The sequence below is a fragment of the Mesorhizobium sp. CA7 genome (genome assembly GCF_020165015.1).
Lineage (GTDB): Bacteria > Pseudomonadota > Alphaproteobacteria > Rhizobiales > Rhizobiaceae > Mesorhizobium.
Window position 1 is genome coordinate 1 of sequence record NZ_JAIUHH010000015.1, and the last position, 113099, is coordinate 113099.

General features: G+C 64.4%; 112 protein-coding genes and 1 riboswitch (1 of these 113 running past the window's edge). Of the genes, 56 read left to right on the forward strand and 56 right to left on the reverse strand.

The annotated features are described in order from the left end of the window. Positions 1–271: 271 nt before the first annotated feature. From LB552_RS22050 to LB552_RS22065, 4 genes are all read right to left on the reverse strand, one after another. Positions 272–496, reverse strand: a complete 225-nt coding sequence (locus tag LB552_RS22050; RefSeq protein WP_224610229.1) for a hypothetical protein — start codon at positions 494–496, stop codon at positions 272–274. 96 nt (positions 497–592) lie between these two features. Then, positions 593–1813 (reverse strand): GNAT family N-acetyltransferase, encoded by a 1221-nt coding sequence (locus LB552_RS22055; protein ID WP_224610230.1) that lies wholly within the window; start codon positions 1811–1813, stop codon positions 593–595. Positions 1814–1822: 9 nt separating this feature from the next. After that, positions 1823–3130, reverse strand: a complete 1308-nt coding sequence (locus LB552_RS22060; protein ID WP_224610232.1) for a hypothetical protein — start codon at positions 3128–3130, stop codon at positions 1823–1825. After that, positions 3127–4311 (reverse strand): glycosyltransferase family 4 protein, encoded by a 1185-nt coding sequence (locus tag LB552_RS22065; RefSeq protein ID WP_224610233.1) that lies wholly within the window; start codon positions 4309–4311, stop codon positions 3127–3129. The genes LB552_RS22060 and LB552_RS22065 overlap by 4 nt, the downstream gene beginning before the upstream one ends. Before the next feature lie 355 nt (positions 4312–4666). Between LB552_RS22065 and LB552_RS22070 the strand changes: the two genes are divergently transcribed. Both LB552_RS22070 and LB552_RS22075 read left to right on the forward strand, forming a co-directional pair. Further along, positions 4667–5854, forward strand: a complete 1188-nt coding sequence (locus LB552_RS22070) for a DUF1972 domain-containing protein (protein ID WP_224601360.1) — start codon at positions 4667–4669, stop codon at positions 5852–5854. Beyond that, a complete protein-coding gene (locus LB552_RS22075; RefSeq protein WP_224610236.1) occupies positions 5851–7140 on the forward strand; it encodes a glycoside hydrolase family 5 protein in 1290 nt (429 codons plus the stop codon). The genes LB552_RS22070 and LB552_RS22075 overlap by 4 nt, the downstream gene beginning before the upstream one ends. 22 nt (positions 7141–7162) lie before the next feature. Here the strand turns inward: LB552_RS22075 and LB552_RS22080 are convergent, their stop codons facing one another. Continuing rightward, positions 7163–8536: a VpsF family polysaccharide biosynthesis protein gene (locus tag LB552_RS22080; RefSeq protein WP_210239549.1), complete on the reverse strand. Its 1374-nt coding sequence runs from the start codon at positions 8534–8536 to the stop codon at positions 7163–7165. A 1-nt stretch (position 8537) separates the two neighbouring features. After that, positions 8538–10631 carry a GumC family protein gene (locus LB552_RS22085; RefSeq protein ID WP_224610238.1) on the reverse strand — a complete coding sequence of 698 codons (2094 nt, stop codon included), beginning with the start codon at positions 10629–10631 and terminating at the stop codon, positions 8538–8540. Between the two features lie 239 nt (positions 10632–10870). On the opposite strand from LB552_RS22085, the gene LB552_RS22090 reads away from it, so the two are divergent. The 5 genes from LB552_RS22090 to LB552_RS22105 all read left to right on the forward strand — a co-directional run bounded on the left by LB552_RS22090 (position 10871) and on the right by LB552_RS22105 (position 16042). Next, complete coding sequence (locus LB552_RS22090; RefSeq protein ID WP_224610240.1) at positions 10871–12400, forward strand: formyl transferase; 1530 nt, start codon at positions 10871–10873, stop codon at positions 12398–12400. Further along, a complete protein-coding gene (locus LB552_RS22095) occupies positions 12397–13659 on the forward strand; it encodes an FAD-dependent oxidoreductase (protein WP_224610242.1) in 1263 nt (420 codons plus the stop codon). Before LB552_RS22090 ends, LB552_RS22095 begins: the two co-directional genes overlap by 4 nt. Positions 13660–13848: 189 nt before the next feature. After that, positions 13849–13974 (forward strand): hypothetical protein, encoded by a 126-nt coding sequence (locus LB552_RS29685; protein WP_263481732.1) that lies wholly within the window; start codon positions 13849–13851, stop codon positions 13972–13974. A gap of 190 nt (positions 13975–14164) precedes the next feature. Continuing rightward, positions 14165–14662, forward strand: a complete 498-nt coding sequence (locus tag LB552_RS22100) for a GNAT family N-acetyltransferase (RefSeq protein WP_224610244.1) — start codon at positions 14165–14167, stop codon at positions 14660–14662. Positions 14663–15040: 378 nt separating this feature from the next. Further along, positions 15041–16042, forward strand: a complete 1002-nt coding sequence (locus tag LB552_RS22105; RefSeq protein WP_140840583.1) for an aldo/keto reductase — start codon at positions 15041–15043, stop codon at positions 16040–16042. Positions 16043–16081: 39 nt separating this feature from the next. On the opposite strand, the gene LB552_RS22110 is transcribed toward LB552_RS22105, so the two are convergent. The 4 genes from LB552_RS22110 to LB552_RS22125 form a co-directional block, all read right to left on the reverse strand. Next, positions 16082–16309 (reverse strand): hypothetical protein, encoded by a 228-nt coding sequence (locus LB552_RS22110; RefSeq protein ID WP_140631530.1) that lies wholly within the window; start codon positions 16307–16309, stop codon positions 16082–16084. Positions 16310–16424: 115 nt separating this feature from the next. Further along, positions 16425–17054 carry a glutathione S-transferase family protein gene (locus tag LB552_RS22115; protein ID WP_140840581.1) on the reverse strand — a complete coding sequence of 210 codons (630 nt, stop codon included), beginning with the start codon at positions 17052–17054 and terminating at the stop codon, positions 16425–16427. A gap of 124 nt (positions 17055–17178) precedes the next feature. After that, complete coding sequence (locus LB552_RS22120) at positions 17179–18276, reverse strand: flavin-containing monooxygenase (protein WP_224610246.1); 1098 nt, start codon at positions 18274–18276, stop codon at positions 17179–17181. A gap of 86 nt (positions 18277–18362) precedes the next feature. Next, entirely contained in the window at positions 18363–18596 is a 234-nt protein-coding gene (locus LB552_RS22125; protein ID WP_224610248.1) for a hypothetical protein, read from the reverse strand. A 112-nt stretch (positions 18597–18708) separates the two neighbouring features. Here LB552_RS22125 and LB552_RS22130 point away from each other — a divergent pair, with 112 nt between their 5' ends. The 6 genes from LB552_RS22130 to LB552_RS22155 all read left to right on the forward strand — a co-directional run bounded on the left by LB552_RS22130 (position 18709) and on the right by LB552_RS22155 (position 25152). After that, entirely contained in the window at positions 18709–19308 is a 600-nt protein-coding gene (locus tag LB552_RS22130) for a DUF922 domain-containing Zn-dependent protease (protein ID WP_224610250.1), read from the forward strand. 180 nt (positions 19309–19488) lie between these two features. Continuing rightward, positions 19489–20508, forward strand: a complete 1020-nt coding sequence (locus tag LB552_RS22135) for a hypothetical protein (protein WP_224610252.1) — start codon at positions 19489–19491, stop codon at positions 20506–20508. 273 nt (positions 20509–20781) lie between these two features. Continuing rightward, positions 20782–21858: an ABC transporter ATP-binding protein gene (locus LB552_RS22140; RefSeq protein ID WP_224610254.1), complete on the forward strand. Its 1077-nt coding sequence runs from the start codon at positions 20782–20784 to the stop codon at positions 21856–21858. Between the two features lie 36 nt (positions 21859–21894). Continuing rightward, positions 21895–23220: an ABC transporter substrate-binding protein gene (locus LB552_RS22145; protein ID WP_140699586.1), complete on the forward strand. Its 1326-nt coding sequence runs from the start codon at positions 21895–21897 to the stop codon at positions 23218–23220. A gap of 98 nt (positions 23221–23318) precedes the next feature. Continuing rightward, complete coding sequence (locus LB552_RS22150) at positions 23319–24257, forward strand: carbohydrate ABC transporter permease (RefSeq protein WP_224610256.1); 939 nt, start codon at positions 23319–23321, stop codon at positions 24255–24257. Position 24258: 1 nt separating this feature from the next. After that, entirely contained in the window at positions 24259–25152 is an 894-nt protein-coding gene (locus LB552_RS22155; protein ID WP_140544608.1) for a carbohydrate ABC transporter permease, read from the forward strand. Between the two features lie 45 nt (positions 25153–25197). Here the strand turns inward: LB552_RS22155 and LB552_RS22160 are convergent, their stop codons facing one another. Then, positions 25198–26640: a LuxR C-terminal-related transcriptional regulator gene (locus LB552_RS22160; RefSeq protein ID WP_224610258.1), complete on the reverse strand. Its 1443-nt coding sequence runs from the start codon at positions 26638–26640 to the stop codon at positions 25198–25200. 166 nt (positions 26641–26806) lie between these two features. Here LB552_RS22160 and LB552_RS22165 point away from each other — a divergent pair, with 166 nt between their 5' ends. Next, complete coding sequence (locus tag LB552_RS22165; protein WP_224610260.1) at positions 26807–27058, forward strand: DUF1127 domain-containing protein; 252 nt, start codon at positions 26807–26809, stop codon at positions 27056–27058. A gap of 3 nt (positions 27059–27061) precedes the next feature. Here LB552_RS22165 and LB552_RS22170 read toward each other — a convergent pair whose 3' ends face one another. Next, positions 27062–27481 carry a VOC family protein gene (locus LB552_RS22170; protein WP_224610262.1) on the reverse strand — a complete coding sequence of 140 codons (420 nt, stop codon included), beginning with the start codon at positions 27479–27481 and terminating at the stop codon, positions 27062–27064. 258 nt (positions 27482–27739) lie between these two features. Here LB552_RS22170 and LB552_RS22175 point away from each other — a divergent pair, with 258 nt between their 5' ends. Further along, positions 27740–28948 carry an MFS transporter gene (locus tag LB552_RS22175; protein WP_224610264.1) on the forward strand — a complete coding sequence of 403 codons (1209 nt, stop codon included), beginning with the start codon at positions 27740–27742 and terminating at the stop codon, positions 28946–28948. A 47-nt stretch (positions 28949–28995) separates the two neighbouring features. On the opposite strand, the gene LB552_RS22180 is transcribed toward LB552_RS22175, so the two are convergent. Continuing rightward, entirely contained in the window at positions 28996–31227 is a 2232-nt protein-coding gene (locus tag LB552_RS22180; protein ID WP_224610393.1) for a cation:proton antiporter, read from the reverse strand. 437 nt (positions 31228–31664) lie between these two features. On the opposite strand from LB552_RS22180, the gene LB552_RS22185 reads away from it, so the two are divergent. Both LB552_RS22185 and LB552_RS22190 read left to right on the forward strand, forming a co-directional pair. Next, positions 31665–31883 carry a hypothetical protein gene (locus LB552_RS22185; RefSeq protein ID WP_224610266.1) on the forward strand — a complete coding sequence of 73 codons (219 nt, stop codon included), beginning with the start codon at positions 31665–31667 and terminating at the stop codon, positions 31881–31883. A gap of 103 nt (positions 31884–31986) precedes the next feature. Beyond that, positions 31987–32769 (forward strand): DUF2270 domain-containing protein, encoded by a 783-nt coding sequence (locus tag LB552_RS22190; protein ID WP_224610268.1) that lies wholly within the window; start codon positions 31987–31989, stop codon positions 32767–32769. A gap of 110 nt (positions 32770–32879) precedes the next feature. Here LB552_RS22190 and LB552_RS22195 read toward each other — a convergent pair whose 3' ends face one another. Next, a complete protein-coding gene (locus LB552_RS22195) occupies positions 32880–33479 on the reverse strand; it encodes a sulfotransferase family protein (RefSeq protein WP_224610270.1) in 600 nt (199 codons plus the stop codon). A 22-nt stretch (positions 33480–33501) separates the two neighbouring features. Next, a complete protein-coding gene (locus tag LB552_RS22200; protein ID WP_224529514.1) occupies positions 33502–34401 on the reverse strand; it encodes a VOC family protein in 900 nt (299 codons plus the stop codon). Between the two features lie 145 nt (positions 34402–34546). Here LB552_RS22200 and LB552_RS22205 point away from each other — a divergent pair, with 145 nt between their 5' ends. Further along, positions 34547–34846: a hypothetical protein gene (locus LB552_RS22205; RefSeq protein WP_095768322.1), complete on the forward strand. Its 300-nt coding sequence runs from the start codon at positions 34547–34549 to the stop codon at positions 34844–34846. A 549-nt stretch (positions 34847–35395) separates the two neighbouring features. After that, positions 35396–36991 carry an alpha/beta fold hydrolase gene (locus LB552_RS22210; protein WP_224610272.1) on the forward strand — a complete coding sequence of 532 codons (1596 nt, stop codon included), beginning with the start codon at positions 35396–35398 and terminating at the stop codon, positions 36989–36991. 87 nt (positions 36992–37078) lie between these two features. Here the strand turns inward: LB552_RS22210 and LB552_RS22215 are convergent, their stop codons facing one another. Then, the gene (locus LB552_RS22215) at positions 37079–37909 is read right to left on the reverse strand and encodes an aldo/keto reductase (protein WP_224610274.1); all 831 of its coding nucleotides are present in this window, start codon (positions 37907–37909) and stop codon (positions 37079–37081) included. 148 nt (positions 37910–38057) lie between these two features. After that, positions 38058–38654 (reverse strand): TetR/AcrR family transcriptional regulator, encoded by a 597-nt coding sequence (locus tag LB552_RS22220; protein ID WP_224610395.1) that lies wholly within the window; start codon positions 38652–38654, stop codon positions 38058–38060. A 462-nt stretch (positions 38655–39116) separates the two neighbouring features. Between LB552_RS22220 and LB552_RS22225 the strand changes: the two genes are divergently transcribed. From LB552_RS22225 to LB552_RS22235, 3 genes are read left to right on the forward strand one after another with little or no spacing between them, the layout of a single operon-like run. Continuing rightward, entirely contained in the window at positions 39117–39617 is a 501-nt protein-coding gene (locus LB552_RS22225; protein ID WP_224610276.1) for a (2Fe-2S)-binding protein, read from the forward strand. Beyond that, positions 39614–40597 (forward strand): FAD binding domain-containing protein, encoded by a 984-nt coding sequence (locus LB552_RS22230; protein ID WP_224610278.1) that lies wholly within the window; start codon positions 39614–39616, stop codon positions 40595–40597. Before LB552_RS22225 ends, LB552_RS22230 begins: the two co-directional genes overlap by 4 nt. Continuing rightward, complete coding sequence (locus LB552_RS22235) at positions 40594–42888, forward strand: xanthine dehydrogenase family protein molybdopterin-binding subunit (RefSeq protein WP_224610280.1); 2295 nt, start codon at positions 40594–40596, stop codon at positions 42886–42888. Before LB552_RS22230 ends, LB552_RS22235 begins: the two co-directional genes overlap by 4 nt. 161 nt (positions 42889–43049) lie before the next feature. Here LB552_RS22235 and LB552_RS22240 read toward each other — a convergent pair whose 3' ends face one another. Both LB552_RS22240 and LB552_RS22245 read right to left on the reverse strand, forming a co-directional pair. Continuing rightward, complete coding sequence (locus tag LB552_RS22240) at positions 43050–43739, reverse strand: outer membrane protein (protein ID WP_095768316.1); 690 nt, start codon at positions 43737–43739, stop codon at positions 43050–43052. A 251-nt stretch (positions 43740–43990) separates the two neighbouring features. Then, positions 43991–45148: a helix-turn-helix transcriptional regulator gene (locus LB552_RS22245; RefSeq protein ID WP_224610282.1), complete on the reverse strand. Its 1158-nt coding sequence runs from the start codon at positions 45146–45148 to the stop codon at positions 43991–43993. Between the two features lie 369 nt (positions 45149–45517). Between LB552_RS22245 and LB552_RS22250 the strand changes: the two genes are divergently transcribed. Both LB552_RS22250 and LB552_RS22255 read left to right on the forward strand, forming a co-directional pair. Then, positions 45518–46480 (forward strand): AraC family transcriptional regulator, encoded by a 963-nt coding sequence (locus tag LB552_RS22250; RefSeq protein ID WP_224610284.1) that lies wholly within the window; start codon positions 45518–45520, stop codon positions 46478–46480. Between the two features lie 264 nt (positions 46481–46744). Further along, complete coding sequence (locus LB552_RS22255; RefSeq protein ID WP_224610286.1) at positions 46745–50992, forward strand: autotransporter domain-containing protein; 4248 nt, start codon at positions 46745–46747, stop codon at positions 50990–50992. Positions 50993–51173: 181 nt separating this feature from the next. Here the strand turns inward: LB552_RS22255 and LB552_RS22260 are convergent, their stop codons facing one another. After that, positions 51174–52184, reverse strand: a complete 1011-nt coding sequence (locus LB552_RS22260; protein ID WP_224610288.1) for a zinc-dependent alcohol dehydrogenase family protein — start codon at positions 52182–52184, stop codon at positions 51174–51176. 98 nt (positions 52185–52282) lie between these two features. Between LB552_RS22260 and LB552_RS22265 the strand changes: the two genes are divergently transcribed. Beyond that, positions 52283–53212, forward strand: a complete 930-nt coding sequence (locus LB552_RS22265; protein ID WP_224610290.1) for a LysR family transcriptional regulator — start codon at positions 52283–52285, stop codon at positions 53210–53212. Positions 53213–53313: 101 nt separating this feature from the next. On the opposite strand, the gene LB552_RS22270 is transcribed toward LB552_RS22265, so the two are convergent. Then, complete coding sequence (locus LB552_RS22270) at positions 53314–53697, reverse strand: SgcJ/EcaC family oxidoreductase (protein ID WP_140631592.1); 384 nt, start codon at positions 53695–53697, stop codon at positions 53314–53316. Between the two features lie 333 nt (positions 53698–54030). On the opposite strand from LB552_RS22270, the gene LB552_RS22275 reads away from it, so the two are divergent. Continuing rightward, positions 54031–54516 (forward strand): hypothetical protein, encoded by a 486-nt coding sequence (locus tag LB552_RS22275; protein ID WP_224610292.1) that lies wholly within the window; start codon positions 54031–54033, stop codon positions 54514–54516. 36 nt (positions 54517–54552) lie between these two features. On the opposite strand, the gene LB552_RS22280 is transcribed toward LB552_RS22275, so the two are convergent. From LB552_RS22280 to LB552_RS22295, 4 genes are all read right to left on the reverse strand, one after another. After that, positions 54553–55311 carry a slipin family protein gene (locus tag LB552_RS22280; protein WP_095768310.1) on the reverse strand — a complete coding sequence of 253 codons (759 nt, stop codon included), beginning with the start codon at positions 55309–55311 and terminating at the stop codon, positions 54553–54555. Next, positions 55308–56672: an NfeD family protein gene (locus LB552_RS22285; RefSeq protein ID WP_224610294.1), complete on the reverse strand. Its 1365-nt coding sequence runs from the start codon at positions 56670–56672 to the stop codon at positions 55308–55310. The genes LB552_RS22280 and LB552_RS22285 overlap by 4 nt, the downstream gene beginning before the upstream one ends. A 215-nt stretch (positions 56673–56887) precedes the next feature. Next, a complete protein-coding gene (locus tag LB552_RS22290) occupies positions 56888–57193 on the reverse strand; it encodes a hypothetical protein (protein ID WP_224607765.1) in 306 nt (101 codons plus the stop codon). 284 nt (positions 57194–57477) lie between these two features. Then, complete coding sequence (locus LB552_RS22295) at positions 57478–58908, reverse strand: MFS transporter (protein ID WP_224610297.1); 1431 nt, start codon at positions 58906–58908, stop codon at positions 57478–57480. Between the two features lie 132 nt (positions 58909–59040). Between LB552_RS22295 and LB552_RS22300 the strand changes: the two genes are divergently transcribed. Both LB552_RS22300 and LB552_RS22305 read left to right on the forward strand, forming a co-directional pair. Continuing rightward, positions 59041–59970 (forward strand): LysR family transcriptional regulator, encoded by a 930-nt coding sequence (locus tag LB552_RS22300; RefSeq protein ID WP_224610299.1) that lies wholly within the window; start codon positions 59041–59043, stop codon positions 59968–59970. A 469-nt stretch (positions 59971–60439) separates the two neighbouring features. Further along, a complete protein-coding gene (locus tag LB552_RS22305) occupies positions 60440–60667 on the forward strand; it encodes a hypothetical protein (protein ID WP_095768306.1) in 228 nt (75 codons plus the stop codon). Between the two features lie 81 nt (positions 60668–60748). Here LB552_RS22305 and LB552_RS22310 read toward each other — a convergent pair whose 3' ends face one another. Beyond that, positions 60749–61078: a hypothetical protein gene (locus LB552_RS22310; RefSeq protein ID WP_224610301.1), complete on the reverse strand. Its 330-nt coding sequence runs from the start codon at positions 61076–61078 to the stop codon at positions 60749–60751. 629 nt (positions 61079–61707) lie between these two features. On the opposite strand from LB552_RS22310, the gene LB552_RS22315 reads away from it, so the two are divergent. After that, complete coding sequence (locus tag LB552_RS22315) at positions 61708–63702, forward strand: acyltransferase family protein (RefSeq protein ID WP_224610302.1); 1995 nt, start codon at positions 61708–61710, stop codon at positions 63700–63702. Positions 63703–63767: 65 nt separating this feature from the next. On the opposite strand, the gene LB552_RS22320 is transcribed toward LB552_RS22315, so the two are convergent. Beyond that, positions 63768–64121 (reverse strand): cupin domain-containing protein, encoded by a 354-nt coding sequence (locus tag LB552_RS22320; RefSeq protein WP_224529553.1) that lies wholly within the window; start codon positions 64119–64121, stop codon positions 63768–63770. 247 nt (positions 64122–64368) lie between these two features. Between LB552_RS22320 and LB552_RS22325 the strand changes: the two genes are divergently transcribed. From LB552_RS22325 to LB552_RS22340, 4 genes are all read left to right on the forward strand, one after another. Then, the gene (locus LB552_RS22325; RefSeq protein WP_095768303.1) at positions 64369–64680 is read left to right on the forward strand and encodes a hypothetical protein; all 312 of its coding nucleotides are present in this window, start codon (positions 64369–64371) and stop codon (positions 64678–64680) included. 152 nt (positions 64681–64832) lie between these two features. After that, a complete protein-coding gene (locus LB552_RS22330) occupies positions 64833–65162 on the forward strand; it encodes a hypothetical protein (protein ID WP_224610304.1) in 330 nt (109 codons plus the stop codon). A gap of 144 nt (positions 65163–65306) precedes the next feature. Next, the gene (locus tag LB552_RS22335; RefSeq protein ID WP_224610306.1) at positions 65307–65639 is read left to right on the forward strand and encodes a hypothetical protein; all 333 of its coding nucleotides are present in this window, start codon (positions 65307–65309) and stop codon (positions 65637–65639) included. Between the two features lie 105 nt (positions 65640–65744). Then, entirely contained in the window at positions 65745–67025 is a 1281-nt protein-coding gene (locus LB552_RS22340) for a DUF763 domain-containing protein (RefSeq protein WP_224610308.1), read from the forward strand. Positions 67026–67125: 100 nt separating this feature from the next. Here the strand turns inward: LB552_RS22340 and LB552_RS22345 are convergent, their stop codons facing one another. Together LB552_RS22345 and LB552_RS22350 are read right to left on the reverse strand one after the other, a co-directional pair. Continuing rightward, positions 67126–67722 carry a DUF6456 domain-containing protein gene (locus tag LB552_RS22345; RefSeq protein ID WP_224610310.1) on the reverse strand — a complete coding sequence of 199 codons (597 nt, stop codon included), beginning with the start codon at positions 67720–67722 and terminating at the stop codon, positions 67126–67128. A gap of 189 nt (positions 67723–67911) precedes the next feature. After that, a complete protein-coding gene (locus LB552_RS22350; protein WP_224610312.1) occupies positions 67912–68751 on the reverse strand; it encodes a GcrA family cell cycle regulator in 840 nt (279 codons plus the stop codon). Positions 68752–69399: 648 nt separating this feature from the next. Here LB552_RS22350 and LB552_RS22355 point away from each other — a divergent pair. Next, the gene (locus LB552_RS22355) at positions 69400–70032 is read left to right on the forward strand and encodes a helix-turn-helix transcriptional regulator (RefSeq protein ID WP_095768299.1); all 633 of its coding nucleotides are present in this window, start codon (positions 69400–69402) and stop codon (positions 70030–70032) included. A gap of 149 nt (positions 70033–70181) precedes the next feature. After that, positions 70182–71051 carry a DUF2167 domain-containing protein gene (locus tag LB552_RS22360; RefSeq protein ID WP_224610314.1) on the forward strand — a complete coding sequence of 290 codons (870 nt, stop codon included), beginning with the start codon at positions 70182–70184 and terminating at the stop codon, positions 71049–71051. 59 nt (positions 71052–71110) lie between these two features. Here LB552_RS22360 and LB552_RS22365 read toward each other — a convergent pair whose 3' ends face one another. The 4 genes from LB552_RS22365 to LB552_RS22380 form a co-directional block, all read right to left on the reverse strand. Beyond that, entirely contained in the window at positions 71111–72121 is a 1011-nt protein-coding gene (locus tag LB552_RS22365; RefSeq protein WP_224610317.1) for an ABC transporter substrate-binding protein, read from the reverse strand. Continuing rightward, positions 72118–72891, reverse strand: coding sequence for an ABC transporter ATP-binding protein (locus LB552_RS22370; RefSeq protein ID WP_224610319.1), 774 nt, complete (start codon positions 72889–72891; stop codon positions 72118–72120). The genes LB552_RS22365 and LB552_RS22370 overlap by 4 nt, the downstream gene beginning before the upstream one ends. Beyond that, positions 72888–73682 (reverse strand): ABC transporter permease, encoded by a 795-nt coding sequence (locus LB552_RS22375; protein ID WP_224610397.1) that lies wholly within the window; start codon positions 73680–73682, stop codon positions 72888–72890. The genes LB552_RS22370 and LB552_RS22375 overlap by 4 nt, the downstream gene beginning before the upstream one ends. A gap of 327 nt (positions 73683–74009) precedes the next feature. Beyond that, the gene (locus LB552_RS22380) at positions 74010–74618 is read right to left on the reverse strand and encodes a Ykof family thiamine-binding protein (protein ID WP_224607795.1); all 609 of its coding nucleotides are present in this window, start codon (positions 74616–74618) and stop codon (positions 74010–74012) included. Next, positions 74609–74721: riboswitch (TPP riboswitch) on the reverse strand. (Overlaps the previous gene by 10 nt.) Before the next feature lie 219 nt (positions 74722–74940). On the opposite strand from LB552_RS22380, the gene LB552_RS22385 reads away from it, so the two are divergent. Beyond that, the gene (locus tag LB552_RS22385) at positions 74941–75285 is read left to right on the forward strand and encodes a hypothetical protein (protein WP_224610322.1); all 345 of its coding nucleotides are present in this window, start codon (positions 74941–74943) and stop codon (positions 75283–75285) included. Positions 75286–75830: 545 nt separating this feature from the next. Here the strand turns inward: LB552_RS22385 and LB552_RS22390 are convergent. The 5 genes from LB552_RS22390 to LB552_RS22410 form a co-directional block, all read right to left on the reverse strand. Beyond that, on the reverse strand, positions 75831–76022 hold the full coding sequence (locus LB552_RS22390; protein ID WP_224610324.1) for a dihydrofolate reductase family protein: 192 nt from the start codon (positions 76020–76022) through the stop codon (positions 75831–75833). A gap of 24 nt (positions 76023–76046) precedes the next feature. Then, entirely contained in the window at positions 76047–76220 is a 174-nt protein-coding gene (locus tag LB552_RS22395; RefSeq protein WP_224610326.1) for a hypothetical protein, read from the reverse strand. Positions 76221–76452: 232 nt separating this feature from the next. Beyond that, positions 76453–76707, reverse strand: a complete 255-nt coding sequence (locus LB552_RS22400; RefSeq protein ID WP_224529611.1) for a DUF2934 domain-containing protein — start codon at positions 76705–76707, stop codon at positions 76453–76455. Positions 76708–76815: 108 nt separating this feature from the next. Beyond that, on the reverse strand, positions 76816–77025 hold the full coding sequence (locus LB552_RS22405) for a hypothetical protein (protein ID WP_095768291.1): 210 nt from the start codon (positions 77023–77025) through the stop codon (positions 76816–76818). Between the two features lie 128 nt (positions 77026–77153). After that, complete coding sequence (locus tag LB552_RS22410; RefSeq protein WP_140541659.1) at positions 77154–77453, reverse strand: DUF1236 domain-containing protein; 300 nt, start codon at positions 77451–77453, stop codon at positions 77154–77156. 214 nt (positions 77454–77667) lie between these two features. Here LB552_RS22410 and LB552_RS22415 point away from each other — a divergent pair, with 214 nt between their 5' ends. Further along, positions 77668–78018, forward strand: a complete 351-nt coding sequence (locus LB552_RS22415) for a DUF982 domain-containing protein (RefSeq protein ID WP_095768289.1) — start codon at positions 77668–77670, stop codon at positions 78016–78018. 180 nt (positions 78019–78198) lie between these two features. Here LB552_RS22415 and LB552_RS22420 read toward each other — a convergent pair whose 3' ends face one another. Further along, the gene (locus LB552_RS22420; RefSeq protein ID WP_140541743.1) at positions 78199–78420 is read right to left on the reverse strand and encodes a hypothetical protein; all 222 of its coding nucleotides are present in this window, start codon (positions 78418–78420) and stop codon (positions 78199–78201) included. Positions 78421–78636: 216 nt separating this feature from the next. After that, positions 78637–78936 carry a DUF1236 domain-containing protein gene (locus tag LB552_RS22425; RefSeq protein WP_224529617.1) on the reverse strand — a complete coding sequence of 100 codons (300 nt, stop codon included), beginning with the start codon at positions 78934–78936 and terminating at the stop codon, positions 78637–78639. A gap of 274 nt (positions 78937–79210) precedes the next feature. Between LB552_RS22425 and LB552_RS22430 the strand changes: the two genes are divergently transcribed. Beyond that, positions 79211–80080, forward strand: a complete 870-nt coding sequence (locus tag LB552_RS22430) for a DUF1236 domain-containing protein (protein ID WP_318012056.1) — start codon at positions 79211–79213, stop codon at positions 80078–80080. Positions 80081–80365: 285 nt separating this feature from the next. After that, the gene (locus LB552_RS22435; protein ID WP_224529620.1) at positions 80366–80713 is read left to right on the forward strand and encodes an exopolysaccharide production repressor protein; all 348 of its coding nucleotides are present in this window, start codon (positions 80366–80368) and stop codon (positions 80711–80713) included. Between the two features lie 297 nt (positions 80714–81010). On the opposite strand, the gene LB552_RS22440 is transcribed toward LB552_RS22435, so the two are convergent. Both LB552_RS22440 and LB552_RS22445 read right to left on the reverse strand, forming a co-directional pair. Further along, positions 81011–81418: a hypothetical protein gene (locus tag LB552_RS22440; RefSeq protein ID WP_140845421.1), complete on the reverse strand. Its 408-nt coding sequence runs from the start codon at positions 81416–81418 to the stop codon at positions 81011–81013. A gap of 348 nt (positions 81419–81766) precedes the next feature. Next, positions 81767–82261: a cytochrome b gene (locus LB552_RS22445; protein ID WP_224610328.1), complete on the reverse strand. Its 495-nt coding sequence runs from the start codon at positions 82259–82261 to the stop codon at positions 81767–81769. Between the two features lie 243 nt (positions 82262–82504). On the opposite strand from LB552_RS22445, the gene LB552_RS22450 reads away from it, so the two are divergent. Then, positions 82505–83047, forward strand: coding sequence for a J domain-containing protein (locus tag LB552_RS22450; protein WP_224529647.1), 543 nt, complete (start codon positions 82505–82507; stop codon positions 83045–83047). A 639-nt stretch (positions 83048–83686) separates the two neighbouring features. Here LB552_RS22450 and LB552_RS22455 read toward each other — a convergent pair. From LB552_RS22455 to LB552_RS22480, 6 genes are all read right to left on the reverse strand, one after another. After that, on the reverse strand, positions 83687–84529 hold the full coding sequence (locus LB552_RS22455; protein ID WP_224548517.1) for a hypothetical protein: 843 nt from the start codon (positions 84527–84529) through the stop codon (positions 83687–83689). Positions 84530–84853: 324 nt separating this feature from the next. Next, positions 84854–85105, reverse strand: a complete 252-nt coding sequence (locus LB552_RS22460; protein ID WP_224548515.1) for a hypothetical protein — start codon at positions 85103–85105, stop codon at positions 84854–84856. A gap of 119 nt (positions 85106–85224) precedes the next feature. Then, a complete protein-coding gene (locus tag LB552_RS22465) occupies positions 85225–85524 on the reverse strand; it encodes a hypothetical protein (protein WP_224607809.1) in 300 nt (99 codons plus the stop codon). A 102-nt stretch (positions 85525–85626) separates the two neighbouring features. Beyond that, a complete protein-coding gene (locus tag LB552_RS22470) occupies positions 85627–86043 on the reverse strand; it encodes a TadE/TadG family type IV pilus assembly protein (protein ID WP_224529651.1) in 417 nt (138 codons plus the stop codon). Continuing rightward, positions 86033–86482 (reverse strand): TadE/TadG family type IV pilus assembly protein, encoded by a 450-nt coding sequence (locus LB552_RS22475; RefSeq protein ID WP_224548500.1) that lies wholly within the window; start codon positions 86480–86482, stop codon positions 86033–86035. Before LB552_RS22475 ends, LB552_RS22470 begins: the two co-directional genes overlap by 11 nt. Beyond that, positions 86479–87729, reverse strand: coding sequence for a pilus assembly protein TadG-related protein (locus LB552_RS22480; RefSeq protein WP_140845415.1), 1251 nt, complete (start codon positions 87727–87729; stop codon positions 86479–86481). Before LB552_RS22480 ends, LB552_RS22475 begins: the two co-directional genes overlap by 4 nt. A gap of 280 nt (positions 87730–88009) precedes the next feature. Here LB552_RS22480 and LB552_RS22485 point away from each other — a divergent pair, with 280 nt between their 5' ends. After that, complete coding sequence (locus LB552_RS22485) at positions 88010–89227, forward strand: TadE/TadG family type IV pilus assembly protein (protein WP_224607815.1); 1218 nt, start codon at positions 88010–88012, stop codon at positions 89225–89227. Between the two features lie 39 nt (positions 89228–89266). Here LB552_RS22485 and LB552_RS22490 read toward each other — a convergent pair whose 3' ends face one another. Both LB552_RS22490 and LB552_RS22495 read right to left on the reverse strand, forming a co-directional pair. Further along, entirely contained in the window at positions 89267–89497 is a 231-nt protein-coding gene (locus tag LB552_RS22490) for a hypothetical protein (protein ID WP_140845461.1), read from the reverse strand. 72 nt (positions 89498–89569) lie between these two features. Continuing rightward, a complete protein-coding gene (locus LB552_RS22495; RefSeq protein WP_140845413.1) occupies positions 89570–89803 on the reverse strand; it encodes a polymerase in 234 nt (77 codons plus the stop codon). Positions 89804–90183: 380 nt separating this feature from the next. On the opposite strand from LB552_RS22495, the gene LB552_RS22500 reads away from it, so the two are divergent. From LB552_RS22500 to LB552_RS22515, 4 genes are all read left to right on the forward strand, one after another. Beyond that, positions 90184–90564, forward strand: a complete 381-nt coding sequence (locus LB552_RS22500) for a cupin domain-containing protein (protein ID WP_224607817.1) — start codon at positions 90184–90186, stop codon at positions 90562–90564. Between the two features lie 269 nt (positions 90565–90833). Continuing rightward, entirely contained in the window at positions 90834–92096 is a 1263-nt protein-coding gene (gene dinB / locus LB552_RS22505) for a DNA polymerase IV (RefSeq protein WP_224610331.1), read from the forward strand. A 224-nt stretch (positions 92097–92320) separates the two neighbouring features. After that, positions 92321–93559, forward strand: coding sequence for a patatin-like phospholipase family protein (locus tag LB552_RS22510; protein ID WP_224610333.1), 1239 nt, complete (start codon positions 92321–92323; stop codon positions 93557–93559). A 155-nt stretch (positions 93560–93714) separates the two neighbouring features. Beyond that, positions 93715–94419: an SDR family oxidoreductase gene (locus tag LB552_RS22515; protein WP_224610335.1), complete on the forward strand. Its 705-nt coding sequence runs from the start codon at positions 93715–93717 to the stop codon at positions 94417–94419. Between the two features lie 38 nt (positions 94420–94457). Here the strand turns inward: LB552_RS22515 and LB552_RS22520 are convergent, their stop codons facing one another. Both LB552_RS22520 and LB552_RS22525 read right to left on the reverse strand, forming a co-directional pair. Next, positions 94458–94688, reverse strand: a complete 231-nt coding sequence (locus LB552_RS22520) for a hypothetical protein (RefSeq protein WP_224610337.1) — start codon at positions 94686–94688, stop codon at positions 94458–94460. A 154-nt stretch (positions 94689–94842) separates the two neighbouring features. Then, on the reverse strand, positions 94843–95286 hold the full coding sequence (locus LB552_RS22525; RefSeq protein ID WP_095768273.1) for an SRPBCC family protein: 444 nt from the start codon (positions 95284–95286) through the stop codon (positions 94843–94845). A gap of 574 nt (positions 95287–95860) precedes the next feature. Between LB552_RS22525 and LB552_RS22530 the strand changes: the two genes are divergently transcribed. From LB552_RS22530 to LB552_RS22540, 3 genes are read left to right on the forward strand one after another with little or no spacing between them, the layout of a single operon-like run. Continuing rightward, entirely contained in the window at positions 95861–97285 is a 1425-nt protein-coding gene (locus LB552_RS22530) for a family 16 glycosylhydrolase (protein ID WP_224610339.1), read from the forward strand. 12 nt (positions 97286–97297) lie between these two features. Further along, on the forward strand, positions 97298–99043 hold the full coding sequence (locus tag LB552_RS22535) for a type I secretion system permease/ATPase (RefSeq protein WP_224610341.1): 1746 nt from the start codon (positions 97298–97300) through the stop codon (positions 99041–99043). Next, positions 99040–100356: an HlyD family type I secretion periplasmic adaptor subunit gene (locus tag LB552_RS22540; RefSeq protein ID WP_224610344.1), complete on the forward strand. Its 1317-nt coding sequence runs from the start codon at positions 99040–99042 to the stop codon at positions 100354–100356. Before LB552_RS22535 ends, LB552_RS22540 begins: the two co-directional genes overlap by 4 nt. Before the next feature lie 116 nt (positions 100357–100472). Here LB552_RS22540 and LB552_RS22545 read toward each other — a convergent pair whose 3' ends face one another. The 4 genes from LB552_RS22545 to LB552_RS22560 are packed head-to-tail and all read right to left on the reverse strand — an operon-like array spanning position 100473 to position 105530. Next, complete coding sequence (locus LB552_RS22545; RefSeq protein ID WP_224529679.1) at positions 100473–102251, reverse strand: ABC transporter ATP-binding protein; 1779 nt, start codon at positions 102249–102251, stop codon at positions 100473–100475. Next, positions 102248–103267, reverse strand: coding sequence for a glycosyltransferase family 2 protein (locus LB552_RS22550; protein WP_140845403.1), 1020 nt, complete (start codon positions 103265–103267; stop codon positions 102248–102250). The genes LB552_RS22545 and LB552_RS22550 overlap by 4 nt, the downstream gene beginning before the upstream one ends. Beyond that, complete coding sequence (locus LB552_RS22555; protein ID WP_224610346.1) at positions 103264–104373, reverse strand: glycosyltransferase family 2 protein; 1110 nt, start codon at positions 104371–104373, stop codon at positions 103264–103266. Before LB552_RS22555 ends, LB552_RS22550 begins: the two co-directional genes overlap by 4 nt. A gap of 2 nt (positions 104374–104375) precedes the next feature. After that, positions 104376–105530: an acyltransferase family protein gene (locus LB552_RS22560; protein ID WP_224610400.1), complete on the reverse strand. Its 1155-nt coding sequence runs from the start codon at positions 105528–105530 to the stop codon at positions 104376–104378. 457 nt (positions 105531–105987) lie between these two features. Here LB552_RS22560 and LB552_RS22565 point away from each other — a divergent pair, with 457 nt between their 5' ends. From LB552_RS22565 to LB552_RS22600, 8 genes are all read left to right on the forward strand, one after another. Next, entirely contained in the window at positions 105988–106866 is an 879-nt protein-coding gene (locus tag LB552_RS22565) for an ABC transporter permease (RefSeq protein ID WP_224610401.1), read from the forward strand. Continuing rightward, positions 106863–107705, forward strand: a complete 843-nt coding sequence (locus LB552_RS22570) for an ABC transporter permease (RefSeq protein ID WP_224610348.1) — start codon at positions 106863–106865, stop codon at positions 107703–107705. The genes LB552_RS22565 and LB552_RS22570 overlap by 4 nt, the downstream gene beginning before the upstream one ends. After that, positions 107702–108844, forward strand: a complete 1143-nt coding sequence (locus LB552_RS22575) for an ABC transporter substrate-binding protein (protein ID WP_140700384.1) — start codon at positions 107702–107704, stop codon at positions 108842–108844. The genes LB552_RS22570 and LB552_RS22575 overlap by 4 nt, the downstream gene beginning before the upstream one ends. Beyond that, complete coding sequence (locus LB552_RS22580) at positions 108837–109997, forward strand: ABC transporter ATP-binding protein (RefSeq protein ID WP_224610350.1); 1161 nt, start codon at positions 108837–108839, stop codon at positions 109995–109997. Before LB552_RS22575 ends, LB552_RS22580 begins: the two co-directional genes overlap by 8 nt. A 201-nt stretch (positions 109998–110198) precedes the next feature. Then, positions 110199–110444 carry a DUF1127 domain-containing protein gene (locus LB552_RS22585; protein WP_224610351.1) on the forward strand — a complete coding sequence of 82 codons (246 nt, stop codon included), beginning with the start codon at positions 110199–110201 and terminating at the stop codon, positions 110442–110444. 238 nt (positions 110445–110682) lie between these two features. Continuing rightward, positions 110683–111261: an OsmC family protein gene (locus LB552_RS22590; RefSeq protein WP_224529713.1), complete on the forward strand. Its 579-nt coding sequence runs from the start codon at positions 110683–110685 to the stop codon at positions 111259–111261. A 59-nt stretch (positions 111262–111320) separates the two neighbouring features. Further along, entirely contained in the window at positions 111321–112547 is a 1227-nt protein-coding gene (locus tag LB552_RS22595; protein WP_224610353.1) for a flavin-containing monooxygenase, read from the forward strand. Between the two features lie 11 nt (positions 112548–112558). Further along, a protein-coding gene (locus tag LB552_RS22600; protein WP_224610355.1) for an NAD(P)/FAD-dependent oxidoreductase crosses the window boundary here: on the forward strand, positions 112559–113099 show its beginning. The gene runs 737 nt beyond the window's last position; only the first 541 of its 1278 coding nucleotides appear in the window; the start codon lies at positions 112559–112561; its stop codon lies off the right edge, out of view.

Consider the following 113099-nt stretch of genomic DNA (forward strand, 5'->3'; position numbering starts at 1 on the left):
CGGCATGAGTCAGACGCCGAGACGCAGAGCGGACAGTGGCAACCGCCTCGTTCCTTCGCGCCGCCCTCTGTCCTGCCGGACATCTCCCCCTCTAGGGGGGAGATTAGCAGACCGCGTGCCGGTACTCCCCCAATAACGTCGGCGATTGGCGAAAGCTGGCGTGACAGCCAATCTCCCCCCTAGAGGGGGAGATGTCCGGCAGGACAGAGGGGGGTGCTGTCCCGCCAGCATCTCGGATTTTTCTACATCGATGCGGAGCAAGGGAGCGGGATCAATCGTCGGCGGCCGGCGTCAGCTCCAGCTCCGCCGGCGTCAGCCCTTGCCTCAGTTGCGAAAGCCGGAACTCGTCGACCCAGTAGGCCTCGCCGTCGACCAGCACGCGGGCGCTGTAGGAGCCGCCGGAAAAGCGCTGCGCAGTCACATAGATCTTGTGGCGCTCAAGTGCGGTCTTCACCGCGGCGCGGCGGGACTTTTCTCTGGCAACGGGACTGGCCATGGCCTCACTCGAGCACGCTGCCGCTCCGATAGCGGCTGCCCATAAGGATGGCGGAGAGCGGGATGTGAGTCAATTTGCCGGGTGAAGGCGGCCCATTCACCGCCCCGCACGCAGCCGTCGCCAGCGCTGCATCGCCTCCTGCGCGACCTTGAACAGGCGCGGGTTGGCGCGCACGAAAGCCACGCCCCAGCCACGGTATTTGATGGCCTCGCTCGCCGCCATGCCCTTCGGCGTGATGCCGTAGCAAAGTTCGGACAGAACCGACTTCACTGCGCCCATATGTTCCTTGTAGCTCTGGTTGCCGACCGACAGGTCGAAATAGTCGAACCCCTGCCCGCGCCCCCATCTGATCAGCTCGCCCATGATGCAAAGTCCCGGCGAGACATTGGGAACCGCACCCTGGTCGATCGCGACCAGCAGCGCGTGCAGGGTGCCCAGATGGACCGCCAGATATTGGACCGCGACCATCACGTCGCCAGCGCGCAGGCCAAAGATCCGCACCGAACCGTCGGTCAGGCCGCGATGCGCGGCCTTGCGGTAGAAATCGACGACCGGCGGCTGCGCCAGCAGATCGAAGCGGCCGAGCTCGCGAAAACGGCTGAGCCGCATCTCGACCAGCTTGTCGAAGGTGGAATCCACCAGGGCTGGCGTGTCGGCCTCGACCAGGGCCAGGCCGCCATTGCGATCGAGCCGGCGCAGGTCCTTGTTGAGCGCCTTGACGAAGGACGGGCGACAGATGCGCTTGACGACGGTTTCGGCATCGCCATCCATGGCGATGCCGTAGTGGGAATGTATGGAATCGCGCGCCGGAGAAAGCAGCGCCAGGGGATTGGCGATGCCGCCGATCTGTTTCGGGATACCGACGATGTGGATGCGGTCGGCCGGCGGCAGCACGGCAAGCACCGCCGCCCATGCGGCCTCGGCTGATTGCCTGGTCCAGGGCGTCGCGTCGGCGAGCAACGGCGCGGAATAATCGCACACCCCGCAGCTCAGCCACTCGATCACCCAATGCTGGAATGCGCGGCGCCGCATCAACGGCACCAGCATCCTCGGCTCGCCCGTGGCGGCGTCCCTCACCTCGACGATGGCGAGATCGGCTTTTGGCGGCACAAGCCCTTCGACGATCCCTTCGGCCCAGGCAAAATGCTGGTGGCCGGTGCACACGCCCTCTGTCTCGAGACGCCGCCAGAGCGGTTTGACCGCTTCGAGGCTGGTGTGCAGCTGCGCCACATAAGCGCCGCCGGCGGCGTGCACCGCGGCCTCATCGCCGGCCAAGCCGGTCGTCATCGCGGCCATCGGCATTGCCTGGCTTGCCACATCATTCTCCTATCGTCTCTGGACTGCCAGCGTGGCCGCACGGCGCCAGGCGCCGAACACGCTGGGGCGCTGCTCGTTCGGGTGCTTGGAATTCCACATACGGTGAGCAGCGAAATACCATGAGGCCACTAGCACGAAGATCTCGGAGACCGCGGCTCCGGCCAGCGACCATGTCGACGGGGCGACGGCCAACAGAATCCCAATCGTCGCCAGCCCGATAATCGCGCCGGCCATGGTGATGAAGGCGACGATGCGGAAATCGCCAAGGATCTCGAGGACCACGCGCGGCATGATATAGGCCATGATCGGCACGAAGTTGGCGATGGCGAAAAGCCCGATCAACCCGACCGAGGCATGCTGCAGCGCCTGGGATTTGATCATCGGCAAGATGAACAGGATGCCGCAACCATAGGCCAGGCTGCCGAGCCCCATGACGAGCGCCCAGATCTTGGCCTGCGTCCACACGCGGTCGAACTCCTTGTTGCGCACCAGCTTTGCGAGTTCCGGCTGGGTCATGTTTGAGAAGGCAAGGCTGGAGATGCGCAGCGGCGCAAACAGCACCAGCACCGCCGCCAGCGGCGCATAGGCCGCGGGTCCGGCGATGCCCGCGACCAGCAGGGCCAGGCATTGCCCCTGGATGTTGGTGGTTGTGGCGCTGAACCCCGACCAGCGAAGCTGCGGCCAGAGCTTTGCATAGCGCCGCAGGGTCGGCGCACGAAAGGAGATGCGCAGCCTGCGGCGCGCCAGTCTCACCAGCACGGCGATGCCGACCACATTGGCCACGGCAAGCGCGTAGAAGGTGACCTGAAGCGCGTCCGCAAAGAACCAGATCGCCGCTCCTGCGAGCCCAATGCCCGCGATCGTGAACGCCGCGTCGCTGATGGAGACGACGAGCTGCATGCGGCGCGCGAAGAAGGCGGTGCGCATATGGCTGCGCAGCGACCAGGCCCCGACGAAGCAGGCGGCGCCGATGCCGCTCGGGTCGCCCAGGAGGCGCATCAGCAGCCCGGTGCCCAATCCCATCAGCAGCGCCACCACAAGCGCCGCCGATCCGAAGGTCACGTCGTAGGCGTCGACGCCGGCGCTGTTGGCGCTTTTGCTCATCCATACCGTGGCGGGAACGGCGGTGAGCGAGCGGATATAGGACAAGCCGACGCCGCCCATCACCATGGCCAGCGCGAAGAGCCCATAACCTTCGGCCGACAAAAGATGCAGCAGCGCGATGTTCAGGGCGAAATGGAAACCGCTCTGCATCGCCTCGCCGCCGATCATCAATATGAGGCGCCGCACCAGATGGGCCGGGAAGGTGAACTTCACGGGCTTGTCTCCGCCTCGCGGGCGACACGCGCCCGCCCCTGCCGCGGCGGCGTCGCCTTCAGCTTGTCGGCCACGATCGCCACGATCGCGGCGGCGGCGATCGGCTCGCTGAAGAGCGCCTCGTAGCGCGCGCGACCGGCAGCGGCGAAGCCGCGCCACAGATCCGGCCGCAGGATGATCTCGCCGAGCTTGCCGGCGAGGGCGGCCGCGTCGCCCGGCGGCACATGCCAGCCGGTCTCGCCGTCGGCCACCACTTCCACCAGTCCGCCGATCGCCGAGACCAGCGGCGGCCGTCCCCAGCCCATCGCCTCGATGGCCACGCGGCCGAGCGATTCCGGGCGGCGCGACGGCACCGCGACGATGTCGGCCCAGCGATAATGGTTAGTTGGGTCGGAGACGAAAGGCAGCACCTCGACATGCCCTGTCAGGCCCATGCGCCCAACCAACTCGGCCAACGCCTGCTCGCGCTCGACGCTTTCGAAGGCGCCACCGACGAGGCGGACCTCGACACGGTCGCGCAACTCGGCGGGGAGCGAGGCGACGGCTTCGAGCAGCACCTCCTGCCCCTTTATGCGGTTGACGCGGCCAAGCAGCAGGACCTTGAGCGGCCGGTTGCCGTCATAAGTCATCGGCAGTGCCGCGACGGGACCGGCAACGCCGTTATAGACGACATGCGTGCGCCGCCCCTTGGCATCGAGGGCCGGCGGATCGCCGAAGGTGGCGCGCGTTGCGCGCGAGTTGAAGATGAGATCCGCCTTGCTCCAGCGCATCAGCGCGACAAGCACCTTGCGCAGGATGCCCTCGGGAATCTCATGGATGTGCAGCAGCGCCTTGCGCGGCAGGAGACGCGCGGCCAGCGCATAGTCGGCGATGATCGAGGTGTTGATGTAGGTCAGGTCGCTGCCCCGCATGCGCCGCCAGGCGCGCCAGAGCGCCGTCGGCAACCGCGCCATCTCGACGGTGGCGAGCTTGAGCATCGCCTGGCGCCTGAGCACCCAGAGCGGCTCGAACACGATGCGGCTGGCATGCGGCTTGAGGATATCGACAATCGGTCCCTCGCGCGGCAGCACGACCTCGATCTCGGCGGCCGGAAACGCGGCGCGCAGCGCAGCCACGCTCTCCGCGAAGCTGCGGTCCGAACCATAGAGCTCGTAGCCCTGATGAACGCAGGCTATGCGCATTGCTATCTTTCCACCTTGCACCCCGAGTCCGCTCAGCACCGGACCTTTCAAAGCGCGGAAGGAACTTCATGCCAAATCCGCACGCCGCTCTACCCGGCGATGGCCACTGCAGGCCGGGAGCAAGGATCATGCCGGGTCTCGAATGTCCGGCCGCGACCCACGAACCCCAGCCGTGCCCCATATCGATACAGATACGTCGCGAAAGTTGACCGATGATGAAGCAAGCCATGTAGCTTGAAGAGAAATTTTACACCTTCATGTGAATATTCGCCCTGGGGGTACCCTGGCACGGAAGTTGCTGGGCGTGTCATTGCCGTAACAACAACTATGACCGGACCCTGGGGATTCCTTTATTTTGAAACCGGAACGACCTTCCACCCTGATCGAAAAGCCTTCGATCCTGATCCTGGGGACGCGCGGCATTCCGGCTTCTCACGGCGGCTTCGAGACTTTCGCTGAGCGCCTGGCGCTTTTCCTGGCCGGACGCGGCTGGAAGGTCGGCGTCTACTGCCAGAAGGAGGTCGAGCGCGTCGGGCAAAGGGTGACGAGCGAGACCTGGCGCGGCATCGAGCTCATCACTATCGAGGTCGCCTCCAAGGGTCCCCGCGCGACACTGGAATTCGATTGGCAATGCGTGCTCGACGCCGCCAGGCGGCCGGGCGTGTGCCTGGTGCTCGGCTACAATGGCGCGGTGTTCCTGACCTGGCTCAGGCTCATGCGGCGCAAGATCTTCACCAATATGGACGGCATCGAGTGGCGGCGGCCGAAATGGGGGCCGGCGGCGCGCAGTTGGTTCTGGCTCAACGAATGGATCGGCGCCTGGCTCTCGCATCGGCTCATCGCCGACCACCCGGCGATCGCCGACCATCTGGCAACAAGGCGGCCGCGCGGCGCCATCGCCACGATCGCCTATGGCGCGGACCCGGTGACCTCAGCGCCGGAAGAACCCGTTCGCGCGCTCGGGCTCGAACCCGGTAAATACCTGATCTCGATCGCGCGGATCGAACCCGACAACAACATCCTGCCGATCATCGAAGCCTTCCGCAGCCGCGATCGCGGCGACATGAAGCTGGTGGTGCTCGGCACGCTCAACGACGACATTCCCTACCACCGCGCCGTGCGCGCGGCGGCAGGCAGCACGGTGATCATGCCGGGCGCGATCTACGATCAGGCGACGGTGCAGGCGCTGCGCTATCATGCGCGCGCCTATATGCACGGCCACACGGTGGGCGGCACCAACCCCTCGCTGGTCGAGGCGCTTGCCGCCGGCAACATGGTGATCGCGCATGACAACCGCTACAATCGCTGGGTCGCCGGCGAGGCGGCGATTTACTTCAGTGATACCGACAGCCTGAGCCAGCGGATCGACGAGGCGCTGGCCGACGACGCGCTGGTGGCGCGCTGCAGCAAGGCGGCGCGAACGCGGGCCCGCGAGGCTTTCCGCTGGGAAGACGTGCTCATTGCCTACGAGAAGGAAGCGCTGCGGCAACTCGGCGTCACCACCGCCGCGCCGGCGAAAGCCGACCGCGCCAAGCACGCATGACCGGCTGGTCGCGCCGCCGGCTCCTCGGCGCGGCGCTGGTCGCGGCAATAGCGCCGCTGGCGAGCGCGCTTCCGCCACTGTCATCTCCAGCGCGTGCCGCCGGGGCATGGCCTTTCAGGCGCGGCGTCAATACCTGGCCCTGGTTTGCGCTGACGCGCGAATTTCCTGCACCCCGCACCGACTATGACTGGCCGCCTTTCCAGTCGCAGCGGCCGGTGCCGACGCCGGCCGACCTTGCCCGCCTGCGCGCCAGCGGGCTCGACTTCATCCGCCTGCCTGTCGATCCGGGGCCGTTCCTGGCCGCCGACGCGGGCCAGCGCGCCGACCTCATGGCAATGCTGAGCGCGGCGGTCGAGGCAGCGCTCAGCGCCGATCTCGGCGTCATCGTCAATATACAAGCCAACGGCGCCATACAAGCCAACGGCGCCACGCATTACTGGAATCCCGACCGCATGTATTCGAGCACCGCGGCGCCGGAATTCGCGCGCTACCAGGTCTTTGTCGGCGAAGTGGCCGGCATGCTGGCAGACATGGCGCCCGGCAGGATAGCGCTGGAGCCGGTCAACGAGCCGCCGCAGGACTGCTCCTCCGGGCTGTGGCCCAAGGTGCAGGCGGCTCTGCTGAGCGCGGCTCGGGTCTCGGCGCGCAAGCTGCCGCTGCTCGCCACCGGCGGCTGCGGCTCGATGGTGCGGGGCCTCGCCGCGCTCGATCCGGCACCGCTGGCGGCCTTCGAGCCGATCCTGTTCACGTTCCACTTCTACGAGCCCTACCTGTTCAGCCATCAAGGCGCGCCGTGGATGCGCGAGCCGGTCTACCGGGCGCTGAACAATGTGCCGTGGCCAGCCTCCGCCGGGACGCTGGAAAGAACGCTGGCCTCTGTCAGGACAAGGATGGCGCAGGATTCCGAGAGGTCCAACGAAGCCAAGAAGGCCGCCTATGCCGAGACAGAGAAGGTGCTAAAGGTCTATTTCGATGCGCAGCCCGACCGCCGCTTCATCGACCGCTACCTCAAGCAGGTGAGTGACTGGGCGCAGACCCATCGCATCGCGCGCGAGCGCATCATCATGGGCGAGTTCGGCGCGTTGCGAACCGATGCACGATACACAGCCGCGCCCAACCCGGACCGCGCCCGCTACATCGGCGATGTCCGGCAGAGCGCCGAGGCATTCGGCTTTCCCTGGGCATTCTGGGACCTGTTCGACGGCATGGGCATGATGGACGACACCACGCGCGCGCTCGATCCCGCGATGGTCGAGGCGCTCGGGCTGAGGATGCCGCGCGCTTGACTTGCTGAATCACCAAACCGCGCTAAGGGTTTGGTTTCCATCTGGCGGCGAATGCGTAGCGAGACTCGCCGCGTTCCTTCGCCTGCGTCCTTTGACGCGCAACAGGCCTCGCCGGCCGATAAAGCGCCAGCGCGATGACCACGAATTTGGTCATCAGCGTCGTCTTGGAGGCGATGCTTTCGGAGGTGTTGAGCAGGATGAGCCAACCCAGCATAGGCAGCCAGATGCCCGAATGGCAGCGGCGCGCGACCTCGTGCATGAACAGCGCGAAGCCGAAGAAGATCAAAAGCGTGAAGAACGCTCCCTGGTAGAGCGTCAGGCGCAGGATCGGGTTCTCGATGCCTTGCTCAAGGCCGGTGATGCGGCGCATGCTGTCGAGCAGGTCGACATCGGGCCCGACGATCAGGTCGCGCAATTCCAGATGCCTGAAGAGATCGAACATCTCGACGCGGGCGTTGGCGCTGCCGCTGTCGGAGACGAAACGTTCGAGCAGCGCGTCGAAGAAGCCGTAATAGCCGGCAAGCGCGATGGCCAGCGGCAGCAGCGCGGCGAGCATGATCGCCAGCGCGGCGCCCAAGAGGTTGACGCGTCCGGTGCTGAGCTGCGCCAGGCCCTGGATCAGCAAATAAACGCCGCTGAGCAGGATCGTCAGCACCATGCCCGAGCGGCCGCCGAAGGCGACCAGTGCGCAGAACTGCAGGCCGACAAGCGCCAGCCTGAGCGGCGTCGACAGGGAACGCGAGCCGGATAGCAGCGACAGCACATAGATCGAGGTGACCGTGGCATTGGAGAGCGGGTGCCCCTGCAGCGCGGTGGAGCGCAGATCGTTGACGAACACCGCGCCGTCGAACCTGTAGGGGAACACCAGATGTTTGGTGCCGAACTCGAACAGCGCCAGCAGCGCGTTCGCCGTCATGACGACATGGATGACCGCCTGCAGCCAGGCAAAGGTTTTCTCGTCATCCTCGCTCAGCAGCAGCACGATCAGCGCCGGGGCGACGAAAGTGTCGATCATGCCGGCCATGCCGGGGCGCTGCCTGAGGATGACGACGAAGAGAAGCACGGTCGAGATCACCGCCATCAGCATCGTGGCCGGCCGCCTGTTCGTGACATGGATCACATAGCCGACCGGATTGCCGAAGATGCAGGAGCGCCAGACGAAGACGAGCACGAAGAGATAGGTGGAAGGGTGGATCTTGCTCAGCGGACTGCCTTGCAAGCCGTCGTAATTATAGCCTGCGAGCCACAGCATGCCGCCGGAGACGGAAAACAGAAGCAGCACCGCGATAGTCAGGCCAAGACGGGTCAGCGTGTCGACTGGGACAGTGCGCGGGCCCGCCATGCCATAGCCCGAAGCCGAAACAGGCCGGGCGGTACCAGCCAGGATCGAGGCCATGTCAGGCCGCCTCGTCGACCAGCATGGCGCCGGTCGGCAGCCGCCCCATGACGGAGACCGCTTCCGAGGTCGCGGCGACGTCGCGCATCGGCGTCGCATTCAGCCTGGCGACGAGTAGGATCTCGTCGGCCATGGCGACCAGCGGCAGGACGTTGAGGTCGTCCGCCAGCGCGCCGCCGTCGATGACGACGAGCTCGAAGCTGTGATTGGCCTCGGCCAACATCCGATGGGCGAAATAGAGCGCCTGCGCTTCCTGGAACACCGCGGTCGGCCGCCCCCGGCTGACCAGCGCCACGGAACTACCCGGTGCATAGCGGCTGACCGCGTCGAGCGGATATTCGCCGCGCAGCACGTCGAGCACGCCGGGCTGCGGGTCCTTCTGGCCCTTGCCGGCATTGATGTCGATGAACAGCACGCGGCGCCCCCTGGCCGCCGCCGCGTTGGCGAGCTGCCATGCCACCCTCGACCGCTCAGCCTTATCCTCAGGTGGCGACGCCACCAGGATGGAGGGTACCAGCGGCCAGTCCGGCGGGCGCCTGGTGGCGGCGGCGATGCGCTGCAGCGCGAGCCCGGCCACGGCGTCGGTTTTCTGGGCGGCAGCGCCGGAGCGGCGGCGCCCCCTGCCCGGCAGAACGCCCAGCACCGGCGCCTCGATGGCCGACTGCATCTGGTTGGCGGACAGCACGGTTGGCGACAGATATTCGGCGATCAGCGCCATGCCGATGCCCAGCGCCAGCCCGCCGAAGATGGCGCCGAAGATAAGCAGCCCCTTCGGCGGCCAGCTCTTCTTCAGCGCCGGCATAGCCTGCGAGATGATGCGGGCATTGGTGCTGTTGACGTTGGTCTGCTCGCGCGTTTCCTGGGCGCGCTGCAGGTAGTTGGCATAGACGGTGCGCACGGCGTCGAGATCGCGCTGTAGCTCGCGCAGCCTCACCGAGGCCTGGTCGGTGTCGAGCGACTTGCCTTTCAGGGATGCCACCTTGGCCTCCAGGGCCTTCTGGTTGGCCGACGCGCGCTCGTAATCGGTCTCGGCGGCAGTGACGAGGCGGCCGAGCTCACGCGAAATCAGCTTGCGCAGATCGCTGAGCTGCTGCTGCGCGGAGATCATCGAAGGATGGCGCGGCCCGAGCTCGGTGCCGAACTGCGATATCTGGTCGACCAGCGTCGCCTCCTGCGCCCTGAGACTCGCAATGACCGGCGAGCGCATCGCCTCCGATGTCGCGTCAGGCGCGCCGCCCTGCCGGCGCAGCTGGTCGACCTGTGCCTTGAGCTGGGCCGTACGGGTCTGGGCGGCTGTCAATTGTGTATTGAGATCGGTCAGTTCCTGATCGCTGACCAGGTTGCCGGCCGCCATCACCATGTTGTGCTCGGCCTTGTAGGTCTCGACCGCGTTGGCAGCCTGCTCGACGCGCTTGCGCTGGTCTTCCAGCCGGGCGCTGATCGCGTCGGAGGCGTCGGCCGCGGCCTTCGAGCGCGCTTCGGCCTGGTCGTCGAGATAGGCCTGCGCGATGGCGTTCGCGAGTTCGGCCGCCAGGTCGGCGCTCTTGGCCGTGATGATGATGTTGAGCACCAGCACCTTGTCGTCGCGCTTCACCGCCAGGCGACGGCGCAGCGCGTCGAGCGTTTCAGCTGTCCTGTCGCCGTCGCCCGAGCCGAAGAACATGCCCAGCCAGCCGCCGAGCCCGCCCTGCCCGTTGAAGTCCGGGTTCTCGGTCAGGTTGGTCGCCTTGATGGCGCGCAGCAGGACGCCGTTCGATTGCGCCACACTCACCTGGCTTTCGACCTGAGTGATGCCGCCATCGGGCGAGATGCGGCTGGGATTGACATCGTTGGTGACGACCTGGAGGTCTTGCGGATCGATGATGATCTGCGCCGTCGAGGAATAGAGCGCCGGTGTCAGGAACGCGTAGATCAGCGTCGCGATAGTGAGCAACGCGACGGTGGCGAAGATCAGCTTGCGGCGGCGCAGCAGGATGCGGCCGAGATCGCCAAGCTCGACCGTGGCGGGCGCGGGCGCAGGCGCGTGATAGGCCGGCGCCGGCGCGATCGCCTCCGGAGCGTTCTGCTGAGGCACCATGAGCAGGGGTGATTGCAAAGGTCGCTCCGAGAACGCTCCATCGGCCGGCAAACGAGAAATGCGGCGTTGGTCTAGCTATTCCCGGCAACGATTAAAACACTGTTAATTATGTTCATAAATTGAGGCCGCTCTGGCACGAAGTTTGCACCAACGCAGTAGAATCTAAGTGCAGCCTAAATTGGAGACATCGTGCGCATGCGGCGGGAATTTGATCTGGCCAGCCGGGTCGGCGGCACCGGATGTGCCCGGGGCTGGCGATGCGCCTGACCCTGCGCCTCGACGGCGATTGCGTGCGCGCTTTTCATGTGGCGCTGGCCGAGCGGTTGTCGCTGCTGCCCGGCGTGGAGCTTGCGGTCGACGGCCGTCCGGCGGCGGGCGGCGTGCCGCGCGAAGCCGAAGCGCTGTTCCAGCTTGAGACGCTGATCCATCGCCTGCCCGCCAATGGGACGGCCAGGCGTGTGCCGCTTTCGGCACTGGCCGGCCATGCGAGAGCGTCCGCGCCGGCCGACCTCACAATCGATCTCATCGGCGACGTCGAGCCGCAGGGCAGACGGGTCTGGCGGCTCGCCTATGATGGCGTCTGCGGCGAGGAGGCCCTCCTGGCGCTGATCCTTGCCGGCCGCACGCCGCTGGCCCGCCTGGAACAGAACGGCGCGACAGTCGCCGAGGGACGGCTCGGCACCGAATATCACGGGATCGCGCTGGCTTCCTTCCAGGACATGCTGGCGCGCAGCGCCAGCCTGATCGTCGCGGCGGTTAACGGCGCCGCCCGCTCATCGCTTCCGGTGCTCCCCGAACCATCCGAGACGGCGCCGTCAGCCATGCCGTCGGCCACGAAGCTCGGTGTGCGTGCGGCCAAGGCGACGGCACGCCGCATCGTCCAGCAGATCTATCATTTGTGCTACAACGCCCCACATTGGCGGGTCGGCTGGCGCGAGACCGGCGGCAAGGATCTCTACGAACTGCGCGCCCATCCGCAATCCGGCTGGCGCGATTTGCCGGACGACGGCAGCCGCTTCTACGCCGACCCGTTCCCGGTGCTTTACCGCGGCCAGGTGACGCTGTTCGTCGAGGACTACATCCACCGCACCGGCAAGGCGATCCTGTCGGCAGTGGCGTTTGGCCCGTCCGGCCCAGTCGGCACTCCGAAGCCGGTTCTGGAGCTGCCCTACCACCTCTCCTACCCCTTCGTGTTCGAGCGCGACGGCCAGATGTGGATGGTGCCGGAAAGCTCCGCCAACCGGACCGTCGACCTCTACCGCGCCACCGCCTTCCCGGGCGGCTGGGTCAAGGAAGCGACGCTCCTGTCGGACATCATCGCCAGCGACGCCACGCTTGTCGAGCATGGCGGGCGCTGGTGGATGTTCGCTACCGTACGCGACGGCGGCGGCGCCTTCTCGGACCAGCTGCATCTGTGGTCGGCGCCGGATTTCCGCGGGCCGTGGACGCCGCACCCGAAGAACCCCGTTATGATCGACATCGCCTCGGCGCGGCCGGCGGGCCGCATGGTCAGCCGCGGCGGCCAACTCCTTCGCCCGGTGCAGGACTGCCGCAGGAGCTATGGCGCCGCGCTCGGCATAGCGCGCGTCACTCAGCTTGACGAGAGCGGCTTTGGACAGGTCGTCGAAACGATCCTCAACCCCGGTGCCGGCTGGGCCGGCCGCAAGCTGCACACGCTCAACGAGGCGGGCGGGCTGGAATTCATAGATGGTTCGGCAATGGCGCCGCGCTGGAAACAGATCCAACGGGGCGACGCCCTGCCTGCGGGCCATGGAGACTATAAATGAGCATCGCAGAGGACCGCAAAGCGCCCGCCGTGCCGGCCGACCGGACCGAAGTCGAAGTGGCGATCGTCGGCGCGGGGCTCGCCGGAACCGTGCTGGCGCTGTCGCTCGCCAAGGCGGGCCGCAAGATCGCGCTGGTCGATCCGCATCGTATCCACCATGACGAATTCCGGGCCGAGAAAACCCGGGCGGAGCAGATGGGACTGTTCGAGAAACTCGGCCTCGGCCCGGTTTTCAGGTCTCTCGTCACCCCGATGACAGACGTCCATGTCTTCCGCTTCGGCCAGCTGTTCGAGCGCAAGCGAAACTGGGAGTACGCCTTTTCCTACACGCCGCTCGTCAACGGCCTGCGCGCGGCGCTGCCTCCGCAAGTGCCGCTGACGATCGGCAAAGTCGCGGAGGTCTCGACGGGACCGGACCGGCAGCGGCTGGTGCTCACCGACGGCTCCGTGATCGATGCCCGGCTGCTGGTCGTGGCCACCGGCTATAGCGAGGCGGTGCGGCGCGCGATCGGCGTCGAGCGCGTCGAGGAATCGAAGGCGCATTCGCTGACGTTGGGGTTCGATCTCGCGGTGACGCCGCAGGAATTCGGCTTGCCGTCCCTCACCTTCTACGGAAGGCGGATCGCCGATCGCATTGCCTTTCTTACCATCTTCCGGATTGGCGAGCGGATGCGCGCGAACATGTTCGTCTACCGGACCGTCGCCGATCCGTGGGTGCGGTCGTTCCGCGAGGACCCGCAAAAGATGCTCCTGGAGTTGATGCCGGAGATCGCGGCTCGATGCGGCAACTTCGTCGTCGCCAGCGAGGTCGAGGTGAGGCAGGTCGGCCTGACAACGACGCAGGGCCATCGGCGCGACGGTGTCGTCTTCATCGGCGATGCGTTCGCCACGACCTGCCCGGCGCAAGGCGACGGCATCCACCGGGTACTGACCGATGTCTATTGCCTCAGCTCGACGCATATCCCCGCCTGGCTCGAGACGCCCGGCATGGCGGCCGACAAGATCTGCGCCTTCTACGACGATCCTGCCAAGATCGCCGCCGACGCCAGGGCCATGCGCGCCAGCATCTATGCAAAGCGGATAACCACCGAGACGGGGGTTGAATGGCGGCTGCGCCGCCTGCGCAACAACACCGCGCGGCGCTTGATGATCTTTGCCCGTCGATTCCGCGAGGCGGGAAAATCGGGTGACGCCGGACCTGGCCCAGAGGGAACTGCTTTCGACCAAACCGGCAAGGCACCGGCCGGCCTGGGAACATGATCGTGAGCGATCTTACCAATCCGTAAGTCGCGGTCCCTGGCAAAGCCGGTTTAGATCGTGGCGAGCAGTGTCTCCTGCTCGGCGGGACAGCACGCCCGTCGCTCCAATGGCCCGCTGCCACCTTTATCGGTTCGGCGGCGGGCTATCGGATGGCGACTCTCACAAAGCGGATTATCCTACGAGGACCCGGTGAAGGTCGCGACCGGCAAAGCCAGCATGCGTTCCAGCATCTACGCCAGGCGCATCGCCATGGAAACAGGGCTCGAATGGCGGCTGGGCCGCCTGCGCAACAACACCGCGCGCGCCAGCTTGTGATTCTGGGCCGCAAGATAAGCCGTCGCGAAGAATTGCCGGCGCCGGGCGCGGCGTAAAGCGGAGATCCCAAGCGCGGATAGGCTGGCGGGACAGCACCCCCTCTGCCCTGCCGGGCATCTCTCCCACAAGGGGGAGATTGGCTGTACCCATCGCTTCGCCCTATCTTCAGACTCCAACAAGGATGGCGACCATGACCCGCATCCGGGCGATGACGAGAAACGACCTGGCCGATGTGTCGCGGCTGCTCGGCCAATCGTGGCGGCGGACCTATGCGCCGATCATGGGCGACGAGACCGTGGCCAGGCTCTCCGATGAAAGGCACGCGCCGGAAAGGCTCGCGGCTGAGCTCGATGACGAGGACAAGATGTCCTTCGTCGCCGAGCGCGCCGATGGCTCGATTGCCGGCTATGCGATGGCGGCAATGGACGGAAAAGGCGATGTGATGCTGCAGCGGCTCCACATCGAGCCGCAGGCCTTCGGCAGGGGTCTTGCGGTCGACCTTCTGCACGCGGTGCTTGCCGCGCATGCCGGCATCCCCAGCATCGCGCTGGAGGTGATAGAAGGCAACGACCGCGCGATCGCCTTCTACCGCAAGCACGGCTTCGAAGTGGTCGAACGCCGGGAAGCGGCCCACGGCGTCGGCGGTCACGCCTCGCTGATCATGCGCCGCATGCTGCCGATGGCTTAGAGCTTATAAAGTTGATGAAAGCACCCCTTGCTGACCTGCCGGGCATTGCCTGCCTATGCGGTGGTGCTTGCGACGCAGCTGCCACGCTTGGGACAACAACTATCGGCTTTTTTGGCGGCCCTCGGCGGCAATGCCGATCGCGTCACAGCCAGGCGGCGCTCCGCCAGATTCGAGAAGGTCCAGGTGGTTCCGTCAGAGCTCCGAGGGAGTGCAGCCAGCCGGAACCACCCGCCCGCCTTGTGTCCTTCCCAAGACGCATGGACGATACGAGTCTGTGCCCGGCCCAGCTTTGATCCGGATCAAGCGAATGTGCCGGCTGGACGTCCCGCCTTAGGCCCCTATATTCGCGAGCGCTGATTTTCCTTCGGAGCAAGACGCATGAGCCTCGGCAAACAGAAACTCGGCAGCCAGGGACTCGAAGTCTCTGCCATCGGCCTCGGCTGCATGGGGATGAGCCAGGCCTATGGCCCGGCCGACGAGGCGGAGTCGATCGCGACGATCCACCGGGCGATCGAGCTCGGCTGCACCTTTCTCGACACGGCCGAGGTCTACGGCCCCTTCGCCAATGAGGAGCTGCTTGGACGCGCGCTGCAAGGCCGGCGCGATCAGGTGACGATCGCGACGAAGTTCGGCTTCCGCATCGCCGACGGCAAGCAGGCCGGGCTCGACAGCCGGCCCGAGCATATACGCGAGGTGGTCGACGCTTCGCTCTCGCGACTTGCCACCGACCGCATCGACCTCCTCTACCAGCACCGCGTCGACCCCGCCGTGCCGATGGAGGATGTCGCGGGCGCGGTCGGCGAACTGGTGGCGCAGGGCAAGGTGCGCTTCTTCGGCCTGTCGGAGGCGGGCATTGCCAACATCCGCCGCGCGCATGCCGCGCATCCGGTCTCGGCGCTGCAGAGCGAGTATTCGCTGTGGGAGCGCAACCTCGAGCCCGAGATCATCCCGGCGCTGAAGGAGCTCGGCATCGGCCTGGTGCCGTTCGCTCCGCTCGGCCGCGGCTTCCTCGCCGGCGACGTCAGGCGTGCGGAGGAGTATCCCGAAGGCGATTTCCGTCGCGGCGATCCGCGCTACCAAGGCGAGAATTTCGACCTGAATATCGCGGCGGCCGCCACGGTGCGCGACATCGCCGCGGCAAAGGGCGTCAAACCCGGCCAGATCGCGATCGCCTGGCTGCTCGCCAAAGGCCCGGATTTCGGCATCGACATCGTGCCGATCCCCGGCACCAAGCGCCGGGCCTATCTGGAAGAGAACGTCGCGGCGGCCGATATCGCGCTCGACGCCACCGAGATGCTGGGGCTCGACATGGCACTGACGCCCGACAAGGTGTCAGGGCCGCGCTACAACGAGCGGACGATGTCTCTGGTGGACCGGTAGAAGCTGGCTAATCTCCCTCGGGAGGATTGGGCAACGGCCCTATTTTTTCTTGCAGTCCGACATCGCCTCCATCGCCTTCCTCGCCTCACCCTCGCTGGCGTATTTCTTCTTGCCGAGATCGACGACAAGCGTGCCGTCGGGCTTCTTCGGCACGATCTCGCACTGCTTCGACACGGCGTCTCTGGCGACCCAGTATTGCTCGGCTGCCATGACCGGTAGGCTCATGATGCCGGTGGCGAGGATTGCGGCGAGGATGGTGCGAACCATTGCGGACCTCCATGGCTCTGGTTGGAACGCAACGCGAAACAGGCGGGCGCCGATTGGGCGACGCACGACACGCTGCCTTTGGAAAACGCCCTGTCCGCCGCTGTGTTCCGGCGGCTCAGGCGTGCGAATGCGGATCGATGCTGTAAGGATGCACAGGATAATCCGGGCCGATCGTCTCGCTGACGCGTCCCATCCAAGCATCGACAGCGGGATAGTCGGCGAGCGAGAAACCGCAGTCCTCGGCTCGGTGGCTGTAGGCGTAGACGGCGATGTCGGCGATGGTGAGCGCGTTGCCGACCAGGAATTGCGTGTCGGCCAGGCTGCGCTCCAGCGCGCCAAGCGCGCGCACGCCCGCCTCGCGCTTGCCGGCAACCATCGCCTGGTTACGCTCCAGCCGACCGGTCAGCGTCCAGTAGCGCAACGAGCCGATGACCGGCTCGATATGGTACTGCTCGAAGAACAGCCATTGCATCACCTTGGCGCGGGCAAAGCGGTCCGACGGAAGGTAGGGTGTGCCCTCGGCGAGATAGGCGAGGATCGCGTTCGACTCGGCGATCGCCTCGCCATTGTCCAGCCCGAGCACCGGAACTGCGCCTGCCGGGTTGAGCTTCAGGAACGTCTCGGTGCGGCACTCGCCCTCGAAGATCGAGATGATGCGGGTGTCGTAGGCGATGCCGAGCAGCCCGAGCAGGACGCGAACCTTCCAGGCATTTTGCGACGGGAGATAATCGTAGAGCGTGAGCATGGAGTGCATTCCTCGCTGGTGGATTGGCTTGCCATGCGGCGAATGACGGCGCCACCCGATTCAGGCGGGGCGCAGATCAACGCAGAAAGGTCTGCGCCGTGACGGAACTCGGCCGCGTGAACCCTCACCGTCTCGCAATATCCTTCGCCACCGCCTGCGCCTCGATGCCGATTTCGCGCAACAGGCCGGTGACCGGATTGTAGAAGCCGACGAGATAGACGCCGAGCTCCGTCGCGCGGGCGTTCACGCCGCTCTTGTCCGGCCTGAGCTCCGCCGGCAGGAAGCTGTCATAGGCCGGGCGGTAGCCGGTGGCGAAAATAGCCGCGTCGAATTTCTTCTCCAACCCGTCGGCGAATTTCACACCGTCCGGGGTGAAGCTTGCGATATCCGGTGCGATGCCGATCCGGCCGGCCTTGATCGCCGCCACCGTGCCGACGTCGATCACCGGAATGCGGCCGGCTTCGATCCCCTGGATGATGCCCTGCCGCGGCCGCACGATGCCGTATCTCTCCAGCCGGCCCAGCGCCAGATCGAGGATCTTTGGGAACACCCAGTCGTTCAGCGCCTGCGGCATTGCCCGGCTGGCGATCCCCACCATCTGGATCGGCACGCCGAACAGCTGGCGCGGCACGATGTGGACGCCCTTGCGCACCGAGATTGTGGGCCTGGCGCCGCTTTCAGCCAGGTCGAGCGCGATCTCCGCGCCCGTATTGCCCATGCCGACGACCAGCACGTCCTTGCCGACATAAGGCGCGGCCTCGGTATAGGCGGCGCTGTGCAGCACCTTGCCCTTGAAGGCTTCGATGCCCGGGAAGTTTGGTGTGATCGGCTCGGCATTGTTGCCGGTGGCCACCACCACTTTGCGGGCATTGAACAGCCCGGCATCGGTCTGGACCAGCAGACGCTCGCCTTCACGGCTGACCGATTTGACGGTGACGCCGAAGCGCGGCCTGAGCCCGAAACGCCCGGCATAGGCATCGAGATAAGCGACCACCTTCTCGCGCGGCACGTAGCGCGGGTGGCTTTTTGGGAACGGCACGAAGGGCAGCGACGAGAAGGATTTCACCGTGTGCAGGTGCAGCCGCCGGTAATGCCGCCGCCAGGCGGGCGCCACCTCATTGGCCCTTTCAAGGATGATGAAGTCCTGCCCCGCCTGTTTGAGGCAGGCAGCAACGGCGAGCCCGGCAGGACCGGCGCCGACGATGACGACATTGGTATCCAAATGGCTTTCCTCCCGCCAAAGCGGCAAAAACTATGACAGGAGGAGTTCGAGGGGCAAGTAGGGAGAAGCACCTACAGGCAGCCGCCCTACTCCATCGCGCCCGGTGCCTCGGGCTCATCCTCGGGCGGTTCGAGGATCTCGATCAGTTTCGCCACACGGGCGCCGGGCATGGCGCGGCCTTCATTGACCAGCGCCTCGTCGGCGCCGATCCAGGCGAAGGCCTCGCGCAATTCCTCGAGGCTGGCGCCGGTGAGCGCGATATCGGCGATGACGGCCTCGTCGACCGGTCCAAGCACGGAAATGATCTCGTTGCGGGTCATCTTGTCCTTCCCCATGGGTCGATTGCCCAGGAAAACGATCGACCGGTGAAGCCGGTTCCGAAAATCCGCGGGCCGGCTTCTACCAAACGAGGCCCAATGCTATGGCTCGCCCATGAAGCCCGCCCTCCTCCTCGCCGCCCTGCTTTCGTCCACGCCGGCGCTCGCCGATTGGAAACCTATCGAGAAAATCGAGACTTATGCCGTCTCGGGCGAAAGCGCGGAGCAGCTCTATCTCTCGATCGGCAAGAAAGGCCCAGTGATCGGCAAGGATTCGGCCGGCAACGAACGGCGCGTCATCGCGCATACTTTCTTCAAGCTGACCTGGCAGCGCGACTACCAGCCGCAAGGCGACGCCTGCGTGCTGAGGACGGCGCGGCCGAAGCTGATCATCACCTACACGCTGCCCAAGCCGGCGGGGAAACTTGGCTCAGCCTTGCAAACGCGCTGGGACGCCTTCGCCGCCGGGCTGATCGCGCATGAGAAGGTGCATGGCGCCGGCATCGTCGACATGGTGCACAAGATCGTCGCCTTCAGCACCGGCCTCACTGCCCAGAACGATCCCGGCTGCAAGAAGGTCCGGGCGGAGCTGACAGCCTATCTCGACCAGCTCTCCAAGGCGCAGCGCCAGGGCAGCCGCGATTTCGACAAGATCGAGTTCGGGCAGGAGGGCAACATGCTGAAGCTGATCGCGACGTTTCTGGGCGGAGGCTAGCCTAGCGGGAAGAGCTGCGGAGCCGGTACAGCGATTTCAACAAAGGAGCCGGAGCTAAGCCTTAGAAAACGCGAGCGCGAGATTTGCTTGGCAACTCTAAGTCTTCTTTCCGGCCCTCTGGTTGAACTTGGAACTCCGGTGTAGTCTGCCGACGGCGACAACTGTGGGGCTTCGGGGCAAGTGTCGAGATTTCTGCGCTATTTTTTGGGCATGCTGTTGGCCATTGTCGCCGGCGCTTCAGCCGTTCGGGCCGAGGAAATGCCGAAGCCAGACCCCTCCTGCGCCGACGTCGACAGGTTTTACGATCAGTTCAACCGGCCAATGTACTATTCCATCATGACATATCAACTGAAAGATGATGGATCGCTCAAGCTTTTCCAAGACCTCCGTGTCGTCAACGGCCATTACTACACGCGCTACTCTTTCTCAGAAAAATGGCTGGCGCATGGTTTGGCAGATTTTTCGTCCATGAGCCGCATGGGACCGGTCTTTACGTCCTGCAAGCTGACGGGCAAAGAGGACAACCTACTGCACTATTCAGCAACATGGCACGAGTTTCCCTATGCCGCCGATGCGGAACTGTGGGTCAGCGAAGACAGCCGTAGGCTTGCCAAGATAATACGTCGCTATCCAGATCGACTGTGGCAGTTTCCCTTTGCCACCGCGGTAGAGCTTTACGAATATGACGACGAAAGCGAGCGCGTGCCGGATCCATCGTGCGCCAATGTAAACAAGGCATATGATGGGGAAAACCGCCCCCGGCAATATTCAATTGCTGAATACGAACTGAAGGACGACGGATCGACCACGCCCCATGGCGAGTTTAGGATCGATGATGGTGAATATTACACCAAGCCTCCCGGGTCAGCCGGTTGGGTGAAAGGCGGTCCGATAATTTTTCGGACCGTTGACGGGCTCGGCCCGAGGTTTATCTCCTGCAAATTGGTCGCTGAAGAATCTTCCGCGTCTGGAAAGCTCCTTCACTACGCAGCGATCTGGCAAAAGGCTGGCTTCGGGGCGGCTAGTGATATCTGGGTAAGCCAGGACGGCTCCAGGCTGATCAAGCTGGTTCGACACTTTGCCGAAAACGGTCGACGGCCGCCCTATCCTGTCATCCTCGAGATCTATGACTACGCACCACTTCCTCATGGTGTGGATGTGAGGGATAAATCTGCCACCTCGGCGACCAAGCCGCACTAACGCCCAGACTGGGTGGCCGCCAGCGACTGGCTGGATCCACTTCGCTTCAGGGCGGCCTTCGCTCAACTGTCTTCAGCGACGAAAGTAAGCAAGGCGCGCCGCCGCTTTACAGGCGGATGTGGTAGCGCTACCGTTTCACAGTCGCGTGACCCGGGGGGAGCTGGGGCAAACGTCGCCGACGCCAGTGGTGGGTGCTTGCCGGCATCCGTTTCAGCCACACCTTGATTGGAACGGCTCCCCGCGAGATTCGCAGGGACCATCGGGAGGAGTTCGATGGCGTCTGTCGCGATTGGCGATGTATACAAATCGTTCGGGGCCACCCAGATCCTGCATGGCGTCAGCGTCGACATAGACGACGGCGAGTTCGTCACGCTGGTCGGACCCTCAGGCTGCGGAAAATCGACTCTCCTCAGGATGATAGCCGGCCTGGAAAAGATTTCGCGCGGCCATATCTCGATCGGCAGCCGTATCGTCAACGACGTTGCGCCGAAGGAGCGCGACGTCGCCATGGTCTTCCAGAACTACGCGCTCTATCCGCACATGACGGTTGCCGAGAACATGGCGTTCTCGCTCATGCTCAAGGGCGTCCCGAAGGCTGAAAGCGATGCCGGGGTGAAACGGGCGGCCGAAATCCTCGGGCTGGTGCCGCTTCTGTCGCGCTATCCCCGCCAGCTTTCGGGCGGCCAGCGCCAGCGCGTCGCCATGGGCCGGGCAATCGTGCGCAATCCGCAGGTGTTCCTGTTTGACGAGCCGCTCAGCAATCTCGACGCCAAGCTGAGGGTGCAGATGCGGGCCGAAATCAAGGAACTGCACCAGCGGCTGAAGACCACGACGGTCTATGTCACCCACGACCAGATCGAGGCTATGACCATGGCGGACAAGATCGTGGTCATGCATGACGGCCTCGTCGAGCAGATCGGACCGCCGCTCGAGCTCTACGACCGACCAAACAACCTGTTCGTGGCAAGCTTTATCGGCTCGCCCGCCATGAACCTGCTCAAGGGCGCATTCGCCAATGATGGCCCACCGTCGTTCAGGGGTGCAGGAGGCATTTCCGTGCCTTTGCGGAAGCCTCCCTCCATCGGCAACGGCGAAGCCATGGTGCTCGGAGTACGACCCGAGCATCTGCGGCTGGCCGACGATGGTATTCCAGTCAAGGTGGCGGTGATCGAGCCGACCGGGTCGGAAGTGCAGATCATCGGCCGCACGGTCGGCGGGGAGGACATCGTCGCCAATTTCCGCGAGCGCCATTCCTTCGCGCCGGGAGAAACCATTCGGCTGTCGGTCGACCCCGGTCCGATCCACCTGTTCCACGGCGAGACCGGCAAGCGAATCGAGACGGCGCGATAAAACCAGGCAACGGCAGAGCAACAGGAGGAAACGAGTATGAAGTTCACCAGACGCGATGTAATCCGCACGACCGCAGCCGCGGCGGCCGGAGCCCTGGGCAGCCGCTTCGTCGGCTCGAGCGCATTCGCCCAGGAAGGCGTGACCTACAAGCCCGAGGAAGGCGCCAAGCTCAGGCTGCTGCGCTGGTCGCCCTTCGTGCAGGGCGACGAGGACCAGTGGCTGAAGAATACCAAGCGGTTCACCGAGGCGACGGGCGTGGAGGTGCGCGTCGACAAGGAAAGCTGGGAAGACATCCGTCCCAAGGCGGCGGTCGCCGCCAATGTCGGCTCCGGCCCCGACCTGATGTTCGTCTGGTTCGACGACCCGCACCAGTATCCCGACAAGCTGCTCGATGTGACGGAACTGGGTGATTATCTCGGCAAGAAGTATGGCGGCTGGTACGACGGCCCGAAACAATATGCCACGCGCGAGGGCAAGTTCATCGGCTTGCCGCTGGCCACCATCGGCAACGCCATCGTCTACCGCGAAAGCTGGGTCAAGGAGGCAGGCTTCTCCGAATTCCCAAAGGACACGGCCAGTTTCCTGGAACTTTGCAAGGCGTTGAAGGCGAAAGGCCATCCCGCCGGCTTCACCCACGGCCACGGCGTCGGCGACGGCAACAATTACGCGCATTGGCTGCTGTGGAGCCACGGCGGCCAGATGGTCGACGAAGCCGGCAAGGTAACGATCAACAGTCCGGAGACGCTCAAGGCGATCCAGTATGCGCAGGAGCTCTACAAGACCTTCATCCCCGGCACCGAAAGCTGGCTCGACGTCAACAACAACCGCGCATTCCTGGCCGGGGAAGTGAGCGTGATCGCCAACGGCATCTCGGCCTACAACACAGCGAAGATCAACAAGGACAAGGACCCGAAGCTGGCCGAGATCGCCAAGGACATCCGCACGACCAACATGCCGATCGGGCCGGTCGGGAAATCGGTCGAGCTTTTCCAGGTGACCACGGCCGTCATCTTCAACTACACGCCCTACCCCAATGCCGCCAAAGCCTATCTGCAGTTCATGTTTGAGGACCCGCAAATGTCCGACTGGATCACTTCGTCGGCGGGCTATTGCTGCCAGACGCTGAAAGCCTTCGACAACAACCCGGTTTGGAAGGCCGACCCCAACAATGCAGCCTACGCGAAAGCCTCGGCGACGCTGCGCCCCAACGGCTACGCCGGGCCGCTCGGCTATGCATCCGCCGCGACAATGGCTGACTACGTGCTGGTGGACATGTTCGCCAAGGCGGTGACGGGCCAGGCGACGCCGCAGGAAGCGATGGAGGAGGCCGAAAAACGCGCCAATCGCTACTACCGCGTCTGATCCTGGCGCAGTTTGAAGCAGGATGACCGCGCTTTGCGGCTTACTCGAGCCAAGCGCGGTCAGCCACAGTTCCACCCGCATAAGAAGGAGCCCGCGCCATGGCCGTGCCGTCCGTTGCCGTTCAGACGCGCCCGTCGATCCGTTCGAGGCTCGCCGAGAGCAGGAACGTTCTCGGCTTCGGCTTCATGCTGCCGGCGGCGGCGCTGCTCCTGGTCTTTCTCACCTATCCGCTCGGGCTCGGTGTCTGGCTCGGCTTCACCGACACGCGCATCGGCCGGCCGGGCATCTTCATCGGCGTCGAGAACTACGAATATCTGTGGAGCGACAGCGTCTTCTGGCTCTCGGTGTTCAACACGCTGCTCTACACGGTCAGCGCTTCGATCCTAAAATTCGTGCTCGGCCTCTGGCTGGCTCTCATCCTCAACGAGAAGCTGCCCTTCAAGTCGTTCTTCCGCGCCGTCGTGCTGCTGCCCTGGGTCGTACCGACGGTGCTCTCGGCCATTGCCTTCTGGTGGATCTACGACTCGCAGTTTTCGATCCTGTCCTGGGCGTTGCAGCAGATGGGCCTGATCGACCACCGCATCAATTTTCTCGGTGACCCGACCAATGCGCGCGCCTCGGTCATCGCGGCCAATGTGTGGCGCGGCATTCCCTTTGTCGCCATCACGCTGCTTGCCGGGCTGCAGACCATTCCGCAATCGCTCTACGAGGCCGCTACGCTCGACGGCGCCAGCCGGTGGCAGCTGTTCCGCTACGTGACCCTGCCGTTGCTGACGCCGATCATAGCCATCACGATGACGTTTTCGGTTCTGTTCACCTTCACCGATTTCCAGCTGATCTACGTGCTGACCCGCGGCGGGCCGGTGAACGCCACGCATTTGATGGCGACATTGTCCTTCCAGCGCGGTATTGCGGGCGGCCAACTGGGCGAAGGCGCGGCAATCGCGGTTGCCATGATTCCCTTCCTGCTGGCCGCGATCCTGTTCAGCTATTTCGGACTGCAACGGCGCAGATGGCAGCAAGGCGGCGGAGACTGACATGGCCGCGATCAAGGAAGTCGAGCGCCTGGAGACCGACGAAGGCGGCATGGGATACCTGCAAAGCCTGCCGCGACGGGTGGTGACGGTCTACCTGCCGCTGCTGGTGTTTCTGATCGTTCTCCTGTTCCCCTTCTACTGGATGACGATCACGGCGGTTAAGCCCAATATCGAGATGACCGATTATGTGAACTACAATCCGTTCTGGGTCGTGCATCCGACGCTGGAACACATACGCTATTTGCTCTTCGAGACTTCCTATCCAGGTTGGTTGCTCAACACGATCATCATTTCGACCGCCGCAACTTTCCTGTCGCTGGCGGCTGCCGTGCTTGCCGCGTATGCGATCGAGCGGTTGAGGTTTTCGGGGGCACGGCAGGTTGGCCTTGCCGTCTTCCTCGCCTATCTCGTGCCGCCCTCTATCCTGTTCATTCCGCTGTCCGTGATGGTGTTCAATCTCGGTCTTTACGACACGCCGTTCGCGCTGATCCTCACCTATCCGACCTTCCTCATCCCGTTCTGCACCTGGCTTCTGATGGGCTACTTCCGCTCGATCCCCTTCGAGTTGGAGGAATGCGCGCTCATCGATGGCGCGAGCCGCTGGCAGATCCTCACCAAGATCGTGCTGCCGCTGTCGGTTCCCGGCCTGATCTCGGCCGGCATCTTCGCCTTCACCTTGTCCTGGAATGAGTTCATCTATGCGCTGACCTTCATCCAGTCTTCGGAGAAGAAGACGGTGCCGGTCGGCGTGCTCACCGAACTCGTTCGCTCCGACGTCTATGAATGGGGCGCGCTCATGGCCGGCGCGCTGATCGGGTCGCTGCCGGTGGTGGTGCTCTATTCCTTTTTCGTCGAGCACTATGTTTCATCGATGACTGGCGCGGTGAAGGAATAGAAGTGCATCAGCGCCTGGCACGTGGCGTCGGGCTTGTGACCGGGGCTAGCAGAGCGGCACCAACTTCGCCGCTTCGCGGATGGCTCGCGCGGCGCCCGGAATGCTGACCGGATAGCCAGAGATGAAGCCCTCGACCGAGAAGCTGGGGAATTCGGTGCGCAGACGGTCCGCGATGGCTGCGGCCTCGCGAGCTTCGCCTAGTGTTGCGTGGGCAAGCATCAGGAAGATCAGCACGTGCGGCGAATCCGGCGTGCTCCGTCGCAGCGCGGCTATGGCTTCCCGGTGCCTGCCGGCCGTGAACAGGACGCGCCCCTGCATGCCGAAATACCAGGGCGGGGCAAGCGGATTGAGTCGCATGGCGCGCTCGATGAGCGGGATGGCTTCCGCCGGATCGCCGGCGACCAGCGCCTTGCTGCCGGCAAGCAGCGCCAGCGTGTCGGCATGATTGGAACCGCATTCGAAGGCGCGCCGGTGCGCCCTTTCAGCTGCCTCCAAATCGCCCAGGCAACCCATGAGGTCGCCGAAGCAGTTGTGCGCAGTGCTATCGCTCGGATCGAGCCGCAGCGCATTCTCGGCCGCCCAGCGCCATTTGGCGATCGAGGCGCTCAGATTGTCTCCGAAGCCGTTGCATGCCTCGATCGAATAGGCGTAGGCAAGTTCGGTCCAGGCCTTGACCAGGGTCGGGTCAAGTTCGAGCGCGCGTGAAAACAGCCTGATGGCTTCCCTGTTGCCGCTGCGGCTGAAGGTGTTGTGCTGCTCGACGCCCAGCAGATAGCAGTCATAGGCGCGCAGGCTGGCCGGCGGCTTGCGAAGGATTGCATTGCGGCCGACCGTGGCGATCGCTCCGAAACAGCCGGCAAGCACGTTGATCACGCTTTCGGTCAAGCTGTCCTGCAGCGCGAAGATGTCCTCGACGGGCCGGTCGAAGCGTTCGCTCCACAGGCTGACGCCGGTTCGCGCATCGGCCAGCTCCATCGTGAGCCGCACTCGCTGGGTGTCGGCGCGCAACTGACCGGACAGAAGATAGGCCGCGCCCAGGGCCTTGCCGTCGGCAGTGAAATCGGCCGGCTTGCTGCCCAGCGCCTTCATGGTGTGGAAGGCAATGACCGGCAGATCCGCGTAGCGCGCAAGGTCGATGGTGATGTCGGATGACAGCCCGCGAGCAAAGCGGCGCCATTGCTCGTCGGCGCTCAGGCATTCGATGGGAAATATCGCAAGGACCGGCGAAGTGTCGGGCACGGTCGGCATGGCTGTGACGGCGTTGATATGCATGGCGAGCGCGACCTTGCTGCGGACGCCGAGCTTTTCGTAGATCGCGGCGAGGTGGGTGCGCACGGTGGATGGCGCGATGAACAGCGCCTCGCCGATCTCGCGATAGGTCAGGCCAGCCGCGAACCTTTCCGCCACCGCACGCTCGCGCTCGGACAAGGCCGGCACAGGCTGGCGCGCTGAAAGCGCGGCCGGTATGGACGCAGCGTCGTGATTCATCTCAATTCCCTGCCCGCGGACGGCGACATTATCAACGCCCCGCCCCCCGCAAAATACTACAAATGCAGGACCCAAAACACTGCATGCAGCCGATGGATCGACCGAGCGTGGCGGTTCAGGCTCCCGGCGTGCCCTCGATGAGGGCCGTTCTTCCGAGGAGCCAACGATGAAACCCATATTGAACACGATTTCCGATTTTTACGGCGCCGTGCAGCTCGACCTCCGCGACCCGCCGGCCGGAGAAAGCTTGACGCGTCATCCCGGGGTGTTGGGCCTTTTAGCCGTGTGGCACGAACGAGCCTGCTTCCGCGAGGAGCTGGCGCTCAAGGCGCGCTATACGCCATATCTGATCGGCGATATCGGTCTGACCATGGACGAGGTGCGGGAGGAGCTCGCTAAACCGTTCTGGCGCCGATAGGCCTCAGAAACTCACCACCACCGCATCCGCGTTCCGCTTCGCCTGGCCATGAAACACCGCCTCGATGTTGTTGCCGTCGGGATCGAGCAGGAAGCAGGCATAGTAGCCGGGGTGGTAGGGGCGTTCGCCCGGCGCGCCATTGTCCTTGCCGCCGGCGGCGAGCCCGGCCTGGTAGAAGGCTTCGACCATGGCGCGGTCCTTCGCCTGGAAGGCGAGATGGTGACGGCCGGTGAGCACGCCTTGGGCGGAACGGCTGTCGGGGGTCGAGACGAACAGCTCGTCGGCCCAGAAATGGTCCTCAGCGCCACCGCCGATCGGGATGCCCAGCACTTCGAACAGGCTGCTGTAGAAACGCCGGCTGGCCTCGATGTCGCGCACCACCAGGTGAAGGTGATCGATGAGCCGGCCGCGATAGAGTTCCATGGGATGCTCCTGGTTGAGAGGCTAAATCTAGATGGGGCTGGTGTGCGGTCAATGACGGGTACTGCCGGCTGCTGACACTTCAGCCACTCGGAGACAGCGCCTGGGACAACGAAATCGGCCCTCAAAAAAATCCGGATAAAAAATGCAACCAGATTGTAGGATCGGCTCCCGCTCCGGCGTCCTTCGGACGCAAGCGGCCCGGTGGACTGGAAAAACCGTGCCGCATCAAACAGGATGCCTTATGGCATGGAGAAAACCATGAACCATTCTTATCGTTGGGTCATCGTCGCGGCCGGCGCGCTGATGACCTGCGTGGCGCTCGGCGCCATGTTTTCGCTGGCGATCTTTCTGGAGCCGATGTCGCTCGACACGAACTGGTCGCGCACCGGCATTTCCAGCGCCATGACCTTGAATTTCCTGGTGATGGGTCTGGGCGGCTTCGCCTGGGGCGCGATCTATGACCGGGTCGGCGCCAGGCCCGTGGTGCTTGCGGGCGCGGTGCTGCTTGGATTGTCGCTGGTGGTGGCGAGCCGGGCGACCTCGCTGCTGGTCTTCCAGCTCAGCTACGGCGTCATCGTCGGGCTGGCGGCCAGCGCCTTCTTCGCGCCGATGATCGCGCTCACCACCGCCTGGTTCGAAACCAATCGCAGCCTCGCCGTCTCGCTGGTCTCGGCCGGCATGGGCGTGGCGCCGATGACGATCTCGCCCTTCGCCCGCTGGCTGATCACGGCCTATGACTGGCGCACCGCCATGTTCGACATCGGCGTCATGGCCTGGGTGCTCCTGTTGCCCGCCGTCTTGCTGGTGCGCCAGCCACCGGCGGCGGTCGCAGCCAGCGACGGCACGCCGGCGCCGGTCACCGACGATCCAGGCATGAGCGTCGGCCAGGCGCTGCGCTCGCCGCAATTCATCGTGCTGGGCCTCACCTTCTTCGCCTGCTGCGCGGCGCATTCGGGCCCGATCTTCCACATGGTGAGCTATGCCATGTCCTGCGGTGTGGCGCCGATGGCGGCCGTGTCGATCTACAGCGTCGAGGGGCTGGCCGGCCTTGGCGGGCGCGTGCTCTACGGCGTGCTCGGCGACCGGCTGGGCGTCAAGCCTGTGCTGGTCGCCGGGCTTGCTATCCAGGGCCTGGTGATCGCCGCTTATCTCACCGTCGGCCAGCTCGAGCAGTTCTACCTTCTGGCCGTCATCTTCGGCGCCACCTATGGCGGCGTGATGCCGCTTTATGCGGTGCTGGCGCGCGAATATTTCGGCCTGCGCATCATCGGCACCGTCCTCGGCGCGGCCACGATGCTCTCCAGCCTCGGCATGTCGCTCGGGCCGCTCGCCGGCGGCATGATCTACGACGCCACTGCCAGCTATCGCTGGCTGTTCATCGGCTCGGCGCTGATCGGGTTGGGCGCGGCCGGCATCGCAATCGCCTTCCCGCCGCAGCCGAGCCGGCAGAAACTGCAGATGGCTTGAGAACTGCTGATGGTCTCCCCCCTTGTGGGGGAGATTAGCCAGTCCTCTCACCCCGTGCCCGTGCCCGTGCGTACCGCCTCGCGGTCGCTCTCGTCGCGCTTGACCCGCTCGTCGGAGATCAGCACCACCGGGCATGGGCTGCGCTGCAGGACGGCCGTCGTCGTCTCGCCGAAGATCAGTTCCTCGCCCTGGCGCCGAGCCACGCCCATGACGATCAACGCCACGTTGCGGCCGGCCTGGCGGGCGATGGCGTCGGCGGCGGCGGCTCTGCTGCGGATCGCCGTCTCGATCTCGACGCCGTAGCGGTCGGCAAGCGCGACGATGTCCTTCAGCACGGCTTCCCTGCGGCGGTGCGAGACGGTGTCGCGAAGCTCGTCGCGGCCGGCCCGTGCGACATAGAGCGTCTTGACGGGCGCGCCGGTGACGGCGGCGACGGCCAAAGCCAACTCGGCGCCGCGCCGGGCAACGGCCGTGCCGTTGACCGGCACCAGTATCTTGCCCGATCGCGGGCCGAGCCGAGGCATCTGGCGGCCGGCGGTGGCCGGCTTCAACACCAGGCAGAGCGGCCCGTCGAAGGCGCCGGCGACCTCGTTCAGCCGATGCGAGAAGGCCCCTTTGGAAGTGACGGCGCGGCCGAGGCCGACGAGCAGCATGCCGTAGCCCTTGCGCGCCTCCTTGGTGACAGCTTCGGCCGAGAGCTCCTCATGCTGGCGGCGGGTGACCGGGGCCTCGCGCACCGGCGTCTCGTCGCCTTGCTTCGCCGCCTCACGGCTGTCTTCGGCGCCTTTCTCGATTTCCTCCAGATGCAACCCTTCGGTCGGTTCGGCATCGGTCTCGCCGCTCGAATGCAGCACCGTCATCGGCTTGCCGGCGCCGATGACGCCGGCGAGATAGGCGGCGAAGCGTCCGACGATACCCTCGTCGACCACAACCAGCAGCCGCTCCAGATTGGCGACGAATCCGCGCTGGTCGATCTCCTCGCGCTCCAGTCTTTTCTGCTCGCCCTCGCCCATCGGCAGGCGGCGCAGCGCCCAGCGCAATGTCGGCGGCATGGCCAAGGTGGTGATGACCGCCATGGTGACGATCATGGTGAAGAGGTTGTGCGACAGCACGCCCATCGACAGGCCGATCGAGGCGACGATGACCTCCGTGGAACCGCGCGCGTTCATGCCGCAGCCCACCGCGACGCCCTCGGCGCGGCTCATGCCGGCGACCTCGGCGCCGATGAAGGCGCCGCCGAACTTGCCGATGCTGGCGATGATGACCAGCGCTACCGTCAGTAGCGCAAGCTGAGGATCGAGAAGCACAGTGAGGTCTGCGGATAGTCCGGCGACGCCGAAAAACACCGGCATAAAAAGGGCGGTGATGATGCCACGCAGCTGCCCTTCGATGTGGCGCGACAGGATTGGCGACTCGCCGACCAAGATGCCTGCGACGAAGGCGCCGAGCACGGTGTGCACGCCGATCAGATCGGTGATCAAGGCCATGGCGCCCATGATGGCGAGGATGACGGTGACGACCGCATATTCGGAGCGGAAAGTGTCGTTGGTCCAGCGGATGGCGTCGAAGACGATGCGGCGCCCGAGCGTGAAGGAAAACGCCATGAAGAGGGCGACGCCGGCAACCGTGAAGGCCAGGTTGCCGATCTGGATCCGCCCCTGGGTGGCGATGCCGATGGTGATGGCGATGATCACCCAGCCGATCGTGTCCTCGATGATGGCCGACGAGACGATGATCTGGCCGAGGTCGCGGCGCATGAAGTTCATATCGCGCACCACCATGGCGACGATCTTGACCGAGGAGATGGAGAGCGCGGTGCCGAGGAACAGCCCGGCGACGATGCGTTCGCTGCCTGCGGCAAGCAGCGTGGCCGGCATGAACTGGGCGGCGACGAAGCCGAGCGCGAAGGGCACCGCCACGCCGGCGGCCGAAATGGAAAAACAGGCGCGGCCGACGCGGCGCACGAGCCGCAGATCCGTTTCCATGCCGGTGAGCAGGAGCAGCATCAACACGCCCAGCTGGGCGATGGCGTTGATCATCGACTTTTGCGAGGCGTCACCGGCAAAGACCAGCCGCTCGGCCGCCGGCCAGACCCAGCCAAGCAGCGAAGGCCCAAGCAGGATGCCGCCGATCAGCTGTCCCATCACCGCCGGCTGGCCCAGGATTTCCAGAACCTCGCCGATGCCGCGACCGACGACAAGGAGCAGGATGAGTTCGGCGACGAAAATGCCTTCCGAGGACATGCCGGTCTTCTCGGCGGCGAAGGCGACGACGGGCATCAGCAGAAGCGCAGCGGCGGCTAACACGACCGACCGGCGCCGATTGAGTATTTTGGACAAGCTGTCTCCCCTCGATTTCGCGTCATAACGGTTTGGCCGGTGGTTCGGTTGCACGGCGTCGGAGCTGCCAATCTTCCCCTCGTGGGGAGATGTCCGGCAGGACAGAGGGGGTGCGAAGGAACGCGGCTTCACAGCCAGAAGCGTTAACATCTGCAGGTCCGGCATGGGACATGCAGCAAGAGAGACAGGCAGAAGTTGGTACTCTACGGCGCCCCCTCTGCCCTGCCGGGCATCTCCCCCACAGGGACCCACGGGGGGAAGATCCGCAGTTCCGGCGCCGTTTCCTACAATTCTAATCAAATGCCACCGCGGATTTTTGCTTCCCGGTAAAGCGACTCGGCGATGTTCGCGCCGTGGCGGGCAATAAGGAGAAGCTAATGAAAAGCGACTTTGCCGCCGCCCACCTGCACCTCGACCGGGCTTGCCATTACCTGCGCGGCGACGATGAAACGAGCCGCGCGGCGCTTGCGGCGCTCGACCTTGTGATCGAGGCAGTGGCGGCAGCCCAGCATGCCAGGCCGATGGCCGATGTGCTGCTCTTTCCACGGCGCGCGAACGGTGGTGTCCCCCGCTTGCAACCTGACTTATCCGCCTGAAAAGGCGGGAACATTCCGGCCGGCCGCACGTTGAAGCGACAGGGGTGTGGCCGGTCGATGTCAAGGCGAGGACCGGCCATGGCGGCGGGAGGCGCCCGGCAGAATGGCCCAGACGAATGCCGCAAAATCCACAGATGCAGCTGTGGCAAGGCCGACAGAGACGGCTGCGCCGGCAAGATCCACCGAGAAGGCCGCGCCGCCGCGCGCTTCCGACACGCTGGCGCTGAAGCTCAGCTCTCCTGAATTCACCACGACGCTGTCGCATTTCCATCGCGCCGAGATCGCGCGCATGGCCGGCTGGCGCGACCGACTCGACCGCACCAGCAACTGGGCGATCACGGTGGTGGCGGCGATGCTGTCGGTATCGCTGTCGACGCCCAGCGCGCATCATGGCGTGCTTTTGTTCGCCATGCTCCTGATCACGCTGCTGTTGTGGATCGAGGCGAGGCGCTACCGCTTCTTCGACGTCTACCGCGCCCGTGTGCGGCAATTCGAGCGCTACTACTTCGCGCAGATCTTTTCGCCGCAGCCGGACTATGCTTCCAACTGGCTCGCGATCCTCGGCGAAGGCCTGCGCTCGCCGCGTTTCCTGATCACGCAGCGCGCGGCGCTGATCCGCCGGCTGCGCCGCAACTACATCTTCATGTACACGATCCTGCTGCTTGCCTGGATCCTGAAGATCACCACGCCGAGCCTGTCGCGCGAAGGCTCTCCCATCGGCTTCGGCGCCTCGCTCGTCGACACGTTCCGGGTGGCGACGCTCGGCCCGATTCCCGGCGTCGTCGTCGTGTGCGGCGTGGCCGGCTGCTACCTCGCGCTGCTCGCCGCGGCGTTCCTGGTCCGCGCCGATGACGGCGAGCTGTCCTTCGGCGACGTGCATGTGTGAGGGAAGGGAGTAGGGAGTAAGGAGTAAGTTTGCGATGGGAGTTCGCGGCGTCTACGTGGCCTGAGACTCTTGACCTACTCCCCTACTCCCCTACTCCCCTACTCCCTCACCTACAGCGACAGCGCCGTCCGAAACCCCTGGGTCGAATTGCGGGCGGGATAAGGCTCTTCCGGCACGGGAACGCCTAGATGGGCGCAAAGCGGGGGCCAGCCGTCGCCGAGCTTGTGGACCAGCAGACGTTCGGCCGGCACGGTATTCAGCACCGCCTCGACATTGTCCCGATAGATCGCGATCGCGTAGGCGCGATCCTGCGGGCGGCCGTCAAAAGCCTGTTTCGAAATGAGCGAGATGCCGAGCGACTCCTGGTCCGTGCTGCCGACGATCGCCGGCAGGATGGTTTTTTCGAAACTCTCCCACCAGCTTTCAGGCGAGCGCCAGGTCAGGATGACGCGCGCCTGCGGATAGATTTCGATCAGCTCGCGCCAGTAATGCGCCGAGGGCCAGTCGACGCAGGATTTATAACCAGCAAAGAGCTTGTCCCAGTCGGGCGAGGCGCCCTTGGCCAGCGCCCGCCAGAGCAGCTTCTGCTCCTCATGCGCCATCACCTCCGACATATGATGGCAAGGGCCGAAACCCAGCATGGTCAGCGCCTCGCGCATCGAATCCGTCCCGGTCCGGCCGAAGCCGGTTCCAATCACCTTGAGCGACATTTCCCCTCCTCCTTCGTTGCGATCAATCTCCCTGGACCACGAGCCGCAGGCGGTTGCCTTCCGGATCGGCGGTCGAGATAATGCGACCGTCCCTTTTCACCGGTATGTCGGCCGCTTCGAGCCTGCGCTCCACGGCGGCGAGCTCCTGCGCGGAGCCAAGCTCGATGGTGAAATGGTCGAGGCCGGCTGCACCCGGCGGCGGCTCGCGCAGCTCGTCGCGCGCCCAGATGTTGAAGGCCACCATATGGGCGCGGCGCGCCGTGCCGCAGTCGAACATGCCGAAAGTCCGGGACTGGATATGCGGCCGGAAGCCGAGCACCCCGAGATAGAATTTCATCAGCATCTCGGGCGCGCGGGCGCGCAAATGGATGTGGCCGATAAAGGCTTCCTGCGCCATCTTCGGCTCGATATGGCCGGAATTGCCGAGGTCGCGCAGCAAGCCCGATACGTCCAGCGGCTCGAGCCCCGAATGCCCGCTGCCGTCGGTGGCAATCAGCGTCACGCGGCCATTGGGCGACACGTTGCGGCGCAGCAAGCGCTGCGGCGTGTCGAAGCAGATCTCGATGCCGTTACCGGAGGGGTCGGAGACATAGAGCGATTCCGAAACCAGGTGATCCTGGGCGCTAAACCGTAGGCCAGATGCCTTGAGGCGGGCGGCCGTATGCGCGAGATCGCGGCGGCTGGTGATATGGATGGCGACGTGGAAGAGATCGCGCGCCTTCTGCGGCAGCGGTGCCTCCGCGCCGGCATGGAGCACGATCAGCGTCCGGCCGCCGGCGCCAAGCTTCGCCATGGTGGCGTCCTCGCCAAGCAGCGCCAACCCAAGCGCGTCGCGCCAAACATTCAAGGCCGCCGGCACGTCGGTCACCTTGAGATGGACCGGCCCGAGACGGGTCACCGGAGACAGCAATCCATCATCCATCGTCGTCTGTCCGATTGCGGCCAATGACATATTAGCTGTGAACGAATTGCCTGTCGCGCTCCAAGTTCGGGTTGACCCCTTCCCGGCGGGCGGCGACTATTGCGACGGCCGGTTTTCTGGAATTGGTTCAGCAGGAGGAGATCGCATGGACGAGACCGAACAGTGGCGCAATATGGCGAGCGCGCCGCGGGACGGCAGCCGCATCCTGGTGACGGTGCGTTCCTCCGAGCAGGGGCCGGCCGAGGTCGACATGGCCTACTGGTCGCGCGCCGACCAGTTCGGCGAGGAAGGCTGGCGGGCGTCGGACTCCTCGCCCGGCCGCATCGTCGAATATGCAGAACCGGAACTCAGATGCTGGATGCCGCTGCCGACCGCAGGACGCGGGACAATGCCCAGCCCGTGGGAGGGAGATGACGTGCCGCTGGTGGACGGGGAGGGAATTTAAGGTCAAGCCCGACGTGGCTCGGAAGGCCGGCTTTCAAAGCCGAAAGGAGGCGGGTCCTCGCCCGGCATGCCGGCGAGAGAGCGCTGCACGGGCCGACGCTGCCACGGCAAAAAGCCTGCTCACGAGCATTGGTAGACTTATCCTGGGAGCGCCGGGCAACCGTTGCGCTAACTGCTGCTCCAAGTACCGCGCCTGGGCGATGTCGTGACGAAAGATTGCGGGTAGGCCTTGGAGCCGGTAGAAACCGTCATCTTGCCGGAAGGGCCAGTCGGTCGGGCTGAATGGCAGCATTGAGGTTCTCCCACGTTTCAGGTTCGGCCAACTCTCTGGCGCGACCGTGATAAAGCTGGAGATGGCAGCGTGATCGAAACGTGAAAAAGACCGCTTGGGACAGATAGCGGTTGAATTACCAGGGGCGAAGCGAAAGAATTGCCATAATCGTGGCCGGGGCCGAACTCAATGAAAGGGCCTCATCTTTATCTTCTGGGCGGATTTGATCTCGCCGGTACTGGCGCGGCTGCTCCAACCTTGAGCCGCAAGGCACGGGCGATGATGGCCTATCTCGCGCTGCAAGCCGGACAGGCACAATCGCGCGAGAAGCTGGCCGCCCTGCTCTGGAGCCTGAATGGCGAAACCCAGGCCCGGATGAGCCTCAGGCAAGCCGTTTCGGCCATCCGAAAGGCCATGCATAAGTGCGGCAGCGGACGGTTTCTGACAGACGGCGCCAGTGTCGGCCTGTATCTCGACGAGATCGACTTCGATGTCGCCCGGTTCGAGACGCTTGCGACAGGATCCTCGCCCGAACACCTCGAGCAGGCACTCGTCGTCTACCGCGGCGACCTGCTCGACGGTCTTGGCGTGAAAGAGGAGCCGTTCGAAGATTGGCTTCGAATTGAACGCGAGCGCCTGAGAACGATCGCGGTTGCAGCGCTGGACAGGCTGGTGGCGCATTACAGCGCGTCGAACGACCTTTCATCCTGTGCGCGGACGGCTGCGCGACTGCTCGCAATGGAGCCTCTGCGCGAAGATATCCACCGGGCATTGATGAGGGCCTATGCCGCGCAGGGCCGCATCAACCTTGCTCTTAAACAGTATGAGCTCTGCCGTGAGGCGCTGGAGAGAGATCTTGGGCTGCAGCCAGAATTGGAAACGCGCCAACTGTACGAGGCTCTGCGGACACGCCGGATGAGTTCATCGCCTCACTCGACACGTCCGGTTGCGGCCGCCGAGCCGGCGGCCGGTTCGGGGGCAAATGCCGATGGGAGCCTTTCCGGCGGCGAGCCGATGCCGCCGACCACCCACTACGTCAAATCGGCAGGAATCAACATCGCCTATCAGGTGACCGGCGAAGGGCCGATTGACCTCATATACGTGCCCGGCTGGGTCTCCAATCTCGACCTTGCCTGGGGCTCGCCGCGCTTCGCGCATGTGCTCAAGCGGCTCGGCACCTTTTCACGCCTGATCCGATTCGACAAACGCGGCACCGGTCTATCCGACCGCAATGTCGGCCTGCCGACGCTGGAAGAGCGCATGGAGGATGTGCGTGCGGTGCTGGACGCAGTCGGCTCCACCCGAGCGGTGCTGTTCGGCAGCTCGGAGGGCGGTCCGATGTGCATGCTTTTCGCCGCCACCTATCCCGAGCGTACGTCCGCGCTGGTGCTTAACGGAACCTACGCCAAGGGCACTTGGTCAAAAGAGTATCCCTGGGCCAGAACTGTGGCGCAGGTGGACGACGACGTAGCGGCCGTCGAGAGACAATGGGGCAAGCCAGCCGACATGAGCAACGCAGCGCCGAGCCTGACCGAAAACATGGTCGAACGCGAATGGTTCGCCGCCTATCTCAGGAATTCGGCCTCGCCCGCCGATGCAATCGCGCTCTGGCGCTGGGGTACCGAAGTCGACGTTCGCGACATCCTGCCGGCGATCCGCGTGCCGACGCTGATCGTGCAGAGGACGGGCGACCGCTGGGTACGCCCAGAGGAAGGGCGTTACTTGGCAACCCACATCCAAGGCGCCAAATACGTCGAGCTGGCCGGGAGAGACCACGTGATCTGGGGTGAAGATTGCGACAGTCTGGTTGACGAGATACGAAGCTTCGTCACCGGATCGACATCCCGAAAGACCATCTCTGCGCTCACCGGATGAGCGGCGGCATGTCGTCGGCAGAACTGCTATTTCCCAATCCGTGGGAAGGTTGGCGGTTCCGACTCCGCGCCAAAAGGAGCGCAGCCCTCAGAACAAGAACGCCGCCGTGGCCGGATCGGGTCCCGTCCGGCCGTCGGCCGAATCCAGACCGTGAACGGTCTGCATGTCGTCCGCGTCCAGCTCGAAGCCGAAGATGTCGAAATTGCCGGCGATGCGCTCCCGGTGGATCGACTTCGGAATGACGACCAGCCCCTCCTGCAGGTGCCAGCGGATGATGACCTGCGCCACCGACTTGCCGTGCTTCTTCGCGATCTTCTCCAGCGTCGGATCGGCCAGCAGCCGGCCGCTGCCCAGCGGGCTCCAGCTCTCGATACGGATGTTGTGCCTGGCGTGAAAATCGCGCTTGTCACGCTGCTGGAAGCGCGGATGCAATTCGATCTGGTTGACGACCGGCGTCACGCCGGTCTCGCCGATGATGCGCTCCAGATGGTCCTGGTTGAAGTTCGAGACGCCGACAGACTTGATACGGCCGGCCTTCCGCAGTTCGACCAGCGTCTTCCAGGCCTCGACATATTTGTTCTGGCTGGGCACCGGCCAGTGGATGAGGAAAAGGTCGATCTGGTCAATGCCCAGCTTCTGCATCGTATCGTCGAAGGCGCGCAGCGCCGCGTCACGCTGATGCGCGCCGTTGCGCAGCTTGGAGGTAATGAACAGCTCGGCGCGCGGGACGCCGGCAGCAACGATCGCCTCGCCGACGCCTTCCTCGTTCCGATAACCCTCGGCGGTGTCGATCAGCCGGTAGCCGGCCTCGATGCCCCAGCGCACGACCTTGGCCGTGATCTCCGGATCGACCTGCCAGACGCCCAGCCCGATCTGCGGGATGGTGGCGCCGTCGTTCAATTTGAGCTTTTCGGGCATGGGAGGTTCCTTTTGGAAGGGAGGGTGGTGCCGACTATGTAGGCCACGGGTTGGGGAATGCCAGCCGGGAAGAGGTTGGCGAGACAGCAATCCCTCTGTCCTGCCGGACATCTCCCCCACGAGGGGGGAGATTAGCAGTTCCCGCGCCTCAGCCCCTCGCCCCGAACCGCAGCCCATCCATCAAGAGCTTCACCAGCCGCCCCGACCGCTCGCGCCAGTCTGGCGTGTTCGGCGCCGAGTAGATGCCGCCCAGCGCATGCATCACATCGGAGGCGTCGACGTCGGCGCGGATTTTTCCCGCGGCGGAGGCGGCCTCGATCAGACTTCGCATGGCGCCCGAGACGCGGCCGGACGTGTCGGAGAACAGCGTTGAGTTGGTGGTGAGCAACAGGCGCAGGCTGGTGGCGAGGCCGCGCTTGGTGGCGATATAGTCGACGAAGCGCCGCATCCAGAGCTCCAGCGCGACATCGGCAGTGTGCTCACGAGCAAGTTCCTCGGCCGCGTGGCAAAGTCCTTCCACCTCGCGGCGATAGACGACCTCGACCAGATGCTCACGGGTTGGGAAATGGCGGTAGAGCGTGCCGATGCCGACCCCTGCCCGCTTGGCGATCTCCTCCAGCGAGGCGTCGACGCCATCGGTGGCGAAAGCCTGCGCCGCCACCTCGACCAGCCTGTCGCGGTTGCGTTGCGCATCGGCGCGCAGCGGCTTTGGCGCCTGCGCGTCGCGCTTCGCTTCAGCGGTCATTTCCCGGTCAGGCACTTTTTTCTCCACCGAACGCAATATGGGGGTTGAACCATGACCGGCCAGTCCCCACGTAAATAAACGGAGGCGCCTCCGTTTTTGTGGAGTGCTTTTATCATATAACCAGGGGAAGCGGTATGTCACGTAGAGAAGGACGGGAAGCGCACCCTGGTCGGTGGAGCGCGGCGATGAGGCTGCTGATCTCCTCGCTTGCGGGGGAGATGTCCGGCAGGACAGAGGTGGGTGCTGTCCCGCCGTCATATCAATCGATAACAAGCGCTCCCTTCCGGCAGATTTCTCTTCGCGAACATAAATCGCAAAACGCCTCGTTCCTTCGCGCCCCCTCTGCCCTGCCGGGCATCTCCCCCACGAGGGGAGAGATTGGCAGCTTCCACGCCTTGCCCCTGTCCTCCCAAGCCCCATTTCCATCCGCTCAAGCGTCCAGCAATCGGAGCCCGACGCCCCATGAATGACCAAGTCACCATCAGTCCCACCACGCTTTCCCTCAACCTCACGATCAATGGCCGGACCCACGCGCTGGAAATGGAACCGCGCGTGACGCTCCTCGATGCGCTGCGCGAACGGCTCCACCTCACCGGCACCAAGAAAGGCTGCGACCAGGGCCAGTGCGGCGCCTGCACCGTGCACGTCGACGGCGAGCGCGTGCTGGCCTGCCTGACGCTTGCGGCCCAAGTCGAAGGGCGCTCGATCACCACTATCGAGGGCCTTGCCGGCGAGGACGGCACGCTGCATGCCGTGCAGGCCGCGTTCCTCGAGCAGGACGCCTTCCAGTGCGGCTATTGCACGCCGGGACAGATCATGTCGGCGGTGGCCTGCATCCGCGAGGGCCATGCCGGCTCCGACGAGGAGATCCGCGAATACATGGCCGGCAACCTGTGTCGCTGCGGCGCCTATCCGCACATCGTCGCCGCCATTTGCCAAGCCGAACAGGAGCTGCGCTCGTGAGAGATTTTTCCTATCTACGCGCCGACAGCGTCGAGGCCGCGCGCAATGCCGCCGCTCTTCCCGGCGCCATGCTGCTTGCAGGCGGCACCACGCTCATCGACCTCGCCAAATGCGGCGTCGCCGAACCCTCGACCGTCATCGACATCAGCCACATCGAAGGGCTCAACGCCATCGATGTCACCGCCGACCGCGCCGTGATCGGCGCGCTGGCCAGGATGAGCCATGTCGCTGACCACAACTCCGTGAAGAGCTGCTTCCCGGCCGTATCGGAAGCCCTGTGGCAGGCGGCCTCTGCTCAGCTGCGCAACATGGCGACCATCGGCGGCAACCTGATGCAGCGCACGCGCTGCCCCTATTTCCGCGATCCGCAAAACTTCCCGGCCTGCAACAAGCGCGCGCCCGGCAGCGGCTGCTCGGCGATCGGCGGCGCGACGCGCGGCCATGCCGTGCTCGGCGTCAGCGAGGCCTGCATCGCCACCTATCCGGGCGATCTCGCCGTGGCGCTCGTCGCCTTCGACGCCGAGGTCGATCTCGGCGGGCGCAAGCTCAAGGTCGAGGACTTCTTCCTTGCGCCGGGCGCCACCGCCGAGCAGGAGCACGATATCCGCCCCGGCGAAGTGATCACCGCAATAGAGATCCCAGGCTCGGCCGCGGCCAGACGCTCGACCTACATCAAGGTGCGCGACCGCCAGTCCTATGAGTTCGCGGCGGCAAGCGCGGCCGTCGGGCTGGAGCTTGAAGGCGACGGCCGCACCGTGCGCGACATCCGCGTCGCGCTCGGCGGCGTCGCCACGAAACCGTGGCGGGCGCGCGCCGTCGAAGAGGCGCTGAAAGGCAAGCCGCTCGACGAAGCCACGATCCGCAAGGCGAGCGAGCTCGCCATGGAGGGCGCCGTCGACCATGGCGCCAACCACTACAAGATTGCGCTGGCGCCGCGCGTGATCGCGCGCGCCATTCTCAAATTGGGAGAGACGGCATGACCGTTCATGACATGAAACACGCCGCGTCCGACAGCGCGCGCCTCGAAGCGGTCGGCGGGCGGCTGTCGCGCGTCGACGGCCCGGCCAAGATCACGGGCGCAGCGAAATATGCCTTCGAGCAGCAGCTCGAGGGGCTGGCGCATGCGGTGCTGGTCGGCGCAACAATTGCCGCCGGCAAGGTGACGGCGATCGACGCCCGCGCGGCCGAGACCGCGCCCGGCGTGCTCGCCGTGCTGACGCCCGACACCATCATGGAATTGAGGGGCGCATCGGACTGGCTCGGCAACCCGCCGTCGCAGCCGACCTACGCGCCGCTCGTGCGCGAGGTCACCTTTTCCGGCCAGCATGTCGCGGCGGTGGTGGCCGAGACGTTCGAGCAGGCGGTCGCCGCCGCGGCGCTGGTCAAGGTGTGGTATGACGAGACGCCGGCCATCGTCGACCTGAGCGACGGCAAGGCGGGCGACGGCATCCCGATCGACGCCATGACCAAGGAATGGGGCGACGCTGAAGCCGCCTTCGCCGAAGCGCCTGTGCGCATCTGCGCGGCCTACAACACGCCGCGCGAATTCCAAGCCGCGATGGAGCCGCATGGGCTGATCGCGCGCTGGGAAGGCGACGAGCTGACCATCTGGGAACCCAGCCAGTGGCTCGACGGCATGGCACGCACCTATGCCGAGTGGTTTTCGATCCCGTTCGAGAATGTGCGGCTGGTCTCGCCCTATATCGGCGGCGGTTTCGGCTCCAAAGCGCTGGCGCTGGCGCACAGCGCGGTGGCGGCGGCTGCCGCCAGGATGCTCGACCGGCCGGTGAAGCTGGTGCTCACCCGCCCGCAGAATTTTACGTCCTATGGCGGTCGCGCGGCGACGCGTCAGACCATTGCGATCGGCGCCGACAGGGATGGTAAAATCCAGTCGATCGTGCATCGCGGCGTCAACGAGACAGCGGTCGACGGCATGTGGGTTGAGCCGCTCGGGTCGGTCACCTCGATCATGTATGCCACGCCCAACTTCTCCTCGAAGCAGAATGTAGTGCGGGTCAATACGGTGGTGCCGGGCGCAAAACGCGCGCCGGGCGAGAACCCGAGCGCCTTCGGCATCGAAAGCGCCATCGACGAGCTTGCATATGAGCTCGGTATCGATCCGTTGGAGATGCGGCTGATCAATTATGCCGAGCAGGACCCGCATGCGAAGAAGGCGTGGTCGACACGCCAGTTGCGCGAGGCCTTTGCCGCCGGCGCGGAAGCGTTCGGCTGGGCGAAGCGCAGCAACGCGCCGCGCTCGATGCGCGACGGCCGCCAGCTCATCGGCTGGGGTGTCGCGGCCGGCACCTATCCGGTGCGGCGCGCGCATGGCGAGGCGGTGGTGAAGCTGCTTTCCGACGGTTCGGTCGAAGTCGAAAGCTCGTCCATCGACATGGGCCAAGGCACTTACACGATCCTGGCGCAGACCGCCGCCGAGACGCTTGGCGTGCCGGTGGAGCGGGTGTCGGTGAAGCTCGGCGATTCGCATTTTGCCCGCGCCGGCGTCACCGGCGGCTCGCGACTTGCCGGCGTCATGACCGGTGCCGTTCACAAGGCGGCCGGCCAGGCGCTGGACGAGCTGATCGGGCTCGCGCTTTCCGACCCGCGCTCGCCGTTCCAGAAGCTGCAGGCGAACACGCTGCAAGTGAGGGATGGCCGCATCGCCTCGCCGCGCGGCGAAGGGCCGGACCTGTCGATCGCTGACTTCATGATGGCGATCGGCCGCGACCAAATCGAAGCCAAGGGCGACACGCTGCCGGCCAGCACGACGCCGGAAGAGCGCTACAAGAACTACACCACTATAGCCATGTCGATCCCGAACACCGAGGGCGACTATTCGCGCCATTCCTGGTGCGCGCATTTCGTCGAGGTGCGCGTCGACGAGGATTTCGGCACGGTGCGCGTGTCGCGCGCGGTGTCGGCGCTGGATTCGGGCCGGCTCTACAACCCGAAACTGGCGGAGAGCCAGTGGAAGGGCGGCATCATCATGGGCATCGGCCAGGCGCTGCTCGAGGAAGGCATCGTCGATCGTCGCCACGGCCGCATCGTCAACGGCAATTTCGCCGACTACATGCTGCCGACCAATGCCGATATCCCAGACATCCAGACCATCTCGGTCGGCATCCCCGACCCACACTCCTCCGCCCTCGGGGGCAAGGGCGTGGGCGAACTGGCAATCGTCGGCATCGCGCCGGCGATTGCCAACGCAGTGTTCCACGCGACAGGGAAAAGGGTGAGGGATCTGCCGATCACGCTGGAGAAGCTGATCTGAGGTTGACGCCAGCGACGGCCTCCGCCCTGGCCGGCGGCAGGTGTCGCGCCGACGGGCCGAGCGCGCGTCGTCATCGTCTCGGCCCGCGCCGGCGGACGTGAATGCCTTTACGGCACAAGCAAAACCCCGGCGCGAGGCCGGGTTTTGCTCGGCCTGCCAGATCAGAACTTGTAGCTGAGGCCGACCCGCAGATCGTGCGTCTTGAGATCGATGTTCGCAACCGTGCCAGGACCGAACAGCGGCACCGAAACATCCTTTTTGCCGAAGTCGGAGTAGCGATATTCGACGCGCGCGATCCACCTGTCGGTGAAGGCGTGCTCGACGCCGGCTCCAACCGTCCAGCCAAGATGGGTTTCATCGTGGATCGGTATTGAACCGCTGGTGGCGATCACAGTCATTTCATACTTGGCCGCGGCCACGCCCGCGGTGATGTAAGGCAAGGTCCGATCGAAAGCGTAGCCGGCCCGCAGCCGCGCCGAACCCGACCACTTGAGTTCGGTCTTGAGCAACGCACCGGCACCGGTGAAGGTCCCCACCCCATCCACATTGCTGTAAGCAATGTCCGCCTCGGCGCCGAGCACGAAGCGGTTCGCCATTTCCTGATCGAAGCCGATATGGATGCCGCCAATGAACCCATCCGGGTCGAGGGGCGCGTTAACGTCGGCACCCCCAGGGCCAGCGTCGGCGATGAAGAGATTGGACTTTCCGGCGACGTAGCCGAAGTGAGCGCCAGCATAGAGGCCGGACCAGTCGTAGTCGGCGGCAACGGGCAAGGTTTCATTGATGTCCGCCGCCGACGCGATGCCGACAGGCGCCAGAATGAAGGCTGTGGCGAGAAGAACCGTTTTCACTATTTGCTACCCCAATGTTGCTTCCCCAGCCGCGAAATGCTCGGCGGCGATCCGGGTGTCGTCGAGGTTTTGCATTGTTCGCCAGCGGCGTCTTGGGCTGGACCGCACCTGAATTGTCCTGGAGAGCGCCGCAACGCTTTCCCGGTCGGTGTGGCCATACAGCCTCAGTCGATTGCCGGTCTGGACGCAGCGATTGGGTGTGAGTCTACCTGGCACCGCCCGGCGCCGACGAGGAATTCGGCGCGGCCAGCTCAGCGGCGAGCGGCAGCCTGATCAGTCACGAAAGGCATGCCTATGTCCGAAATCAGTTTGACGAGATCGGCTTGGCGCCTCGTGCCGGTCTTGGCGAATATCCGGTTGAGATGGGTCTTCAACGTGTTTTCACTGATGCCGAGCGACGAGGCGCTCCTGGACGCGGGCAATCCGCTGCCGATCCGCAGGAGAACCCGTGCCTCCGCGGGAGTAAGGTCGAACAGCGTCGTGAGAACGGCCTCCGGCAGCGGAGAAGAGGACGTCGTGGTCGATACGAAGACGGCAGCGCAGGCGGGCCGAAAAGCCGCGCGCGCAGTTCCTTCGGTCAGCGGCAACACATAGGCTACGGCGGGCGGTTGACCCGGCGCTGAAACGGGCAGCCCTATGCCGCGAGAGCCAAGCGAAGCATCTGCGCCGGCAGCGCTGGCTAACGCTTCCGCCAAAGCGCGGGCGACCACCGGGTTCTGCGGTTGGAGCAAGCCCTTCCTGGAAAGAATGGGACCCTGCCCGGAAAACATCCGGTCGGCAGCCCCATTCGCATGGAGGATTGCTCCGTCGGCGCCGGCAAAAACGATAGGCACGGCGAGATGGTCGAGCGCTTCGCGATAGAAATTGGCGGTAATGCGGGTCTGATCGAGCAGATCTCCAATCAGGGAAGCGCGACGCAGATGCGGCGAGAGCAATGCCAGGAACCGCTGCTCTTCAACGGTTATGATACCCCTGTTGGCACGCGTGGTGCAGCCCATGAGACCAATCCGGTCCGGCGTGTGAACGAATTTGGTGATGCAAGCCTCGCGCAATCCCTGCGGTCCGGCCCAATTCTGGAAGAACGGCGTTTGCTGGAGCTCGGCCTCGCTCATATGCGACAGCGTCGCAACAGGCGTGTCGATGTCGCCAACGACCGCGGCCTTCAATCCGGGAATTTCGTCAAAGTCATAATCCTCCTGGAGCGCGCGCATTTGCACCGGATCCCAAGCTGATTGAGCCGCGAAACGGCCCTGATTGTCAGCGGCGCTGGCCAGCGCGACAGTGGTATAGGCAGCGTCGACAGCTTCGGTGACCCGGGTCATCACTCCGGTCCAGCCTTCCGGATTCAAAACGCAATCATAAATTTCACCGATAATCGAATAAAGTACTTCGCTGCTAAGCCTTTCCACCGTTTCTCCTAATCCAGGCATGCCCCGCCCCTCACAGGATGGATGGCGGGCAAAAATGAAACCAGCACTTTGACAGCGGCCCGGTGCAAGGACACCGATCCCGCCTGGAGGATTTTGCTGGCGTCATACTTTCGGGTGACGCCAAGCGTGGTTGGGCTCGATTAAGGGGCTCAATCAGCTGAACGCCGACCGCTCAATGTTGCTGGTAATTCCTGGAATGGAAAGTGTCGCGTTCGATTTTTTTTGAGACTGCGGGTTTTAGCGGGCGCTTCCTTGTCACGAAAGACGGTGTTTTCATCGGCTCGCCGGTTGAGGTCTTGATGCTGTTACGATGCAGGCAGGGGAACGTGCTTGCAGTATGAGGGATGCTTGCACAGGATTATCTACAATTCCAGCGACCTGATCGGCGGCGAACAAATCCAGAAAGAGCAGTGGATCTCAACGCTGTCATCCGGTTACGCCCGTCTGCGTGCCGATCCGGCCGTCGGCAGATCGTTCGAAGGCGAACTCAGGATTGTTCGAACTTGCGACGTTTCGGTGGGCACGATCCACGGCACTGTCAAATCGATATCGAGAACCACTGAAGACATTGTGGCCCAGAGTACCAACAATGTCGTGTTGCTTCTCAATGCCGGACACTCCGCGCTCAGCGTCGACCAGTCGGGAAGGAGCGTCGATCTGAGTCCAGGCGCGTCCGTTCTTGTCGAGCAGAGCGCTCCGTCAATCATCCGAGTGAGCGACGGACAATGCGGCCTGATCGCCGTGCAGACCGATCGCGAACGCGTGCATCAGCGATGTGCAGGGTTTGAGGATCGCCTGATGACGGCCGTGTCTAGCTCCATGATGATCAACGCCCTTGTTCGTGCCTATGTCGGCGTTCTGGCCCATGAGAAAGAAGCCGAGTCTCAACTGACCATGCAGTTCGTGGCCGATCATATTGCCGATCTGATCGCCGCCACCGCTTCCCCTACCGCACCTGTGACGGCGGACGACAATGCGGACGCGCGAGGTCTACGTGCGGTACGGACGCAAGCGATTCTGACTAAAATTCGCAGCGGCTTCACCGATCCAGAAATCTCCGCGCAAGGCGTCGCAAAAGAGCTCGGCCTGTCGGCGCGCTATGTCCAGGATCTGCTGCAGGAGACAGGCATCAGCTTCTCCGAACGCGTTCTCGAACTGCGCTTGCAGTACGCGCACAGGATGCTCTCGCAAAGGCACAACGACGCCTTGCGCGTCAGCGAAATCGCGCTGATGAATGGCTTCAGCGACGTGTCCTACTTCAATCGCTGCTTCCGCCGCCGCTTCGGCTACACGCCAACAAGCGCCAGATAGAACCGGGCGTCTCCCGAAATCGATCAGGCGACGCGATTTCCGATTTTTCCATTCGCTCTATCTGCTTGTATTAGCCGCATTTTTGCGACGCCAAGCGACGCCGCTTGGCTGCAAAATGCTCGGTGGTGCCAAACCATCACAGCGCGCAGAAAAGAACCGGCATCTCTTTCCAGTCCAATTCCAGTGCGGCGCTGCCCAAGACAATGCCGGGCTCCAATGACATGTCACCTTCAGGGTGAAATGACTTGTCTGTCAGGGGATTAAATGCCGAAGAATGGATTTGAAGGCCGGAAGAAGGCGTTGAAATATCTGGCGTTGACGTCGACGGCGCTGATCGGCCTTGGCCAGCCAAGCGCCACGGCAGCCGAGATCTGGACCGGCACGGCCTCCACGGATTGGTTCACCGCCGGAAACTGGAATCCCGCCGCTGTCCCGACATCGAGCGACGACGTCACCCTCGACGCGGCGTTTCCGCACCCGGCCGTGGTCAATGCGCCGAACGCAGCCGCGCAAAATCTGTTTATTGGCACCATTGCGAGCTACACAGGCTCGCTGACGATTACGAACGGCGGCACGCTTTCCGACACCGCCGGCTATCTCGGCTACGCTTCGAACGCCAACGGCAACGCAAGCGTCGTTGGAGCGGGCTCGTTCTGGAGCAACAGTTCCGACCTTTTCCTTGCCTTGGGCACCGACAGCACCGGCACCCTCACGATCTCAAACGGTGGCGTCGTGAGCGACACCGTGGGCCATGTCGGTTTCGGTCAGGGCACTGGCACGGTCACGGTGGACGGGACCGGCTCGACCTGGACCAACAGCGGCGATCTGTACATCGCCGAACGTGGCGTCGGCACACTGGACATCATCAATGGCGGCGCGGTCAACAACGCCACGGGCAGCATCGGTACGCATGCAGGCTCCAACGGCATGGTGACGGTCGACGGCGCGGGGTCGACCTGGACAAACTCTTCCCACCTGTACGTCGGAGATCAGGGCACCGGCGCGCTGAACATCTCGAGCGGCGGCAAGGTCAGCAATCTGAGCGGCATTCTAGGCAACCTGGCGGGCTCCACTGGCACAGCAACTGTCGACGGTGCTGGTTCGACCTGGGCGAACGCGGCCCTTGCGGTTGGAAACGCGGGCTTCGGCGCGCTGGAGATCACCAATGGCGGCGCAGTCACCAGTTCGGTGGGCTATGCCGGCTATGCCGCAGGCTCCAAAGGCCTGGTGACGGTCGATGGTGCCGGCTCGGCCTGGACCAACACTTCGGACCTCTTCATCGGCTTCCAGGGCCAGGGTGCGCTGACGGTCTCGAATGGCGGCGCGGTCAGCAACACCATCGGTATGATCGGCGCGCAGACGGGCTCTGTCGGCACAGCGGTGGTCACCGGTGCCGGCTCGACCTGGACCAGCAGTTCGAACTTCTATGTCGGCGATAGCGGCACCGGTGTGCTGACGATCGGAAATGGTGGCGCGGTCAGCAATGGTGAGGGCAATATCGCCGCGCAGGCAGGCTCGACCGGCATCGCGTTCGTCGATGGCGCCGGCTCGACCTGGACAAACAGCTCCAACCTGATGGTGGGCGATTTCGGTAACGGCACCCTGGCGATCTCTCACGGTGCCGTTGTCAGCAACACTTGGGCCGCTGTCGGCGCGAAGGCGGGCTCCATCGGCATGGTGTTCGTCGACGGCGCCGGCTCGACCTGGACCAACAGCTCCAACCTGGGTATTGGCGATTTCGGCGCCGGCACTTTGGCGATAAGCAATGGCGGCGCGGTCAGCAGCGCCTCGGGCTATGTCGGCAACTCGGCGGGCTCGACTGGCGCGGTGTTCGTCGACGGCGCGGGATCAAAGTGGACGAACAGCGGGAACCTCTACGTCGGAGGCCTCAGCAAGGGCACGTTGACGATCTCGAACGGCGGCGCGGTCAGCAATGACCTGGGCTACCTTGGCTTCGACGCGGCCTCGACCGGCACGGCAACGGTCGACGGCGCAGGCTCGACCTGGACCAATAGCGGAAACCTCGTCGTCGGCTATCATGGTACCGCCACGCTGGCGATTTCAAACGGCGGCGCTGTCAGCGACACCAAGGGCTATGTCGCACTCGAAGCCGATTCGGCCGGCGGAGTCGTGGTCGATGGACCGGGTTCGACCTGGATGAATTCCGGCGACCTGTTCGTCGGTTTCAAGGGCGCGGGTACGCTCCAGGTCACCGATGGCGGCCACGTCCTCAACCAGGCCGCGATCCTCGGAGAATTCGGTACCGCAACCGCGACCGTGACTGTGGACGGAGCGGGATCTTCCTGGAGCACCGATGACAGTCTTACCCTGGGAGGCGCCGGTCACGCGACACTTTCCATCTCCAACGGCGGCTCAGCAGATGCCAATTTCGTCTTTGTCGGCCAGGCGGCAACAGCCACCGGTGCAATTACCGTCGACGGCGCGGGCTCGAAATGGACCAACAAGAACGGCATGTACCTTGGCGGTCTCGGAAGCGGCACTCTTGCCGTCACCAATGGCGGCGTCGCCTCCGGCGGCACCGCCTACATGGCGATCGCCACCGGTGCCACCGGACAGGCAACCGTCGACGGCCCGGCCGCGCTGTGGGAGATGCACGGCGACCTGGGGATCGGTTTCGGCGGCACGGCTTCGGTGACGCTCTCCAACGGCGGCGTCGCTCTGGTGGACGGCGTTACCGTGATCGCCAGCCAGGCCGGCTCGACCGGCACGCTGAACATCGGCGGCGCAGCGGGCACTGCGGCGACGGGCGCCGGCGTCCTCGATTCGGCGACGTTGCAGTTCGGCGCCGGCACCGGCACGCTCAATTTCAACCATACCAGCGCGAACAATGGCTTCGCTGCCGCGATCAACGGACTGGGGACGATCAACCAGATCGCCGGCAACACGAAGTTGACCGGTAATTCCGCCGGCTTCACCGGGACGACGAACGTTCTCGGCGGCGGCCTCTATGTCAACGGCTCGCTCGGCGGCGCGATCAATGTCACCGGCGGCCTGCTTGGCGGATCGGGCACGGCAGGCAATGTGACCATTGCTTCGGGCGGGACCTTCGCCCCAGGCAATTCGATCGGCACGATCAATGTGAGCAATACAACCTTCTCGGCCGGTTCGATTTATGCCGTTGAAGTCGAAAGCGGCGGCACATCCGATCTGATCAGCGCCACCGGCGCCGTAACGATCGGCGGCGGCACGGTCGTCGTCATCCCCTATCCGGATTATGCGACCGGAACGACCTACACGATCGTCACGGCGGCGGGCGGTGTCACCGGTGCCTTCGACAAGGCCACTCTCGAAGGCTCGATCTTCATTGCGCCGACGCTGACCTATGACGCGAACAATGTCTATCTCAACCTGGCCAAGGCAAGCTTTGCCAGCGTTGGTCTGACGCCGAACCAGATCGCCACCGGCGGCGGAGCGGATAGTCTGGGTGTCGGCAATCCGCTCTTCGATGCCATCTTTGCCTTGCCGAGCAAGGCAGCCGCCCAGGACGCCTTCGACCAGCTTTCCGGCGAAATTCACGCCTCGGCCAAGGGCATGCTCCTTGAGGACAGCCGCTTCATCCGCGACGCCGCCACCAGGCGGATCAGCGCTGCGTTCGGCGATCCCGACGCAGCCGCATTGCCGGTCATGGCCTATGGTGAGGGCGGCCCGGAAATGGTCGCGGCCGACACCGATCGCTTCGCCGTCTGGGGCCAAGCCTTCGGCTCGTGGGGACATACCGGCAGCGACGGCAATGCCGCCGCCTTCGATCGTTCGACCGGCGGCCTCCTGGTCGGCGCCGATAGCCTGGTCGGGGACTGGCGCGTCGGTGCCATAGGCGGCTACAGCCATTCGACTTTCGACGCTGACGCTCGCCGTTCCAGCGGCGCCGGCGACAATTACCATCTCGGGCTCTACGGGGGCACTAACTGGGGCGCCATCGCCTTCCGCACCGGCGCCGCCTACAGCTGGAACAGCATCTCGACAAAGCGCGCCGTTGCCTTCAATGGCTTCGCCGATCAACTGTCGGCCGACTACGATGCCGGCACGGCACAGGTGTTCGGCGAACTCGCTTACAAGGCCGATGCCGGGCGCTTCAAGTTCGAGCCCTTCGCCAATCTCGCCTATGTCAGCGTTCACACCGACGGCTTCACTGAGAAAGGTGGCGGTGCAGCCCTGACCAGCGCAAGTTCAACCATCAACGCGACCTTCACCACGCTCGGGCTGCGCGCCTCGACCGACCTGACCCTGGGCAGCATCGAGGCGACCGCGCGCGGCACGCTCGGCTGGCGCCATGCCTTCGGCGATGTCACGCCGACTTCGACTTTCGCCTTCGCCGGCGGCGATGCCTTTACAATCGCCGGCGTACCTGTCGCCAGGGACGGCGTGGTGATCGATGCCGGTTTCGACCTGCCGATCTCGGCCAATGCCACGCTCGGCCTGTCCTACACCGGTTGGTTCGGCTCCCATAACGCCGACAACGGCGTCAAGGCCAACCTCGACCTCAAGTTCTGACGGCGAAAGGTGAGAAGGATCGGGAGTAGCGTGAGAACGCTCGGTCGACGGAGCCCGGCCGAATACGGCAAGGGCTCGGGCGGCGAGGCGCATTGAAGCTCCCGCATCTTCCTGTCAGGGAAGTCGGCTTCAGGGAGACCGAGAGATTCATCGCTTTCGCCCACTCCAGCGCCGGCTCTTCCTACCAATCCAAGCCGAACACCAGCTTGCCGAAATGCAGGCCGCCGGCGGCCATGTGGGTGTAGGCTTCGGTCGCCTCGTTTTGTGAAAACACCTTCTCGACGACGGGCTCGATCCGGGCGGCGCCGATGGCACGGGCGGCGTCGCGCAGGTCTGAGACCGATCCGGTGTTGTTGCCCACCACCTTCAGCGCCTTGATGATGATCGGCAGCAGATTGACCGTGGCCTCGGCGCCGGTGACGAAGCCGATGGTGAACAGCGTGCCGCCGGGCGCGGTGGCGTTGACGGCGCGCGCGAAGGTGGCGGTGCCGCCGGTCTCGACGACGAGGTCGGCGCCGAGGCCATCGGTCAGTTCCAGCACCTTGCCGTCCCAATCCGGTGTCGCGCGGTAATTGATCAGGTGATCGGCGCCGAGCGCCTTGGCCCGCTCGAGCTTCTCGTCCGAGGACGACGTGATGATGACGGTGGCCCCGGCCGCCTTGGCAAGCTGCAGGGTGAAGATCGAGACGCCGCCCGTGCCGAGCAGCACGACGACGGAGCCCGGCCCGACATCGGCGGCGCGGATGGCGTTCCACGCGGTGGTGCCGGCGATCGGCAAGGTCGAGGCCGCCTCGAAGGAGAGATGCGCCGGGACCGGCACGACCGAGTTGGCTGGCAGCGCGACATATTCGGCCAGCGACCCGGGCACTGAGATGCCGCGCATCTGCGTCATCTCGTGGGGACGCGGCCGGCCGCCGATCCAGCGCGGCTTGGCGTGGGCAACAACGCGGTCGCCAGTTTTGAATGTCGTCACGCCCTCGCCCAGCGCGACGATCTCGCCGGCGCCGTCGGCCACGGGAACGAGCGGAAACACCGGGCCGGGATAATTGCCGCTCGCAACGGCGACATCGACGAAGTTAAGGCTCGCCGCACGCTGGCGGATCAGCACCTCGCCGCGTTGCGGTTCGGGCGTGGCGATGCTGGTGGCGCGGAAGGCGTCGAGCCTGGGTTGGCTGAGTTCGATGGCTTTCATGGGTTCACTCCGTGCGTGGTCGATGGACGATTGAGCGAACCTAGCTGCTGCGCTAATGCTCGATAATCGTTGGACTTTGCATTTGAGTATTGCAAATCATGCAGAAATCCGTTGAGCCCTCCGCCCTTGCCGAAATGGCGGCCTTCGCGGCCGTCGCCGAGGCGTGCTCCTTCACCAGGGCGGCAGCGAGAGTCGGGCGCGACGCGACCATCCTGTCGCGCCGTCTCCAATCGCTGGAAGAGCGGCTGGGGGTGCGGCTGCTCCACCGCACCACGCGCAGCGTGTCGCTTACCGAGGCGGGCGCGGAATTCCTGTTGCGCGTGCGCGCCATCCTGGCCTCGGTCGACGAGGCCGAGGCGGCCGCATCGGCGCATGCCGCCGGCGGGCCGCGCGGCCTGCTCAAGCTGGCGCTGCCGGGGACCTTCGGGCGCATGTGGATCGGGCCGCTCTTGCCGCAATTCCTGGCGGAGTTCCCCGAGGTCCACATCGAGGCAGAGTTCTCCAACCGCTTCGCCGATCTCGTCGCCGAGAATTTCGACGTCGCCGTACGGCTGGGCAGCCTGGAGGACTCGCGCCTGGTGGCGCGCAAGGTGGCGACGCGGCGCCGGCTGCTCTGCGCCGCGCCCTCCTACCTCGCCAGAAGGGGCAGGCCGGAAACGCCGCAGGCGCTGCTGGAGCATAGCTGCCTGGGCTTCTCCGGCTTCCAGACCTTTCCCGCCTGGGAGATGACCGACCGCGAGGGCCGGCGCGTGCGCGTCGAGGTTTCGGGGCCGTTGGTCAGCGACGACGCCGAGGTGCTGGTCGAGGCCGCAGTGCAGGGTGTCGGCCTGATGATGAGCACCGACTGGCTGGTCGGGCGCGAGCTCGCCGACGGCCGGCTGGTGCCGATCCTGGAGGACTGGACGCTGGCCGACGAGGGCGCGGTCTATGTCGTCATGCCCTCGGCCAAAGGCCAAGCCGCCAAGACCCGCGCCTTCGCCGACTGGATCGGCAAGCGCTTCGCGCCTGAGCCGCCGTGGCGAAAGTAAGGGCGAGATAGCGGGCATTCGCGCCGGCGATCGCGAACGCCGCGTTCGCAGGACAAGGTTCCTCGCCTCAGAAGGGGATAGGCAGTTCCGGCGACCGCGCCCTACCCTTTTGCCGCCAGCAAATTCGCATCCCGCGCCAGCCGCCAGCGGCCGTCATTCTCCTTGCGCAGCAGCGTCAGCGTATAGCCGGACCGCCGCACCGGCTCGCCGCCGGGCGGTGTCGCCGTCATATCGATGCGGTTGCGGATATAGGCCCAGTCGCCGAGCAGATTGAGCTCGACGATCTCGCTATCACCGTCGATCTTGGTCTCGCCCATGCTCCTGGAGGCCGCGGCGAAGGCTTCCTTGCCGAAGGGCTCCTTGCCGGGAACCATGAAGACGACATCGTCCGTCATCAGACCAAGCACGGTCTCCAGATCGCCCTTCCGGCTCGCCGCCATCCAGGTCTCGACCACCTGGCGGATCGCAGTTGCGTCATCGGTCATCGCTTTACCTCCTTGCAATCGTCGGCGGTCGGATTGTCGTCAATACCTGGTGCAATCGCCGTCGCCGGCAACGCCGCGGACGGACCCGAGCGCTATCGCCCGCGTCTTGCGACGAAGGAGGTTGCCTGGTTGTGCATGGCAGGCCTCAACTTCCGCGATGAAATCGTGACGGGGCCGGGCGGCTCGCAGATGTTGCTGGTCGACTCTTTGGCAATCTGCTGAAATTGTTCGAGCTGGCCAAGAGCACTTAAGCGAGATCCATTCAGGAGAGATTGGCCGCTCGCCGACTTTCGCCAATCTCTATATGATGCCCGCCACGGTGGGGGATCGACTATGAAAAGCGCACTGGCAATCGTCACACTTGCCCTTCTAGCCACCCCTTTCGCCCATGCCGCGCCTTGCGCCTGGTCCGCCCGGATGGAGGAGGACGAAGGCGGCAGCGTGATGACGGCTTCGGTGTGCGGCGGGCCGAAGGGCGATGCGCATCTGATGCTGGCCTGCTTCGATAAGCCGGTGCTGAGCTATGATCTCGGCGCCGCGGGCGGGCAGCTGGAGCCCGGCATCGGCGGATCCTTCACCTTCAAGGCCGGCGGCAAGAGCATGACCAAAAAGCTCGTGCTCGAGGCGATGTACAATTACTTCACCGCCGAACTCTCCGGCCCCGCCGACCCGTTGCTGGCGCTGCTGCGCGGCAATGGCGAGGTGACGGTCTCGGCCGACAAATACGGTGCGGCGAGCTTTGCGCTGAAAGGCTCAGGTGCTGCGATCGGCAAGGTGCTGGCAGAATGCGGCAAGGGTTCGGGCGGCGAGGCTGATTGACTCTGCCGACGAGGGAAGACCGGCAGCGTCAATGGCTCATTTGCCCTGCCCTTTCATGAACTGCCCGAGCAGTTCCACCGGCAGCGGGAACACCACCGTGGACGAGCGCTCGCCGGCGATGTCGTGCAGAGCCTCGAAATAGCGCAGCTGCATGGCTTGCGGCTCGGCCGCAAGCATGCGGCCGGCCTCGACCAGCTTCGCCGCCGCCTGCTGCTCGCCATCGGCGTTGATCACCTTGGCGCGGCGCAGCCGCTCGGCCTCGGCCTGCTTGGCGATGGCGCGGATCATGCTTTCATTCAGGTCGACATGCTTGATCTCGACATTGGAGACCTTGATGCCCCAGGCATCGGTGCGCTGGTCGAGGATCTCCTGGATGTCGCTGTTGAGCTTGTCGCGTTCCGCCAGCATCTCGTCGAGCTCGTGCTTGCCGAGTACCGAGCGCAGCGTGGTCTGCGCCAGCTGGTTGGTCGCGGCCATGAAATCCTCGACCTGGATGATTGCCCGCTCGGCGTCGACGATGCGGAAATAGAGCACGGCATTGACCTTGACCGAGACGTTGTCGCGCGAGATGACATCCTGCGGCGGCACGTCCTGCACCACCACGCGCAGATCGACCCGCACCATCTGCTGGACGAAAGGGATAAGTATGATGAGGCCAGGGCCCTTGACCCCGGTGAAGCGGCCGAGCGTGAAGACCACGCCGCGTTCATATTCCCTCAGGATGCGGATGGCGGCCGCCAGGAAGATGATCACCAGCAGCGCAATGATGAGATAGGCCACGTAACCGACCATCATTTCACTCCGTTGTTGCTCGCATCGCGACGCCGCACGGTCAGCACGAGGTCGCTGACGTCAGTCACCTCGACCCTGTCGCCGGGTTTGACGGGTTCGTCGGCCCTCGCCCGCCAACGTTCGCCTAAAGCCAGCACGTGGCCCTCGCCGCCCTGCCAGTCGATGATCTCGACGGGCAGGCCGCGCATCGCCTCGCCGCCGACGCGCGGCGGTTTCCTGCGCGCCGCCCAGACATAGGTTCCGGTGAGCAGCGCCAGCCCGAGCGTCAGCACGGCGGCGGGGCCGATGACCGCCCACGACATGGCAAAGCCCGGCCCTTCGATCCTGAGCAGCATGGCCGAGCCGAGCAGGAAAGCGGCGACGCCGCCCAACCCCAGAACCACGGTGGGGTTGAAGGCCTCGATGATCAGGAAGGCGATGCCGAGCAGCATCAGCGCCAGGCCGGTATAGTTGATCGGCAAGAGGTTGAGCGCATAGAGCCCGAGCACCAGGCAGATGGTGCCAATGACGCCGGGCGCCACGGCGCCCGGGCTGGTGAACTCGAAGACGAGGCCATAGACGCCGACCAGCATCAGGATGACGGCGGTGTTCGGGTCGGTGATGACGGAGAGCAGCCGTATGAACCAGCCAGGCTCAAGCGTCTCGACCGGCAGCCCTTTCGTCGCCAGCACTTTCTTGGCGCCGGCGACATCGACGGTGCGCCCGTCGGCAAGCTGCAGCAACTCGGTAGCGTCGCGGGCGACGAAGTCGATGACATGCTCCTGCAGGGCGGCGTTGGCCGACAAGCTCGCTGCCTCGCGCACCGCCTTCTCGCCCCAGTCGCCGTTGCGGCCGCGCATCTCGGCGAGCGAGCGGATGAGCGCGACCGCGTCATTGGTCACCTTGGCCATCATCTCGTCGCCGGGCGGCTCGGCGACGCCCTTCTGGTTCTTCTCCTTGTCGCCGCCCGGCAGCGACGGCAGCCCGCCTATCTCGACCGGCGTCGCCGCGCCCAGATTGGTGCCCGGCGCCATCGCCGCGACATGGGTTGCGTAAAGAATGTAGGTGCCGGCGCTCGCCGCATGGCCGCCGGCCGGCGCGACGTAGCCGATGACGGGCACGGGCGAGGCCAGGATGTCGGCGATCATCTCGCGCATCGAGGTGACCAGGCCGCCCGGCGTGTCGAGCTGAAGGACGAGCACTTCGGCGTTGCGTTGAGCAGCAGTATCGAGCGCCTCCTCGAGCTGCCTGGTGCTGGCCGGCCCGATAGCGCCGTCAATGGCAACGCTCAACGCGACCTTCCCGCTCCCGGTCGAGGAGAAGGAAGAAACGGCAGCCGCGGCCAGGAGGGCAACGGCGAAAAGGGCCACCCGCGCGAAGGTCACGCTCGAAGCTCCATGAGCTCAAATATGGGTTGTGCCGTGGCGAAGTCCAATGGGCGTCGAAGGGCGCCTGCGCCAACCGTCGGCGGCTGCGGTTGGGCGCCATGGTTCAGGCCAGCGAGCTGAAAGCGCTGCGCAGCGGAATCGGTCCTGAAGAGACAAATCGGAAAAAAGCGCTCCCGGCCCGTGTCTGATCGCACGAGCCGGGGCGCGGGGCGTCAATAGTCGGAGCCGCCCTCGACGACGACCCGACGATGATGGTGCCGGTGGATCGAACTCGTGACGACCACGTCCTGACGACGGTGATGGCGATAACGCCAGCTACGCTTGCCATTGTCATAGAAGGCGACCGTGCCGTGATGGCGGTGATGCAAGCGATGGCCCTCGTCATTGATGACGATGGCGGGGCGGTGATGGTAATGATGCCTGTGATGCGTCCTGATGACGACATCGGCCTCGGCCGCCGAAGCGACGGCGGGTGCGGCGACGCAGAGCGCCAGGGCAGCAAGAAGCACTGTTTTCATTGCTTTATTCCTGATTCCTGAATCATCCCTTCGGCTGGGTAAACCGCTGCCTGTCGCTTTGGTTCCGGGGAGGACGACATGCGCCATCCGCTCCGGCGTGCGGTCGAGATCGGGTGGGAGGATGGGCCGGCGCCGCAGTGGGCGGGGGTTCGTTGGGGGTAGCTGAGGCACCGGCCGAAGGCGGAATGGGCACCGCCGCGTGTCAGAATATGCTCCCCGTGCGGTGACGAAATTGCGCGATCGCGGAAGGAAGGGCGCGGCGCCGAGCTGCCGCTCTCCCCAGATTACGCGATCCGCCCTCTCCGCCCAGCCACCGCTATCGCGACCGCCAACGCCACCAGCCCCGTGGCCGCCGCGAAGGTGAACCCCATGCCGCCGGCGACCGCTGCCGGCGCTGCCGTCGCGACATCCTTGGTGCCCACGGCGAAGGCGAACACCGCGCCCATCACCGCCGTGCCGGTAACAAGGCCGAGATTGCGCGACAGGCTCAGCATGCCCGACACCACGCCGCGCTCGGAGCTGTCGACGTCGGCCATGACGGCGGTGTTGTTGGCCGCCTGGAAGAGTTGGTAGCCGGGCGTCAGCAGGATGATCGCCGCCACGTAGCCGACGACACCTAAGACGCCCGGCAGCACAGCGAGCGCGACGCAGCCGGCGACCATCAGCACCAGCCCGGCCATGACCATCGCGGCAGCGCCGAGCCGGTCGACGACACGCCCGGCAATGATGCCGCAGAACGCCGAGACCACGGGCCCGATCGACATCACGGCTCCGGTCGCAGCGTCGCCGAGGCTCAGCGCACGCGACAGGAAAAACGGGCCGACGACCAGCGTGGCCATCATCACCGTCGAGACCAGCGCGTTCATGGCGAGGCTCGGCGCCAGCACCGGGTCGCGCAACAGCGCGAGCTTGACCAGCGGCGACGCCACCTTGGCCTCGGCGACGACGAACAGCGCCGCGCCAACAATTGCCCCGCCGAGCAGCGCCATGTTCAGACCACCGAAATGACCGCGCCCCATGGTCATGGTCAGCGCGTAGGCGGCAAGCGTAGCGGCAAGCAGCAGCGTCCCCAGCATATCGAAACGCGGGGCTCCCTTCGCCTCTGCGCGGTCGATGCCCGCCATTTTGTTGCCCGGTAAAAAGCGCCAGACGGCCAGCAGCGCGACGGCGCCGAGCGCGGCGTTGGTGAGGAAGATCGAGCGCCATCCGAGAGCTGCGATCAGCACGCCGCCGAGCGAGGGACCAAGCGCGGTGCCGATCGCCGACATGGTGCCGAGCAGGCCCATGGCGCTGCCGGTGCGTTCCTTCGGGACCGTCTCGCCGACGAGGGCTATCGTCAGCGCCATCATCACCGCGGCGCCCAGGCCTTGCACGGCGCGGGCTGCGATCAGCATCGCCAGCGACGGCGCGAGCGCGGCGGCAAACGAAGCGGCGCTGAAAAGCGCCAGGCCGGCGATCAGCAGCAGCCGGCGGCCGACGACATCGCCGAGACGCCCGACGCTGACGATCAGCGCCGTGATGGCGAGCAGATAGGCAAGCACCACCCACTGCACCGCCGGAAAGGACGCGGCGAAAGCCGCGCTCAGCGTCGGCAGCGCGACATTGGCGATGCTGGTGCCGAGCGAGGAGACGAGCATGGCAAGCGACAGGCCGGCCAGCGCGCCCGCCGTCGAATGGCGCAGGGGCGCAGCCCGGGTTTCGGCAATGTCGGCCATGATTTCTTCTCCGCCGGTTGAACTTGCGGGGAAGATAGGCGTGCGCATGATATGGCGGAACACGCAGCATATGCACTTGAATAGTGCATCAGACGCCATGTCGCTTTGGCGGATCCGTGCTATGGTTTCGCCATGTCGCGACCCGATCTCAACCTGCTCGCCACTCTGGATGTGCTGCTTGCCGAAGGCAGCGTCGCCAAAGCCGCGCGGCGCCTGAAGCTCAGCCCTTCGGCAATGAGCCGGGCCCTGGCGAGGCTGCGCGAGGCGACAGGCGACCCGCTTCTGGTGCGTGCCGGGCGCGGCCTGGTGCCGACGCCGCGCGCTGTCGAGCTCGGCGGGCAGGTCGGGCGGCTGGTGAAGGAGGCGGAAGCGGTGCTGCGGCCTGCCGAGCGGCTCGACCTCGCGCGGCTTGGCCGCAGCTTCACGCTCCGAAACAGCGATGGTTTCGTCGAGAACTTCGGCCCGGCGCTGCTCGCCCGCGTGGCTGAGGAAGCGCCGGGCGTGCAACTGCGTTTCGTGCCCAAGCCCGACAAGGACAGCGGCCCGATGCGCGAGGGCGCGGTCGATCTGGAGACCGGCGTGGTGGGCGGTTCGACCGGGCCGGAGGTGCGCGCGCAGGCGCTGTTCCGCGACCGCTTTGTCGGCGTCGCGCGGGCCGGCCATCCTTTGAGCGAAGGCCGGATCACCGCCGCGCGCTTCGCCGCCGGCCGGCACATATTGATCTCGCGCCGCGGTCTCGACCGCGGCCCGGTCGATGACGCCTTGCAGCTCGCCGGGCTGACGCGGACCGTCGCGACCGTGGTCGGCGGCTTCGCCGAGGCGCTGGCGCTGGCGCGTGGCTCCGACCTCATCGCCACGGTGCCGGAACGCTATACCGGAACGCTGCGCGAGGGCCTGTTCACCTTCACGCTGCCGGTGAAGCTCGCCGCGCTGACGGTCTCGCTCTTGTGGCACCCGAGGCTCGACGCCGATCCGGCGCATCGCTGGCTGCGCGGGCTGGTGAAAGAGGTGTGCCGCCTTTCCTCTCCGTCGTTTCGCGAGGGCGAGGAACCCATGCCCTGATACGCCGCGGCATCGCGGAACCAACCGCGCGTTGCAGGCGATGCCTTTATCATATTAGCTTCTACTAACGTATACTGTCGTACGCAGGACTTACCGTATCTCTCATGGAACCCGCGGCATAGTCAGCGCGTTGCCGGGCGCGCGTGAAATAGCCGGAGGCTCGCTTGAGCGAATTCAGGAAGTTCGCCTGCCCCCGGTGCCTGGGCGCCGGCAAGGTGTTCGAGTGCGAGAAACAGGTGGCGTCGAACGGCGCATGCTGTCCCTCTGGCGCGTTGCGCCACAATTGCCCTGGACAACGGGCTTCCTGCCAGGCCTGCAACGGAACCGGCCTGCGCGGCTACGGCGCGCCCTCTGCTATAGAGGACTAAACCCGGCCGGCTTCGCTTTCGCTACACCCGGGAGTCTTGCCTTTCATTCGTAACTTCTAATAAAATGTATAAGGGCGAGAGCGGAGCGGCGGGCGCCCCGCATGACAATCTATCGTGTCGAGGAAATGGACGGCGAAGCCGTCGTCGCGGTCCATTCGGCCGCAGCAAAGACGCCTTTCGAAGCGGCTGAGAAAGCGCTTGGCCAGAAAGTCACTTTGCGCGCCGGCGCCGACAGATGGGTCCGCGTCGTCGATCTCACCGAGCGGCCGAAACCGGTCAGGCTCAGGCCCACGACATTCGAATTCAAGGCTATAGGCCAAAGAAAATAGCGCGCTTCGTTTTGCATTGGCGCCAGTGTGCACGAAGCGCGGCGAAGTCGCCGAGCAAACCGCCACGCACTTTTCCTGGCTTTAAGTGCTGGCGCCGCCCATCAGCGCGGCGACCAGGGTCGCCAGGAACACGAGCAGCCCCAAAGCGACCCGGTCCAGCCATGACCGCCGTCTGGCAAGAACCTCGAACAACCGTTTGGCCATCGCAACTTCCCCCATTCGGCGACACTCTATCACGTCTTTAATGAGCGGGTCATGAAACGGCTCACAGATAGATTCGATGCCGCTTTCAAGCGGAATCCCGTCGTCGCCGGGCATCAATGCCGTACTGCCGAATTGCACCCAAAAAAAGTCGGGGTCGAAGCGGCATGCCGGCCGGCGAAAAATCAGCCTATTCAAGCGGATAGGCATATGCGCGGCGCTGCCCTGTGGATATCTGAAAAGCCCGGAATTCCGCCATTTCGTGGTTTTTCGCCGTGTCCCCGGCACGGCTGCAAAGCGTGCTTCGAGGACGAAAAGGCGGCTAAAAAGGCGCTTCCGGGCCGCTGTCCGGCGGCGTTGACAGGGCACCGCGCCAATGGCACTCGGCAACCACTGGTCACGCCATGACCGTTGCTGTTGGGGACGGACGGGGTTTCAGCAGCTTGGCGGCGGCGCCGGACGGGCGGGCACCTTTGAGGTGTACCGCCCGCTCCTGGCCAGCCTCAATTTTCAAGCCGGATGTCGCGGGACCAAGCCGGAGCGTCACCGCCCCGATTCAACGCTTGACCGACAACGGCACCGCGGCTGCCAGTTCCCGACGCCTGTCTGGCATCGGCCTCAAATATCGCCCAACCAGGCCTACCGACGGCATCGGCGCGTGATCGGATCGGATCTCAGAACGTGAAGTCCGAGGATGGCACTGCGGCCGTCACCGCCGAAAGCCTGTCACGCCCTCCCTTTATGTTGCACCGCGTTAGATTTGTTGCATTGCGATATGAGCCCGCAGGCGCAAGTCTTCCCCAAGGCGGGATACGAACGAGCTTGCGAGGTTCGTATTCGTGTCAGCATCAGCGCAGGATTTCCGGCCCGACATAGAAGGGTTGCGGACGGTGGCCGTGGCGGGCGTCATCGCCTACCATTTCGGCCTGACCGCGCTGCCCGGCGGCTTTGCCGGGGTCGACATCTTCTTCGTCATCTCGGGCTATCTGATCACCCGCCATCTGGTCGCCGAGATTTCCGGCACCGGCCGGCTCGACCTTCTGCGTTTCTACGCCCGGCGCGCGCGGCGCCTGCTGCCGGCGGCGCTTTTCGTCATCGTCGCCACACTTGCCGCCGGCGCGGTCATCCTGTCGCCGGAAGAACAGGCGCTCTATTCCAAGGGCGCCATGTTCGCCTCGGCCTATATGATCAATCTGTGGCTGATCCGCTGGTCGTTCGACTATTTCGCCAATGACGCCGCGAGCAACCCGTTCATCCATTACTGGTCGCTGTCGGTCGAGGAACAATTCTACCTCGCCTGGCCGGCGCTGCTGATGCTGGCCGCCTGGCTGAAGCCGGGCAAACGCTCGATCGTCATTGCAATCGCCGCGGCGGGCGTCGTCTCCTTTGTTCTCTGCGCCTGGCTGACGAGCGTATCGCCACCGTGGGCGTTCTACTTTTCGCCGCTGCGCGCATGGGAATTTGCCGCCGGCGGCCTCGCATCGATGGTGCCGGCGCGGCTGTTGCAGGAGCGTCCGCGGCTGGGGCGGGCGTTGAGCCTGGCCGGACTGGCGATGATCGGGGCCGCTTATCTCACCTTCAGCGAGGACGCTCCCTTCCCCGGCTTTCTGGCGCTTCTGCCGGTGGCCGGCACAGTCCTTCTGCTCAAGGCGGGAGCGGCCGGCGTCAGGGACGGCACTCCTCGTTTGCGCAATTCCGAACGGAACTGTGTGAACGCCGCCCTGGCGCTGCCGCCTTTGCAATGGATCGGCAGGCTCTCCTATTCGCTCTATCTCTGGCATTGGCCGATCATCGTCTATGCCGGCATGCTGGCGCCGGAGCTGACGCCTGCCGAGCGGCTCTGTTGCCTTGCGCTGACACTCGCGCTGTCCATCCTCAGCTACCACCTCATCGAGAACCCGATCCGTCGCAGCGGCTGGCTGATGGCCAATGCGGCGCGGGCGCTGGTGCCGGCCCTCCTCCTGACCGGCACCGGCGTCGCAGCCGCCTACGGCAATGCCAGGCTCGCCGCGCATGATCTCGACCCGCGGCAGCGCATCATCGCCGCGAGCGCCGCCGAACCCTCCACGGCCCGCGCCAAAGCAGGCTGCGTGCTGGACTACGAGACGGTCACGCCGATCCCTTGTGTGTTCGGCGACGGCCGGCGCACCATAGCCCTGTTCGGCGACTCCCACGCCGACCACTGGTCGACGCCGCTGATCGAGGCGGGCCGGAAAAACGGCTACCGGGTGATGACCTGGCTGAAAAACTCCTGCCGCGCCTCGCGCATCAGCGTCTGGTCGTCCGAGCTGAAGCGCGCCTACGCGGAATGCGACCGCTGGCGCGAGCAGGCGATCAAGGAGATCATCCGCGCAAAGCCAGCGCTGGTGGTCATATCGGAGCTTGCGCTGAGCAGCGGGCGCAAGATGGCGGGGCGCGACGGCGACACGGACGGTCAGGACGCCGACTGGCGGGCCGGCCTGCGCTCCACGCTCACCAGCCTGAGCCAGGCCGGCCTCAAGGTCGCCTTCATCCGCGACGTGCCGTTCAACAACGCGAATGTCGACACCTGCGTGGCGCGGGCGCTTTGGCGGAACGAAACGCCCTCGCGCTGCGACCAGACGCGGGCCTATGCCGCCAACGACAAGATGGCGGCGGTGGAGCGCGATATTGTCGACAGCATCCCCAACGCTGCTTACGTCGACCTCACCGACCGCTTCTGCAGCGCCACCATTTGCCACGTCTTCATCGACGGCAAGCTCGCCTTCCGCGACCGGCACCATATGGCGACACCCTTCGCGAAATCGCTGGAGCCGGACGTGGAAAAGAGGGTGATTTCGAAGGTGGGAAGGTAGGCGGGACGGCGGAGCACGCAATCTCCCCCGCAAGGCGGGAGATTGACAGCTTCAGCGTCGCGCCCCTACCCCGCCACAACGACAAAATGCTTCGTCACCGGCTCGAGGATCTTCCACGTTCCTTTGAAATCGGCCTCGACCACGAAAGCATCGCCGGGGCCGACCTCGACCGGCTCGCCGCCGTCGGGCGTGATGATGATGCGGCCGGCGATCATGTGGACGAATTCATAGTCGGTGTAGGTGGCGTGATAGGTGCCGGGCGAAGCGCGCCAGGTGCCGGACATCACCTTGCCGTCCTCGGTGGTGTGCTGCACGGCCGTCTGCATGGTCGGCCTGCCCTCCACGACGATCCAGCCCGGCAGGTCGCCGGCCTCGGCATGCTCGACGGCTCCGAATTTGAGAATGGTCTGCTTGGTCATGGGAGCTCCTGCGGTTGAGATTTACGTCAGGTGTGGCATAGCCGATGGCGCCAAGGGTGCGCGAGCTATGCTGCGACCTCGCGCGACGCGTTCCCCTGGTCCGTGCAGCCTTGCGGGCGAAGCGAGTGCTTTCCCGCATTGCGAATGGGCTCGTCCCCGAGACAGGGCCGCGCATTTTCCTCGGAACACCGGCCCCGTCGAAACCGTTTATCCCCTGAAGGGGCGTCTGCAACTCAAGGAGGCAGCGATGAAAAAGCTTCTGCTTGCTTCGATGATCGCCATCGCCTCGGCGTTCGCGATTGCGCCGGCTAGCGCCGGCAGCGTGCAACTCGGTATAGGCGTCGGTCCAGGCTATGACGACGACTATTATGGCGGATACTACCCTCACCGCTATTACCGGCATGTCTACGATGATGACGACTACTATGTCCCGGATCGTGAACGTTATGTGGTCCGCTATCATAGCCGGTATTATGGCGACAATTGCCGGGTCAGGATCGTGAAGCACTGGCGCCATCACCACCGCGTCATCGAAAAAATCCGCATCTGCGAGCGCTGACCGAGCGGTGCCCATGATTGGCTGATCTCCTACTCGCGAGGGAGATGGCCGCCCGCCCATCCCCAGGGATGGGCGGGCGAATATTAGCGATTTGGAACATAACCTGCCTCCGGCGCGTTTATGGGGTGATCAACTCCAGGGAGGAGGTAGTCATGAAAACGCTCCTGCTCGCCTCCGTTATAGCCATTGCGTCGGCATTCGCCGTGATCGGCCCGGCCAATGCCGGACGCCTAGAATTCGGGATCGGCATCGGGGACGGTTATTACGACGACGATTACGACGATTACAGGCCATTCTATGGTGACGACTATTACAGTGACCGCTACATGTATCGGCCGTATTACCACCAGTATTACAGCTACAGGCCGCATTACTACCGGAATTACTATTTCCGGCATCACAGGCGCTGCCAAGTCGAATATGTGAGACACTGGCGTCATCACCACCGGGTCTACGAGGCGATCCGCATCTGCAGCTATTGAACCTCGCTGGCAACGAGGGGCTGGCTTGGTAGCCGCTTTTGCGACCTATCCTCGAGGGTGACCAGCGCTGCGAATATTAGCGATCGGGAACATACGCTTGCAGCGACCGTTTATTTGGTAATCGGCCTTCAGGAGGAGGTTGCCATGAGAAAACTCTTACTTGCTTCGGCGATTGCCGTCGCCTCCGCCGCAGCCACGGTCGCGCCTGCGGATGCACAGTTCTTCGGACCGTTCGGCGGCTTCAGCCCGTTCTTCGGTGTCCCGTTCTACGGCGGCGGCCCGTTCTACGATTACGGCGGCCGCTATTATGGACCGCGCTACTATGACGACTATTATCCGGGCTACGTGGTCCGGTATCCGCACTACCGGTACCATCGGTATTACAGGCACTACTACATCTATCCCCATCGGTACCACCACAGGCATCATCACCGGCACCATCACAGGCATCACCACGGGTATTATTACCGGTATTAGCGGGCCGGCGGACTGATCTCCCTCCTCGTGGGGGAGATCGCGTCGGCGCCTTGCAAATTCCCGGCAAAATGCCATCTAATTCTCCGGCATCCACGGAGAACATCCTTGACGCAGCGAAGCGGCAGCGCCGACCTGCCGCTGCATGGCGGGCGGGTCCCGAAATGGCTGGGCGATCGGATGACGAAGCTCGGCGCAGTGCTGTGCGAGGCGATTGTCCATCATTACGGCCGCGATGAGCTTTTGCGGCGTCTGGCGCATCCCTTCTGGTTCCAGTCCTTCGGCGCCGTGATGGGCATGGACTGGCATTCCTCGGGCATCACCACCTCGGTCATCGGCGCGCTGAAGCGCGGGCTCAACCCGCTCAGCAACGAGCTCGGCATCCATGTCTGCGGCGGGCGCGGCGCGCATTCGCGCAAGACGCCCGGCGAGTTGCTGGCGATCGGCGAGCGCGTCGGGCTGGACGGCGATGCCCTGGCCACCGCCAGCCGGCTCGTCGCCAAGGTGGACAGCGCCGCCGTGCAGGACGGCTACGACCTCTATCTACACGGCTTCATTGTCACCGATGACGGGCGCTGGGTGGTGGTGCAGCAAGGCATGAATGGCGATGCTCGCCAGGCACGCCGCTACCATTGGCTGTCGGAGGGGCTGGAAAGCTTTGTCGACCAGCCGCATGCGGCGATCGAAGGCGAGCGCCAGGGCGAGATCGTCAACCTCACCGACCGTCGCGCCGAGAAAGCCCGCGGCGGCCAGATCGCGCTGCTCAAGACGATGAGCCCGGAAAAGATCCTGACCGAGTTGGCCGCGCTGGAACCGCGGTCGGAGCCTGAACCGGCCGCGCAGCCGCTGCTGCCCAACCTCGTCATGCCGGCGCATCACGACGTGCGCGAAAGCGACATCGTCATGCGCCGCCTGCATGGCAACATCGCCTCGGCCATCGAAAGCGGCCCGAACGATTTTCCTGAATTGCTGCTGATCCCCGGCGTCGGCCCGCGCACGGTGCGGGCTCTGGCCATGGTGTCGGAAGTGGTGCACGGCGCGCCCTATCGCTTCTCCGACCCGGCCCGCTTCTCCCTCGCCCATGGCGGCAAGGACCGCCACCCCTTCCCCGTCCCGCTGAAAGTCTATGACGAGACGATCGCCGTGCTGAAATCGGCGGTGGGCAAGGCCAAGCTCGGAAGAACCGAAGAGTTGGAGGCGCTGAGGCGGCTGGACGGCGAGTCGCGCAGGATGGAGCGGTATGTGACGGGGCCAAGCTTGAAGGAGATCGTGGCGGGAGAAATGGACCAGTCGCATCTGCTGGGCGGACGGAGCGTGTTCGGGTGGGAGGGGGAGCCGGAGGGTGGCGAGGAGCCAACCTCCAAAACGCACACCGGACTCCGCAAATAACGTTGAAGGTCAGCGCCTCTGCAAGTTCACGTCAGCAATCTCACATGGTGATTCACTTTGCTTTGCCAAGCTCTTGATTTGGCCGCGTCCATCTCGCCCCCTACCCAACCTTCCTCCCCATCATCCCGTAATGCACTCCCAGCAGGTCCAGCCCCACCTTCAGCAGCTTCACCACCACATCGCGGCCGTCGCCGCTGCGTTCGGCGATGGCTTTCACGGACTGGCCTTCGAGGCAGATCTTTCGCACCACTTCCGCCACGTCCCAATGGGCCAGCGCAGCGGCAGCGTGGGCATACGCCCGGCCGGCTGACAGCACCCGGTCAGGGACGCCGCCGCCGATCCGGCCGCTATCGACTCGCTCGCTCCAGGATTGCGGCTGCAGGCCTTCGCGCTGGCTGCGCTCGAAATCGTCGCGAAAACGCCCTCCTGCCTCGCGCTGCTGGCGGCTGAGCGAGGTGATGCCGGTGAGCGGATCGACATTGCGCAGGCGCACGACGCCGGCGGTGGAGGTGTAGCCGCCGTTCGACACCTCGTAGACGCGGCGCGCCTCCGCCGTGCCCGGGGTGAGCCGTTGGCGGCCGAAGGCGTCCGTTTTAAGCGCGAAGTCGTGACCGACCTCGCGGCGGATGCGCACCTGCTCTGCCTCGCCCTTGGGGAGTTTTGGCGGCTGCGGTTTTTTGGCGGATTTGCGGGGCATGGGGGTCCTTGGGTTGGGTGGGACGTGTCAGAACCTGGGTTCCTCCCCCGCTAAAGGCGGGGGAGAGGTGTCCGCGAAGCGGACGGAGCGGGGGGCCTTCCTAGGGCGCTCCCCTCTCCGTCTCGGCTTCGCCGAGCCACCTCTCCCCACTTCGTGGGGCGAGGAACCTTGATCTTGCCGGGACGCCTCTCACACCCCTCCCCCGCGACGACCGTGGAACCTTGCATGGTGATGGGCGCAGTAGGAGCGCGTGGCCGAGGTCGGCAGGCCGCAGCAGAGCATGTCCGGTCCCGGGCGCGTGCCGACGGGATCGGCTTCGGCATCCTCGCGTAGCGCAAGATCGAGTGGCGCGCGGCAGCGGCCGAACAGGCAGTCGAGGAAGCGCATGGCCGCTACATGCGGCTGGCGGCCAGGGTTCACCGGAGGCGGCGGCGCCGGGAGTTTATAGAGATGCGCTTCGGATTTTTCGCGGGTGCCAGGAGCGAGCCAGGCAGGCGGAAGCGTGCGCGCGGGTTTGCGCAGCTTAGTCTTTTTGGAGGCGCGGTTGGTAAGAGCGCTAATGGCGTCCGGTTTCACGGAAACCGCATAGACCGACAGGTCTGCGGGACAGCACCCCCCTCTGTCCTGCCCGTCCTCCGCAGCAGCTGCGCTGCAGCTGCGGAGGGTGGACCGGACATCTCCTCCGCGAGGGGCGAGATTGGCTGTGGCAGCGTCGGTGTCTTCCACTTGCCGCGCAAGTGCAGCCGGCTCGGAGAGCGTCACGCCTCCGGCCGCCGCCCTGCCCCGCCTGCCCGGACGATCGGGCCGGGCGTGCTTCCTCGGCCTGCCGCCGGCGCGGCCGCCCTTAGGATTGGCGAAGCCGATGGCGCTCAGACCGGCGTTGCGGTGGACGACGCCGATGATGGCGTTGCGCGAGACCGGGCTGCCGCGCAGCGCGCTGAAGCGGCCGGCGATGCGCGAGGCCGACAGCCCTTCCTTCAGCAAGGCGGCGATTTCGTCGATTTCTTTCTCGGTGTAGGCGGCTGCCATCTGCTCATTCCGTTGATTGCGAAGCGCTTGGGCGAAGCGCCAGGTTTCAGGCCAGGCGCCAGGGTTTCGGCCGAAAGGCCGCTTGGGGATCAGGTCGGCGAAAGCGTTGAAGGTCAGGCGGCGCCTGGAGCGTTCAGGCGACGTAGCGCGGCCTCGGCGGCGGTCCGCGTCAGGCCCGACACCGCGCGGCCCGTCTTCCGGTCGAACAAGATGACGGTGCCGTCCTCGGTGCGGATGCAGCTTATGCCCGAATTGGGGGCCGGAGCCGGGGGAGGAACGGCTCCGGCCGTTCCGGTGAACCGGGGTGCGGGCGGTTCAGCCGGATCCGGGGCAAGCGCCCCGGAATGCGCCCGGACCGGGGAGGAGGACGGTCCGGACGATTGGAATTCGACAGGCGATTCGAACGGGAAAGACGGTTCGAATTGGAAAGGCAACGCGTTCATGCCGCCTCCTTTTGCGTGGCGGCGAACGCGTCGATGCTCCGCCAGGAATCGATAAGCCCTGAGATGCTCGTCGGCGGCACCGGAATCACCGGCTGTACGGAAATGCTTGCGGGATGTTCATTCATGCGCTAAGCGTACGTTGTGTACGAAATACGCGCAAGCGAAATCGTACACTTTGGACGATAATTTTCAGGCATTTTGTACGATGATGGATTCTCGGCACAGATTGCAGCAGGCGCGCGCCCAGGCCGGCTATGCCTCGCCCAGCGATGCGGCGCGGGCCTTGCGCGACATCAACAAGAACACGCTGATCAGCCACGAGAACGGCAACCGGCCGCTGTCGCGCAAGGCGGCGGAGAAGTACGGCCGGCTGTTCGGCGTCGATCCCGGCTGGCTCTTGTTCAACGGGGATGGCGCAGAGGCGGCGCCGGTCAATTTCGCCCCCTCGCCCGTCACCATCGATGTGCCGATCGTGTCGTGGATCAGCGCCGGCGAGCTCGGCAGCCAGGACAGCGTCGTCAACCTCTCCGACTATCCGACCATCCCCACCGCCGACCTCGAGGAAGGCGAGTGGATCGCGCTGCGCGTCGACGGGCCGTCGATGAACAAGATCTCGCCGCCGGATTCGATCATCTTCGTCAACCTGCGCGACAAGCGGCTGGTGACCAATGGCTGCTACGTGATTTCAGACGAGACGGGACGCGCCACCTACAAGCGCTGGCGCCCGAACGACAACCCGCCGTTCCAGCCGGCATCCTACCTCGACATCCCGCCGCCGGAGCTGGAGGGGGCGATCACGATCATCGGACGGGTGAAGCGGTCGATGATCGATATGTGAGGGCTGGGCGGCGGCATGTCGCCTCAAGAGCAGTGCGGCAGGGCTATGGTTGAGGCAAAGAACAAAAAGAGAACTTTTCGTCTTGTGCTTGTCCTCGAAATACTCTTATATCACGGATGCGTGAGGTTGGGTCCATAGGGGAGGGGGTAATGAACAAGTCGGTCAGGGAAAACCTGATATTCGTTATGGTGGCGCATGCCTGCTTCCTGGCGCAGCCGGCCATCGTGCATGCCGAGGATACGGACTATCATCCGCAAAATTTTATCCAGCCTCTGAGCGCCGCCAGAGGCACAATCACTCCGGCTGGCGGCGCCGCCTTCTACCTGAAGCCGGACCGCTGCAACCTGGTGGTGAAGGAGTTCGGCTGGGACCGCGACCAGTGCGGTACGATCGACCAGTTGATCTTCGGCTTCACGCCGGAGATCGATAATCTCACCGTCGAAAAGCCCGTGTCGGACGGCTATGTCAGCCTAGCGGACTGGGACAGCGCCGACCGCAACGAAGAAATTAGTTCCCTGGAGGAGAGCTTCAAAGAGTCGGTCAAAGCGCAGTCGCAACGGCTTGGACAGGACATCCGCTTCGACGGCTGGCTCCTTTATCCGCAAATCGATAAGGGTAAGAATATCCTTTACTACGCCAACATCCTGAACTGGGCCGGCGACAGGACGATCAACATCTCGGTCTCGGTCTTCGACCGCCAGGGCTATGTCCCAATCAAGATCGTGCCGGTGAACGGCAACATCACGAGCGATGCCGTGCAAAAGATCGTCGAGGCGTCGGCCGACGCCTACAAGCCGAAGGCCGGCAGTTCCTATTTCGAATTCTCCAGCGGCGACAAGGTGGCCGGTTACGGCGCGCTGGGCGTCTTGGCGACGATGCTCGGGGTCAAATACGGCAAGGCCGCCGGCGTCGGGCTGATCGCGCTGGCGCTGCTGGTGCTGAAGAAGGGCGCCTTCCTCGTGCTGTTGCCGCTGGTGTGGCTGAGAAGGCTGTTCAGCCGCAAGAAGGCCGATAGTTGAAGTGAACTTGCGGGCATCCTGAGACATTGAGTTCCTTCGTGCCCCCTCAGGGGGTGGCCCTACCCCACAAACTCATTCGTGAAATAGGCCCCGAGATTCGGCCGCTCCTTTAGCACCTTGCCGTCGCCATCAAGCAATATTCCCGAGGCGAACAGATACCCGCCCATCGCCTCCATCTTGGCCTTGTCCATCGTGCCGATGGCGCCGTCCGCGCTTTTCAGGAAGTGCCCGTCGTTCAGCGCCTTCAGCGAGGCTTGCACCAGCGCTGGGTTGGTCAGCGTATCCTTGTTCGCGGCGATCAGCAGCTCGCCCGCCTGCTGCGCATGATCGACGGCGAATGCGTAGCCGCGCCGCGTCGCCTGGACGAAGGCCGCGGCCGCCTGTCGGTTGGCGGCGAGGAAGGCGTTGCTGGAGACGATCAACGTGGTGTGCTCGTCCGGCACGCCATAATCGGCATAGCGGAAGCTGCGCTGCTTGAGCCCCTTCAGTCCGGCCTCGACGCCTTCCCAGGTCGAGACCTCCAGCGTGAAATCGACCGCGCCGTTGGCCAATGCCTCATAAGCCGAGGTACCCAGCGTCACAGTGGAAAACTCACCCTTGCCGCCGTCATGGCGGATGATGGTCGAGATCAGCGCGTTCTCCCAGGCGCTGCCGAAGCCGCCATAGGTCAGGCCGTCGAGATTTTTCGGAGTCTTGATGGCGGCGCGGTCGGCGTTGAAGACGACGTGGCCGGTCTCCGACTGGACGACGGCGTAGACGGCCTTCAAATCCGCGCCCGCGCTCTTTTGCGTGAACAGGCCGAGCGAGCCGGAAATGCCGAAATCGGCGACCTGGCTGGCCACCAGCGTGCCCGAGCCGGTGTCGGCATAGGGCAGGATTTCGACCTCGATGCCCGCATCGCGGTAAAAGCCCTTGTCGCGGGCGACGAACAGGCCGATGTGATTGGTGTTGACGGTCCAGTCGAGCGCGACGGTGATTTTTTGCGCGGCGGCCCGGGCACGTGCAGCAGTCCCGGCAAATGGCAGGCTGGCGGCCAGAAGCATCGCTTGGCGGCGGGTGAAGTCGGTCATCGGTTTTCTCCATCGGATGGTCGGGAAATCGGTTCGGCGGCGCCGAGCAAAATGTCGAGGATGCCGGCCTCCATCCCGGCGGCCTCACGGGCAAACGCCGTGCTCTCGGTGCGCGGGCGCGGCAGCGGCACAGCCACCTCGCGCACCACCCGCGCGGGCCGCGCCGACAGCACATAGATACGGTCGGACAGAAGCACCGCCTCGCGCACGTCATGGGTGATGAGCAGCGCCGTCCAGCGATGGTTTCGCCACATCGTCTCCAGCCAGCGCTGCATGGCCGCGCGGGTGAGCGCGTCGAGCGCGCCGAACGGCTCGTCGAGGAGCAGCATGTCGCGCTGCTGCACGACGGTGCGCAGCAATGCCGCGCGCTGGCGCATGCCGCCGGACAGCTCGGCCGGCCAGGCGCGCTCGAAGCCGGCAAGGCCGAACTCGGCGAACAACGGGGCCACGCGCTCGCGCGCCGCGCGGCGCTTCATGCCCTGCACCTCGAGCCCCAGCGTCGCATTGTCGATGACGCGCCGCCACGGCATCAGCGCATCGCGCTGCGGCATGAAGGCGAAGCGGGCGCCATCGAGCGGCGCGCCGTCGAAGCGCACCTCACCCTCGCCCCGGATCGCGCCGGTGAGTAACTGGAACAGTGTCGACTTGCCCGCGCCGGAGGGGCCGAGGATCGAGACGAACTCGCCTTCTTCGACATGCAGCGAAATGTCCGCCAGAACCTCGAGCGCGCCGAAGTTTTTTCGCATGTTGCGGAGCTCGAGCCGGGTCATGGCCGGCCCTCTCGGGAAGGCTTGTCGCCATAGCGCCCCGCCCTTTCGCTCTTTGCATTTTCCCAGGGCACGGCGAGACGCTGGGCGAGCACGGCGAGGCCGAACAGCGTGAGCGTGAGCGCCGAGCTGACCGCGACGGCGGCGAGCACCAGGTCGGGGCGGAAATTGTTCTTGGCGCTGAGCATATAGATGCCGAGCCCTTTGGCGGCGCCCGCATATTCGGCGAAGATGGCGCCGACCACGGCATAGGTGATGGAGATGCGCAGTCCGGCGAAGAAATAGGGCAGCGCCGACGGTAACCGAGCGAGCCAGAAGATGCGCCGGCGCCCTGCTCCCATGGCGGCGAGCATCTGACTGATTTCCTTGGCCGTGGCGGCATAGCCCTCGACCAATGCCACCATCATCGGAAAGAAGGTGACCAGCGCCACGAGCAGGATCTTCGGCAACAGCCCGAAGCCGAACCAAAGCACCACCAGCGGCGCGATCGCCACCAGCGGCAAGGTCTGGCTGGCGATCAGGAGCGGGAACAGCGCGCGGCGCAAGGGGGCAAAGAAGTCAACCAGCGCCGAGAGGATGAAGGCGGCAACGAGCGAGCAAGCAAAGCCCGCCAGCGTGGCACGGATGGTGGGAAGCGTGTTGTCGCCCAGCGCCGCCCGGTTCTCCCAGGCCTGCGCCAGCACGCGCGAGGGTGCAGGGAGCACGGTAGGGGCGATGCCGCCAAGGCGGGCGTAGAGATCCCAAGCGACGAGAAGGAGAGCGAATGCGAGGGCAGCGGGGAAGATCTTGGCGATGGCGGACGCTACAGCTGATCTCCCCCCTTGAGGGGGAGATGGCCGGCAGGCCAGAGGGGGGCGCGAAGGAACGCCAGCTTTCGAAAGTTGTGCGAAAGCAATTGGCGAACGCCGCGCGCGCAACCAGTTGAGCGGCCGGCGGGACAGCACCCCCCTCTGCCCTGCCGGGCATCTCCCCCGCAAGGGGGGAGATTGGCCGTCACCTCGGCTTTCGCCGATCGCCGAAGGTTCCCTTCTCTCCTGCGAGATGGGACTGGGAGCATCTCCCCGACGCGATGGATCAAGCCAAACAGCCACGACATCTACCTCGATAGATCGAGCTTGCGCTCAAGCCGCGGTCGGGCTGTTCGCCGAAATGGTGATATCGAGCGTCACGTGACCGGCACCCGGCCCGAAGCGGCAGAAGGCTTCGTTCAGCGTGGCGAACACCGCGCCGGCGTCGCCGCGCAGCTTGGTGCAAAAATGCTTGGAGCGTTCGAAGACGCCCGACCGTTTCAGGAAATCGATGCAGCCATAGATCTCGTCCATGTGGTCGCCGGTGCCCATCACATAGAGCGAGAATTGCGCCGCCACCGGCTGGTTGGTCGAAAGCGTGGCCCCGACGGCGCGCAGCGCGGCGCGCTTGCGTTCGTCGAGCGGGATCGCCGGGCCGCCGATCTCCTCGGAGCGGCAGATCGGGTCATCCGGCTCGCCGGGGCAGCCGCGCGAGACGGCGGCCGACAGCACACAGTGCCTGCCGCTTTTGGCGGCCGCCACGAACAGGTCGCGCATGGCTGGGAACAGCACCTCGGGCGGCCCGACCAGCAGCGTCGAGATATCGTCGGTTTCGATCCTCAGCCTGTCGCGGTAAGGATCGAGCGCGCCAAGCGCGCCAAGGATCACGCCGACGAAATCGTCGGCCATGGGATAAAGGGAAATCTGTGCGCCGGAAAACATGGCCCGCCTCGCTCCGCTGGTATTATCCAGATCAGCTTTAGGGTCCGGAGGCTTGCCGCCACCATCTCAGCCCCGACCGTACGGAGCACCCCTGTGGATGGCCGGGTTAAAGCACTGTTTGCGGTGCTGGGAAAGCGGTTTTTTGCGGTGTCAGTTGGGCCAGGCGCCCATCTCCCTATGGGAGATGCCGGTGGTTATAAGATTTTTGTAGTTTTGTTATAACTGCTTTATCTAACTATTTTGTCGTTCATGTTGTACGAATCCCGCTTGATTGCTTTTCGTACATAAAGTACGATACTTCCCTTCCATTGAGGGGATTTGCTTGAACACCGCGAACCATGCCGCTTTTGCCGACCTCTCCCACCCGTTGTTGTCGCCTTTGCCGCTCGCCGAGCGCGAACGCCTTGCCGGTGCCTGGCGCATGGCCAGCCAGGACATCGCCGACGACATCCGCTTCATCCGGCAATATCTGAAGGTGATCGCCGAAAAGGAGGAGCGCCTTTCGACCGGCGCGCTGGTGCACGGCCGCGTCTATGTTGAGGCCTGTGCCGCCTGGCTGCCGGAGACGGCGGCGCGGTATTTGCGCAACCTGAGGCTGATCAGCGAATGCGAAAGCGCGATGATCGCCGCGGGGGTGAGGTTTGCCCGCTCGAGCGACGCCTGGTGAGGAGCGTTCTGACCTCTTCCGTTAGAGAAGGGAAGGAACTCCAAGGCCGCCAGCGACGAGAACAATCATGTCGCTGCAACCCTTGGCTCTGGGCCTCGAAAAATGCATCGTTTCACACAATCGCCAATTGGTGGACGCGGGCGAGCGGCCGGGCGTTAATTCTGCGCAGGCGAAGGAGGGTAAAGCCGTATACCAGGGAGGAATTTCGTTTTGATGGACCAACAAATCGACATCGGCATACAGCCTGACGATCAGCCCTACGAAGTCACTTCATTCGCCCGCAAGCATGGCCTGACGGTCCCGGTTGCCGACGCGGTCCTTTTCGCCAAAGGTCCGTCGCCGTCACGCGCAGCTTGCGACATGGCAGCGCTTGCCTTCCTCTGCGCGGTCGCGCGATACGCCGGAAAACAAGGGACGCGATAGCCTCCTCTTATAGCTTAATTGCAACCCGCATGCCGCCGGCCTGGCTGCTGGCGGCAGCGATGCCGAGCGTGCCGGTCAGCCGGCCGCCATGGTCGAAGCCTTCGCTCAGAGGTCGTGACGGTTCAGCGGGGAGCGTAGATGCGAAGCATGGTGCCGTTATCGTAAGCGGCCGTCACGAGGACGTTTAGCGCGTCCGTCAAACCGCTGAATAGCGGTTTGCCACCGCCATAGGCGATCGGCCGAGTCAGGATGACATACTCATCAATCAGACCTGCCTTCGACAGCGCCTGAGCGAACTCTGCGCCGCCCCGCAATAATTTCGCCGCCGGGTGGCTTTTTCAATTTAGCGATTCCTCGTGCAGGTCACCTTTCGCAATAGTGGACTCTGGCCAAGTTGCCTTTTTCAGCGTTTTCGAAAACACGACCTTGGGGATGACGTTCATCGGCGCGGCATAGGCATCCTCGGATTTTTGCCAGTACGGGCCCATTTCCTCGTAACTCACGCGGCCCATGATGTGTGTGCCAGCGCGACTGATGCGATCGAGTTTCCACCGCTTGAGCTCTGCCGTTCAGGAAAACCGCCCGTCGACATTCCTACCGGCCCTACGCCATATCCGTCGACCGACATGGTCATGATCAAGACGACTTTGCGCATGGTCGGTATATCCTCCGGGCACAGTTCTCTCACGGAGCGTCGCACCGTCACATGATCCGGTGGAAAGGGGTGCAGGCCTTGGCTGGCGGTCAGCCCTTGGTCTTCTTGGCGGGGGACTTTGCCTTGGCCGGGCCCTTGGCGGGCTTCTCCGCCTTGGCCGCTTTCGGCTTGTCGGCCTTGGCGGCGGCGGCCTTTTTCGGGCTCTTGGCTTTCGGCTTGCCGGCCGCATCGACTTCGGCCGTCGCCTGATCCCAATGCTCCTTATGAGCGCCTTCGGGCCGGCCGGCCTGCTCCCAGATCTCGTGCGCGCGCTGGCGAATGCGTTCGTGCCTGTCGTCCGTCACTGTCGCCTCCTGATGTTGGGACGGTTCCCCGGCGCGAACATTAGCCGAATTTTCGCGTGTCGTCTTCGGTATCACGAACAAGCGACCCGACCTGGACGGCAATTTCGCTCAGTGTCCGTCGGTAACGACCGCGATGCCCAGATGCGCTGCCTTTTTTGTAATCAATCCGGCTAAATCCGCGTCAGAGCGGTCGGTCCCCGTGCGCTGGCGCAGCAGGGTAATCGCCTCGTGCATCGACAGCAGGCCAGTCCTATGCTCGGCCAAAAGCTTGTCGACTTGGCGTGCGATGTCAGGTGATTCGACGTGTGGATGATGCATGGCAACGACTCCTTCCGCGCTTCGTTGCCTCCCAAACCACTGCCCTATCTTAGGCCTTATGCCCGGATGCGAAAAGAGCCCGATCCTTGCCCAGTGCTTCGGAGGATCGGGCTCTTCCAGGGCTGGATCTACTCGATCACCTGAACAACGCGGCGCGTGCCGGGATCGATCAGCACCGTATGGTCGTTGACGACCGCATACCGGTACTGGACGTCCGGAACCTGCTGCAACTCGACGGTGTCAGGCACGGTCGAGCCGACGCCAAGCTCAAGGCCGAGCACATTGACCGAGGCGATCGGATGCTTGTGGACATATTCCTTGACCACGGTCTGCTGCTCGGGGGTGACGATCACCTCGTCCGCGGCCGCGATGCCGATGCCGGCCATCAGAGCCAAGCCAGCGACAGCTGGAATGAGGGTGGTTTTCATCGTTTCTCTCCTGTTGCGTTGGTGAGCTCCGCCCTGCCTCCGCAGGGGCGGAAACACGAGCAGGTCGAACATGGGAGCTCGGGGGGCAAACGCTGCCGGCGGGGTGTTGTTCCGTCAGCGGCGACTAATTGATTTGGCGGAACCTTCGCATCGGCTCCGCATTGGAAGGCATTGAAACTGCCCAAGTCTTTGAAATCCTAAGGATGCCGCAGTCATGCAGGAAGGCTCCATCAGAAGCGACATCGAACTTCGCCCCCCCGTGGCCATCGCGGTGGGTGCCGGCTTCAAGCGCGAGATCGCCTCTCTTACCGCTATGCAGAACTTTCTCAAGGAATGGCCCCAGGCCATGCGGGGCGGCAGCTACGCCAACGCATTCCGCGCCTGTGAGGCGGCGCGGAGCGGAGAGATCGATCTCGACAAGGCGCGACAGGCGTTCCTGGTCTTCGCGCGGAAGGCCGGGATCGAATGGACGGGCGCCGATCCCGTCGCGGTGCTGCGCGAAGCAAAGATCAGGCGAATCCGGGCACGCGAAAGCCGGGCACCAAACCGGCACGTGCCTGGCTAGGCCCAGCCTGGACGCGTTCGGCACACCGTGTGATCGGCGTTGTCATGCAAGCTTTGGGATTTGGCCGGCCGATCCTGGGAGCAAGCTCGGCGCCTCCTGGCGTCCATTTTGCCTGCAGACCGCCGCCTTCCCGGCTGACGGTCGGCTGAAACGATCCGGGATCTCGACTGGTGGCCGCTGTCAGTTCGGCGCCGATTCGCCCAGCGCCTCGGCAACGAAGGACGCAGCGATCAGATCGTCGGCCTCAATGCGTAGGGAGCCCTCGCCGCCCCCCATGATCGCCGCGACCTTCTGGAAAGCCTTCATTTCATGCTCGGTGATTCGGGCGTCTTGCATCCTGGCTTTGAGATGGGCAACACGCATCCCGAGTGAACGGGATGTTCCGATTTCTCGTTTCGACATGTTGGTAAACTCCTCCTCGCCCCGCCCGTACTGTTCGCCACCGCCCGTATTTTCACGTTGCCACTGGTTTGTGTTGTCTATGAGACAACGTGAACCAGAGCCGGTAACTCAAGCGCTGAGGGAAGGTTCCGTTAGCACATGGTAACAAAATAATAATCGGTTAATGGCCCGTCGCCGTAACCAGGCGGCGGGCCATCCGATTTGATGCGCTATCGATCAATCGAGGACCTTGACGATCTTGCGGGTACCGGGGTCGACGATCACCGTCCGGTTATCGACGACGACGTAACGGTATTTGACGTTGGGCACTTCATGTAATTCGACCGTGTCGGGAAGCGTGCTGCCGATATTCAGCTCGACGCCCGGAACCTTGACCGAGGCCAGCGGCTGTTTATGCACGTATTCCTTGATGACGGTTTCCTGCTCCGGCGCGATCACGACATCCTGCGCGGCAGCCGCGCCGATACCAGCAAGCAGCAGGAAGCCAGCGGCGGCGGAGGTGAGGTGCATTTTCATTGGTCGTCTCTCCTATGTGGATCTGAATCGAATCGCCTGAATGCTGCGCCTGCGATTTTCCACAGCGGGTCGGCATTGCCGTAACGCCGTTCGCCTACCCTTGTTCCTGCAAAACTGGACCGGCGCCTGCAAAAACAACTGCCGCCGTGTTCCGCGACCATCGCCTTCGGCCGTGGCAACAATTTCGGAACAATGCGTTTCGGGCTGGGTTACCCATCCGAAGGGACCGACTTTCCGAGGAGAAAATCCAATGAAACATCTGCTGATCACAAGCATGATCGCGCTCGGCGTCGGTTGCGGCGCCGCGATGGCGCAGACCGAGTCCGCGCAGCCGAGCGGCGGCGACAATAATTGCACGGCCGGCACGGCCGATTGCCAAAAGGGCGGCAAGGCGGGCGGCCAGGCCCAGGGTCAGATGAAGTCGCAAACCCAGCAGAACGCCCAGGGCAAGGCCGGCGCAAACACCGAAGAGCAGGCTCAAGGCAAGACCAAGATGAAGACCGAAGAGCAGGCTCAGGGTCAGTCAGGCGCCAACACTGACCAGAACGCCCAGGACAACACACAGCTGAAGAAGAAGCAGCAGGCGCAGGGCAAGACTGGCACCAGCACCGAACAGAACGCCCAGGGCACCACCAAGATGCAGACTGAGCAGAACGCCCAGAGCAAGACCGGTACGACGACCCAGCAGAATGCCCAGAACAAGACGAAGACCCAGACCGATCAGCAGGCTCAGGGTAAGACCGGCACGACCACCGAGCAGAACGCTCAGGGCACCACCAAGATGCAGACTGAGCAGAACGCCCAGGGCAAGACCGGCACAACCACCCAGCAGAACGCCGAGGGCAACACCAACGTCGAGACCGACCAGAACAAGACGGCGTCGATCAATAACGTGACGGTGGAACAGAGGACGCAGATCACGCAGGTCATTCATGAGAGCCATGTCGAACCGGTTCGCGACGTCAGCTTCGACATCTCCGTCGGCGTCGAGGTGCCGCGCCACAAGGTGCGTCTGCACCGTCTGCCGGCCCGGATCGTCAAGATCGTTCCGGCTTATGAAAACTATGAGTATTTCGTCTTGGCCGATGGACGCATCGTCATCGTCGACCCGGACACCTACAAGATCGTAGTGATCCTGAGCTGATCCGGTCAGCATAGCGGATAAGGGCCCGCCCGAGTGGCGGGCCTTTCTGCGTGGAGAGGCATCTTAAACCAGGCAGGCAGTCGCCCGCATGCGCTGCGGTCCATTAGGCATGACTTGAATGTCGCCGGCTCGGGAACGATCCGGCGCAATTGCCAGTTGTCACAGCGGAAGTCCTGCGTCCGTGGTCCCTGTCGGGGCCGGACGAAAGGGCAATGGGGCCGCCGGCAAACCGTTCAAGCTTGCGGTCCACCCGGAAAAGGTGCATGGGTCAAAATGGGTAGAGATATGGGCGAGATCGCTGATGGCCGAATATGGTCGCGGCGCTCGGTTGGGCAAATGTATTTTCCGCAGTTTCTTGTGGGAATGGTTGGCACGCTTCTAGTGATCCTCGGCTGGACCTTCATGTCCACGGGATCTGTCTGGATGGCGATCGGTTGGACATTCCTGGCGGCCGTGGCTCTGCAGGCCGGCTATTTCGTGGCCGTGCTCTGGCTCGTGCACAGTGAGACCCGGGTAACCGACGAAGGCAAAGCGGACGTAAGCGCGGCACCCGCCAAGATGCCCGGACCGTTCGAGCGCGATGGCATCATCCACGCCCTCATCTTGCGGCTGTTCCCGAAACTGCTTCCCTGATCGCTTTGCGTCGGTTCCGGCCGCGGACGGATCATTCTATTCCTTCTCGACAGGCATCCACGCCGCAATAGCCCGGCACGTTACCTCTTCAATTCGACCGCAAAGGCCATGCTACACCTCGGCGCCAGGGCGCGAGGCGTCATCCGTTGCATCGGAGCCGATAGACCGCCACTAGCTTTGCATCGGCGATGGGCCGCCATCAACAAAATCGATGCGGCGCAACCAAACGCCGGCTGCAGCTCTCCTTGATCGGAGGCTGTAGCCGGCGCGCCTGAAATCCCTGCTCGGTTCGCCCAGCTAGCGCGCGGTGGCCGGTGAGGCCGAGCGCACCGTTTCCGTCGACGAGAAGACGACGAAGCCGAAGACCAGCACCGCGGCGGCGACGATCAGCGAGCCGATTGCCACGACCGGCTCGATCTCCGGGTGGCCTCCCGCCAGCATCCAGTAGAGCGCCGGCAGCATGATCACGATGCCGACCGTATAGAGGCCGTAATGGATCATGGCGATGCGGCGCTCGGCCTTGGCCGGGTTGAGCGCATAGTAGCCGCCGAAGATGGCGCTGGTGACCCAGCCAAGAAGGTTGATGTGAGCATGCGCCGGAAAGGCACCGTGATCGCCCGAAATCGCCATCTGTAGTCCGGCGGCGACGCCCAGGACGAGAAAGACGATGGCCGTCTTGAAGAAGAGTTCCGATACCCGTGGCATTTGTTGTCCTCCCAATGCCTCTGTAAACCCGACTCTGCGCAGTCTACATCGTGCGAGCGATATTAGCCATGACGCACCTAAGTCGGTGCGGCCTTCGGGCGAAAGCCGCGAGGTTTGGCGGCGGTTTTGCAAAAAAATGGCTCGCCTCTTTCGAAGCGAGCCGAAAAGGGAGCCGGGCTTGAGGTCGGCTCCATCCAGGTTGCCACCTGAATTCCAAGCAGAGCTAGCGTAACAAAGCCCGGAATTTATTCCACCGCAACGGGGCAAAGGTTTTTCCGACACGCGGCCGCTAGCCTTTGCCGATCGGCCATCGCACAGAAGACGCCGCCGGCCCGCATATCTCCCCAATCAGCCGGCGGGCGAAAGCATGCGCTTCAGCGTCCCGTCCCTCAGCCAGAACTGATGGTAGAGCGCCGCCACGACGTGGACAGCGATCATCACGATGAATGCCGGCTTGGCAAGCGAATGAATGTCACCCCAAGGGTCGCCCAGATAGAACGCCAGAAGCCCGATTGCCGGCGTTGCCAGCAACAGCACATAGAACAGGCCGTGCGATACATGCGCGGCGACCCGCATCCATCTCGATTCATGACCGGCGGGGGCCGGCGCGCCGGATACCAGCCTGAGGACCAGTCGAACAAGCACAAGCGCAAGAACGGACAGGCCGACCCAGTAATGAGCTGAGCCCAGCGCCTGGTCGGTGGCCGATACCGGCTGGCCGTCTTCGGCGGCGTCCACGACGACCGTCATGCTCTCACCGAAGAAGAGCTGAAATAAAACCAGCGCTGCAATCAGCCAATGCAGCGCGATCTGAAAAATTGAATATCCACGTCTGGTTTCCATCGCGACCGTTCCCTGAATACAAGGCGTCCCACGCCTTAACGTTGCTGAATAGTCGCGAGGACGATGGCCGAATTTGGCTCGAAAGCTCCCGTAATTGTGGCCACAATCTTACATTTTCGTATGGCGAGCATTCGCGCCGGCCTTGGCGGTTCGAGACTAGGACCGGCACCTTGCAAGCGCGCAGCATTTGGGCAATGCTTGGGCCTGGGGGAGTGGTTTCCGTAATTTCGGAAGCGCGATTACATGTTCATCGACTACTACGAAGTTCTGGAAATAAGCCCGAACGCCAATTCCGAGACCATCGAGCGGATTTTCCGCTACTTTGCCATGCGCTATCACCCCGACAATCGGGAAACCGGCAATGAATCGCGCTTCAGCGAGATCGTTGAAGCCAACAATACACTCCGCGACCCCGTCAAGCGGGCTCAATACGATATCCTTTACCGCGAGCATCTGGGTCTTCGTCATGAACTCACCGAGGGAGCGCGCGACGGCGGCGGCATGGAGCGCGATTCCGTCATCCAGGCCAACCTGCTGTCGCTTCTCTATGTGAGGCGCCGGCGGGACGTCAACAATCCGGGCATCGGCGACGACGAACTCGAGCGCCTGTCCGGTTGCCCCCGCGAGCACCTGGAGTTCCACCTGTGGTACCTCAAGTCGAAGGGCTTCATCGGCAGGACGGAGAACGGCACGTTCGCGATCACCGTGGAAGGCATAGATCACGCCGGGGTTAAGCAGGGCCGGAATCGCCCTGACGCCACCCGCCTGCTCGATCACGCCGAATGAGCCGGTTTGCGTCGCCCTGATCGTCAAAGGTCCGCCTGCTGGCCTGAACCAGCGGCGGGCACGACGAAGGAACAGCTACATCCCGCAGGAATCGACCGTCCTCCTCTCCTCACCTCCCCGTATCTGGGCGGTTCCACCGGGGCCGCGGAGCATGCCATGCGCCTTGGAGGGCAGAACAGCGTCGGTGACTTAGGCACTGTGCGCCCTCGAATACAAGGCGACTGAGGTCTGGCGCACTGCCGCAATTGGCACGGCTTGCGACGGCAAATGCAGTCGCGAATGCAGGCACCGCTGGAGCTTGCTCTTGTGTGACGCAGTCCGTTCCTGGCCGGTGCGAGATCAAAGGGATTGCCTGCCCGCCGTGCCGGCGATAAACATGTCGCAGCACGATATATTATCCCGCGGCGCGCAGAAGAGCGTCCGCAAGCCGGCGTCTCGGTTTCGACCGCCGGCCACCCGGAAAACAGGTGGCAACCTGGTGCGGGATCAGCACCCGGCAATGGCGCTCCCGCTTTGGCTCGTCTCGACTGAGGCGAGCCATTTTTCTGCCGGAGACGGCGCGCCCGTCGCCCTGTCAACAAAAAACCGCCGGGCGAGGCCCGGCGGCTTTCGCTCGCCCTCCGGTCGGTTCGTCCGGCCTTATGGGGTTGTTGTGGTTGTCGCCGTGGCCGCGGCTTGCGCGTCGATCTTGCCCGCCAAAGTATCCTTGGCCCAGGCGGTGACGTCGGCGTCGACTGGCTTGTTGGCCATGTCGGCAAGGGCAGCGTCCAGCGACGCATCGGTGGGAGGCGGCGCGTTGTCAACCGCGGCCTGCGCATCGGCGATCGCCTGGGCATCAGTGGTGCTGATCGCGGCGTTCTGGGCGTCAATCTGTCCCTGAACGTCGGCGATCTGCGCATCGAGAGCCGCCTGCTGTTCGGGCGTGAAGCCGGTTGTGTCGGTCGCGTTGAGGTCGGCGAGTTGCTGAGTGAGGTCGGCCAGCTTGCTCTGGTCGGCGGCCAGTTGGGCGTTTGCCGCGTCGAGGTTGGCCTGGGCGTTCTTGGCTGCCGCGGCCTGCGTCACGTAAGCCTGGACGCCGGCGAACTTCTTGCTCTTGGAATTCATATAAGCGTTGATGTTGCGCTGCAGCGAGTTCAGCCGGCCGAGCTTGGCGTGAATGTTCTTGTCCTTGGGCGTGGCAGACGTGGTCGTATCGTCAGTCGTCGCGTCATCGGTCGAGTTGTCATCCGACGCGCTGGCATCGGCGCTCTTGTTGTGGCCCGGAGCCGAGGCCGAGTTGCCGTGCGAGGCGCCGCTCTTGCCGCTGCCCCCGCCATTTCCATGACCGCCACCGTTACCGTTACCGCCGCCGTTTCCGTTGCCGCCGCCATGGCTGCCGCCATTGCCGTGGCCGCCGCCGTTACCGCCGGCGCCGGCAAGCGCGGGGGCGGTCGCAAGCGCGAGAATGGCCAGGGATGCCAGAAGTGTCTTTCGCAATGTCATTGTGCTTCTCCGCAGATGAATCGTCACTATGGCCCAACCGCTAGGCAGCCTCTTATGAGAATTTCCTAATGGCGTCGGATAAACTTTAAGCAACTGCGGTCGCGAAATGAGAGCATAGCCGCGGCCTCTCCGCAATTTTCCCAAAACACCAGGTTAACCCGTTGAAAATTTAACGTAAATACAAAGGGCTTAGCATCTGTGGGCCGTTTGGAACAAAGAAGGCCCTTGTCTCGCCAGACCATGGTCCCAAGAGGCAATTGCCGCCGCGACAATCCCCTGCAATCGGATCACCTGCGCCTTTGGAACCCTGCCGAAAGGTCGGGGTTAAACAAGCGAAGGGACATTGCCTAAAAGGACAGTCACCATGAAACGAATTCTTCTCGTTGCCGCCTTTGTTGCTTTGTCCGGTGGTCTGGCGACGGCGCAGTCGGGCACGACATCGGGTAGCTCATCGACATCGTCATCCACCACAACGACGATGCCCAGCAGCCAGGGCACAGACACGACCACGACGAACTCGACCAATTCGAATTCAGCGAAGGACTGCGCGCCTGGGCAACAGACCGGCAGTGCCAAGCAGGCGGCCCCTGGCCAACAGGATACGAGCGCCAAATCCAACGCTCCCGGCCAGATGAAAACCACAACGGAAGGCTGCTAGCCACCAGGCACAAGTGGGGCTGGCTTTTTGCCGGCCATCAAGCGGAAGGATTTGGATCTTCCGTGCCATCAGTCTCGGTCGGCGTGTCGGTTGCCGTCTCCGGCTCCTGACCTTCGCCTGAACCGGTCGGGGAAAGCACGGTCAGGTCCATCCGGGCGATCCGGGACGCGGATTTTCCTTGGGCATTCGGCTCGCCGATGTCCGCCTCGAAGACCGAGGCTTTCGCGAGGTGGCCGACGCTTTCGGCGCGCTTGCCCGGGAAAGTTTCCGACGCCTGGGGTCTGCTCGCTTGATGCACGGCGCCTGGGCCGTGCTGGCTTCCAACAAGCGAGGTCATGGCTGCGCTCCTGATATTGGATGACAGCAAATCCCTAGCATTCCTGGCTGGCGCCAGCCTTGCAGCTTTTTAGAGAATCCTAAGGTACATCCGTTCGTCCCTCTAGCTGCTGACCAGGGGCACGGCTACCGAGGTAGTGTAGCTGATCGGGTAATTGCTGAAATAGGGAAAGCTGATGACAAAGGCATAGCTGGCGTTGACGTGTGCCATGCGGAACCCGCCGCTCGCCGGATCGGTGGTGATGGTGACGTTCACATTCCGCAGGCCAAGCGCCTGAAGCTTCTGTGTGGCGATGGCCTGGATGTCGGCCTGCGTCAGCGTGTTGTTGAGCTGCAGGGAGCGCGCCGAGGCTTCGAGCGCGTAGCGCACGCTGGATACGCTGTTCATCGACCAGCCGAAGGCGAAGATGCCGAACAGGAGCATGATGAGAAAAGGCGCGACCAGGGCGAATTCGAGACCGGCGCCGCCCGCCTCATTAGCCGCAAATGCCGAAAGCCGGAGCCTTTGTTTAGCGCACACGGACCACCTGCACATGGCCGATCGCGGTATTGTCTGGGTATGGACCAAAGGTGAAGGGCGGGATCCAGGTGCCGGATGCCTGAATCTGGACGTAGACGGACGGCGCTTTCGGTCCACTGCATAAGGTCGACGCATCGACCACGGTGGTCCCACACTTATAGATGCGACTAATCGTAACCTGCGCGTCGGAAGGCTTGTTCTCCCAGCTCGCCAGCGCGACAGTCTGGGTCGCGCTGTCGTCAGCGGAGCCAGCCATCACGAGGTTGGCCGCCGTTTTCACACCGGCGCGCATCGACAGCGAACCCGCGACATAGGACCAGCCGTCCATGATTCCGAGCAAGGCCGCGCACAAGACAGGCAAGACAAACGCGAGTTCCACCGCGGCGATGCCCGATTCATCGCGAATGGCCGGCATCAGTCGACGGGCAGCGGATTTCACTCTACCACCGCAACCGCCTGAGCGGCCGGGATGTCCTTCATCCCGAGGCTCGAGCAGTCCTGGTTGATGGTCGAGTTGCCCGACCACTGGATGGTGTCGGCAACGACCTGGGTGCAGCCATTCACGCCCGAGAAATTGCCGAGATAGTTGACCTGTTGCCTGGGGAAGTAGATTGCGCCGGTCAAAAGCGAAGTCGCGGTGCCGTTGAAGGTGCTCTGCGCGGCGGTCCCCGTCCGGTCGCCATAGAACAGCACGCCGGAATAGGTGCCCGTAGTCGGGGCGGCCAGCGTCACGGTGGCGTTGCCGTTCATGCTGACAGTGTTGCTGCCGGCCATGAAGATCGTAACGTCGCTGCCTTGGATGACGGCACCCGCATTGATCTTCAAGTCGCCCTGGACGACGTAGACACCGGGGGAAAGCGTGATGTTGCCGTTGAGGCTCATGCCGCTGCAGTAGGTCCCGGGCTGGATCGTTTGCGTCGTCTTGTTGCCGTTGATCTTCTGGCATGGGGTCGTGGTCGCGGGAGCCGGCAAGCTGGCGAACGGATCGGCCGCCGGCAGCGCCTGGGTGATCGGGGCCTTGCAGACCATCGGCACCGGATTGTTCAGCACGACGCCGCCGGCCGAAATCAGGCAATCGGCCTGAAGCCCCGCCGACCCCTGCACCTTGATGGCATCGTTGGCGATCGAATTCGCCATGATGACGCAGCCGGCCAGTTTGACGCTGGTGCTGCCGGAGAAAAGTGCTGCCTGGGAGGCCGACGGATTGAGCGCTTCGATGCAAGCTTTGGAGGCGTCGGTGATCAGCGCCACCGCCCTCGCCCGCTCCGGTACTTTTGTCTGAGTGAAGATGGACGTGAAGATCCGGTCGAGATCCTGGTTGAGGATGACCTCGACCGCCTTCTTGGCCGTGTTCGGTCCCGACGCCGGCGGGGTGTTGACGACAATGGTGCCCGCACCAAGGCCATTCGAGGCGGCCGATGACGCGGCGGCGGCGGTGATGGCATCCGTGTTGGATCCGGCGATCTTTTCCAACGCGCCGGCATAGGCGGCCGCGTCGGCGATCGCCTGCAGCTTCAGGCTCGAATAGTACCAGTAGGAGGTCTCGACGCCGAGCCCGGCGCCGCCGACGACGACCGGCAGGGTGAGCGCGAAAATGGTGGCGACATTGCCGCTCTTGCCTTCGCAAAAGCGTCGAGAGCCGCGTCGAGAAAAAAGATTTCTGATGAACCGACCTGAAAAGGCCATGGCCGAGCGCACCCAAGCTATCCCAGCCGTTACGTCATCATCGCCGTATGAACGAATGCCTAATTATTTCGCTCGATTTTTGCCGGTGGGACCCTAGCGCTCCGCTGCCCCCGCCTTGCGCCGCACACACTAAGACTTAAGGCCTATAAAGGCTCGGACTTAAGGTCTAAGCGTCGGTAGAACCATGCATTTTAGCTCTCTCTGCATTTTATCTATTTTGGAAATCGTCCGTAGAGACGGCGCGCATATCACTCTCGGACATACGATGAGGGCGAACTCCATGTTGGGACGTTTTTTGGCATCGAGGCGCGGCAACTTTGCGATCGCAGCCGCGGTCGCCATGGTGCCGCTTATGCTTGGCGTGGCGGCATCCATCGATCTGATAGGCACGAGCGACGACGCCGCGCAGTTGCAGAACTCGCTGGACGCGGCCGGCTTGGCGATCGGCACGAAATACCTGCCAGGCATGTCGGCAAGCGACGTGCAGCAACTCGGCCAGACCTTCTTCGCCGCCAATATGAGCGCAGCCGACGCGCAGGAACTATCGGGCAGCCTCGCCGCCTTCCAGGCCAGCGCGAGCGGCGATCCGGGCGCCTATTTCATTTCGCTGTCGTCGAGCATCAGCCGGCCGGCCTTCATCAGCGGCATGCCGGCCTGGCAGGCGACGCGCACCGCCTCGGTCAAGCTCAAGCCCGGCGCGCAAGCCTGCGTGCTCGCGCTCGATCAGCACGCCGACGGCGCGGTCAACCTGCAGGGCTCGACCAATGTGGCGATGAACGGCTGCGTGATCGCGGCCAATTCAGACGCGCCCGACGCCGTCAATCGCGGCGGCTCGGCGATCGTCAGCGCCGGCTGCGTCTCGACAGTCGGCGGCACGCAAGGGCTGACGCCGCCGAACGCCACGCTTTCCTGCGGCGCGCCGCATGAGAACCAGTATGCTTCGTTCGATCCGCTGGCCGACGTCGTTCCTCCCGCCTATACGCTGTGCCTGCCGGTGCCCAATGGCAAAACGGTGACGCTCTCGCCGGGTACCTATTGCGACAAGACCTTGTCGGGAAAGATCACCCTCAATCCGGGCACCTACATCATGCGCAATGTCACCATAAAGCCGGGCGGCAACGGCAGCCTGAGCGGCCAGGGCGTGACGATCTTCCTGATGGAGAACTCACAACTCTATATCAACGCCAACGAGCAGGTGAACCTGTCGCCGCCCACCAGCGGCCCCTACGCCGGAATCACCGTCTACCAGGCTCACGGCAACACCCAGGCGCTGACGCTGAACGGCGGATCGGGCTCCGTGGTCAGCGGCTTTATCTACGCCCCGGACGCCGTCATCACCTATGCCGGAAATTCGGACATGAACGCCCAGGGCAGTTGCCTGCGGCTGGTCGGCGATACGATCTCGATGACGGGGAACTCGGCCGTGAAGTCGGATTGCACGGCCGAACTCGGAGGCCGGGCGGCGTATGCGGGCCGGATGATCACCCTGGCGAAATGAGCACCAACCTCCTCCGCCAGGAGGAGGACGAGATTGCGCCTAGCCGACAATATCCGCGCCCGCTCGCTCGTCGAAGAGCACGGCGCAGCCGCGCTTGAGCGCGACCTGTGTCAAGGCGTTGGCCGCGTCCTCATCCGACGAGACGAAATCGCCGGTCAGGACGCGCAACTCCTCGACGGCCCTCGACATCGGCACGATACGGCCGGCCGAACGGTCGCTCACGCAGGCGTCGATGACGCACAGAAGATCGATGAGTTCGAAATTGTCCATGGCGGCCTCCGCCAGCGCCATCCCTTCGCTCCGTCAACGGCCCGGGGCGCGGACTGGTTCCCGCGCCCGGCTTCATCCGCGCGGCCTGGCGGGCGCGAGCTTGAGATCGAAGCGGGCCGGCAGGCATGGCTCGAGGCAGGCTCGGCGCAGCGATCCGGTCGCAATCGTATCGACCGGGAGAAGGATCACCATACGGGCCTGGCGCTCGGGCCAGAGCGGCCTGCCGAAAACGAAGAAGACGCCGCCGACCAGGCCGGCCAGAAGCAGTGCGGCAAACAGATTGGCGATCATCTTACCGGGTTGCACGGCTGGCAACTCCAGGAGCGGTTTCAGGGGAAAGGCGTGCCCGCCATATCGCAGGAATAGCGGGCACGCCGTGGTCAACCGCCGATGAAGGGACTTTGTCCGGCGGCTTGCTAGCCAATGATTTTGGTGCCGTCGTTGTTTCCTGAAAATAGGCGTGTCGGGCCTCTGCGTTCGTGCGATGGGACTTCGGTCCGAAGATGGCCCGGGACCGTCGCCCGAGGGTCTGGAATATCCGCCTTCCACGACAATGCGCCAAGCGTTCGGCTGAGCTCGCGGTCACCTCAATTAATTAGCAATCGCTCATAATAAGGCTTATGAATACACTCGCGGTCGCCGACGATCGCAACGTCAGGCGCCGCTTCACACATGGGAGGGATACCATGGCCGAAGTTGCAATGAAGGTGACGAAACTCGAATCCAAATCGCACAACAATCCTGACGAGGTCCGCGCGCCCGCAAAGACGCGTGTCGAGATCGTCCGGCTCCCAGGCTATACGCTCGGGCGGATGAACATGCAGCCGGGCTGGAGATGGTCCGAATGCGTGAAGCCGGTGGTCAAGACCGACAGCTGCCAGGTCTCGCATGTCGGCTATGCCGTGTCCGGCTCGATCACCGTACGGATGACCGACGGCACGCAAAAGACCATCGAGGCCGGCACTTCCTACACCATCCCGCCCGGCCACGACGCTTGGGTGGAAGGCAACCAGCCGTTCCAATGCATCGAGGTGCTGAGCGCCGAAGAATACGCCAAGCCGGCATAGCGCAGACAGTCGCAATTTACGTTCAGAGGCGAAGGAGGGATCGCCTCGCGAGGCGATCCCTCCTCAGCCTGCGGCGGCATGTCCCGCGCAAAGGTCATTCGCACAACCGGCGTTCTATCTGTGGCTGCGCCCCAGTTGTGGAAACCTGCACGGCCAAGCGTGGTGGCTTGACAGAGAGCTTCTTTTGTTCTCTTTATGTTCCGTTAATTCCCCTTACAAAAGACGCAGCTAATGCTGCAATGCCACACAAATGGCCATGGGAGCGCGCGATGGCCGCCACGAACACCGCCGCGGCCGCCACCATCCTGCATGCCGACCTCGACGCCTTCTACGCCTCGGTCGAGCAACTGCTCGATCCGTCATTGCGTGGCAAGCCGATCGCCGTCGGCGGAGGCGTGGTGCTGGCGGCCTCCTATGAGGCGAAAATCTTTGGCGTGCGCGGCGGCATGCCGGGCCGCAAAGCGCGCGAGCTCTGCCCTCAGCTCATCTTCGTCGGCGGTCATTTTTCTGAATACCAGCGCCTCGGCGACGCCGCGATCAAGGTGCTCGACGATTTCACGCCGGCGGTCGAGCGCATCTCGATCGACGAGGCTTTTGCCGACGTCGCCGGCTGCACGCATCTGTTCGGATCGCCGCAAGAGATCGCGCGAAAAATCCGCGAGCGGGTGAAGGCCGAGCTCGGTCTGCCGATCTCGATCGGCGTGGCAAGGACGAAGCATCTGGCCAAGATCGCCTCGCAGGTAGCCAAGCCCGACGGGCTGGTGGTGGTCGAGCCCGACAGCGAGCTCGCCTTCCTGCACGACCTGCCTGTCACGCTGATGTGGGGTGTCGGCCCGGCGACCAAGGCCAGGCTGGCCGAGATCGGTGTCGAGACGATCGGGCAATTGGCGCGCACCCATAGCGGGGCGCTGGAGCGGCTGATCGGCCATGCCGCCGGCCAGAAGCTTGCCGCGCTCGCCTGGAACCGCGACCCGCGAAAACTCGAGGCACACCGCCGCGCGCATTCTGCCGGCGCGCAATCGGCGCTCGGCAGGAAGCCGGCAGTGCCGCGCGTCTTCGTGCCGACGCTCCTGCATCTGGCCGACCGCGTGGCCAGCCGGTTGCGCGCCAAGGACCGGCCCGGGCGCACAGTGACGGTGCGGGTTCGCTTCGCTGATCTGCGCGCTGTGAGCCGCTCGATCACGCTCGACCAGCCGATCCAGGCGACCGCGATGCTGGCGGAGATCGCCGAGGAACTGGTGCACGGCGTGCTTGCCGCCCATCCGGGCGAGAGGGACATCTCGCTGCTCGCCATCTCTGTCTCGCATCTGGAGGAGCATGCCGAGCTGCAGCTCGAACTGCCGCTCGGGCTGGCGGACGAGAAGCTGAGGCCCGGCAGCCGCAAAGGCCTCGCGCGCTTCGGCGCCGACCGGGCGGTGGACAAGATCCGCCAGCGCTTCGGCAAGGAGGCGGTCGGCTACGGCACGGTAGCGCTGGAAGGTCCGCGCTCGGTGCCGGACGGGTTTAGGGAATTGGCCGAAAAGGAGCTGTGAGTGGCTGAGGCATCTCCTCTGGCGCCATTGGAGATTGACGAAAGCCTACGCGCCGTCCGTGCGCTGCGTACCAACCGCTTCGGGTAATCTCCCCGTCCGTCGGCGCGGGCCGATTTCCAATCTGTGAAGTTACGCGTTCCCCCACTTGCAAGAATGTCGGTGCTGGGCTCGATTGCGCATAGCCAGGCTTAAGGACGCCGGACGGACAGGCAAAGGGGGCCGCGATGGAGCCGATTGCGGCTGGATCACCACCGGACGCGGATGGCAGCGCGCCCGAACGCTATGATCTCGGCCTCTGCCTGTCGGGCGGCGGCTACCGCGCCATGCTGTTTCATGCCGGCGCGCTATGCCGCCTCAACGAGGCCGGGCTGCTCCAGAAGCTCGACATGGTAAGCTCGGTCTCGGGCGGCTCGATCGCCGCCGGGCTGCTGGCGGTGCTTTGGCCGCGTTTCGCCTTCGTCAACGGTGTCGCCGCCAATTTCGATATCTATCTGGACAAGATACTGGAGTTCTCGCAAGTCTTCCTCGACGCGCCGTCGATCTTCAAGGGCCTGCTCAACCCGTTTTCGAGCGCGGCGCGCGAAGTCGCCGCCTGCTACGAGAGACATTTGTTCGACGGCTCAAGGCCGATGCTGAAGAGCCTGCCGGAAAAACCCTGGTTCGTGTTCTGCTCCAGCAATCTCGGCACAGGCTCGCTGTTCCGGCTGTCGCGGCGCTACATCGCCGACTATCGCATCGGCGTCGCCTACCAGGCCGACCTGCCGGTGGCTCTCGCGGTTGCCGCCTCCTCGGCCTTCCCGCCTTTCCTGTCGCCGCTGCGGCTCGACCTCACGCCCTTCGCGTGGAAGAACGACAAGCTCGACCCGAGCGTCGGCCCGCCGGTGCCGCCTTCGCGCGCCGTGCTTACCGATGGCGGCGTCTACGACAATCACGGCATCGAGCCGGCGCTGAAACGCTGCCGCTGGCTGCTGGTCAGCGACGCCGGCGCGCCGTGGCAGGCTTCGAGCGCCGGCTACCGAAACTGGTTCTCGCAGTTGAAACGCGTGCTCGACACCACCGACAACCAGGTGCGCTCGCTCAGGCGCCGGGATCTGGTGGCGCGCTTCCAGGCGGCCAAGGACGCCGACGATCGTGGCCTGGCCAATGACGCGACCCAGCCCGGCTATGCGGCGACGCGCGGCGTCTTCTGGTCGATCGCAAGCAAGCCCGACACGGCCGAGCCGACCTTCGTGCAGACCGCCGCCACCGCACCTGCCGATATCGGCACCTCGCTGCATTTCCTGGGCAGCGAAGAGACGGTCGATTTGGTGAACTGGGGCTATTGCGCCGCCGACCAGGCGCTGCGGGGCTGGTACGAGCCGGCAGTGGCTGCGGGCAAGGGCGTGCCGCTGAAAGCGGGCGACGTGAAGCCCGGCCGCTGCGCTGTGGTGTCGAAGACGCTGATGAGTATGTTCAAGGTTTGAGGGTGCTCGAACTGCCAATTTCCCCCTTGTGGGGGAGATTGGCAGTTCCGCCGCCTTCGCCAATTATCAATCGCCTTGGCGCAATCCAATCCGGTTCATCCCCTGCCCTGCGCATGCTAACAGGGTCAACCCAAACACCCGGGATGGACAGCGACATGGCGATAGACAAAGTAGCTTTGGTGACGGCGGGCGGCAGCGGCATGGGCGCAGCGGCGGCCAGGCGCCTGGCGGCGGACGGATTCAAGGTCGGCGTGCTGTCCTCTTCCGGCAAGGGCGAAGCGCTGGGCAAGGAGCTCGGCGGCTTCGGCATCACCGGCTCCAACCAGTCGAATGAGGATCTGAAGCGCCTTACCGATGGCGCGGTGGAACGCTGGGGCCGCATCGACGTGCTGGTCAATAGCGCCGGCCACGGGCCGCGTGCGCAGATCATCGAGATCAGCGACGAGGACTGGCACAAGGGCATCGACACGTATTTCCTCAACGCCGTGCGCCCGACCCGGCTGGTGACGCCGGTGATGCAGAAGCAGAAGGGTGGCGTTATCATCAATATCTCGACCGCGTGGACGTTTGAGCCGAGCGCGATGTTCCCGACGTCGGCCGTGGCGCGCGCCGGGCTTGCCGCCTACACCAAGATCTTCGCCGACACTTATGCCCCCGACAACATCCGCATGAACAATGTGCTGCCGGGCTGGATCGACAGCTTGCCGGCGACGAACGAGCGCCGCGACAGCGTGCCGATGAAGCGCTACGGCACTTCGGATGAGATCGCCGCGACGATCTCGTTCCTGGCCTCGGACGGAGCCGCCTACATCACCGGACAGAACATCCGCGTCGATGGCGGCATCACAAGAGCAGTGTGAAAGGAGCGGTGTGAGGCAAAGAGGACGCCGCCCCTAGATCATCCGGGTCTGCGGGAATTGAGCACCCACAGAAAGGCTATCGAAGCCACCAGGACGATCGAATTGCCGACCACGATGTTCCAAAAACGTGTCGGATCGTCCGCCAGAGCGACCCAATGCCACTTGCCGCGGACTTCGCCTGTCTTGATGCCGCAGGCAATGTTGTAGATCGCGATGGCGGCGAGCGCCGCCATCAGGACAAACAGGTCGTTGTTCTTGTTGCGATCCATGGAAGCGGCTTTTAACAGCACTTGGTGAAATTTTGCTTACCTTGGGTAAGGCGGCGCCGGAAGACCGACCGCCGCCCCCTCTCATCTTGACGCAATTCCAGAAGTTACGGCGAAGGCGCCGGAACCTACGCACTTTTCCTGGAATTGCTCCGACTTACTGGTTGATCTCGGGCTCGACGAGCTTGGCCAGGTTGCGCAGCGATTCCTGCCAGCCGAGATAGCAGGCCTCGGCGGGGATGGCGTCCGGGATGCCGGCCTGGGTGATGTTGACCTCGGTGCCTACCGAAACCTTCTTAAGGATCACGGTCACCTCTATCTGGCCCGGCAGGTTGGGATCGTCGAAGCGGTCCGTGTAGCGCAGGCGCTCGCTCGGAACCAGCTCGACAAATTCGCCGCCGAAGGAATGGCTGTCGCCGGTGGTGAAGTTGCGGAAGGACATCTTGTAGGCGCCGCCGACCTTGCCCTCGAACTCGTGGACCGTGCAAGTAAAACCGTTTGGCGGCAGCCATTTCGCCAGCGCATCGGCCTCGACGAACGCGCGGTAAACCTTCTCCGGCTTAGTCGCCAGGACGCGGTGCAGTTGAATGGTGCTCGGCATGTCTCGATATCCTCTCTTCGTTGATCGATGCCCCAAGGACGGGCAGCCCTCAGCCGATCCGACAGAGGCTGTCAAATTTTGTAGCGCGCGGCTACCCTGCCACCCTTGCAGCGGAGGCTGCGGACGTGAGCGCTTCGATCAGGCTGGGCATCGTCGGTGGCGCGGGCTGGCTGGGCGCAATGTGACGCGATGTGCGACGTCGTTGGCCACCGCTGTTCGTTCGGTCGATCGCTTTTGTCGAGCAAACCGAAATCGGATTCCGGCTCGAATATCCAACGTCGAACATATGGCGACTCAGCCCTTGCTCACCGCGCGCAGCCGCGCTGGTCGATGGCGGTCACGCGCGGCATCTTGCCCATATTTCAGCATGAGCCTCGCAATATTGAGTAAAATTGAGTAATTCGAGGTGTAATTATCCCGCATAAATTGTATTAGAAACCCCTTGTTATGTCTATTTCTAATCATTATCGATCAGCGGTAATTTTTTATCTGTACTGTGACGCGAATCCTTGGAACCATAGGCCGGCTTGCAGGTTGGCCTGAAAATCAGCCGCCACCAAGAAAGGAGTGTCCGATGAGTTTCGTCGTCAACGCGGTAGGCGTTCCTCTTTATTATAGCGGCGCTTCCAACCATTGGTTTTCGGCAACGTCCGGACCGACATTCAACGGCAGCAGCGGCAACGACTCAATCTGGGCCTCCAGCGGCGTCAACGTCACCATGTATGGCGGCCAAGGCGACGACATCTATTACCTCTATTCAGCGGGCAACAAGGTGGTCGAGTACGCCGGACAGGGCATCGACACGATCAGCACATGGATGAGCTACACGCTGCCGGACAATGTCGAGAATCTCGTCGTCACCAACGCCCACAACTATGCCTTCGGCAATGCGCTGGACAACATCATCACCGCCAAGGCGGGCGGCCAGACGATCGACGGCGGGGCGGGCAACGATGTGCTGATCGATGGCGGCGGCGGCGCGGATGTTTTCATCATCGCGAAGGGCAACGGCAGCGACTCGATCGTCAATTTCGCCTCGAACGATGCTGTGCGGCTCGATGGTTACGGATTCACTTCGTTCGCCGCCGTCCACAATGCCATGATCCAGGCGGGGCCTAATGTGGTGCTGAACCTCGGATCGGGCGAAATCCTCGAATTCAAGAACACCACGATCGACAAATTCCAGCCCAACCAGTTCCAGCTGCCGATCGACAAATCCGGCATGACGCTGTCCTTCAGCGACGAGTTCAACACGCTGAACCTGCACAACAGCCAGGGCGGCACCTGGGATACCAACTTCTGGTGGGGGGCGCCGAACGGCAGCACGTTAACGCGCAATGGCGAGCTGCAGTGGTATATCGACGCCAATTACGCCCCGACCAGCTCGGTGCATCCGTTCAGCGTGCAGGACGGGGTCCTCACCATTACCGCGGCGCAGGCGCCGGCCGACATCAAGCCGCTGATCAACAATTACGAATACACCTCCGGCATCCTGACCACGCATGACTCCTTCTCGCAGACCTATGGCTATTTCGAAATGAGGGCCGACTTGCCGGAACACGCCGGCGCCTGGCCGGCCTTCTGGCTGCTGCCGGAAGACGGCTCCTGGCCACCGGAGCTGGACGTGATGGAGATGTACGGGCAGAAACCGAATTCGCTGCTGATGACCGCGCACACCAATCAGACGGGCCAGCACACCACGGTCGGATCCACCGTGAACGTCATGGACACCGCCGGCTTCCATACCTATGGTCTGCTGTGGACCCCGGACAAGCTGGTCTGGACCTATGACGGCGTGCAGGTCGCGCAAGCGGCGACTCCGTCGGACATGAACAAGCCGATGTACATGCTGGTCGATCTCGCGATCGGCGGACAAGCCGGCGCGCCGCCCGACCATCTCACCACGCCGGCCCAGATGAAGATCGACTATATCCATGCCTATACGCTGGATGAGCTGCAGCAGAGCCATTTGAACGTCACGGGCGAACACACAGCCTAGGCGGTCGAGCCAATGTCACAGGAGAGCGCTCCGGGTGCGATCAGGCAGGCCGGCGTGCGGCCGATGTTCCTGCGCGCCGTAACCGATGTCGGGCTGTTTTCGCTGCTCATCAACCTTCTGCTCCTGGTCATCCCGCTCTACCTGCTCCAGGTCTATGACCGGGTGCTGCCCTCCTCCAGCGTCGAGACGCTCGTTTATCTGTCGGTCATCGCGGTCGCGGCGCTCGGTTTCCTCGGCTTTCTCGACGCCGTCCGAGCCGTCTACACGCAGCGCGTCGCGGCGACGGTCAATGACAGGCTTGGCGCCAGAGCGTTCGCCGCTTCGCTCGGTTCCGGCAATGCGCCGTCGCCGCTCACCGACCTTGCCTCGGTCTGCGCCTTCATCCGCTCGCGCGGTGTCTCAGTGCTGTTCGACCTGCCCTTTGCGCCGGTCTTCCTCGCCCTGCTCTACCTGATCCATCCGCTGTTGTTCTGGGTGACGCTCGGCGGCGAGGCGCTGCTCGTCGTGCTGGTCTTTGCCAACCAGCTTGCCATCGGCAGGAACGATGCGCTCTCGGCGGAGCGTTCGGCCTTGGCCAGCCGGGCCGAGCAGGTCTTTGCCCGCAACGCCGACACGCTGCGCGCCATGGGCATGGTGGAAAACGCCGCGCGCGCCTGGGGCCGGCATGTGGCGGAAGCGCTTGTTCTGCACGACCGTTCGGCCGGCGCCAACGCCGTCTTCAGCGGCGCTTCGAGAGCGCTGCGCATGATGCTCCAGCTGGCGATCCTCGGCACCGGCGCTTGGCTGGTGCTCAAGGGCGAGATGACGGCCGGCATGATCTTCGCCTCCTCGCTCGTGTCGTCGCGCGCGCTGCAGCCGCTCGACCAATTGATCGGCTCCTGGCGGCAGCTCGGTGAGGCGAGGCGTGCCTGGACGCGGCTGGGGACCGCACTCGCGGCGCAACCGGCAGAGACGCGCAAGCTCGTCTTGCCCGACCCGACCGGTGCGATTTCGGCGCAGGATCTTTTCTTCATTGCACCAAATGCCGCCTTTGGCGTCGAACCGATTCTCAAGCGATTGAGTTTCGCGATTCAGGCCGGCGAAGCGGTGGCGATCGTCGGCCCGAGCGGTGCCGGAAAGTCGACGCTGGCGCGCCTGCTCGTCGGAGCCGCCCAGCCGAGCGGCGGTACGATCAGGATCGACGGCGCGGAGCTCAGGACGTGGGACGAAAACCAGCTCGGCCGGCATATCGGCTATCTGGCGCAGGAGATCGAGCTTTTCCCCGGCTCGATCGCCGACAACATCGCCCGCTTCGACGCGCAGGCGGACGACGCCGCGATCGTGGAAGCGGCAAAGCGCGCCGAGGCGCATGAGCTGATCCTTTCGCTGCGTGACGGCTACCAAACGATGATCGCCGGGACGCTGTCGGGCGGCGAACGGCAGCGGATCGGACTGGCGCGCGCTTTCTACGGCAATCCGCGCATCCTGGTGCTGGATGAGCCGAGCACGCATCTCGACGGCGCTGGAGAGACGGCACTGGAAACGGTGCTCGCGGCGGCCCGCGCTGCGGGCGTCACCACGATCGTGATCACGCATCGCCCTTCGATCGCCACCGCTTGCGACCGTGTGATGGTCTTGCGCGGCGGCGCGATCGAGGCGTTCGGACCGAGCGCCGAGGTGCTGCGCCAGCCGGGCAAGCAGCGGAACACGGTGGTCACAGGATCGTTCGCGCCGACCATCCGCGCCTCACACGGCATCGCCACGGGCCCTGGACGATGACGCAGAGCCTCATCCTCGACGGCCGCCCGCGCACCGACTTCCGGCGCACGGCCTTCGCCGGCTATGCGGCGATCGCGCTGATGGTCGGCGGCTTCGGTTATTGGGCGGCGAGTGCGCCGCTGGCAGGCGCGGTGATCACGCAAGGCACGATCGCGGCGACCAGCGGCAACATCCTCATCCAGCATCGCGAGGGCGGTATCATCAGGCAGTTGCTGGTGCACGAAGGCGACCGCGTGCGGGGGGGCCAGGACCTCATCCTGCTCGACCGGACCGCCGCGGAAGCCGATCTCAACCGGCTGACAAGACAATGGATCGCGCTCAAGGCAAGCGCGGCGCGGCTGGAGGCCGAGCGCGACGGCCTAGCCACGCTGGCGCCGATCGCCGACCCCGCGCCGGCGCCGTTCCAGCAGGAATTCGAAAACCTCATCCGCGAGCAGCAGAAGGAATTCGACGCCAGGCTTGCGCGATTCCGGTCGGAGCAGTCGATCCTGGCGCAGCGCGTCGCCATGCATCGCGAGTCGGTCAAAGGGCTGAACGCGCAGAAGGCGGCAATCGAGCAGCAGGCCGAGGTGGTGAAGAAGGAGCTCGGCATCAAGACCGACCTTCTGAACCGGGGCCTTACCGACCGCAGGGAATATTCGCAGCTTTTGCGCTCGGAGGCCGACCTCGTCGGCCAAGCCGGCGCGCTCGAGGCGGACCTCGCCTCGGCCAGCACGCAGATCGTGGAAGCGGAGGCGCAGACCGAACGCGCGACCACGCAGCGCGTCGAGGAGGCGCTGACGAAGCTCGACGATGTGCGCATCAACCTCGCCGACATCGAGGAGCGGATGCGCGCCGCGCAATCGGTGCTGAAGCGCACGACAATCACCGCACCGGCGGCGGGCATCGTCGTCTCCTCGACCTATAATTCGCAAGGCAGCGTGGTCGCGCCCGGCGAAAAGATCATGGAGATCCTGCCCACGACCTCGGGCCTGGTGGTCGACGCCAGGCTGCGGCCGAAGGACATCGACCAGGTGCATGTCGGCCAGCAGGCAAAGCTCCGGCTGTCGGCGCTCAACGCGCGCCTGACGCCGGAAGTCCCGGCCACGGTGAGCGAGATCTCTGCCGACCGGTTGATCGACGAGGCCACCCACGAACCCTATTTCCGTGCCAGGCTGAAAATCGCTGATGCCCTGCCCCCCGGCGTGAAGGCGGACCAGCTCTATCCCGGCACCCCGGTCGACGCCTTCATCAGCACCGGCAACCGGACCTTCTTCGAATATCTGGTACGCCCGATGATGGACTCGTTCGCACGGGCGTTCAGGGAAAGGTAGGGCAGCCCTTCCGGCCGCCTCGGAACGCCGCTTTGCGCCAGAACCGTCCTCGCTTCGGCACATAGCAGGAGGAAGTGATGACGAAGAAGATGCGGGCGAGCCCCTGCTCGGGCTCCTCACTCCGGCCGATACAACTCATCCATACTAAGCTTCGCCATCTCAGTGAACGGCGCCTGTTTCTTCACTCTACCATGCTCCAGGATCACCAGGTCGTCGCAGAACGAGATCGTGCTGCGGTGGTGGCTGATGACGATCGTGGTGCGGCGGCCGGCGCGCGACTTCAGCGTCTCGACGATCGCCGCTTCCGAAAGCCCATCCACCGCGTTGGTGGCCTCGTCGAGGATCAATATGTCGGGGTCGCGTACAAGAGCGCGGGCGAGCGCGATGCGCTGCCTTTGCCCGGCCGAAAGGTTCACCCCGCGATAGCCGACCACCGTCTGGTAGCCTTGCGGTAGCGTTTCAATGAAGCCGTGCGCCTCGGCAAGCTCGGCGGCGCGGCGGGCCTCCTCGAACGTCGCCGTGTCCTTGCCATAGGTGATATTGTCGAGGATCGTACCGTCGACCAGCTCCAGCTCCTGGCTGGCCAGAGCGATGTGGCGGCGCCAGTCGGCCGGGTCGATCTCGCCGAGCGGCGCGCCGTCAACGAGGATCTTGCCTGCATCCGGCTCGACGAAGCGACAGAGCAGGTTGACGATCGTCGTTTTGCCGGCGCCGGAGCGGCCGATCAACGCCGTCGAGTGCCCGCTCACGATGTCGAAGCTCGCCGCGTGCAGCACCGCCGCGCGCTGCTCCTCATTGGCATAGCTGAAGCTCACGCCCTCGAAGGCGATTTTTTTCGTTAAGGTGGCGAACTGCCGGCTGCCCTCGGGCGGCGCGGGCTTGCCATCGGGATCGAGCAGCCAGGTCACCTCTTCCAGCGAGCCGGAAAGACCCTGCAACTGGCTCCAGGTCATCTGCAAGGCTCTGATATGCGGCTGCAGGCGGTAGAGCAGGATGAGGAAGGCGGCGACCAGCGGGAAACTCAAGCCCGCAAGCCAGGCGCCGATCACCACCGCCAGGAACAGCATGGCGTGCAGAACTTCGGTCAGCGGCCCCAGCGCGCCCTGGCGGTTTGAGAGCAGGAAGGCCGCGCGCCGCACGCCGTCGGATGCCTTTTCGAACGCCGCCTTCTCACGCGCCTCCTGGCCGAAGATGCGGATCAGCCGGCCAGCATGGACGAGATGCAGCATTTGCGAGGCCAAGGCGCTGTTGCGCGCCGAAACATTGCGGCTGGGTGCCCTGAGATGCGCCGACAGCGCCATATGCGCCGCTTGCACCAGCGCCAGCCCCAGCATCACCAGGAGCGTCATCGGCCACGAGAGCAGCAACAGAAAGGCGAGCAGGATGAGCGCCGCCGAAGCGCTGACGATCGCGCTGAGCATACCCTGGATGGCATCCGACGCCCGCCAGGATTCGCTGGAGATGATGTTGAGCAAGCGGCCCGGGCTTTGCCTGAGAAAGAAGGGATAGCCGACATTGAGCAGCCGCTCGGCCAGGGCGCCGCGTATCGCTTGGCTCGCCTTGCCGTAGATATGAGCGGTCAGCACCGAATTGGCGAAGGCGAGCAGGTTCTTGAGCAGGATCGAACCGAGGATCGCGGCCGAAATCGCAATCAGCCGCTCACGCTCGCCTAGCCCGGCGCCGACCTTCTGCAGGAGAGCGGAGAGGCCGGCCATGCCGGTCGTCTCGCCATGGCCCATGATGATGCCAAGCAGCGGGATGATCAGTCCGATGCCGAGCCCTTCGAGCGCGGCACTTGCAAGTCCGAGCACGACGACGACGGGCATCAGGCCGAGCTGACGCCGTCCGAGCGCGCGCTGCAATATCGACAAGATAGGGGCTTTGGGTTCGATCATCGCGCGCCGGCCTCGGCCCTGGCCTCGGTGGTTTCTTGGGCGGGCCGCTCCTGCCGGTCAGGCCGCCCGGCCAGCACCAGGGCCATGAACTTCGCCGCGCCCGCCAGGTTCATCAGCACGATCGGCCAGTGCGACAGGCTGAGCTCCTGGTCGAAACGCGGACCGCCGAAGAGCTCGCGCGTGGCCGCCCGCGTTGCCCAGTAAAAGTGACGAAGCAGCCACGGGGCGCGGCGCATATGTTTCAGGCAGAGCGCACCGTTGCCGAAATGATAGTCGCGGTGCAGCCGTTCGATCGCCCCGCGGTCGCGCCTTCCATGATGGTGGAAGATCGTCATATCCGGCACATACTCCACCGCCATGCCGGCCAGCATGGCGCGCACCAGGTAATCCGTATCCTCGGCCGAGCGCAGCGCTCCGCCGGCGCCGAAGCGTTCGTCGAAGGGACCGATCAAGGCGGCAACATCGCGATGCATGGTCATGTTGCAGCCGAGCACGAAGCCGCCCGGATGGACGGCGCGCGTCAGCCGCTTGCGCTTTTCGCAGCGATTGATGGTGAAGGGCAGGTCCCCGGCGTCGCCGATCTCGACGCGGCCGCCGCGGATCAGCCATTTCTCGCCACTCGCATAATGCCGCTCGAGATCGACGAGATAGTCGCGGTCGAGCCGGCAATCGTCGTCGACGAAGACCAGCACGCGCCCGCGCGCCCGCGCCATCCCGGCATTGCGCGCCGCCGCCAGTCCGGGCCGTGGCTCACAGATAGCCGTCAGCGCTATATCGGACGCTGTGGCGATCCGCGAGAGATAGTCGGCCGTACCGTCGCGCGAGCCATTGTCGACCACCACCAGCTCGGCGGCGAAGGCAGGATGCGTCCGGCAGGCGGCGCGGATCGAATCGATGCAGGACTTCAGCACCGCCGCGCGATCACGCGTGCAGACGATGAAAGAGACCTCAGGCCGCTGGTTCGGGCCGGGGGGCGAGCGTAGATGCTGCAGCAGCGGATGGCGATCGGCGTTCATGCCGCCCCCATCCGATAAGGCGCAAGCACGGACGCCGCCGGCGCGGATTTGAGGCGATAGGCGACCCAGTCCGCGCGTTTGCCAGCCCATATCGAAGCCTGGCTCAGCCAGGGCGCCCAGGCGCCGGCGCGCAGCGCGTATTTCTCGCGGCGGCGGATGACGTCCCACTTCGCCGTCAGCGTCAGCAACTCATGCGCCAACGCCGGCCGCTGCTGGTCGTTGACGAGCTGGTAGAGGAAATAGAACAGGTTCAGCGCGCCGGCCTCGAAGCTCGGCCGCGATGCGGCCGGCAACTCGGCGACCCGCTCCTCCAGGCTGCGGATGAACGCGGCCGCGCGGTGCACAGTGTCGAACGAAACACTATCGCCAATGGCGCGCAGATCCTGCGTTTCGTCCGCCAGCCCCTCGCGCTCGAGATTTTCGCCGACAATCCGGAGGTGCGTGCGCCGCATCTCGCTTGTATGCAAGCTGGTCACGCTGCCGGGATGCAGGCGGTAGACGAGCAGGCTTTCCGGCATCAGCGCCGCCGGATAGCGGTCGGCAAGCCGCCGGAAGAGATCGAAATCCTCGGCATGCCGGTAGCGGCCATCGTAATGCAGGTCTGCCTCGCCGATGACCCGGCGGTTGTAGACCACCGTCGGGTGCATGAAGATCGTGAAGAACTTCGACAGCACCGGAAGGAGACCGAGGCGGAACACCGGATCCACCCTGCCCCGTGCGACGCGGCCGTGCAGCAGCGTGTCGACAAGCGAGCCGCAGAAGCCGAGTTCGGGCCGCGCGGCAAACAGCGCCGCCTGGCGCGACAGGCGCCAAGGATAGGCAAAATCGTCGGCATCCATCCGCGCCACCAACTCGCCCCGGGCGATTGACAGCCCCTCGTTGAGGCTGGCGACGAGGCCGCGATTCTCGCGCGAGATTATGGCTACGCGGCCGTCCGCCTTGCGGAAGCGCTCCAGGATTTCCAGCGACCTGTCGGTCGATCCGTCATTGATGGCGATGATTTCGAGCCGGTCGTAGTCCTGCCGCAGGATCGATTGGATTGCAGCGCCGACATAGAGCTCGGCATTGTAGATCGGCAGCACGACGGAGATGAGCGGGCGTATCATTGTCAGCTCCGGTCCGTCGGCTGCAGATCGAGCGCCGCTTCTGCGCCGGGATATGTGGCGCCGAACCGCCGGGTCTCGCTCGGCGCACGAGCGCGTGGCCGCGCGATATAGGGAAAATAGCGCTTGAAGCTGTTGAGCGGCTTTTCGAACAGCACCCAGGACAGCGAGGCGACAATCAGCGTGGCGGCGCCCGCGACCAGGAAGCGGCCCGGCCCCTCCTCCGAGACGTTGAGCGGGATCCACGGCTGCGCCTTTACGGTGTAAGCGAGGAGGATCGCGTGATAGAGATAGACGCCGTAGCTGATGCGGCCGAGGAAAAGCAGCGGAGGCAGTTCGGCCAGCCAGCCGAGCGTGCCGGGAAGGCCGTTCGAGCACATCGAGACGATCGCCACCAACGGCACCAGCGGCAGCACCTGCACCAGGAGCCAGCGCGGCCATTCCCATGTCGAGTTCGCCGGCCCCGGATCGGACAAGACGACGAGTAGGAAGAGCGCCACGAAGGCCGGCCAGCCGAACCGCATCCAACGCGGCACGCCGGCGCCCCTGGCGCGACGTACGGCAAGCAGCGCGCCGCAGGCAAGCGCATCCATCGAGGCCGGCGGCAACAGGTCTCGGGCCAGCGCCGGGTTGGCCGCGATCGGCCAGTAGAAGCGGTAGGCGAGCGAGAAGCAGATGAGGCCAATGGTGATCGCCTCGATGCGCCTGCGCGGCGCCAGGAGCACGATCAGCGGCCAGGCGATGTAGAACTGCTCCTCGATGCTGAGGCTCCAGAAATGGCAAAGCAGCCAGGGCGTCCAGTCGTTGCGATGCGCGTACCAGAAGTTCGACAGATAGAGCGCGTGCCAGATGAGCGACGATCCAGCCTGTTCAAGATCGGTAAACCAGACGAAGGCCAGTACCGCGAAATAGGGCGGGAATATTCGGATCGCGCGCCTGGCATAGAAGGAGCGCAGCGCCGATCCAGCCGCGAATTGGTCGGCGTCGCGCGCCTCCAGCAAAAGCCTGGTGATCAGGAAGCCGGAAAGCACGAAGAACAGCCGCACTCCGAGATGACCAAGGAAGGACGTGCCGCCGGGCGCGAAGAAATGCGAATAAAGCACAAGCGTGACGGCAGCAGCCCGGAGCGCGTCAAGCTGGAGGTCGCGACCGCCGGGCATCATTCGCAACCGCTGGTGCTGACGACATGGCCCGGGCCGGCGGCCGCAACATCCGTGCCGGTCAACGGAAAACGCAAGCGTGCCGACTCCTAAACCGTATATTCGCCTACGCTAAAGGACTGCGGCACAAAATGGTGCGGTGCAACACAGAATAGTTATCAGCCTGAATGAAAACGTGACCGTTCGTTCCAGGAATTGCCACGTCTATGCCGCTATTCTGCCTTTTTTGACGAAGCGGCAGGCTCCAACCAATGCGGATGCATCAAGCTCTTCGAAGCTGCTGGAGAACCGCTCAGACAACGCCACAATGTACCCCGGCGACATACCAAAAGGGGTTACCCTCCTCGCTTCCATCTCTCTGGCTCAATCACCGCCTGTAGACATCGCGGCGGCAATGAAACAATCTTCACTGCGGGAACATAAGCGCGTCGAAGAAGGCGCCTACCACCGGGTACGCATGAAGAATCGCTGGACCTTGTACGATCCGCGCCTGGCCTGGATGCTGGTTGCACCGGTGCTCTTGCTGCTGATCTTCTTCCTGGTGCTGCCGATCGCGGTGATGGCGGCCTATACGTTCTTCACCTTCGTTACCGCAGGCGTCGAAACCAGCGCGCTGACCACCGCCAACTGGCAGGAATTCTTCAGCGACAGTTATTATTCCGGCTTCCTGCTGAAGACGTTGAGGGTCGGCGTCATCACCGCCCTGCTCTGCGGCGTGCTCGGCTATTTCCCGGCCTATTTCATCTGGGCCACGAGCTTCAGGCACAAATGGCTGCTCTTGCTCCTGCTCATCGTGCCGTTCTGGATCAGCTTCACCATCCGCACCTTTTCCTGGATCAACATCCTGGGCGAACAGGGCGTCATCAACGTCGCGCTGCTCAAAATGGGCATCATCAACGAGCCGCTGCCGATGCTCTACAACGAAGGCGCGGTGATCCTGGGACTGCTGCACTTCCTCCTGCCCTACATGATCCTCAACGTCTATGTGAGCCTCGAGGGCATCGACCGCACGCTGATCTCGGCGGCCCGCTCGATGGGCTGCACCAGCGCGCAGGCGTTCCGCGAGGTGACGTTGCCCCTTTCCTTGCCGGGTCTCGCGGCGGGCCTGCTGCTCTGCTTCGTGCTGGCGGCCGGCAGCTATGTGACGCCGCAGCTCTTGGGTTCGGGCCGCGACGCGCTGTTCGGCAATTTGATCTACGACACCATCATGAGCGAATTGAACTGGCCAATGGGCGCAACGCTGTCGATCGTGCTGTTCCTCGTGCTCGGCTTCTTCGCCGCGATCTACACCCGCTACATGGGCATGTCGCAGATCGTGAAGGGGTTGGGCGGATGAAAGCTGCGCGACCGAACAAGGAAGGCAAATGGGCCTGGCGGCTGACCGGCTTCGTCACGGTCTGCGTCTACGTTTTCATGTTCGCGCCGATCGTGGCGACCGTCATCCTGTCGTTCAACGCCTCGATGTTCGGCGGCTTCCCGATGACCGGCTTTTCGCTGCAATGGTACGCCAAGCTGATGAATAATGACGCGGTGCTGACGGCCTTCCGCACCTCGCTGTGGATCGCGCTGGTGACGGCAGCCGTCACCACAGCAATAGGCGTCGTCACGGCCTTCGCACTGGCGCGCTTCGACTTCCGCGGCAAGCAGGCGCTGAGCACGCTTGTGATCCTGCCGGCGCTGGTGCCGGAAACCATTCTCGGCGTCGGCCTTCTGGTGCTGATCAAGGCGATCGACCAGCCGCGCACCATGCTGCTCCTGGTGCTCGGCCACATCCTGCTTGCGGTGCCTTATGTGGTGCTGATCGCGCAGGCGCGCATGGTGGGCATAAGGCGCGTCTATGAGGAGGCGGCGCTTTCGCTCGGCGCCTCGCGCTTCTCGTCCTTCCGCGAGATCACGCTGCCGCTGCTCATCCCGGCGGTCGTCGGCGGCGCGCTGCTCGCCTTCACCATTTCGTTCGACAACACGTCGGCCAGCCTGTTCTGGCGGCCGGCTGGAGTGGAGACCATGCCGACGCAAATCCTCTCGATGCTGAAAATCTCGATCAGCCCGGAGATCAACGCGCTCGGCACGGTGATGATTGTGGTGACCGTCGGCATCCCGCTGATCGGCGGCCTGCTGATGCAAAGCCTGACAAAACTGAGAAGACGCGGCGAACCCAAGGAGGAAGCACGATGAAACTGACCACCACCAAGCGGCTGGAGCGGCTGCACGACCGCTATGTCAACGGCGATCTCAGCCGACGGACGTTCCTGAGCCTGACCGCGGCTGCCGCGGCCTCGGCCGGCCTCTCCATGCCGTGGATGAGCCGGGCGCTTGCCGCGGTCGAGCAGGTGCGCTTCGACGGCTGGGGCGGAACGGTGCAGGACGCGATCGACAAATATGCCTTCCAGCCCTACACGGCCAAGACCAAGATCAAGGTGGTCCAGGGCACGTTCGGCGACGAGAACGAGATCATCACCAAGATCAAGACGGCCAAGCCAGGCGACTTCCAGATCGTCCATTCGTCCGGCGTCAATTACTACATCAAATATATCAATGCCGGGATGAACTCGGAGATCAACGAGGCCAACATTCCCAACATGGCGAATGTGCTGCAGCCGATGATCGAGCCGTTCCGCAAGCTGACGCCGAAGCTGTCGGCCGTGCCTTACGATTATGGCACGACCGGCATCGCCTACAACACCAAGGTGATCTCGCCGGAGGAAGCCAAGGAAAAGGGCGCCGCACTTCTGCTCGACAAGAAATATGCCGGCAAGGTCGGCGGCTATTCCGACATGACCACCCGCGTCTGGTATGCGGCTCTCGCCACCGGACAAGATCCAAACAATCTCAAGGACATGGACGCGATCTGGGCCAAGGTGCGCGAGACGCGCGATCTCGCCAAGAAGTTCTGGAGCTCCGGCGCGGAGTTGATGGACCTGCTCTCCAAGGGCGAGATCGTGGTGACCGATGCCTGGTCGGGCCGCGTCGCGGCGCTGCAGGACCAGGGCCACCCGATCGGCTATCTCGATCCGGCCGGCTCCTATGCCTGGATGGAGGACATGCTGATCCTGAAAGGCTCGCCGATGGCCGAGTGCGAGGAGCTGATCAACTTCATGCTCGATCCGGCGACCTCGATCGCGGTGGCCGAAGGCCAGAGCTATCCGCCGTCGCTCGACCCGAACAAGGTCAAGCTGACCGACAAGATCGCGAAGCTGCCGGCTTTCGATCCGACCGGCACGATGAAGGCGTTGACCTTCGCCGATCCGGTCTATTGGGCGACCAACGAGGACGCCTGGACCAAGCAGTGGAACAGGATCTCGAAAGGTGCCTGACAGCCAGGTCACGACACTCAATCCCCGGCCGGCCTCGGCCGGGGCGGAAGGCGCGAGCGCGGCCGCCGGGGCGAACAACCCGGCGGTCGAGTTCCGCAACATCGAGATAGCCTACGGCAAGTTCGTCGCGGTGCGCGATTTCTCGCTGTCGATCGGCAAGGGCAGCTTCGTCACGCTGCTCGGCCCTTCGGGCTGCGGTAAGACGACGATCCTGCGCTCCATCGCGGGGCTGGTCGATATTTCTGCCGGCCAGATCATGATCGGCGGCCGGCGGGTCGACGACGTGCCGATCTACAAGCGCAATATCGGGCTGGTGTTCCAGAGCTATGCGCTGTTTCCGCACAAGAGCGTATTCGACAATGTCGCCTTCGGGCTGAAATACCGCAACGTCGCCAAGCCCGAGATCAAGCGCAAGGTCGGCCAGGCGCTCGATATGGTGCGGCTGCCGGGCAGCGAGAAGAAACTGCCCTCGCAATTGTCGGGCGGCCAGCAGCAGCGCATTGCGCTGGCGCGCGCCATCGTCTTCGAGCCGCAGGTGCTTCTGCTCGACGAGCCGCTCTCGGCCCTCGACGCCAACATGCGCGAGGAGATGCGCGTCGAGATCAAGAAGATCCAGAAGGAAACCGGCATCACCGCCATCTTCGTCACGCACGACCAGGAAGAAGCACTGTCGATGTCGGACCGCATCGTGGTGATGAATGCCGGCTCGGCCGAGCAGGTCGGCACGCCGGAAGAGGTCTATGAGCGGCCGGCCACCGCCTTCGTCGCCGACTTCCTCGGCAAGGCCAACATGCTGTCAGGCACGGTGAGCCGATCCGACGGGCCGACCATTGTCACGCTCGCCGGCGGCCAGACGATCAATGTCCTGTCACCCAGGCCGCTGCCGCAGGGAAGCGCCGTCACCGTGGTGGTGCGGCCGCAGAAACTCGCGGTGGGCGCCAAGGCGAGCGCCAACCGGTTGTCAGGCCGGGTCGTGTCGGCCTCCTATCTCGGCGGCAGCGCCATTTACGAGGTCGACATCGGCGGCAAGGCGAACATCCGCGCCAACGCCCCGATCGACGGCCGGGTGCTGCGCGAAGGAGAAGCGATCGAACTCGGCTTCGACGCCGACGACTGCGTCTTGCTGGACGAGGCCGGGCTGCGGATTTCCTGAGATCGCGACAGGGCGGCGCAAAGCATCGGGCTGCCCGCGATCCAGTCCGGCTTCAATCAACCCCAGCCGGCTGGGCGTCAGTCCCGAAACCTCCATTTCCACGGCAATTCGACGCCCGTTCCAACGCTCGTTCCCTCGGTCATGGGCGACAAGTCCGCCATCGACGACGCGAAATAGTCGCGCCGCAAGATGGAGACAACGATGACGACGTTGGAACGTACCCCTTATGAAACCGGCCGCGCGCGCCCCGGTCCGATCGGCTTTGCCGGTCGTGCGCTCCGACTTTTTTACCGTGCAATGAGGATGCGCAGCGACCGCGCCGCCATGCGGGCCATGCCCGATTATCTGCTCAAGGACCTGGGTATCGCCCGTTCTGAAATCGATCATTACACCTCGATGCGCTACGCCTCCGACACCGACGGGATGAACATCCGCAACGCCCGCTGACCGCCGATAGCGATCGTCGCCACGCCCTCGACAGGCCCCCGGGCTTTCGCACGCCCGGGGCTTTTGCGTTCCGGCGCATTCGGGTCAAGACACTTCGTTACAAACGATACGTCCAACGCAATTTCCACGGTAGGCGTATGAAAAATTCCACGGTCGCATCCACTCTCGTTCAAACGCTCCATCGGCAAACAGAGGCCGTCACGGCAACCAAGCCGCAAACGAACCTTTGGAGATGAAGATGCAACCCAACACCAAACCTGCACGGCTTCCGCTCAATGGCGTCGACACGCCGAACCTTTTGGCGACGATCAACTTCGTCGCCGGGCAGCCGGAGCTCGCCAAGTTCCAGTTCCGCGCTCACAACGAGTGGATCGAGGGCACGCACAGCAAGACCGTCATGAACGGCTTCTTCGGCGCCGGCCAGGAGCAGAAGCACGAGAAGCCGCATTATGCCGATGCCGATCATCCGGCGATCTTGTGCGGCGCCGACAACGCGCCGACCCCGGTCGAGTGGCTGCTGCACGGGCTGGCGGGGTGCCTGATGGCGGGCGTCGCCAACATCGCCGCCGCGCGCGGCATCAAGCTCACCAAGGTGAAATGCTCGGTCGACGGCGACATCGACCTGCGCGGTATTCTCGGCATCTCCGACGAGGTCCGCAATGGTTTCCAGAACATCCAGGTGTCGTTCGAGATCGAAGGCGACGCGCCGGCCGAAAAGCTCCAGCAGCTGGTCGAGCAGTCGCGCGCCCGTTCGGCCGTGTTCGACGTGCTGACCAAGGGCGTGCCGGTCACCGTCGGCATCAAGACCATCCAGTAAGCCGGCCGGCGGTCCGGAGCCGATCCAGGCCGCCTCCCCTCCTATCGACGGAATGAACCATGAGACGCTCGGACGTGGTCATCATCGGCGCGGGCCAGGCCGGTCTTGCGCTCAGCCATTGCCTCGGCCAGGCCGGCATCGACCATGCCGTGCTGGAGCGCGGCCGCATCGGCGAGCGCTGGCGTTCGCAGAGCTGGCGCTCGCTCAGGCTGCTCACGCCGAACTGGCTGAACGCTCTGCCCGGCTCGCCCTACGAGGGCGGCGATCCGGACGGCTTCATGACCAAGGAGGCTTTCGTGGAAAGCCTGGAACGCTACGCCTGGCAATGGAATGCACCCGTCGAGACCAACGTCGAGGTCGTCGCCGCCAAGCGAACCGGCGACGGCTTCGCCTTGCGCACCAGCGCCGGCGAGCTGTTGGCTCGAGCGGTCGTCGTCGCGACGGGACATTGCGACCGGGCGGTCATCCCTTTTTCGGCTGAGATGCTTCGCGGGCCGCTCAGCATCCACGCTTCGCAATATCGCTCGCCTGGCGAGCTGCCGGACGGCGGTGTGCTGGTTGTCGGCGCCTCGTCCTCCGGCGTGCAGATCGCCGACGAGCTCGTCCGCGCCGGGCGGCACGTGGTGCTTTCGGTCGGCAAGCATACACGCCTGCCCAGAACATGGCGCGGCCAGGATATCTTCTTCTGGCTTTGCGAAATGGGCTTGATGGCACAGCGCCAGGAAGACCTCGCCGATCTGGAAGGCGCCCGGCGCCAACCATCGCTGCAGCTCGCCGGCCGACCGGACAGGGCAGATGTCGACCTCGCCACGCTGCAGGCGCTCGGCGTGGAACTCACCGGGCGGGTGCATGGCGTCGGCGACCGCGAGATCGGCTTCGCCGGCGATCTTGGCCAGCACATCGCGGCAGCCGAAGCGAAGCAGGCGCGCCTACTCGACCAGATCGATCGCTTCGCGGGTATGACGACACCGTACCGGCCCGAGCCGGTGGCGACGCCGGCGACGTGCGCGGCGCGGCTTTCGCTGACGGACGGATCGATCCGCAGCATCGTCTGGGCAACCGGCTATGCGCGCTCGTTCGGCTGGCTGGAGCCGCTGGCGCTCGGCGCCGATGGCGAGCTGGCGCATCAGGGCGGCGTCACCAGCGTGCCGGGTCTCTACGCGCTCGGCTTCCGCTTTCTGCGCAAACGCGATTCCAACTTCATCGGCGGCGTCGGCGCGGATGCCGAGGCGATCGCCGCTGAAATCTCCCGTTATCTCGATTGCAACGCCCGCAAGGCGGCCTGAGGACATTGAACATGGCAAACAACCTCATCTCCCTGATGGCCGCTCCGAAGCATGGCCATTACGACGCTATCGTCGTCGGCGCGCGCTGCGCGGGCGCGGCGACGGCGATGCTGCTTGCGCGCGCCGGCCTCAAGGTGCTTGCGATTGACCGCAAGCCTTATGGATCCGACATGCTGTCGACGCATGCGCTGATGCGACCGGCCGTGTTGCAGCTTTGGCGCTGGGGTCTGCTCAAGCCGCTGCTCAAGGCCGGCACGCCGCTCATCGAGACGACGACCTTCCATTATGGCGACGAGGAGATCACCATCCCCCTTGCCGCTAGCTCGGACCTCCCCGGCCTCATCGCGCCGCGGCGCACCGTGCTCGACCGCATCCTGGTCGATGCGGCGCGCAAGGCCGGCGCGGAGATCCTGCACGAGGTCGCGGTCGGCGGTCTTTTTGCCGACACGCGTGGCCGCGTGCGCGGCATCGAGATCCGCGCCGCCGGCCGTACTGCCGTGCGGGTCAGCGCCGATATCGTCGTCGGCGCCGATGGCATCGGCTCGCTGGTGG

Bases quoted from the DNA above. Each gene is read 5' to 3' on its own strand.
- LB552_RS22050 (WP_224610229.1), bottom strand. From the start codon at position 496: ATGGCCAGTCCCGTTGCCAGAGAAAAGTCCCGCCGCGCCGCGGTGAAG.
- LB552_RS22065 (WP_224610233.1), bottom strand. From the start codon at position 4,311: ATGCGCATAGCCTGCGTTCATCAGGGCTACGAGCTCTATGGTTCGGAC.
- LB552_RS22075 (WP_224610236.1), top strand. From the start codon at position 5,851: ATGACCGGCTGGTCGCGCCGCCGGCTCCTCGGCGCGGCGCTGGTCGCG.
- LB552_RS22080 (WP_210239549.1), bottom strand. From the start codon at position 8,536: ATGGCCTCGATCCTGGCTGGTACCGCCCGGCCTGTTTCGGCTTCGGGC.
- LB552_RS22090 (WP_224610240.1), top strand. From the start codon at position 10,871: ATGCGCCTGACCCTGCGCCTCGACGGCGATTGCGTGCGCGCTTTTCAT.
- LB552_RS22095 (WP_224610242.1), top strand. From the start codon at position 12,397: ATGAGCATCGCAGAGGACCGCAAAGCGCCCGCCGTGCCGGCCGACCGG.
- LB552_RS22100 (WP_224610244.1), top strand. From the start codon at position 14,165: ATGACCCGCATCCGGGCGATGACGAGAAACGACCTGGCCGATGTGTCG.
- LB552_RS22105 (WP_140840583.1), top strand. From the start codon at position 15,041: ATGAGCCTCGGCAAACAGAAACTCGGCAGCCAGGGACTCGAAGTCTCT.
- LB552_RS22110 (WP_140631530.1), bottom strand. From the start codon at position 16,309: ATGGTTCGCACCATCCTCGCCGCAATCCTCGCCACCGGCATCATGAGC.
- LB552_RS22115 (WP_140840581.1), bottom strand. From the start codon at position 17,054: ATGCTCACGCTCTACGATTATCTCCCGTCGCAAAATGCCTGGAAGGTT.
- LB552_RS22125 (WP_224610248.1), bottom strand. From the start codon at position 18,596: ATGACCCGCAACGAGATCATTTCCGTGCTTGGACCGGTCGACGAGGCC.
- LB552_RS22130 (WP_224610250.1), top strand. From the start codon at position 18,709: ATGAAGCCCGCCCTCCTCCTCGCCGCCCTGCTTTCGTCCACGCCGGCG.
- LB552_RS22140 (WP_224610254.1), top strand. From the start codon at position 20,782: ATGGCGTCTGTCGCGATTGGCGATGTATACAAATCGTTCGGGGCCACC.
- LB552_RS22145 (WP_140699586.1), top strand. From the start codon at position 21,895: ATGAAGTTCACCAGACGCGATGTAATCCGCACGACCGCAGCCGCGGCG.
- LB552_RS22150 (WP_224610256.1), top strand. From the start codon at position 23,319: ATGGCCGTGCCGTCCGTTGCCGTTCAGACGCGCCCGTCGATCCGTTCG.
- LB552_RS22155 (WP_140544608.1), top strand. From the start codon at position 24,259: ATGGCCGCGATCAAGGAAGTCGAGCGCCTGGAGACCGACGAAGGCGGC.
- LB552_RS22160 (WP_224610258.1), bottom strand. From the start codon at position 26,640: ATGAATCACGACGCTGCGTCCATACCGGCCGCGCTTTCAGCGCGCCAG.
- LB552_RS22165 (WP_224610260.1), top strand. From the start codon at position 26,807: ATGAAACCCATATTGAACACGATTTCCGATTTTTACGGCGCCGTGCAG.
- LB552_RS22170 (WP_224610262.1), bottom strand. From the start codon at position 27,481: ATGGAACTCTATCGCGGCCGGCTCATCGATCACCTTCACCTGGTGGTG.
- LB552_RS22175 (WP_224610264.1), top strand. From the start codon at position 27,740: ATGAACCATTCTTATCGTTGGGTCATCGTCGCGGCCGGCGCGCTGATG.
- LB552_RS22180 (WP_224610393.1), bottom strand. From the start codon at position 31,227: ATGCCCGTCGTCGCCTTCGCCGCCGAGAAGACCGGCATGTCCTCGGAA.
- LB552_RS22185 (WP_224610266.1), top strand. From the start codon at position 31,665: ATGAAAAGCGACTTTGCCGCCGCCCACCTGCACCTCGACCGGGCTTGC.
- LB552_RS22190 (WP_224610268.1), top strand. From the start codon at position 31,987: ATGGCCCAGACGAATGCCGCAAAATCCACAGATGCAGCTGTGGCAAGG.
- LB552_RS22195 (WP_224610270.1), bottom strand. From the start codon at position 33,479: ATGTCGCTCAAGGTGATTGGAACCGGCTTCGGCCGGACCGGGACGGAT.
- LB552_RS22200 (WP_224529514.1), bottom strand. From the start codon at position 34,401: ATGGATGATGGATTGCTGTCTCCGGTGACCCGTCTCGGGCCGGTCCAT.
- LB552_RS22205 (WP_095768322.1), top strand. From the start codon at position 34,547: ATGGACGAGACCGAACAGTGGCGCAATATGGCGAGCGCGCCGCGGGAC.
- LB552_RS22210 (WP_224610272.1), top strand. From the start codon at position 35,396: ATGATGGCCTATCTCGCGCTGCAAGCCGGACAGGCACAATCGCGCGAG.
- LB552_RS22215 (WP_224610274.1), bottom strand. From the start codon at position 37,909: ATGCCCGAAAAGCTCAAATTGAACGACGGCGCCACCATCCCGCAGATC.
- LB552_RS22220 (WP_224610395.1), bottom strand. From the start codon at position 38,654: ATGACCGCTGAAGCGAAGCGCGACGCGCAGGCGCCAAAGCCGCTGCGC.
- LB552_RS22225 (WP_224610276.1), top strand. From the start codon at position 39,117: ATGAATGACCAAGTCACCATCAGTCCCACCACGCTTTCCCTCAACCTC.
- LB552_RS22235 (WP_224610280.1), top strand. From the start codon at position 40,594: ATGACCGTTCATGACATGAAACACGCCGCGTCCGACAGCGCGCGCCTC.
- LB552_RS22255 (WP_224610286.1), top strand. From the start codon at position 46,745: ATGCCGAAGAATGGATTTGAAGGCCGGAAGAAGGCGTTGAAATATCTG.
- LB552_RS22260 (WP_224610288.1), bottom strand. From the start codon at position 52,184: ATGAAAGCCATCGAACTCAGCCAACCCAGGCTCGACGCCTTCCGCGCC.
- LB552_RS22265 (WP_224610290.1), top strand. From the start codon at position 52,283: ATGCAGAAATCCGTTGAGCCCTCCGCCCTTGCCGAAATGGCGGCCTTC.
- LB552_RS22270 (WP_140631592.1), bottom strand. From the start codon at position 53,697: ATGACCGATGACGCAACTGCGATCCGCCAGGTGGTCGAGACCTGGATG.
- LB552_RS22275 (WP_224610292.1), top strand. From the start codon at position 54,031: ATGAAAAGCGCACTGGCAATCGTCACACTTGCCCTTCTAGCCACCCCT.
- LB552_RS22280 (WP_095768310.1), bottom strand. From the start codon at position 55,311: ATGATGGTCGGTTACGTGGCCTATCTCATCATTGCGCTGCTGGTGATC.
- LB552_RS22290 (WP_224607765.1), bottom strand. From the start codon at position 57,193: ATGAAAACAGTGCTTCTTGCTGCCCTGGCGCTCTGCGTCGCCGCACCC.
- LB552_RS22295 (WP_224610297.1), bottom strand. From the start codon at position 58,908: ATGGCCGACATTGCCGAAACCCGGGCTGCGCCCCTGCGCCATTCGACG.
- LB552_RS22300 (WP_224610299.1), top strand. From the start codon at position 59,041: ATGTCGCGACCCGATCTCAACCTGCTCGCCACTCTGGATGTGCTGCTT.
- LB552_RS22305 (WP_095768306.1), top strand. From the start codon at position 60,440: ATGACAATCTATCGTGTCGAGGAAATGGACGGCGAAGCCGTCGTCGCG.
- LB552_RS22310 (WP_224610301.1), bottom strand. From the start codon at position 61,078: ATGCCTATCCGCTTGAATAGGCTGATTTTTCGCCGGCCGGCATGCCGC.
- LB552_RS22320 (WP_224529553.1), bottom strand. From the start codon at position 64,121: ATGACCAAGCAGACCATTCTCAAATTCGGAGCCGTCGAGCATGCCGAG.
- LB552_RS22325 (WP_095768303.1), top strand. From the start codon at position 64,369: ATGAAAAAGCTTCTGCTTGCTTCGATGATCGCCATCGCCTCGGCGTTC.
- LB552_RS22330 (WP_224610304.1), top strand. From the start codon at position 64,833: ATGAAAACGCTCCTGCTCGCCTCCGTTATAGCCATTGCGTCGGCATTC.
- LB552_RS22335 (WP_224610306.1), top strand. From the start codon at position 65,307: ATGAGAAAACTCTTACTTGCTTCGGCGATTGCCGTCGCCTCCGCCGCA.
- LB552_RS22345 (WP_224610310.1), bottom strand. From the start codon at position 67,722: ATGCCCCGCAAATCCGCCAAAAAACCGCAGCCGCCAAAACTCCCCAAG.
- LB552_RS22350 (WP_224610312.1), bottom strand. From the start codon at position 68,751: ATGGCAGCCGCCTACACCGAGAAAGAAATCGACGAAATCGCCGCCTTG.
- LB552_RS22355 (WP_095768299.1), top strand. From the start codon at position 69,400: ATGATGGATTCTCGGCACAGATTGCAGCAGGCGCGCGCCCAGGCCGGC.
- LB552_RS22360 (WP_224610314.1), top strand. From the start codon at position 70,182: ATGAACAAGTCGGTCAGGGAAAACCTGATATTCGTTATGGTGGCGCAT.
- LB552_RS22365 (WP_224610317.1), bottom strand. From the start codon at position 72,121: ATGACCGACTTCACCCGCCGCCAAGCGATGCTTCTGGCCGCCAGCCTG.
- LB552_RS22370 (WP_224610319.1), bottom strand. From the start codon at position 72,891: ATGACCCGGCTCGAGCTCCGCAACATGCGAAAAAACTTCGGCGCGCTC.
- LB552_RS22380 (WP_224607795.1), bottom strand. From the start codon at position 74,618: ATGTTTTCCGGCGCACAGATTTCCCTTTATCCCATGGCCGACGATTTC.
- LB552_RS22395 (WP_224610326.1), bottom strand. From the start codon at position 76,220: ATGGGCCGCGTGAGTTACGAGGAAATGGGCCCGTACTGGCAAAAATCC.
- LB552_RS22405 (WP_095768291.1), bottom strand. From the start codon at position 77,025: ATGCATCATCCACACGTCGAATCACCTGACATCGCACGCCAAGTCGAC.
- LB552_RS22410 (WP_140541659.1), bottom strand. From the start codon at position 77,453: ATGAAAACCACCCTCATTCCAGCTGTCGCTGGCTTGGCTCTGATGGCC.
- LB552_RS22415 (WP_095768289.1), top strand. From the start codon at position 77,668: ATGCAGGAAGGCTCCATCAGAAGCGACATCGAACTTCGCCCCCCCGTG.
- LB552_RS22420 (WP_140541743.1), bottom strand. From the start codon at position 78,420: ATGTCGAAACGAGAAATCGGAACATCCCGTTCACTCGGGATGCGTGTT.
- LB552_RS22425 (WP_224529617.1), bottom strand. From the start codon at position 78,936: ATGAAAATGCACCTCACCTCCGCCGCCGCTGGCTTCCTGCTGCTTGCT.
- LB552_RS22430 (WP_318012056.1), top strand. From the start codon at position 79,211: ATGATCGCGCTCGGCGTCGGTTGCGGCGCCGCGATGGCGCAGACCGAG.
- LB552_RS22435 (WP_224529620.1), top strand. From the start codon at position 80,366: ATGGGCGAGATCGCTGATGGCCGAATATGGTCGCGGCGCTCGGTTGGG.
- LB552_RS22440 (WP_140845421.1), bottom strand. From the start codon at position 81,418: ATGCCACGGGTATCGGAACTCTTCTTCAAGACGGCCATCGTCTTTCTC.
- LB552_RS22445 (WP_224610328.1), bottom strand. From the start codon at position 82,261: ATGGAAACCAGACGTGGATATTCAATTTTTCAGATCGCGCTGCATTGG.
- LB552_RS22450 (WP_224529647.1), top strand. From the start codon at position 82,505: ATGTTCATCGACTACTACGAAGTTCTGGAAATAAGCCCGAACGCCAAT.
- LB552_RS22455 (WP_224548517.1), bottom strand. From the start codon at position 84,529: ATGACATTGCGAAAGACACTTCTGGCATCCCTGGCCATTCTCGCGCTT.
- LB552_RS22465 (WP_224607809.1), bottom strand. From the start codon at position 85,524: ATGACCTCGCTTGTTGGAAGCCAGCACGGCCCAGGCGCCGTGCATCAA.
- LB552_RS22480 (WP_140845415.1), bottom strand. From the start codon at position 87,729: ATGGCCTTTTCAGGTCGGTTCATCAGAAATCTTTTTTCTCGACGCGGC.
- LB552_RS22485 (WP_224607815.1), top strand. From the start codon at position 88,010: ATGTTGGGACGTTTTTTGGCATCGAGGCGCGGCAACTTTGCGATCGCA.
- LB552_RS22490 (WP_140845461.1), bottom strand. From the start codon at position 89,497: ATGGACAATTTCGAACTCATCGATCTTCTGTGCGTCATCGACGCCTGC.
- LB552_RS22500 (WP_224607817.1), top strand. From the start codon at position 90,184: ATGGCCGAAGTTGCAATGAAGGTGACGAAACTCGAATCCAAATCGCAC.
- dinB (WP_224610331.1), top strand. From the start codon at position 90,834: ATGGCCGCCACGAACACCGCCGCGGCCGCCACCATCCTGCATGCCGAC.
- LB552_RS22510 (WP_224610333.1), top strand. From the start codon at position 92,321: ATGGAGCCGATTGCGGCTGGATCACCACCGGACGCGGATGGCAGCGCG.
- LB552_RS22515 (WP_224610335.1), top strand. From the start codon at position 93,715: ATGGCGATAGACAAAGTAGCTTTGGTGACGGCGGGCGGCAGCGGCATG.
- LB552_RS22520 (WP_224610337.1), bottom strand. From the start codon at position 94,688: ATGGATCGCAACAAGAACAACGACCTGTTTGTCCTGATGGCGGCGCTC.
- LB552_RS22525 (WP_095768273.1), bottom strand. From the start codon at position 95,286: ATGCCGAGCACCATTCAACTGCACCGCGTCCTGGCGACTAAGCCGGAG.
- LB552_RS22530 (WP_224610339.1), top strand. From the start codon at position 95,861: ATGAGTTTCGTCGTCAACGCGGTAGGCGTTCCTCTTTATTATAGCGGC.
- LB552_RS22535 (WP_224610341.1), top strand. From the start codon at position 97,298: ATGTCACAGGAGAGCGCTCCGGGTGCGATCAGGCAGGCCGGCGTGCGG.
- LB552_RS22540 (WP_224610344.1), top strand. From the start codon at position 99,040: ATGACGCAGAGCCTCATCCTCGACGGCCGCCCGCGCACCGACTTCCGG.
- LB552_RS22545 (WP_224529679.1), bottom strand. From the start codon at position 102,251: ATGATCGAACCCAAAGCCCCTATCTTGTCGATATTGCAGCGCGCGCTC.
- LB552_RS22550 (WP_140845403.1), bottom strand. From the start codon at position 103,267: ATGAACGCCGATCGCCATCCGCTGCTGCAGCATCTACGCTCGCCCCCC.
- LB552_RS22555 (WP_224610346.1), bottom strand. From the start codon at position 104,373: ATGATACGCCCGCTCATCTCCGTCGTGCTGCCGATCTACAATGCCGAG.
- LB552_RS22560 (WP_224610400.1), bottom strand. From the start codon at position 105,530: ATGCCCGGCGGTCGCGACCTCCAGCTTGACGCGCTCCGGGCTGCTGCC.
- LB552_RS22565 (WP_224610401.1), top strand. From the start codon at position 105,988: ATGAAGAATCGCTGGACCTTGTACGATCCGCGCCTGGCCTGGATGCTG.
- LB552_RS22570 (WP_224610348.1), top strand. From the start codon at position 106,863: ATGAAAGCTGCGCGACCGAACAAGGAAGGCAAATGGGCCTGGCGGCTG.
- LB552_RS22575 (WP_140700384.1), top strand. From the start codon at position 107,702: ATGAAACTGACCACCACCAAGCGGCTGGAGCGGCTGCACGACCGCTAT.
- LB552_RS22585 (WP_224610351.1), top strand. From the start codon at position 110,199: ATGACGACGTTGGAACGTACCCCTTATGAAACCGGCCGCGCGCGCCCC.
- LB552_RS22590 (WP_224529713.1), top strand. From the start codon at position 110,683: ATGCAACCCAACACCAAACCTGCACGGCTTCCGCTCAATGGCGTCGAC.
- LB552_RS22595 (WP_224610353.1), top strand. From the start codon at position 111,321: ATGAGACGCTCGGACGTGGTCATCATCGGCGCGGGCCAGGCCGGTCTT.